The following is a 115,343-nucleotide window of genomic DNA, read 5'->3' as shown; positions in this document are numbered from 1 at the left end:
CCTGGCTTTTTCAGTTAAAACGAAATAACGCCGTATCCCATCATTACAATGACGACGAGCAGGATGATCAATACGATCCACATCGCAGGCATCGGGCTGCCTTTGCTTTTGCGGGCAACGAGCATTTCCATAACACCGATCAAGACAATCGCGAGTACGCCTTTTAGGACGTAAGTTAGCGGGAAGTGAAGGATGGAGAGCATCCATACCCCAGTAACGATCATGATGAGGTAGAACAGACGCTGCAGCATGAGCGTGATCTTTTGGCTCTTCGTAAAGTAGGTGATCAGGAACAAGATGACCATAATCGCCCATGAACCCGAGTGAGTATGTAATAGCGCATTAAACATTGGTTTTCCTCCTTTTAAACGTAATAACCGTATAAGTGCATATGAAACAATTCACATATTCATAGTATCGGTTCCCATCTGTTAAAACAAGGGAAAGCCATCAACGTCCCAAAAATGTTCAAATGTGGTGCCAGGCACCTTTACAATAGCAGACTCCCCACGATAAGCGCTCCAACTGCAAGCGGAATCTGCAGCACCATTCCGGCCGCTAAATATTTGGCTAACTTTACGCCATGAACTTTATTCATCGATCTCCATACACAGATCGAATAAGGAAAAATGATGAGAACAGCAGTGGCTACCCCGGGGGTATAGCCTCTAAAGTACATTGCTTGTAGCACATGCGTCACACCGTTCATAAAAAGCGTCGAAGCCAACAGCAGAAAAAGCGGCTGACCCGACGTGCGGTTTTTCGTAATATACGAGCACAATCCCACAATAACAAGCAGGATGAGCAGGACGCTCATCGCAAACGTACTCGTGGTCAGTTGGCTGACCGGCAGTCTGTTAAACGGCGTCTCTTGATGGTGTGCGTCCAGAAACGCTTTAATGGTTAACGTCTCCTCGGCATCATGAACGATAAAAGCGGCAGGAAAGAGCCAGATCAGCTTCATTGAAATCGTGGATCTGGTACCCGCCTGTTTCTGTAGATTCAGTTCTGCCCTAGTCATCCAGCATTTTATACATCATGATGTCATCCACATATTTGCCATCGATATAAAATTCATTCACCAGCAGACCTTGTTTGATAAAGCCGTACTTTTCATAAAAACGAACGGCTTTCGGGTTTGTCGCCATCACCCGGAGTGACAGCTTCTTTTTGCCGAGGCGCTTCATCCAGTCTTCGCCGGACTTCATTAATTCCTGAGCGACACCTTGACCCTGAAAATCAGGATGGATGGCCAATGCCAGCTCAGCGACATGCTTGTTGCTGTCGAGCGGGGTAGGGATACGGTAGGAAAAATATCCGCAGATCCGGTCACCGAAAAGAGCCAAGAGCTGGCTGCCTTCCGGACAGTGCTGGGCATATTCTTCAGTCGAATGCCAATAGATTTCAGCCGGAGCGGTATTTGTATTCCATACAAGGTTCTCCAGTTCAACCAGCTGCGGAAAGTCAAAGCGGCTGGACAGACGAAAGGTAAGATTGGTGATAGTCATCATATTCTCTCCTTCAAAGATTTCCACCCTTCTACTTCGTGCTTTTCATCATAAAACCCTTCTTCTTTTGACAAGTGAAGAAGAGTGTGAGATGATTTACCTAACGAACATTAGTTAGGGGATGAGATATGACAGCAGATAAAATTAAAGCAGCAGCACTTGCCCATTTTGCGAACCACGGCTACAGCGGGGCATCTCTATCGGGAATTGCATCCGACGTTGGAATTAAAACACCGTCGATCTATGCCCATTTTAAAAACAAGGATGAATTGTTTTTAGCGGTGACAGAAGAGGCGATCGCACACGAATGGGAAAAGGCAACCGCCTATTTTAACGACAGCAGCCTTTCGTTTAAAGAGAAGCTGTACGGATTTTTACAGCTGCAAATGGAAAACTACGAGCAGGATGAGCGGGCAAAATTTTGGCTGCGCACGTCGTTTTTTCCCCCAGAACATTTGGAGGAACAACTGATGGATCATGTGTACAGCTATCTGGATAAAATGGAGAGTATGCTGCTTCAGGAATTTAAAGAAGCGAAAGAACCGGGGCTTCAGGACTTAAACATCAAGAAGGCGGCTAAAGCGTACATTGCGCTGTTGGACGGCGTGTTTGTGGAGATGCTCTATGGCGGAGAGGGAAGCGCGGAAGAACGCCTTGAAGCATCATGGTATATGTACGAACGCGCGTTATTCAACTAAGAGGTGAACAGAAATGAATCGATATTGGACATTGGTCATCATGGGAGGCATTCTGGAGGTGTTGTGGGTCAGCGGACTGAAGCATGCGGATTCTGCTCTGGGATGGATCGGAACCGGACTTGTGATCGTCGTCAGCTTTTTCCTGATGATCCCATGCCTGGGTAAACTGCCGGTCGGTACGGTGTATGCCGTCTTTACCGGTATCGGAACCGCAGGAACCGTGCTGGCGGAGATGCTGTTCTATGACGAACCGGTCAGCTGGGCGAAAATTTCACTCATCGCGCTCTTGCTCGCCGGAGTTATGGGGCTAAAAGCCGTAACGGGAGAACCGAAAGAGAAAGGGAGTGAAGCGTAATGGGCTGGCTGTATGTGGTGCTTGCCGGTGGCTTTGAAGTGTTGGGGGTCATTGGCCTGAACAAGGTGAGCCAGAAGAAAAGCTTTATGACGTTCCTTTTTCTCATACTCGGATTTGCCTGCAGCTTCTCGCTTCTGTCCCTCGCCATGGAAACCCTGTCCATGGGAACCGCCTATGCGGTATGGACGGGAATCGGTACGGTCGGCGGTGTGCTTGTCGGCATGCTCGTGTACGGGGAATCGCGGGACTGGAAACGGATTTTATTTATGGCGATGGTGCTGAGCGCGGCCATTGGTCTGAAAGTAATTTCATAAAAATTTCCTTTTTTGAGTTTTGCTTTTTTTATGGGGAATCACTATAATAAGAGTTGGTAATAAACAGTCCAAATTCGGGCTGTTTTTTCTGGTTAGAGCGTATAAATGTTTATAAGCAAACCAATAGAAAATAAAACAGGTGAAAAGTATGAAACGAGCACGATTAATATACAATCCAACATCAGGAAGAGAAGCGATCAAGAAGCAGCTTCCTTATATTTTAGAGCGGCTTGAAATTGCAGGCTACGAAACGTCCACCCATGCAACGACACCGGAGGAAGGCAGTGCGACCCGTGCAGCCAGGCTCGCAGGTGAACGCGGCTTTGACCTTGTCATCGCAGCCGGCGGGGACGGAACCATCTATGAGGTAGTCAACGGTCTTGCCGATCTTGAACACCGTCCGAAGCTCGGACTCATTCCGGCGGGAACAACGAACGACTTTGCCCGTGCCCTTGGCGTGCCACGAACGATTGAAGGCGCGTGTGATGTTCTTTGTCAGGGATCGGAAATGCCGGTCGACATCGGAAAAGTGAACGATAAGTTCTTCATCAACATTGCAGGCGGAGGCCGTATTACCGAGCTGACGTATGAAGTGCCGAGCAAGCTGAAGACGATGATCGGGCAGCTCGCCTATTTCCTCAAAGGCATCGAGATGCTTCCGTCCATCCGTCCGACGTACGTTGAGATCGAGTATGACGGCAAGCTGTTCCAGGGCGAGATCATGCTGTTCCTCGTGGCCAACACGAACTCCATCGGCGGTTTTGAAAAACTCGCGCCGACGTCCGAGTTCAACGACGGCATGTTTGACCTTATTATATTGAAGAAAACGAATCTGGCTGAATTTGTCCGTATCGCGTCCATGGCGCTAAAAGGCGATCATATCAATGATGATCATATCATCTACACGAAAGCGAACCGGATCAAAGTACGGCCAACCGATAAAATGCAGCTCAACCTGGACGGTGAATTCGGCGGACTCTTGCCGGGCGAATTTGTGAACCTTCGCCACCACTTCCAGATGCTCGTGCCAAAAGAGCGCGTGAAACTAACAGAGGATGAGGCTTAAAGATGAGCCCCATCTTTTCTTTTTGTCCGTTAGCGGGAGAGTGATGTGGGTATACTCTTGCTAGAGCGGAAGGGATTTGCGGGTATGGAATGGGTGACCAGCTTGGAGTTGTGATCCTTTAACTAAGCGAGCTTAGTTACGGTTCATAACTCGGCTGGTCATTTGCTTCACAAATCTCCTGGCTCATACTTCGCCAGGGTCCCATTCCAGTCTATATAGAAGAAAAAGATTTGTCGTCTCTTTCAGGCATCAGTTTGCGATGAGTAATTGGAAGAGGACTCAAACTAATGTTTAAATTAAACGACTGTTTAATTAAACGATCGTTTAACAAGAGAAGAGTTGTGCTACAATCAGGAAAGAACAGAACATAAAGGAACGATGTCTAATGACGGCAAATGTGCCGGTTTCAAAAAATGAAATCATAGATGCGGAATTCGTGGATCTGACCCATGATGGAGCCGGAGTGGCTAAGGTCGATGGATTTCCGCTGTTTGTACCGAACGGCCTGCCAGGCGAGAAAGCCAAGATAAAGGTCGTTAACGTGAAAAAAGGATACGGCTTTGGCCGATTGATGGAACTAACCGAAGAAAGCGGGCAGCGTGTTGAACCGCCATGCCCGATCTATAAATGGTGTGGAGGCTGCCAGCTTCAGCATTTATCATATGATGGCCAGCTGGAGTTCAAACGCAAGCAGGTCGAGGACGTGCTCCAGCGAATCGGAAAACTGGAAAACGTGCCGGTGCTTCCAACACTTGGCATGGGGGACGAGCCATGGCGTTATCGCAACAAAGCCCAGGTGCCTGTGGGCGAACGAGAAGGCCGTCTCATCACAGGCTTCTATCAAAAGCGAAGCCATGAAATCGTGGAGATGGACAGCTGCATCATTACAGGTGATACGGCCGATGAAGCTATTCAGGCGGTCAAAGACATCCTGAATAAGTACGGCATCCCACCGTATGAAGAGAAGCGCCATAAAGGCATCATCCGCCACATCATCGCACGTTATGGGAAAACGACGAACGAGCTGATGATTGTTCTCGTGACGAACGGAAAAGAACTGCCGAACCGCAACAGAATTGTGGATGATATCGTATCAACGATTCCACAGATCAAGTCGGTCGTGCAAAACGTGAACACACGGCGTACAAACGTCATTTTCGGTGACGAAACGAAAGTTCTTTGGGGCTCAGAATACATTTACGATTACATCGGCGATATCAAATTCGCCATCTCCGCCCGCTCGTTCTATCAGATCAACCCAGAGCAAACGAAGGTCCTGTATGATCAGGCCCTCAAATACGCGGAGCTGACAGGAGGCGAAACCGTCATTGACGCCTATTGCGGCATCGGAACGATCTCGCTCTTCCTGGCGCAAAAAGCGAAAAAGGTATACGGCGTAGAAATCGTACCGGAAGCCATCGAAGACGCACGCCGAAACGCCGAACTGAACGGGATGGACAACGCCGAGTTTGCGGTCGGTGAATCCGAAGTCGTCATTCCAAAATGGAAAGAACAAGGCATCACACCAGACGTCATTGTCGTCGACCCGCCGAGAAAAGGCTGTGACGAAGCCCTGCTTCAAACCATTATCGAAATGAAGCCAAAGCGAGTGGTCTATGTAAGCTGTAATCCATCCACACTGGCGAGGGATTTAAGGATTCTGGAAGACGGTGGATTTAAAACGACTGAAGTACAGCCGGTGGATATGTTTCCGCAGACGACGCATGTTGAGTGCGTAGCACAGATAATATTGAAAGAAGGCAACTAACCCTTAAGGGAGTTGCCTTTTTTGTTTCTTGAAGAAAGGTTAATAAATATAGAAAATAGGTTCTTTAAAAAGAAATATTAAGTATTAGAAACAAAACCCATCGCAAATGGTATAATATGGATAATTCTTCGCGGTAGGGAAGAGCGTACATAAAGTTCAATAATAAAATCTTCTATTTTTTACATAAAAATTTTAGTAAAAAAACATTTCGACTAATATTGAGTTGGCTTCGATTCCTGGGTGTAATCATATTCCGTAAAGATAAAACAGCGGTAAGCAAAATGGTTATTAATAACTGCATATTCTCTACCAGTGGTACTTATGAAAGATTAAGAAAAGTGACATTTAAGTTGTGGTATTGATGTTATAAAAAGCGGGAGGGTTTATGCTTCAATCACATATAAATATTAAAGATTGCATGAAGCATCATAATGTTATTGGTCTAAGCGTTTCTTTAATCAATAGTGGTCAAATTAGCCGAATTGAAAATTACGGTTTGCTAGAAGTGGGAACCAACAAAAAAGTGAACAATAATTCTATTTTTAATGCTTGTTCAATCAGTAAGTTTTTAACAGCATTACTCGTTTTGAAGTTAACAGAAGAAGGTATTCTCGATTTGGATGAGGATGTTAACAAAAGATTAAAATCGTGGAAAGTCCCCTATAATAATTTGGCCGACAAAAAAGGAATAACATTACGGCACTTGCTGAGCCATCAATCTGGAGTTATGGATCCTGAAGAAAGTTTTATGGAACTAACCCCTAATACAGGGATCCCTTCAATAGCAGAAATATTAGAAGGAACTACACCATATTGTAAAGCACCTATTGAAATTAAGTATAAACCAGGGAGCGACTTTCAATATTCAGATGCAGGATTTTGTATTATACAGCAGCTCATTGAAGATGTGACTGGGAAACCTTTTAAAAAAGTTGTTAAAGAACTAATATTTCAACCACTAAAAATGACAAATAGCACATTTATACAAAATATGTCTGAAGAGATAGATGCGGATTTTTCTTCTGGTCATAACAAAGAAAGTGAATTAGTAGATGGGAAGTATCCAATATATCCTTATCCCGCAGCCTCAGGACTATGGACAACTACTTCAGACTTATCTCAATTACTTCTTGAATTAATGAATGCACTCCATAATAAAAGCAGGATTGGAATTTCTGCAAATAAAGTAAAAGACATGATCAGCTCACAGGGGTGTAAAAGCTGGACTGGACTTGGGGTGTTTTTGGATGGTTCAGAAGAAGAAATTGAAATTTCATCACTGGGATGGGGATTAGGATTTCAATGTATGATGGCAGCCTATCCTCATTTAGGAAACGGTTTAATCATAATGACTAATACAGATTTGGGAGTCCATCAATTAAAAGGTATAATTGGTGAAATTTATTATGCCCTAAAACCTTTGTTAAATCTTGTTAGTGTTTAGTCACGTTGGAGCAGAGTTGAAAGAAAAAATCTTTATAAAAAGAGCCTTATAATTAAAGGAGCCAAAATTAAAAACCCTGACAACAGGGTTTGGTTTTAGCCCGGCACACAAAGCAACACTTTCAAGAGCTTCAAAGGTACTTCTTTGACAGCTCCCTGCTTCTGATCCAAGCGTTGAGGATAATTCTTTACTGATATAGCTTATTTAGAAGCTGCGTTTTCCTCCCCAAGCGCCTTGCAATTTACTGAGGAGCACAACTTGACCGATATGATATGCGCCGTGCATGGCTAAACTCTTCATTTCAAGCACTAATGGATGATCTTCTCCCGGGACCTGCCTATACATATCTGCATGTTCTGATTTTGCCAGTGTTTTTTCAAGTTCACGATGAACATAAAAGTATTCTTCTTTGGTTTTCTCCCAATTTTCCATCGTCTCAGCCGGTAGTCGGAATGTAGCTTTATTATTTTCTGCCTGCGGTTCATTCTCTGTTTCCCCGAGAAATCGCAACAGATATCTTTTTTCATAGAAAAGCAAGTGGCAAACCAGTTCCCAAATGGAGTTCATATCCTCATCCGCTGGTTTCCAAAGTGCCTGTTCAAAAGTGATATCCTCCAGCACTTTTTCAAGCGGCGGAAACCATTCTTCTTGATCCAAGCAGCTTGCCCATTGCTCTAATAAAAGCGTCTTTGCTTCCATTTGCTATTCCCTCCAATTTAGTCTTGGTCAAAACAAAATACATTTGCGGCATGTGTTCTGGCTAACTTACATTTCAAGATGAACCATTTCAATACCTGCTTAATTTTCTCTTGACTCAGGCTGCACCCTCATATAAACATTAAGATAACAACAGCCATTTCGGGCCGGTTTGATTCTTGTATCAGGCAAAGCTGTCCGTGTTAGAGTCCGCATACACATTTTAAGCAGTCAGAAGAAGCAAACGTCAGATACTCAAAAAGACGAGGAGTTGAAGGTAATGAAACTTCTGCTTACATCTGGAGGCATCAGTAACAAAAGCATTCGTGACGCGCTGGTTGACATGCTGGGCAAGCCGATTGAAGAGTCCACCGCTCTCTGTATACCTACGGCGGTGTACGCCATACCCAGTGGTGCATGGAACGCATGGAAGTTCTTGAATGGAAAATCTGGAGCACCGATGTGTGAAGTGGGCTGGAAGTCGCTTGGGGTGCTAGAACTCTCGGCGCTGCCGAGCCTCGGTAAAGAGCATTGGGTTCCGATGGTGAAGGAGATTGACGTTTTGTTGGTGGATGGCGGTGACCCATTGTATTTGAGTTACTGGATGAAGCAGTCCGGACTGGCAGACCTCTTGCCGTCGTTGAATTCAGTCTATGTCGGATTGAGTGCAGGTAGCATGGTGATGGCACCAAACATCGGAGAATTCTTCGTTGGCTGGACTCCACCCAGCGGAGGCGATGAAGGGCTGAATCTGGTGGATTTTGCGATGTTCCCGCATCTGGAGCACGAGATGCTGCCATATAACACGATGGCTAACGCAGAGAAATGGGCAGCCGGGATTCAAGGGCCGGCGTATGCCATGGATGATCAGACCGCCATCAAAGTGATCGATGGAGCGGTCGAAGTGGTATCCGAAGGGCAGTGGAAACTGTTTACGCCATGATCATACTCTGTTTGATATATCACTTAGTGTGGTCCATAAACTTCTCTTATAACTATCTATAATTTTTTCAATATTTAAACATATTTGATAAAACCATATAATGAAGGAAATAGGTCAGAAGAAGGAGAAGGTTATGGAACCGATCATGAAGGCATTTATGAATATTCCTACCACCTGTATTTCAGATTGTATGAATGGTCTCAACAATATGGATCCAGCGATTAAGCCCCTTGAAGAAGGCTATAGGATGGCGGGAAGAGCACTGACCGTGAAGATTCCTGTCGGGGATAATCTGGTACTTCTCAAAGCAATCCGTGAAACTAAACCTGGTCAGGTACTCGTCATCGATACAAAAGGAGACGAATATAGGGCTATTGCCGGCGATTTCATTATTGGAATGGCGCAAACTCTCGGCGCGCATGCTTTCGTGGTCGACGGTGTCATCCGGGATATTATTGACATCAAGAAGCTGAATTTCCCTGTGTTCGCAAGAGGCGCAGCCGTTGCATCGAGCGCAAAAGTTGGGGCTGGGGAGATCAATATTTCGATTTCCTGTGGCGGAACAGCTGTGAATCCTGGTGATATCATCGTTGGGGATGCAAATGGAGTTGTCGTCATCCCCCAGGCTTTAGAACAAGAAATTCTCGAAAAAGCACTGGCAAAAATAAAAAAAGATGAGAATAGAGAAAAAGAAGTGTCGGGGAATGTAGAGGCGATTAAGAAGTATATTGATCAAATGATATCAAATTAAGCAGGTAAGAAGGCCACTCCGAGAATCGAGAGTGGCCTTCATTGTATCTAGGACCGATTCCGACCTCGTTAAAAAGTTGAGGTCTTTTTTGGGAAAAACTTTATTTTAACTCGAAAAGTGGAATAATGGTTGATAGAGGAGACATATCCGTTTGATAATAAGTGTTTAAGCATGGTATAAATGTAAAGGAAGCAGGGACATCATGCTTTTTAATTTTGGGATAAGGGGTTCATTAAGTATCCCATCATGAGAGGATATGGATTACAACATGAAAGACAATTTTTGGCGTGATTTACCACGGCCATTTTTTATATTGGCACCAATGGAAGAAGTGACGGATGTTGTTTTCCGTCATGTCGTAAGTGAAGCAGCGAGGCCCGATGTGTTTTTTACAGAGTTCACAAACAGTGATAGTTATTGTCATCCTGAAGGAATTCGAAGTGTTAAAGGGCGTTTGACGTTTACTGAAGACGAACAGCCACTGGTCGCTCATATATGGGGAGATAATCCTGAAAACTTCCGTAAAATGAGTATCGGTATGGCGGAAATGGGCTTTCAGGGGATCGATATCAATATGGGCTGTCCTGTACCGAATGTGACACAGAATGGGAAGGGAAGCGGCCTTATCCTTCGTCCGGAAGTTGCGGCAGAGTTAATTCAAGCAGCCAAAGCAGGAGGATTGCCCGTAAGTGTAAAGACAAGGCTAGGTTTCACGGAAGTAGACGAATGGAAAGAGTGGCTGACACACATCTTGAAACAAGATATTGTCAATCTATCCATTCATTTGCGAACAAGAAAAGAAATGAGCAAAGTAGATGCTCATTGGGAGCTGATACCGGAGATTAAGAAGCTTCGTGACGAAGTGGCACCCGATACCCTTCTAACGATCAATGGGGATATTCCTGACCGTCAAACGGGCTTGAAGCTCGCAGAACAATATGGTGTCGATGGGGTGATGATCGGACGCGGCATCTTCCATAATCCATTTGCCTTTGAAAAGGAGCCGAAAGATCACAGCAGTAAGGAATTGCTTGGTCTCTTACGACTGCATCTTGACCTTTATGATAAATACTCACACTTGGAGCTGCGCCCGTTCACCGCTCTGCATCGCTTCTTTAAAATCTACGTCAAAGGATTCCGAGGGGCAGGCGAATTGAGAAATCAATTAATGAGCACAAAGTCCACAGATGAAGTGCGTACATTGCTCGATGACTATGAATCAAAGATCGAACTGTAGAAGTATTCCCATGAAATATTGCTAACGGAATCAGGTGATACTGGTTCCGTTAGTTTTTTTGTGAAATCACCAACATCTCATGTGTCGCAGATGACTTTGAACCAAGGGGCTGTCCAGAAAGTCGAAAATTGACCTTCAGGCAGCCCCTTTTTGGCTTGAAAAATCTTCAATGAAAAGTTGATTGGAGTGCAAGGTGCGAGACTCCTGCGGGACTAGCATGACAGGTGAGACTCCAGCAGGCGCTTGCGCCAAAAAGTAGGCGTTCACGCCGGTAAGGCTCACCGCACGCCCTGCGAAAGTAGGCGTTTACGCCGGTAAAAGCGAGCAGCCTGGAGCGGAGATCAACAGCTACCAGACTTATTGGACAGTCCCTTTTTCATATTAATTGATTTTCTCAGCCAGCTCTATGATTATTCCTTCTGGTCCGCGGATGTAGCATAATTTATAAGTGTTTTCGTAGTTTTGAATCTCACCAAAGAGTTCTGCGCCTTTCTTTTTCAATTTGGCGACAATGGCTTCAATATCTTCAACCGCAAATGCAATATGCTGGATCCCCAAGGTGTTTGCATAAGAGGGCTGAATTCCTTTTTCATCTAACGGAGTATGGAATTTGACCAGCTCCAGCGTTGCCTCGCCATCCGATGTTCCCAGCATGGCAACCGTCTCTCTAACATCAGTAAGCCCAATGATCTGTTCCACCCACTTGCCTTCCACTTCTGCTTCACCCAGCACGTTAAGCCCAAGTTCAACAAAAAACGCTTTCGCTGCAGCAAGGTCCTCTACAATGATACCCACATGATCAATTCTGCGAATCTTCATGTCTACCTCCCATGTTCCGAAGTTTAATCCGTTATGTTTCTAAAGGAACTTCTCGATGGCTGAATTGTTTTCCTCTTTATTTCTCCTATGGTTTCCTTCATCGGCGGAGGAAGAGTTTTACCTTGGAAAGGAATATGGATGACCATGCCCTCTGTCATCTACAACGTAATTAAGGTAACTTTTTATTTGTTCCTCCAAAACCTATACAATAGTTATCAATGTCTTTAATTGCGAATTCCTTCCAAGGGCCAGCGCTATGATCAATCCAGGGTTCAATTGTAATCATTGCCCCATTTTCCCTGAATTCTTTATAAAGTTCATCAAGTGATGACCAATCTTCAACATAACAATATACATCGAAGGCGGTATTAGTGCCTTTAGCAGGTTTGTTGGGCTGAACATCTCCAGGAGAATTTGCTTGCAGCAGCTTTATTCCTAAACCAGAAAACCCATCTCTTATTACCCACCATTCTGTAACTTCACAACCTAAGACATTTTGATAATACTCTTTTGATCTTTCTAAATTTGATACAAGCAAAACCTTTAATGAACTATGTATTTGTTTTTTTGGATTCATGGAAATTATCATCCTTTTCGTTTTATCTGGGAATTCAACATGAGGTGGAAAAAACCTTTATTTTGGCTGCTGAAAGGCTAATACCCCAAAACGCCTGTCTGCTGATGTTAATCATTAGTTAACCCCCATAACCTCCCTTGTAGTCCTTTCAAAACCTCTTCCGGCATTTCCCTGACCGTAATATCTTCTCCCAAAAATAGCACCCAGTTAGTAATTTCACTAAGTTCTTCCGGCTGATCCACATGGATAAAGGTCTTGAGGAGAGCTGTAGTTTGATAGGGATTCGTATACGAAATTGAAACTTTTAAAGGGTGGTATTTTTTGAACTGGGCGATGGCTTTTGGGCCGAGCTCCAGGACAAGGTTGATCGCTTCTTCCTGCTTGCTCAGTTTTTCCAGGATCTTTTTCTTGCTGACTCTTTTTTTCGGCGGGTAAGGTTTAACATCGGTGAGATGGTCGACAGGGATGATTTTCTTTTTTTCTTCCTGTAAGTCAAAGCCTTCGATCAGCCAGGCGCTTTTTTCACGATACAGGTGGAGGAGATAGATAGGATATGATTCTTCCTTGACCGTAATCAGCAGATAGCTATCCACAAGAAGGGTTTGGATGAGCGTTTCAAGCATGGGGTGGGGGAGGTCTGACAGATCAAGCAGGTCGGGATTATGGGGATTGGTTCCTTCAAAAAGCAGGATCTGATTCAAAAGAACAAGCTCATCCTGCTGGTTTTCGGAGATAAGGCCCAGTAATTTTTCAGCCAGTGACTGACGGCTCTTCAGGTACGGAAGCTGTTGGTTTCGAGTGGCCATAAAGGCAATAAAAAGAGCTTTCACCTCATGATTGGTAAAGCGAACTTCGGGCAGGACAGAGTTGTGCATGACAAAATAACCCCCATCCCTTCCAACCTCAGCTACAAGCGGCATCCCCATGGCTTCAACTTCTCTGATATCTCTAATGGCAGTTGAACGGGAAATGTTAAACTCCTGCATGATTTCAGAAATGGTAAAGCGGGCACGGTTGTTGATATACCGCATGATGATATTGATCCGTTCAACTTTTTTCATGAAGGCTCCTAAACAGTATCATTTTTTGACATGATTTAAGGATATGATATACCTATCAAGCGAAGAATACAAACACTTCAAAAAATGTAGAAAAGAGGTTTCGAAAATGGCGAATTATACGCTGGAAGAAAAAGAAGGCTTTACCGTTATCGGTCTTGGAACAGAGCTTAAGAGCGATTACACAGATTATGCAGGCATTCACAAGGAAAAGGCAGATTTTTGGGAGGCGGTCAGCCAGGATGGAAGGCTTGAAACGTTAAAAGAAATGGCATCCAATGACTACGTTTTTGCGGTGAACGAAGCGGTGAACAACAAAATGATGCATTATGCGGGCGTCATGACAGAGGCATCGGCACCGGAGGAAGCAAGAGTGATACAGTTTCCTAAAGGAGAATACGTCGTGGTGAAGGGCGAAGGGAAGTCGGCTGATGATTTGAACAACAAGCTTGCTGGCATTGCCTTTGGCCAGGTACTGCCAGAAGCATCGAATGTGGCTTATGTGGGCGGACCGAATGCCTCGGTTGAGCTGGGGCAACAGGATGGCAAGATTTATGGTGAAATGTGGATTCCGATTGTCAGGAAATAAGAAATAAAAAGGAGAGATGGAAATGTCCACTATCGTTGATTTTAAAAATGTGTCCCAAGCGGGATTGGAGTCTTCACCTGCAGCAGAAGCCCTTGCCGGGTTGCGTGCGAATGAAGCCCGTTACTTTATGAACAAATACAAGCACGAATTTTCGGTTGTACCAGCGAGCGAAAGCCAGGAAACACTTGATTATGTGAACGAGATTTTAAAAGAACGTGATATTGAGTTTGCAGCCAAACCGCTGGAAACATCAAGATTTCAAGTGGAAAATATCAAATTTGCCTACGTCTTCTATGAGGATGGTCTTGCGGTCAACGTCATGTATACGGTGGATAACCCCAAAAAGCGGGCAGTAGGTTTCAAGCTTTCAGATGGGATGGAGATCCCAAAGGAGCTGGAAGGGAAGTTTAAATTTGCAAGACAGAAGTCCAAACTCGCTGGAACCATTCGGGGCTCGTACTTTGTAATTAAGGGAGAATATTAAAGTAAGCGCAGTACTCAAGCATGGCCTTACCCCTTAAATTAGGCGGAAACCGATGAAGAATAAATGAAGGCAACAGACACTTTGTGCTCTGTTGCTTTTTTAATGCTTATGAATGTTCCAACACAAACTTCTTAAATTTCTGTGTGGCGGGTGAGACATATCTTCCATCTACCCAAGCAATCCCGATCGTCCGTTGGCAATGCGGATTTTTAATGGGGATTTTTTCGATTTTGCTTTGGTCTGTCCCTTTTAAATTCGGGAGTATGGAAATGCCGAGGCCTGCGGCAACAAGCGCTGCCACGGTATCTGCTTCTTCTCCTTCAAAGGTGATATTAGGTGTGAGACCCGCTTCCTGAAACAATTGTTCGACGGTGATGCGAAGAGAGAATCCTTCTTTTAAATGGATAAAAGATTCATCCGCGATTTCTTCCAGAGTAATGCTCATCTTATCTGCGTATTTATGGTCTTTCGGGACAATGACATATAGCTCCTCGTTCCATAGCGGGCTCCAGACAATGGGGGATTTGCTCTCCATCGGCGCTATGAGGCAGAGGTCAAATTCCCCCGCCATCAGCTGGGAAATCAGCTGATGGGAAGGCCCTTGGCCCAGGCGGAAATTAATCTTGGGATAGGATTGGCGAAAAGAAGAGAGCAGATCGGGAATACGGCCAGTACTCAGGGTGTGTAAAAATCCGATTGACACTTCCCCCTGCTCCGGATCAAGCAAGTCCTGAATTTCCTGTTTTCCTTCTTCAAATTCTTTCATGATGTTGTCCACGCGCTGTAAAAAGAGCTGTCCATATTTATTCAGTCGGATCGATCGCCCCTTACGTTCAAACAACGGTACCCCGATTTCCTCCTCAAACCTGGTAATCGAACGGCTGAGGGCGGGCTGGGTAATGGACAGAGCCTCTGCCGCACGTGTGACATGCTGCATGCGTGCCAGTGTCCTAAAGTATTCAAACTGCTGCCATTCCAATCGATAACACCACGTTTCTTTCAGATTATATATTACATAAATGCATTAAAAATATGATTATAATGAATTATACATCATAAGAAGACGATGATACTATAGAAATATGGAAAATAAAAATTTAAAGGGACGATAGAGATGCAACAAGATGAATGTCAAACCAATGAGATGATAGCCGTATGAGCTACATTCAACAGGGAACACCGCTTTTTCGAAAAACAAGCATGGCGTTTTTTGCCGCTGGTTTTAATACGTTTGCGATTCTTTACTGTGTTCAGCCGTTAATGCCCGAGTTCACAAAGGAGTTCGGCATTACTCCCACAACAGCGAGCCTGTCTCTTTCTGTCACCACGATCGTACTTGCTGTCAGCATGCTGATTTTTGGTTCATTGTCCGAAGTTTGGGGGCGAAAACCAATCATGGTCATTTCCATGCTTGCAGCTTCCGTGATTTGTATTTTTACAGCGTTCAGCCCTAATTTTCACGTTCTGCTGATTTTACGAACGCTGGAAGGAATATCACTTGCCGGGCTGCCTTCCATTGCCATGGCGTTTCTTGGGGAGGAAATCGAACCCAAAAGTCTCGGAACAGCGATGGGGCTATATATATGCGGAAATTCAATCGGAGCGGTATTTGGAAGGGTATTCTCAGGGTTGTTGAGCGACCTCGTTAGCTGGCATGCAGCGATAGGTGGAATCGGGGTCATAAGTTTAGTGGCTACCCTCATTTTTTGGAAGAGCCTACCGTCTTCACAGCATTTCAAAGCACGTCCATTACAGATTGGGAAATTAGGAAAATCACTTGTTGACCATCTGAAAGATCCCGGTCTCGTTTGCTTATTTTTTATGGGGTTTTTACTTTTGGGGAGCAACGTCGCGTTATTTAACTACATCGCTTATGTGCTGCTCGGAAAGCCTTATACGCTTAGCCAAACCATTGTCGGCTGGATCTTTCTAATCATGATTATTGGAATGTTCAGCTCGGTCTGGACCGGGAAATGGGTAGACCGCCACGGGAAGAAAAGAATACTATTCATTAACTTATTGCTTGCTTTAATCGGGGTTGGTTTGACGTTGGACACTGATTTATTCATTAAAATGCTGGGGCTCGGATTGTTTACCTATGGCTTCTTTGGCAGCCATTCCATCGCAAGCAGCTGGGTCGGTCAGCGCGCGACACATGACAAAGCACAAGCCTCTTCACTCTATTTATTTCTTTACTATACCGGCTCAAGTGTAGGGGGAACACTCGCAGGGTTCTTCTGGTCCGATTTCGGATGGGGAGGCGTCATCAGTATGACGGCGGGCTTTCTCATCATGGGTGTTATGCTTTGGGCGCTTATTTCAAAAATTGCACAGAATGGAAAGGGAGTTACAGAAGCAGCTTGATAAAAAAGCTTATAGAAAAGCAGTGGGATTCTCACATAAGATCTCACTGCTTTTTCATCAACTGAAACACTCCAAAGAAATGGGTTTGTCCTTTTTAAGTTACTCTATTGATTCTCTGTCTGCTCACGTTCAAGCCTTGTGATCTTCTGCTGGATTTTCGTTAGATTCTCTTTCGTATGCTGGATTTGCTGCAGCACTAGGATTTCTTGCTGCTTCATCATGTCCAGCCGTTGAGGAATTGTATCGTTTTCATCCATGCACCAGTCCACGAATTGCTTGATTTCCTTGATGGGCATTCCAGTTTCCTTCAAGCACAGAATCATCTCCAGTAATTTGAGAGTATCCTCTTCAAACACCCGGTCTCCCTTTTTCGTTCTTTTGAGAAAAGGAAGCAGACCCTGTTTGTCATAATACCGCAGCTGGGAGATGGACAGCTCGTTCATCGCTGCCACCTGTCCAATACTATAATGCATCACTCTTCACCTACCAAGGAACAACTCCGTTTTTATCCAGTATCTTACCATGATTATACACTTCGCTTAAAGCATGGTTCAAAATAATCTTCGCACCTTCTGCCGTTGTTTTCCCGCCCGGTGCATTTCCGTTCAGATCAGTCGTTGTGAAGCCAGGGGTTAGTTACGCCGAAAATCTCAGGGGCATTTGCACCAAACTCTTTACTAAAAGTCAGTGTTAACGAGTTGATGCAGTCTTGGATGAATTGTAAGCCAATAGATTTAAGTTGTCCGCTTCGCCATTAGCAAACCTCGTCTGTGAGGCCATATCGGTCGCCACGTTCACAATCTTCCCGCGCTGTGCTTTTTTAACCAGCGGCAAAAAGGTTTGAATCATGTGAAAGGTACCAAAGAAGTTCACATCAAACGCTGAACGCAGCTTTTCTACACTAAGCTCGCTTGGCAGGATATTAAAGTTGGAGCAATTCCCGCGTTATTGATCAGCAGATCCAAGCGGACCGTTACCTTAAGGATAGTATTCTTTGCCTGCTGAACAGATTGTACGTCCGAAATATCCACTTGAACCAACGAAACATTCGAGACTTAGTTTAGGTCAAGGGTTTTTCCAGAATTTCAATTGTATTCAACTAAATTGGCAGTTTTGTGCTAATCGTAATTATTAAAAATAGGTAAGAAATGGAGAAAAAATCACAAATACCAATGTCACTGTTACATAAGTTTGATATACTATTAAGGGAAGAAGCTTTAGGAGGGGAATATGAAAAGTATTTCATTGCGAGTTATCAAAACTGTACAAAAAAATACAACTACTTACATAGGGTATATGACGAAGGAAGAAGCAAGTGTCTTATTATATTCAGACCATTATCCTCCTCAAAATGATAGACTGGGTTATCAAAGACCTCCTGACCTTAGACGAGCAGAGTCTTTTGCAAAATATTTAAAAAATAGTAGTTCTGCTTTTTCGACACCGATATTACTAAATGCAAAAAATCCGGTTGATTTTGAAGAGATTTCTAAGGATTATGGATTTGTAAAATTCCCTACAAATGAATGTTTATCAATTGTAGATGGTCAACATAGAAGTCTTGGAATAATAGAATTTTATAAAGAAGATATAAAAATACCTTTTATGCTTTTTGATAATATTGCAGACGACCTAGAACAGGAGCTATTTATTACAATTAATAGGGAACAAAAAAAGGTTTCTATGAGTCATGTGCATTTTTTAGGGAGAAAAAATGATGAGTATTCTCAAATAGCAATTAAACTTGAATCAGATAAAAACAGTCCTTGGTTTCAAAATGTAAACCTTGTGGGTGCGAGAGGGACAAAGAGACCTGTTTCGTTGCAATCTTTAAGGAGTTCTCTTATTGAATTATTACAAGCGGGTGAAGTTAAAGTTTTAGGATTCCATCAAAAGTATAGAATTGCAATAGATTTTTGGGGTGTAGTATCAGAAATATGGCCAGATGCGTGGGTAGGTAAGAAAAACTCTCTATTAACTAAATCCATAGGAACTTTAGCATTAAGTAAATTAGGAGGGTTTTTGATTCCTAATTGTTTTAACGAAAAGAAAGAAGGGTTAGATAAAGAAAAACTTAAAATGTATTTGGTGAAAATATCTAAAGTAAATTGGATGAGTAACGGTGATTTTAAAGGTTATTCTGGCAGACATGGTGCAGATTTAATCAAAAATGAACTTGATTCTATGATATTTAAGGACTGATACAAGTGAGTTTGAAAGTAGTTTGGAAAGGGAGCTTCCCTAGTTATTGGGATATCTCTAGGTGGGCAGCACTTCGAGGCGAATATCTATTTTTACTTATTAAAAATTCTGGACACCGGAAACTCTTAATTCAAAGTTTAGCTGATAAAAGGTATTCCTTTGATATACCTACGTCAGCAAATGTTATATTGGGTTTTTATAAGGATTCAATAATAATTGGTAGGCTACAAGATGCTAGGTCGCATATTAATTTAACAAACTTGGTTGCATATAATTTTTTAAATAAAGAACTTCAATGGAGAACTAAAGGTAACTTTTTATATGAAAAATATAAGATTCCTTATATAAATCAAGAGGGATATTTCAAGGTCGGAAAAGATTTCATAAACCTTGAAACCGGTAAAATTACAACAGACGTAAAATTATATGGTTCTGAAATAAATCTATCACCTTTTAAGAAAAATTGGTTTAAAGGATCCATAGGAAACACTCTATACTTTTTTGATCAAAATCAGTCTATTTATCTTACAGATAATCAAATAAATATAATGAAAAGTTTGCGTCTTGAAAATTTGAAAAAGGTATCAAACACCATAGATGGTGATTTTTCGATAAGAAGTAATAATTTATTACAAAATACCAATTTAATGGATGCGCTGATAAATAAAGATAAAATTGTTTGGGTTAATAATGAGAATAATTTAGTTATATATTCTCTAAAAGATAGCTTAACCAGGATATTAACAAATCCAAACAAAGCGTATGATTTATGTTTAGGGTCAATTAATGAAAAGTATATATTAATTTACGGAATAAAAAATTACAATGCAGGCTCACTTTTAGTATTTGATTTGGAGGATACAAATGAAAGTAAAGGAAAAAAGTAAAAACCTGGGGACACGGTTTGGTGGAATTAGCCCTTCTGTTTTAAGAGAATTGTCAGGCGTGTATCAACCATTTGTTAAGGCTATAAAGGAAATTATTTCTAATTCATATGACGCAGATGCTAAGAATGTTTATTTAAATTTCGCAGATAACTTTAAGCATTTATCAATAGAAGATGATGGACATGGAATGAATCCGCTTGAATTTATAAAAGAATACATTAGGATAGGGAAAAGTTCTACTAAAAGTGATTTTACAAAGTTGGGTAGACCTAGAATTGGTGGAAAAGGGATTGGTTTTCTTGCTCCAGCAAGATATTGCCAGAGTCTTGAAGTTGTTACAAAAAGGTCCGGTAGAATAAACTCCTATTTTCAAATAGATTCAATAAATCAAACAGTAATACAAAGTTCTGATTATTTATTAGAACATCTTGGTGACTTATCAGTTTTAAAATATTTAACAATTGATAAGGTAACAGATGAGTATGATAATACTGTTGAAACAGAAATTAATGGTTTAGTTGTAAAAATTAAACAACCATTAACACGTTTAAAAATATGGTATAACTTTGATTCTTCAAGTGTTGAACTTAAAGCTACTATTAATTTCGATAGATTATTTTCTCTAGATTCAGCTAAAAGCTTGGAAGATATTGAGAACTTTTGTGAGGTATCCTTTAAAGAAGTAAATGCAAACGAAAAATCAATGTCTTATACGAAAATTCGACTAACTAATATCAAAGATTTTGTTCAAAACGAGTTACAAAAAAGGGGGAAAAAAGGGGCTCGTAATATAGAAAGTTATAGCGGTATTGACCAGTTTTTATGGAGTTTAAGTAGGATAATACCTATCAATTCCAATGTTCATAAAAATATACCGTCAGAATTATCAGAATTTATTAAAGAAGAAATTGATGGAGTAGATAAAGGATATGTTTTGAATGTTTTTTATAATCTAGGTGACATTACATTTTCCGCCCCACTCGAGAGACAAATTATACAACCTTCTGAAAAGCTATCAATGGAATTTGATAAGGATATAATTAAAAAGATTGACCTTACTGAAGACTTATATGAAATAAAGGGGTTTTTAATAGGTCAATCTTCAACAATATTCCCTGCAGAATCACGTGGCATTCTTATAAGAGTAAAGGGAGTAGCTATTGGTGAACCTACATTTTTTGACTTGGATAAAAAATTAACAGGTTCTTCTAAAGTGGCTCTTAGTCAAATTTCTGGTGAGATTAACATCTTAAAAGGTACAAATGCAATTGAAGATATAAACCCGGGTAGAGAAGGTTTTTATAAAGAAAGTAAAATTTATAATTATCTTAAAGAATATCTTATTGGTGAAGAAGTCGATAGGCTAAGAGGACCGTTAAAAGATGTAATCGATTCAATTATATTAAGAAGTGAAATTAATGCTAGTATCAACAATTTCAAGAAAAAATATGAAGGTCAAAGAGCAGCTATTAGAGAAGCAGCAATGATTATTGGTGAAATGGCTATTAATAACCCAGACATTGAAGCCAGGTTCTTTAAAGAGAAAAAATCGTATGAAATGACTCTATCACCAGCTATACAGTATAAAGCGGAGGGAAAGCTCGCTTCATATGAGGTAAATGTTGTGGAAGATATTAAGGATGATTACAAAATTGACAATGGTAACAAACGTATACTCTTAAATAAGAATGCAGATATTTGGAAAAGAAACATAAATATTAGGGGCATAAATTTTGAAATTAATTATAAAAAGGCAAAAAACTCTAATTTATTCTGCGAAGTAAATTCAAAAGCTAAAAAAATATATGTGAATTGGGAACATCCCTTAAGATCAAGTATGGGAGATAACACTTATATAAAACATTGTCTAGCTACAGTAGCTTCAGATTTACCACAAGAAAATTTGATTACTTATATTAAATTAGTCACTAAGAAAGTATAGAAAGGGTGAAAATATTGGAAATTCTTTCACCTAGTCAATGGCTACAATCTATTAGTGCAGGTGATGAGATACTGTTGGTAAATCCACCAGTATCAGAAGTAAGGTATGCATGGTTAAAATGGAATCAGCCAAGTGACCTACTTCTTTTAAGTAATAAACTAAAAGAAGTATTAGGTTGCAAAGTTGAATTATTGGACTTTATGTTACCAGATGAAAACGGTCGAGTCCCAAATAAAGATTATAATTTAAAACATATAAATGGTATTAACTATAAGACTCGATTATATGGAACACCATTAGATAAAATTACAAAAAATCTCGATAAAATGTCTTCGGTGTGGAAGCCAAACCATATTGTGATTACTTCTTTAACATCCTATTGGTACGAACCAATTATAAGAATAATACCTTTGTTTAGAACTTATTTTCCAGAAATAAAAATTAGTCTTATTGGAGCATTTCCGACAATAGAAACAGAAGAAGCAAAAAAAATAGGTGCAGATATAATTGTTAATGATTTCTTCGATTTCACAGATACAATTCAAGATTTTAGTATATATTCTCAAGAAACTACAAAACTTTTAAATGATAACAAAGAACTTAGTTTTGGAGGAATTAAATATACTCAAACCAATACTATAAATAACATTCAAAAACAGATTAATAGCTTATTAGAAAGTAAAATTAAGAATATAGTTATTTTTGAACATGATATTTTTAATGAAGATTCATTTATTTTGAATGAATTACTAGATTATATTGAATATAACAATATAAATATTAATATCCATGGATTATGTGGTATTGATCCCTCTAAGGCAAAGGGAGATATATATCAAAAAATGATAAGAAATGGGTTTAGGTCGTTTTTTTTGGAATATGACGCTACTAATAATGAGTTAAATCTTGATAGTTATAAAAAAGCTTATTATGACCTAGTAAAATTTAACCCAATTAAAAAGATAGCATCAGGTAATTTAGCAGGATTCTTAATGATAGGAACCCCTGACGATGAACTTGAGTCTATGTTTAGACATAGTTTTAATATATTAGAAACATGTGGTTCATTAATACCGAAACCATATACACCAGTGCCAGGAACGGTTGAATATAAAAAAGCTATTAATGACTTAGGTTTAGATAAAATATCACCACACTTGTTTCCTTTTGCTGAAATTAACGGGATAAGTAGAACAGATTACAAAGATTTTTACCAACATGCAGCTTTCTTAAATGAAAAAAGGAACGGAAGTGCTTTTAATTTTTTTGATGATTCACACACAAGTATTTCTTTAAGAAAAAGCTTAAGCAAGAAAGTTGGGATCCTATGAATAAAAGAAATAAATTAGCAATTCTTATCAATCCGCCAGTATATGATACTCAGTATTGGGCTAGATGGAGTATGCCACATGGTTTGCTAAAAGTTGCCACATGGCTTCGTGAAGAAGGCTATGACTTAAAATTATTTGATTGTTTAAACCCTTACGGGGAAGATAGTGGAGTTATTGGTAAAACTGTAGATTTTGAAAGTTATGATGCAGTGAGGAAAGAAAAGAAGTCAGTTGTGGTTCTAGGGACTAATATTGAACGAAATGAACCTAATGGGTATAAGCTCAACAGTAATGAAAAATGGAAATATATTTTTGGAATGCCAAGATTTGTACTGGAACAGCGTTTAGATGAGCTAAAGCAAGATGTAAAAATTAAAGAATATCAAGAAATAGAAATATGGGTTACATCTATAATGACATATTGGTGGGAAAGTACTCATGATGTTATTCAAGCTGCTTTAAGTATTTTTCCTGATGCAAAAGTTAGAGTAGGTGGTATATACCCTACATTGACACATAAATACAATCATCCCCAAACTAAACTTGGAATTACCCCTTTAGTAATTAAAGGTGATCAATTAGATTTAAATAACGAAGAACAGATGTCAAATCATCTAATTGTATACAATGAAATAAAACATGCATCCAATAAGAGTTTAGCATTAGATTTATATCCAGATAGTGAAAAGCCGCCGTACACTATTTTAACTACTTCAAGAGGATGCCCACATATTTGTGCATATTGCGCATCAAATATTCTCAATGACGGAACTAAAGTAAGCAATAGAACGTTAGAGGATGTTATGGAAGAAATAAGAGAGTTATTCCGACAAGGTACTAGGGTCTTTTGCTTCTATGAAGATAATCTTTTGATGAAAATGCAAGAATTTAAAAATATTATAAAAGCAGTTATGGCAGATAAATCACTGCATGGTATTAAATTGTTTGCACCTGAAGGAATAGAAATAGGTGTTGCAATGAGTGATAGAAAAAGGTACTTATTGAAACTTAGAGAAGAAGACAGAATTATAGCTACGTTTACAGTAGAAAGTGAATATAAATTAAAATTAGAACAAGGCGAAAAAAGTATAAAAAGTGAAGATAAAAAGGTACTGAACTTTTCTGTAGATGAAGACTTAACACAAGGTGCAGTAGAAGTTATTAAACAAGATGGAGATTTAGTAAAACTTTTAATTGCAGATACTGATGAAGTAATTCTTAGAAAAGTTTATAAAGATAATGGTAGACATGAACTAGATTTCGAAAATGAAGCTGAATGTAGTCTTGGATTATATTTAGTAGGCGTTCCAGAAGTGGTTTATTTAATGCATCAAGCTGGCTTTGAAAGAATTTACCTTCCCTTAGAGACCATAAAAAAAGAAACTAATGCTCGATGGAATAGATCTTGGAATAGTAATCTGAAGAGGTTTGAAGCGCTTCTTCAAGCACTTACCGAAGTAGGTTATGATCCAAGAAGGCAAAATATAAATGCATTTGTTATGTTTGGTTTACCTGGAGAAGATATAGAAGAAGTATATGATACTGCGTTATATGCATCTGAAAGAGTTGGATCCGTAATACCAATGTTATTTACGCCAGTTCCATCAACACAGGTTTTTGATATGTATCAGGATTATATTAGTGAAAATGATTTTGATCTGCAGCATTTAAATGGTAAACTTCTACCCTTCTTTAACTATTTAAAAAAACAACTTAAAGATAAAGATCCTGATCGAGATTTAAAAATAGAAGACTATACTAGACTTGAAAGTTTTATGCAACGTATAAATACAAAGGTATTAGGTGGTTCAGTTAATATTTATGGCGAAACAAAAGTTGCAAATACTTTCCGTAAAGTTTATGGAAACTATCAATCAATATTATAAATATTAAATAATAAATATTAAAGCTCTCTTCCTTTATGGAAGAGCTTTTTTTTTAGCTAAATGAGTTCGAAGAAAAAGCAAAAATAAATAAATATATTAAAGAAATGAACAAATAAATACACGAAAATATTACAAGTTTCGATATTACATAGTGAGGATTAGTAAAATACTGTATAATCATAAGAGTTATTAAGGAGGATTTTTAAATGAAAACAAGTAATACTGATCATGTATTTGGATATGTCCTAGAAGTATTAACAACTGGTTTATATCCAAATAATTTAGATATTATAAGGGAATACATTCAAAATGGTTATGATGCTATAAAAAACCTTAGGGAATTAGGAGTTCGAGGTACTGAGGAAATCCGAATTAAAATTGAAAATAACTCAATTATCATACATGATACGGGAATAGGAATGGATAGAAATACAGTCGAAAAGTATAGATATTTTGGTTATTCTGAAAAAATAACAACTAAAAATACTGGGTTTAGAGGTATAGGTAAATTAGCAGGATTAAGTGTTGCTAATGATTTGGAAGTAATTACTACTAAATATGGTGTTCCATATCAGTATAAAATAATGTTTTCTGCTTCAAGAATGTTGAAAAAGGTTATTGAAGGAAAAAAGGTAGGCGAAAATTATCCTTTAAATGAACTAATTAAAGAACATACAATTATTGAGGAATATCCGGAACAAAGTAATTCTCATTATACGCAAGTAATATTACATGATATAAAGGAAGATGCAAATGACTTATTAAATATAGAAAGAGTTCAAAACTATATAGCTGAAGTAATGCCTATTGAATTTCAGAAAGAGCAATTTACATTAGGTTCTATAATTTCTGAAAAATTAGTAGATAATCTGACTGATTACAAAACTATAGAGATTTTCTTGAATAACAAAAAAATATTTAAGCCGTATTCAAATTCTGATGGATTATCAGGTTTACGTTTTTTTGAAGTATTTGACGAAGAGTCATCCAACCAAAAACTATTAGCTTATGGGTGGGTGACCAAAAATGGAAATAATTCAAAGGCTATTCAAAATGATTTAGTTAAAAATGTGAGGCTATTTTATAAAGGATTTAGAATAGGTAGTAATGATTTAATAACAAACGCACTATTCTCTTCTGGAAGACAATTTTTGTCATCTTGGTTCGCAGGAGAAATCTATGTTTTTGATGAAGAATTAATTCCTACTTCTGCCCGTGATAACTTTGAAAGTAATAGTGCTCGGAAGAAGCTATACCAGAATCTACGAGAAAAAATAGGGAAGAATTTGGATAAAATTGCAAATCAAACTTCTCAAAATAATTCTGTGCATAAAGAAATAGATAAGTCGAATAAACTTCTGGAATCTATCAACAATTTAAAAGAACTAATTCCTATGGAAGTTGTGTCATTAAAAAAGAAAGAAATTGAGGAAAGAGTATCAACATTAGAAAAAAAAATAAATAATAACAAAAATAATCTTACCGGGGAAACTGAAAAAAAAGCTAAAGAAGTCTTGGTGAACTTAAAAAAACAAAAAAAAGCCATAAAAGATTTAGAACAAAATAAGGAAGAATATGTTGAAATAAATTTTTCTCAAAAAGAAAAACAGGTCTATGATATTATGATCAAATCAATTAAAACATTTTTCAAAAAAAACAAACTGGAAAATGAAGAGGAACTTTTATCATATGCGTATAGCAAGTTAGAAAAAGTATTTGGTATAAAAAAATTAAAATAGGAATGAGTAATTAATGATATTAGTACCTGAAAATTATAATGATTTGGAACTTACCCCCTCTAAGAAACTACTTTTATCTTTCTTTAGAAAAAAACTATCTGATGAATATATTCTTTTTTTAGAATTGAACCCTACAGGTATTTTGAATATACCCTTTCTACTTGTTCATAAAGAACTTGGTATTCTTTGTATTACAATTGACGAAACAGCTATAAATGAAAATTTAGAAAGTTACATCACATTATTAAAATCTAGTATATGGGATAGACAAGAAAAAATTTTAATGAATAAGCTTAAAAGAGAAAATACCTTCTTAAATGCTAATGGTTCGCTTAGCCTGGGTTTTAATTGGGTTTATCTATTTCCAAATATAGAAAGAAGTAATATTGTTTTAAATGATTCTTTTATTAAAGAACGTTGTTTATTTAATAAGGAATATTACAAAATGTTTAAACAAGAATTTTCTATAGATAGCCTATTCAATTCTAATAATAAAAATCTGACACTAGACCATGCAAAATTAAATACTTTGGGATTTACCATTGCACCTGAGTATTATATACCCCTGCACGTTGAAAAAATAAATACAATTGATACTGGTCTTATAATTAATGATGAGGAATTAATGGTTAAACCAAACCAACAAATTGTTAGTTCACTTGCATTAGATAGTGAACAAATTCATCTTGTTAATAAATTTAACATGGGCAATCACTTATTATTAGCTTGTGCTGGTAGTGGTAAAAGTGCTGTATTAATTGCAAAAGCCTTTAAATTTTCAAGTGCTTATCCAGATAAGAAAGTTTTGATTACCTGTTTTAACACTAACCTTGCACAATATTATCAGTGGAGAATTGATGTCGCTGGTTTTAATAGAAAAAATGTTCAATGTAGAACATTTCACTCACTCTGCCAAAACCTTTTAGCGGATTATGGTATTAGAAACCCCTATACACCAGGTACTGAATCATATTTTAATGATGTATTTAATCTCGTAGTAAAAGAATTTAATGCAGGTAATATATCTTCAAGTTTTGATGCAATATTTATTGATGAGGTTCAAATATTTAAAAAAGAATGGTATAAACTTTGTTTTGGTTTACTTAAATCAAAGGACAAAGACCAACATCTTTTTGTAATTTCAGGAGATAAGTCTCAAAATATAAATAATAATCTTGAAAAGGGTTTAGCACCCTGGCTAATAAATGATCCAAACTATCCCACATTTGAAACAAATACTATAAGGATAGAAAAGAATTATAGAAATAGTAAGCAAATTAATAATTATATTAATAACTTCGTTTCCATAGCAAAAGATTACCTTAATACAATGTCATTTGAGATTAACAGGACAGAAGATTTATTTTTAAGAGGTCAGTCTGTAAGGCCAGGAGTAGAACCACAAGTAATAAAATCAACACGTTTTAATGAGATAGACGATATTTTTAAAACAATTAACATATTAGAAGAGCAGAACATTCCTCTTTCAGATATTGCAATTCTTATTCCACAAAGGCAATATCGAGTAGCAAGGTATTATATATTAAATTGGTTAAAAAATCGATTTAATGAAACTTATATGGACTATACACTTCTACTAAATGATGAAGACGCTTACGAAAGATACGGAGAGAGAAAAGGAGTTTCTATATGTACTATTGAATCTGCATTAGGTTTAGATTTTAGAGCAGTAATACTTTGCGGATTACTTCCACTGGGATTATATGAAAAATCTGATAAATTAGCTCATTTAATTAGTCCAACATTATCTAAGGAAGACGATCTAGAAAAGAGGAAAGAAAATTTCTTTAAAAATATTAATCAGCTTTATACAGGTATGACTAGAGCAAGAGATTTCCTTTACATTATACTCACACAAGAAAAAGAGAATATATATTCCAATATATTATTAGCCTCACAAATTGAGGAGGATTAGCAAATTGATAACATACTTAGAAAATAACGGAGTGTTTATAGATAGCCTTAAAAGTTGGGTAAAAGAAGGGGATATTTTAGTTTCATCAGATGTTACTTTCGAGAGCAGTTTTATAGTTTTAGGTAATATTACATCTGATTACAACATAACAACAAATTATGACTTATTTGTATTTGGAGATATTAAAGCAAAGAGAATACATTCTAAAAGAAATTTATTTGTTCTAGGAAATATATTTGCTGAAGACCTTATATCAAACGGTAACGTAGAATGTAAAGCAGAAATAAAGACTAAGAATATTAATATAGGTGGTAATTTAAATTCTAATGGCCTTGACATTGAGTTTGGCCAAGTAAATGGTTATCTAAAAGTAAATGGTTCAATTTTTATTGATAATGAACTATCTGTTTCAAAAGATATCTTAAGTTTTGAAGGAATAACCGGATTTGGCAAGTGTAAAGCTCACAATATATTCGTAAAAGATTATATAACAAATATTACAACTGAGGCTCAAAAGGTATTAATCTTAAATGATGAGTTTTATAAAGCTCATGAAAATTTTAATGAAAAAAAAGAAATGCCAGAAAAAATATTATTTGATGATGAGAAAAGTTTAAGTGGAATTAGTAAAACTTTCAATCATATCAACAATGTAATATTAAATAATTTCATGAATTATGTTAAAGAAATAGAGGATAAATATGACTATGACACAATTGAATTAAAATTTGAGAATATACAAAAACAATTACCAAGCCTTGGTATACTGACTGAAAATTTCGCGAAAATTCTTAAATTATCTGAAATGAGAAGGATAGAATATATAGAAGATTTTATACTTCTTCTTAATTTAAAAAATACAACACCAAAATTTATGTACGACATTTCAATAGTAAAAGATGTTCTTGAGGGTTTTTTTGAAATTCAAAAACAAAGAGTGGACAAACTGGAATTACGTAATTTTAAAAGAGAAAGTATAATTCAAAATTTATTCTTTTTAGAGCAAAGAAAATATTTACTTAGAGAAAGTGAATATAAAATACTATTTACAAAAATAAGCGAAAAGTTGAAATAGTTCTAAAAAGGGAGAGGAAATAATGTTAAATAGTAAAAACAAGGAATTGTTTCTAAATCATATTTTACTAGAATTTTTGGATGAGATCAAGGGAAGCAACAAAGATAGAATTATAGGTAATCATCCTGAAGAGGAAATACTTGTTGGAAAGCTATCTCCTATAAATATCAAATCTGACATCCAATCATCTACTACCAATATTAGTAGAATAGGAATGGACTTTTTTATTAATACTGAAACATTGGAAAATGGAAGTATAACAATTATTCCATCAGGCAATTTTTATTATCGCGTATTCCCTTTGTTTCAGGAACAAAAAGATTATTGTATTAAAAAGGCTACAGAATTATATAAAATGAAATTTACGGATGTTAATGAAATTGAAAACTATTTAAGAGATAAAAATGATCAATTTATGCAAGAAGTAATTGATGTTTATAAGAAAATTAAAATTGAAGACGTTAAGATTAAACTGAATTTCTTAGACATTTTTAACCAGAAAAATAATATCGGATATTTTACAACGCAGGAAAATAATAATAATGAAGTTTTTAATTTCCTCGAGAAGGTAAAGAAAGAAATTTTAAATGATAAAAATTCTTATAGATTGATACGCGATAATATGAAATTAAATAGTATAAAGAATTCTAACTCTTGGGAAAAATTTTTAGGCACTTATGGACGAGAGTTTAAAGTACCAACTTGGGATTTTGGAATAGATTGTGAAATAAAAAAAACTGGAGAGTATTACAAAGTTTCAATAAATTTATTTAACCTTACTGAAACAGATGGACATAAAAAAGATAAAGTAAGAATTAATACTCTGTTTGATTCTGGTATAGAGATTAAAGTGCAAAATGGAAATATTATCCCAATAGAGTTACCTTATTTTGAAGATGATTATAAATATGATAAACGACAAAAAGCAATTGGCCATAATTGTACAGTTGAGGAAAAGGATAATATTTTAAAAACAACTCACTTACCTGTTTTCGAGCAAAAAAGGTTGAAAACTAGAGATGATATTAAAATAACTTTCCAACAATTATATAAAGAGCCTGTTTCTTCTCTTGAAGGTTTAGCAAATGAAATGGATAAGGAATATAGTGAGTGGGTTGCCGATTATAATCAAAAAGTGTCTGATAAATCATTATCATCAAGAGGTGAGAAAAAATTCCAAGAAGAAATTAATGATTTTTTAAGAGAGATTAATCGTTTTAAAAATGGAATTCGTGTAATTAAAAACTTTAATTTAATAAAAGAAGCGTTTATTAATATGAATATGGCGTTTTCTAAATCGGCAAAAGGTTATGCTAGTTGGAGGCTTTTTCAGTTAGTGTTTGTTGTTTCATTAATACCTGATATTTGTACTAGTGAATATTCCGAAGATGAAATGGGACCAACTAATATCGATCTTGTTGATTTATTATACTTCCCAACAGGCGGAGGGAAAACTGAGGCATTTCTTGGAGTAACTATTTTCACACTTTTCTTTGATCGTTTACGAGATAAAAATGCCGGTGTTTCTGCTATTATTAAGTACCCATTAAGACTTCTTTCAGTTCAACAAGTTCAAAGGTTGGCGGACATTTTAGCTATGGCTGAGTTAATAAGAAAACAACACCCAGATATGCAGGAAGGTGAAACTTTTTCGTTAGGGTATTTTGTAGGAGATAACAACACTCCAAATAAAATTACAGAGACAGTAGCTCAAAAGTTTATAAATACATCGATTCAAGATTTAACAGATGAATACAAAGTCATTGATATTTGTCCATATTGTCGCTCTAAAGATATAACAGTATTGTTTAATGAACATGAACACAGATTAGAACATAAATGTAATAATTCAAATTGTAGCTCAAGTGGTGTACTACCCTTTTATATGGTAGATAGAGAGATTTATAGATACTTACCATCAGTTATAATTAGTACTATAGATAAATTTGCATCCATAGGAGTACAGTCCGATTTTAGAAATATTTTGGGCGAAATACAAATAAAATGCGATAAACATGGGTATAGCAGTAAATTGTGTTGTACTGAGAGGGAACAATGTAATGACATATCAACTTTAAAAAAAATTAATTTGAAAGATGCTGCTCCAACAATATTTATTCAAGACGAATTGCATTTAATTCGCGAATCACTTGGTGTTTATGATTCCCACTATGAGAGTTTAATACAATATTATATTAAGAATCTCTCTTCATCAAAAAAGAGAATTAAAATTATAGGAGCAACAGCCACCATCTCTGCTTATCAAGAGCAGTGTCATCATCTTTATTTAAAGGATCCGATAAGATTTCCTTCTGAGTCTCCATATCTAAATAAAAACTTTTACGCTCAAGTTGATGAAAATGATCAACATCGAAAAATTATTGGATATGCTCCTTTCGGTAAAGCTATCATTAATAGTGTAGTGTATTCTCTTAAATACATGAAAGTAATATTATGGAAATATTTTATGAATCCTGAACTTATTCAGCATATTCCAGGCATACAAGTAACTGGGAAAGATGACTCATTAAAAATATTAGAAGATTATTGGATATTTCTACAATATAATAATGTGAAATTAGATGGAAATAAAGTGTTAAGCGCGTTAGATGATCCGATTAATACAGAGTTAGATAAAGAGAATATTCAGTCATTCGACTCAAGAAAAATGACGGGTGATGATAGTTTTCAGGATGTTCGTAGAATACTTGCTGAAGTCGAATCTACACCAGATGTTTTTAAGGGATTAAATTTAATTACGGCAACTAACATGATATCGCATGGAGTTGATGCTGACCGATTTAATTTAATGTTTTTCTTCGGAATGCCCAATAACACAGCTGAGTATATACAAGCCTACAGCCGAGTAGGAAGAAAACATCCTGGTGCTGTATTTATGATTATGAGACCATCAAGAGAAAAAGATCAAAGTTACTTAAAAAACTTTGTAAAATTCCATGAGTTTAAAGACATACTCGTTGAGCCGGTACCTATAAATCGCTGGGCAACGAAGGCTATAGAACGAACATTTCCAGGAGTTTTCTCTGCTTTACTACTTAACTATTTTGATTATAAATTACAAAATGAAATTAATGGAAATATCTATATGATGAGTAAATTGCAAAAAGCTACATTAGATGGACTTATTGATAGTAAAGAAGTAGTAGAACATTTAAAAGGTGCTTTTCAAAGTAATTCAAATTCAATAGGTAAAATTTATGACCAATGGATTGATAATTCAGTGAATGAATTCTTTAGAAGGTTAAAATTTGAAGATTTTAATCCGAAAAATAAAAAAGATGCATACCTAACAGAAGGATTTGAACGTTTAGGTTTTTTAAAGCCTATGAATAGCTTAAGAGATACTGATACACCTATTATTGTTGAAATGAAATAGGGGGATTTAACATGAGTGATAAACAATTAAAAGATAACCAAATGGCACGTGGTTTAAATCAAGCTCTCTATAAATATTTACCTCATTCTTGGATTGACTTTTATAAAAAAGTAGATCGTACAGCATACACAGCTTATGTTAAATACTGGAACAGCGGGGAGCTTAGTGATAAAGACATAAATAAAAGGAGATTACTACTAAGGTTGTCCCAAAATATAGAAGAGTATCACGAGAGAGGTAAGGTAAAAGATTTTGTTTTTCCTATCACTGAAGAAAACTATTCTGTAAGAACTCCTGATCCTGGTTTAAACTCAGATATTATTACTGAAATAAGTCCACTTACATTTTTTTGTGCTAAATGTTCTAAAGTCCACAGTTATAATACAAGTGATCATTTTTATCGTTTGAATCCAAAAAGAAAGTGTAGTTGCGGTGGCACAATTAAACAATTGAACTTAGTTTATTCATGTGCATGTGGCTGGGGAGGCCCAGTAGAGCCCATTCCATGTAAAAATAGAGATCATGGTTATAAGTCCCTTTTTTATACTGGGAGGTTCTCGTTTTATTGTAAATATGAACCCTCAAGGAAATTAGAAATTAGAAAACCATGTCCATCATGTGGGAAGCTCTTATACACTAAAAACGCTCTCGATATGTCGAATTATCTTCCATTTAGCATAACTATGATAGATTTAATCAATGTCGAATTAGATAGATTCTTAGAAGAGAACAGAGATGGTTCAAAACTAATATTAAGTAATTGGTTAGAATGTATTTCAAGATCGGAATTGAGGAAAATCGCCAAAAAACGATTAAACGAAGATTCAGAAGAAGATAAAAATGAAAAGATAAATAATTTAATTACAATGTATATGAGTCAGTTTAGTTGGCCAGAGGAACAAGCACGTCAGGTAGCAATTGCCTCTGTAGGCGTTGACTCCACTGAGGGGGGGATCAGAGAGGCTGTAGATGTAATAAATGAATCTATTCTAAATTTAAGTGATAACTATCTTAATAATTTATCTGTTCAGTTTTTAGAATATGATACAGTATTATATCCTCCAAATAATTACGTTTCTACGCTTGAAAATGCTGTAGAAGTATCCAGAAAATTAAATACTAATGCTAATCCCGAAAGGTATGAATTATTAGCGAAGAAATTTGGTTTTAAACATGTACAAGCTAGTGGAGATATTCCATTTATTATGTGTTCATATGGGTATACAAGAAAAGAAACTGACCCCTTAAAAGCTACTTTAGTTGGTTTCCCAGCCGAAAATAAAAGTAAAAAAAATGTCTATGCTTCGAAATTGAACACAGAGGGTATCTTATTTGAAATTGATAGAGCCGCCATAATTAAGTGGTTAATAAGAAATGAAATTATTGATGAAAAGCAAGCTCCGAATTTGAAATGTGAAAAAGAATTAAAAAAATGGTTTATAAATCACATTGACTCATCAGTGATAAAATCATTTTCACCAATTGATAAAAATGACCATAAAATTACCTATTATGTTTATAATTTAATTCATTCTATAAGTCACGCATTACTAAAACAATCAGCTAATTTGTGCGGTTTAGATAAAAATTCGTTGTCTGAATACATCTTCCCTAACATTCCAGCAATATTAATATATTGTCAAAATTCTCAAGGATTAAATATAGGGGCAATGTTTAACATCTTTGAAGCATATTTTGATAAGTGGTTAGAATCCACTAAGGATACAATTAATAAATGCATCTTTGATCCTATATGTATAGATAGAGACCATGCTTGTTCAGGGTGTTTATATTTAAATGAGGTATCATGTGTTCACTTTAATAAGGACCTGGATAGAAGATTTTTAGTCGGCTGGTATGATAAAAGTACCGGTGATAGATTCTATGGATTTTGGGAGGAATAACCGATTGGCTGTTATGTATCCTGAAAATATAGAAATGTTTGACTGTACTGCTTCAGAAAAACAATTTTATTATGCATTAAAGGAGCAATTACCTGTAAGGTGTCATGTTTTTTATTCTGTTAAATGGTATACAGAAAAAAATGGAATAAGACAAAACAGTGAAAGTGATTTCTTAATTTTCGACCCTGATTTCGGTTATATTACAATTGAAGTTAAGGGTGGTATAGGAATAAAGAGAAATAATTATAATGATTGGATACTTATGCTGGACAATGAAAATTATAGAGTTTTAGATAAGAGTCCCTTTATGCAAGCAGAAGGCAGTATGCATTTCTTTAAAAAGTATTTCGAGGACCATTATAAGCAAAATTTTAGAGGGGTGTATGGTTTTGCATGTGCATTCCCTTTTTATAATATTCCAGCTAATTTAAGCACAGAAGCTCCAAAGGAATTGGTCATTGATTTTTCTAATATGAAGGATCTTCATAAAAAAATAAATAGTATCTTTCATTATTGGAAGTCCACAAGAAGAAATGTGTCATTTTTACCACAAGACACTATAAATAAATTTGTTACATTAATTAATAAGCAAATAAGTATTTCAGTTATATCAGGTGCTACCTTAGAATTACAACATAAAAAAATAGATGAGTTAAATACAATCCAGAATAATTATTTAGATTTAACAGAAAATTTTAATCAAGCTTTTTTTGTAGGTGGTGCAGGAACGGGGAAGACATGGATTGCATTAAAAAAAGCAATTCGAGATGCGAATAGTGGTAAAGATGTACTATTCTTGTGCTTTAATAGTGAACTAGCAATATTTTTAGTTAATGAAACAAAACATTATGAGAATATTACATGTAAAACCTTTTGGCAATTGGGAAAGGAAAATATTAAAGATTTTGATAGACTAACCAAGGATAAAGAACTCTTTGGTATACTAGCAGCGTTTACAGATGTTCCTTCATTACCAAAGTTTCATACAGTTATTGTAGATGAGGCACAAGATTTTAATGAAGAATGGGCACTATCTACAAGACTTTTTTTACGAAATGATAAGCTCTCAAATTTATATATTTTCTATGATAGTGAACAAAATATATTTAACAGAAATTTTAAAAATGGATTTTTAATAGACTCACCACCATTTCTTCTTAGAGAAAATCTTAGAAACACATCTGCAATTATAAATTGGGTAAAAAATAATACTTCTTTAGGTAACTACACGAAGACCAATAATATTCCTGGGGTTAAACCAGAAAAACACTTATTTAGGAAGAAGAAAGATGTTAGGAATAGGTTAGAAGTATTACTTAAACAATTAATTCAAAAAGAATTAGTTAATTCAAAATCAATTGTTATCTTATCGGATAGAAAAATTGAAAATTCTATTTTAAATGGAAGTAATGAATTGGGTCCATTTAAAATAACCGAAAGTCATAATTGTTGTTTATCGGATAATGAAATTTTATTTAAAACAGTACAAAGTTTTAAAGGGTTAGAATCAGATATAGTCATTTACTTAAAACATATAGATTCAAAATTATTAAATAGAACTAGTCTAGATTTTGTAGCATATACTAGAGCGAAATTTTTACTTTATGTACTGGAAATTAAAGAATAAATTTCAACAAATATACAAAAACTAAAACAAAGCAATACATTTTTCATAATTCGTACCCCTTAGAAAGGGTACGAATTATGAAAAAATAAAGTCTATAGATACGCTATATTTTTATTTTTTAAATAATAAGAACATTCTTAGTATGATAAAATAAGCATAATATGGTAGGGGGAATTAATTGAGGTGGTTATATGGAAGAAAAAATAAGGAAAATGGAGACTGCATATGGGAAACTGTATGAAATAGAAAATAAATTACGGCAAATTATCATTAGAAACTTAAGTGAATCTTATGGTTATAATTGGGAAATGAAAGCTCCGCTTAAAGTACATATATAGAAGGCTGAATAAAGAATTTAATAAACTTAATTTTCATGAATTAGTTTCATACTTTAGGGTTTTCCCTGAATTAATATATATTTTTCCTCATGAATTTTTACTAACCTTCCAAAAAATTTACCCGCTTCGAAATAAAATTGCACATTGTAGTTACTTAACAAATGATGAATTTATGTGTTTAGACCAGTTTTATATAAATTTCAATAGAATTTTAAACACTTTACATATAAATACGGGAGATATTGATCTATGACAGAAATAAAGCCGTTGATAGTTAAATATTTAAATGATGATGAATATTATCAAATCAAATTGAAAGATGTAAAATCTAAAAGAAAATATACTAATTATTACTGTAGTAGAAAAAACGGTGAACGCATTCCCTTAAAAGAGATTGGTGACATTTTTGGAATGTTTGAAGAGCATGATAATGATCATACTGATAAGATATTACTTCAATTATTAGGGATGAATATTCCAGTTTATGCAAAAAGGAAATACAAAACAGTAGAATTGAAATATAAACATGCTATTGAAAATGGCCTCTTAATCTTTGAAATGGACTGTTAATTTGGTTTGGGTTTTTTTTTATTTAATAGGTATGAGGTCGAAACATATCATTTTGTTTAAGGAGGGAACGAAGTTTAATTCTGTTTAAGTAAATGTGATTAATTAAATCACTCCTAAACTAAATGTGTACATAACACTAATGGAAGATGGGGTGATCGGCTGTGCTCAAACAGGGAATCTACGAAGAAATCATCAATCATAAACTCAAGAACGAACTCATAAGTTTAGATCTTAACACATATGACATCGAAAAAGAACAAATAGATGTAGAAGAAGCCAGGAAGTTGCTAGCATCATACATATCCACTGTTACCAGGAAAGCGTTAAAATTTGTTCGTGATGACGCGGGGAGTAATCATCAACAGGCGTTGTTGGATCAAATCCGCACATGTAACGACATCATTCATATGATCAGTGAGAGATTGGGAGATGAAGAGTTTCGTAAGCTTCAAATTGAAGAAGAAGGGGAAGTGCTGACTTCTCTCTATTCTCGTATCAATTCGGTAAGAAGTATGGGTAAGAGAGAAACGATACGACCTGTAACTCCCATTTCCCAAAGCTCTTTATTCACGGGTTCTCATTACGAACCAAATATGCTCGGTGAACTTCAGAAGGAAATCGTCAGTGCTGATTCGATCGATATGCTTGTTTCTTTTATAAAGTGGAGCGGTTTGCGCTGCATTATTGAGGAGCTTCGTACGTTTACGGAGACTCCCGGTAAAAAGCTTCGTGTGATCACAACATCTTATATGGAAGCCACTGATTATAAAGCGATTCAAGAGCTAAGCAAGCTGAATAATATAGAGATTAAAATATCCTATGATATAGAGCGCACCCGACTTCATGCGAAGGCATATTTATTTAAGCGAGAAACAGGATTTAGCACGGCGTACATTGGTTCATCCAATCTCTCAAATCCAGCTTTAACTTCGGGGTTGGAATGGAACTTAAAGGTGACGGAGAAGGATTCCTTTGATATTTTGAAAAAGTTTGAGGCGACCTTTGAGAGTTACTGGAATGATAAAGAATTTAAAACGTTTCATCCAGAGGAGTTAGAGGATCAGGAGAGGTTGAAGTTAGCCCTCGCACCTAAGATAAATAATAATGCTAACGATTTTACCTTCTTATTTGATATCCAGCCGTTTTACTATCAAAAAGAAATTTTAGAAAAGCTGCAGGTCGAGCGGGAAGTTCATGGTCGGATGAAAAACCTTGTTGTGGCAGCCACAGGTGTTGGAAAGACGGTTATTTCAGCTTTTGATTATAAGCGTTACCGATTGAAGAACAAAGGATCAGCGCGATTGTTGTTTGTTGCCCATCGAGAAGAGATCTTGAGGCAGAGTAGAGATACTTTCAGAGCCATTTTAAAGGATGCCAATTTTGGTGAGATGCTGGTAGGTAATCAAACTCCAACTTCTTTAGACCATTTATTTGTCAGTATTCAAAGTTTTAACAGCAAGAAGCTGAATGAGCTAACTTCCAGTGACTATTATGACTTTATTATTGTCGATGAATTTCACCATGCCGCAGCAGACTCGTATCAGAAACTACTTGGACACTATGAGCCGAATATTTTAGTTGGATTAACAGCCACACCTGAGCGTATGGATGGTAAAACGATCCTGAGTTATTTTGATGAAATGATCGCTGCTGAAATGCGGTTAACAGAAGCAGTAGATAAAAAGCTGCTTAGTACGTTTCAATATTTTTGTGTCAGTGACGTGGTCGACCTTTCTAAGCTAAAATGGAGCCGAAAAGGATATGACATTAAAGAGCTTGAGAATGTGTATACCTCTAGTAAGATTCGAAGCAATCAAATAATTGCTAATCTTAATAAGTACATTACCGATATCGGTGAAGTTAAAGGGCTAGGGTTCTGTGTATCCGTTGAACATGCCATCTATATGGCTGATTTCTTTAATAAAAATGGGATTCCTGCGGTTGCCCTACATGGTAATGTACAACAGAATATCCGAAACAGTGCACAGGCTCGGCTGGTGAACGGAGAGATTAAGTTCATCTTTGTTGTTGATCTATATAACGAGGGGATTGATATCCCTGAAGTTAATACCGTGTTATTTTTACGGCCAACAGAGAGCTTAACGGTGTTCTTGCAACAGCTCGGACGTGGTCTGCGCCTTTCGGAAGGTAAGGAATGCTTAACGGTCTTAGACTTTGTTGGACAAGCTCATCAGAACTATAACTTTGAAGAGAAGTTTCGCGCGTTGATTGGCCAAACCAAGCACTCTGTTCAGCATTATGTGGAGCACGGATTCTTCCATTTGCCAAAAGGTTGTTTTCTTCAGTTGGAGAAGCAAGCCAAGGAGTACATTCTCCGAAATATTAAATTAAGTGCAAATACGAGAGGGAATTTAATCGCAAGGCTAAAATACTTTCAGCAAGATACAGACCTAGAATTCACATTAAGTAACTTTTTAAAGCATTATCATTATTCTCTATACGATTTTTATGGTAAGAATGGCGATCGTAGCTTTAGCCGGATGATGGTTGAGGCTGGAATTAGGTCTGAGTTTGTTTGTGAGGATGAGAAGTGGATCACAAGCCGGTTACCTAACTTATTTCACCTGAACTCCAGTACCTTGCTCCAGTTTTTAATCAAGTATGTGGAGGGAACCCCAGCTCAAAGCGAAGAAGAACAGCTGATGTTAGGAATATTTTATTATTCTTTTTACAAGGCTCACCCGGATAAGGAAGGCTTCCCATCCATGGAAGAGGGAATGCAACGAATCCTTTCCTATCCAGCGTTTAAACAGGAGATTGCTCAAATTCTTCGTTATAAATTCGAGGCATTAGAAACATTAGAAATTGACAATGATTTTTCCTTTCCATGTCCACTACGAGTCCATAGTAAGTACAATACTTCTCAAGTTCTCGCGGCACTCGGTTACTATAATGACAAGGCAAGTCCAGCTTTTCGTGAAGGTGTGAAGCACTTTAGAGAAAAGGACTTGGATATCTTTTTTATTACACTCAATAAGTCAGAAAAGGATTTTTCACCATCGACGCTTTATGACGACTATGCCATTAATGAGAAATTGTTCCACTGGCAAACTCAAAGTCGGGTTGCAGAAGGCAGTGAAACGGCTAACCGCTATATTCAACATCGAAGTAGAGGTCACAAAATTGCACTATTTGTTCGAGAATACAAAAAAGAAAACGGCTATACATCACCGTTTGTCTTTTTAGGTACAGCGGATCATGTAAGTCATTCAGGAAGTAAGCCGATGAGTTTTGTATGGAAGCTTAGAGAAGAGATGCCGCCTTATTTTGTGCCGAGGGCGAATAAGAATATATTATAAATAACAGAGATCTAACCCTTTATTTTTTTAGGGTTAGATCTTTTTCTCATTAAAGATAAACATCAACCAAAGCAAAAGTGTCACAAAAAAATTATTTATTATACTGAAAAATAAATTCCATTAATATGAAAAATGTTCTATAATCATTGAGGTTATTATTTTGGTAATAACACGTAAAATTTTACATATAATTCTAATTATGAAATTTTACGAAAATATTAATGGAGATGAAGAAATTGTATAAAGAGAAGTGGTACCATTCGCCATGGATAATTGGGTTATTATTTGCGGTTTGGATTCTTATTGTACCTGTTATTCTTGCAATAATCCTTATCATAAAAAGAAATAAAGAAATGAAAATAACAGCAAAAAAATGGGAGGAACAAGGATTTGCAGACTTAATAGATGTAAAAGAAAGAGTGAAAATCCTTGAAACTGAATATCAGGAATTAATAAATAAGAAAACTGCTATTCAAAAAGTATTAGAAAAGTACGCACCTATCCTTGACTTAAATGAAACAAAAGGAAAAATGGTAAGTCAAATTGAAGAATTAGAAATAAAAAAGAATAATATTCTTAGCACTGTTAATGATCTTGAAGCCCTTGCTGATTTAAAAGAAGCTGCAAATAAAATGACGGAAAATATAGATGGTTTAACTACCAAAAAACAAGAAATTCATAATCAAATAGCTGAACTTCAACAAAACATAATTGTATTAAAAGACGAGATACTAATGCAGTCATTTGGTTTCTATGAAGCTAAGTATGGTTTTGAGTCTTCCGAGGCTTATCAGGCAAAACTTGATGAAATACGTAAAAGACAAAAAGAATTAGTAAAATCAAAAAATGCTACACATCATTCATTAGACTGGACTATAGGAGACGACAGAAAAAAAGGAAAAGAATTTATCCAGGATACTATCAAATTAATCCTGAGAGCCTTTAATAATGAATGTGATAATGCCATTATGAAAGTCAAGTTTAATAATATTGAAGTTAGTGAAAAACGTATTAAGAAAGTGTTCGAGGACTTAAATAAGCTTACTGATATGCAAAGGGTATCAATCACTAGGTCATATCTGGAATTAAAACTAGAAGAATTATACTTGAAGTATGAATTCGAACAAAAGAAACAGGAAGAAAAAGAGGAACAACAAGCTATTAAAGAACGTATGCGAGAAGAAGCATTGGCACTTAAAGAATTAGAAAAGGCAAAAGAAAAAGTAGAAAAAGAAGAGAAGCATTTTGAACAAGCTATTGAAAAGATGAATAAGCAAATTGAGACTGCAAAAGATAAAGATTTACAAAAACTTTATGCTAAACTTAAAGAACTAGAAGACCAACTAGAAGAAACGAAAAAGAATAAGGAAGATGTATTATTCCGAGTTCAAAATACGCGTGCTGGTTATGTTTATATTATTTCAAACATTGGTTCCTTCGGAGAAGATGTATATAAAATTGGTATGACAAGACGACTAGAACCAATGGATAGAGTCAAGGAACTGGGAGATGCATCAGTTCCATTTACATTTGATGTTCATGCCTTAATTTTCAGTGATGATGCTCCAACCCTTGAAAATGAGCTTCATAAAGCATTGGCTAATAATAAAGTGAATAAAGTAAATGATCGTAAGGAATTCTTCAGAGTTAACTTAAAAGAGATTGAATCCTTAGTAAGGAAAAACCACAATAAAACAGTTGAATTTACTAAATTAGCAGAAGCAGCAGAATATAGAAAGTCACAGCAATTTACTAATGATCTATTACAAGTGGTATCTTGATAGAAAAAAGAGAAGGCTTTTTGCTTTCTCTTTTTTGTTGTTTTCTAATCCAGTTATAAAAAAGATATAACATCTTCATTAGCGCAGGAAAGAAAGCGCATTCAAAAACCTCTTGCAATCCATCATTAGTCATGCTAAATTATACCCAAGAACAAAAATCTAAACGTTTACATGATTGTTCAAACCGGGCAACTTAGAATAACGCAGACAAATTCTGTTTTTTTCTGTAAAAATCTAAACGTTTACATTTTAGGAGTTATGTCCAATGGAAGGTAAGGCGAATATTCAGGATGTTGCGAGAAGAGCGAATGTGTCGATTGCGACGGTTTCTCGGGTGATCAATAACCAGGGCGGCGTGCGAAAGGTGACGGAGGAGAAAATCCTTAAAGCCATTCAGGAGCTCGGGTATATCCGCAATGCGGCGGCCCGGACGATGAAGAGCAAGGATACGAAGACGATTGGTGTCATTGTCCCGGACATCAGCAACCCGTTCTTTCCGCTCGTCATGGCCGGGATTGAACAGAAGGCCCGGGAGAAAGGGTACTTTGCGATATTGAGCAGTACGAATGAGTCGCCGGTCGTGGAGGAAGAGATTCTGAAGAACTTCATCGAGCGCGGCGTGGATGGTGTCATTATCACGACAGCCAACGAGAACGGCGACCATCTGAAGCAACTGCACGAGCAAGGGATTCCGATGGTGGCGGTTGACCGCAGCATTCAAAGCTATGATGTCGATACGGTGCTCGTCGATAACGTGAAGGGCTCCTACCAGGCGGTTCAGCACATGATCCTTCAGGGGCATGAGAAGATCGCAATCATTTGCGGTCCGCAGAACACGACGCCGGGGCGTGAGCGTTTCATTGGCTACAAAAAGGCGCTCGAGGATTACAACCTGAAGCTGGACGAGCGTTACATCTTTCAAGGGGATTTCGGAGAGCGAAGCGGCTATCAGGCGGCTCACGAGTTTTACTCCCAGAATGACCGGCCGACCGCCATTTTCTCATCCAACAACTTGATGACAACCGGGTGTGTGAAGGCCATCGGTGATCTCGACTGGAGGCTTGGGGAAGAAATCTCGTTCTTTGGTTTTGACGATGTGGATATTGCCACGTTCGTAAACCCGAAGCTCAGTGTCGTATCCCGGCCGATGAATGCGGTAGGAGAGATCGCGTTTCAGCTTCTGCATGAACGGATTCATTTTAAGGGGGAGATGCCGAAGCGGGAGTACAATCTGTCTCCGGAACTGATCATCCGGGATTCCTCCCGGCTGCGTTTTCCGACAGGCTCACACACTGGACAATCTCTTAAAAAGTAAACGAGACATGAGAGCTGGTCACTCTCAGCCTTCTTGTTACAGGTTATATGTAAGCGCTTTAATGAAGGCTCTTTTCTCAAGTATTGTTGCTTTAGGAGTTTATTGTAGACTTCACGGCTAAGAGTTGATTGGAGTGCAAGGTGCGAGACTCCGGCGGGAGTAGCGTGACAGGTGAGACTAGGTAGGCGTTTACGCCGGTCACAGGCTCACCGCACGCCCTGCGAAAGTAGGCGATGAGCCGGTTAAAGCGAGCGGCCTGGAACGGAAATCAACGGCCCACAAGTGCAACAAAGATTAAGAAAACAGCCTTAATAAACTAAAAGTTAGAAAAGGGGATGTTACACATGAAGAACAACCAATTGATTCAACAGCCGGACGGTTACTTGAACCGCACACCGATTTTCCAGTTTATCCTTGTATCACTGCTGTTTCCGTTATGGGCGGTAGCAGCGAGCTTGAACGATATTCTCATCGCGCAATTTAAACATGTGTTTGAATTGAGTGATTTCGCAAGCGCTTTCGTTCAGAGTGCGTTTTACGGAGGATACTTCCTTGTAGCGATTCCGGCGTCGATGGTCATCAAGAAAATGAGTTACAAATTTGCGATCATGACAGGCCTTCTGTTTTATATCGTCGGCTGCTCGTTGTTTTATCCGGCGTCACACATGGGGACGTACACGATGTTCCTGGTTGCGATCTTCGCGATTGCGATTGGGCTAAGCTTTTTGGAAACGGCGGCGAATACGTACAGCTCGATGATCGGGCCGCGACAATATAGCATTCTACGCTTGAACATTTCTCAAACGTTTTATCCACTTGGTTCTATCGCAGGGATTTTACTCGGAAAGTACCTGGTGTTCCAGGAGGGGGCAAGCCTTGAATCACAGATGGCGAAAATGTCTCCGGCTGAAGCGCATGCGTTTGGGTTGAAGATGCTGCAGCATACACTTGAACCATATAAATATATTATTTTCGTACTGATTGCCATGTTTGTCTTGTTTGCCATGACGAAGTTCCCGATCTGTAAGCCGGTTGCGAATCGTGCAAAGAGTGCAGAAAAGGCACCAGGAATCGGTCAAACGCTCAAATATTTGGCAGGCAACAAACGCTTCAAAAAAGGGATTGCAGCACAGTTTTTATATGTAGGAATGCAGGTAGCCGTTTGGTCGTTCACGATCCGTCTGGCACTTGATCTGAACCCGGATTTCAATGAGAGAACGGCTTCCAACTTCATGGTCTATAGTTTTGCGGGCTTCTTTGCCGGCAAGTTCATCGCGAACTTCCTGATGGCACGCTTCTCATCTTCAAAGGTCTTGTTCGGTTATTCCATTCTCGGATCGGCGATGCTGGCATATGTCATTCTCGTGCCGAACATGACGGCAGTTTACGCCGCCATCGTAGTAAGCATGCTGTTTGGACCTTGCTGGGCAACCATTTATGCTGAGACGCTTGAAGTGGTAGATAAGAAGTACACGGAAACAGCAGGAGCGATCCTCGTAATGTCGATCGTCGGCGGCGCGGTGATCCCGGCACTTCAAGGGTACGCATCTGACGCATTTGGCTCCATGCAGACGGCGTTCCTCGTATCGATGGCGTGCTTCGTATATGTCGGCATTTACTTCTTTGGTGAAATGAAGAATCAAAAATCTGGAGTGAAGAAGACTGACGAAACGATCGAAGTGGCTCAGTAAAAATAGAAAACCTGCGGGGCAGCCGTTGCTGGCTGCCTGGACGGGTTAATTTAGCAGGAAAGGGATGCTAGAAATGAGAGGAACCATTGAACTTCAGCGCGAATTTTTTAAAGAAAGCAAAAAAGTAATCTATCGAGATGATGAATTTACAGCAAGTCTGTTCCGCTATCCGTCAGGGGTGGAGGCGATTGAGCTGACCAACTCACGGGGGCGAATGGTTGTGCTGCCGTATATGGGACAGATCATCTGGGATCTTGAGTTTGACGGTACAGATCTGAAGATGAAGAACATGTTCTCACAGCCGAAAAAGGTTAATGCGATCGTTGATACATACGGTTGCTTTGCGTTTCACTCAGGCTTGATCGCCAATGGCTGTCCTGGACCTGACGATGACCATGAACTGCACGGTGAAATGGCGTGTGCCGAGATGGACCGGGCATGGCTGGAAATCAGTGAAGAAGGAATCAGTGTTTGCGGGGAAACGGAGTATGTGAAAGGTTTCGGACATCACTATTTAGCGTCTCCGAGTGTTAAAATGATGAAGGAAAGATCATTCATTGAGATGAATATGAAGGTGAAGAACCTGTCAGGGTCCGGCATGCCGCTTCAATACATGTGCCACACGAATTATGCGTATGTGGATGGTGCAGAGATGAAGCAGAACATTCCGGACGATTGCTTAGCGCTTCGGGAATCGATTCCAGCCCACGTGAAGCCGACCGAACAATGGCTGGCGTACAATAAAAAGCTGTTGAGCGGGGAAGAAACGCTGAACGTGCTGAACAAGCCGGAGATGTATGACCCCGAGATTGTCTTTTTTGCGGATAAGCTGGATGCCTACGGTGAGGAAGCAGAATTTGAGATGACGTCACCGGATGGCACAGCATTTTTCACAAAGTTCTCAACTGCGGAATTGAACCATGCGACACGCTGGCTTTTGCATAACAGCGACCAGCAGGTAGGTGCATTCGTCCTGCCTGCGACATGCCGGCCGGAAGGATTTTTGGCCGCAGAAAAAGCAGGAACATTGATCACGTTAGATGCCGGGGAAGAGCGTTCCTTTACGGTCGTGACCGGGAAGAAATAAGGAGGAAGAAACATGGATATTGCAGTGATCGGATCCAACATGGTTGATCTCATTTCATACATTGATAAGATGCCGAAAGAAGGAGAAACACTTGAAGCGCCGGACTTTGAAATCGGGTGCGGCGGAAAAGGAGCAAACCAGGCGGTAGCAGCGGCGAAACTGGGCTCCAACGTCATGATGGTTACGAAAGTCGGAGATGATTTGTTTGCCGACAACACGATCAACAACCTGGAGAAGTACGGCATTGATACGGAATTTACCGTCAAGGTGCCTGGCACCTCAAGCGGGGTTGCGCCGATCTTTGTGGACCCTGAGTCCAAGAACCGCATCCTGATCATTAAAGGAGCGAACCAGCATCTTTCACCAGAAGATGTGGATGGGGCGGCAGAAAAGCTGAAACAGTGTTCACTCATCGTCCTGCAGCTGGAGGTTCCGCTTCCTACCGTATACCGTGCCATTGAGTTCGGAAACGAGCATGGCATTCCGGTGATTTTAAATCCGGCACCGGCCTCCAAGGAACTGGACTTTGAGTATGTGTGTAAAAGCGACTTTTTTATTCCGAACGAAAGCGAACTGGAAATCTTAACAGATATGCCGGTGGACACCGACGACCAGATTCGAGTGGCTGCCATGACCTTGATCGAACGGGGCGTGAAAAACGTGATCGTAACGATGGGAAGCCGGGGAGTGATGTGGGTGACAAAGGATGATGTTCAAACGGTCGCTTCACATAAGGTTGATGCAATAGACACAACGGGTGCCGGCGATGCGTTCATCGGCTGCTTCTCTCATTATTTTGTACAGAGCGGTGATGTGCTGGAGGCGATGAAAAAAGCGACGGCGTTTGCGGCATTAAGTGTGATGAAGCGCGGGACACAGACTTCTTATCCGGGTTTGGAAGAAGTTGAAGAGTTTTTGAAAGAGAGAGTTTAAATCTTCGGACCAGTTGACTGGTATAATAAATGAGAAGGCGGAAGTAATCACTCGTCTTTTTATTTTGGCTGTTTTAATCTTAAAAGGCCATTCTCCAACCAGCTTAAGGGAGGATGGAGGAAAGCAAGGGTCTAATATGGCAACCGTGCCAGGTTCCAATGTCATACCATTTCGGACAAGTGAAAAAACAGGCCGAAATGAGCCTTGCCCGTGCGGAAGCGGGAAAAAGTATAAGAAGTGCTGCGGGAAATGACATTAACAGATTCATACAAAGCGCGGTACTCAAACTTCCTATCCAAGTGTGGAGGAAGTAGATGCGTTCTTTCAAACGCTCGTTTAATAAGTAGAAAAACCCTGTAAAGCAGCTATTTGTTTGCTGCGTGACAGGGTTTTTCTTTTAGAAATATTGGAAATTATCTCGTTTCTGTTAACGGACGATCTGGCTTAACGGCAAACCACAAAACAACAGCAACAAGGATAGGCATGATCGAAATGATAAGTGTATTTTCCCAGCCTACTGTCTGAGCCAGCCATCCGCATAGTAGAGGGGATAAAAATGCGCCAATGTTGCCCCAGAGGTTCATCCAGCCTGAAACAGAACCGGAGAACTCATTCCCTAGGTCGACGGCTGCTGCCCACGAAGTAACTACTGGAAATCCAAGAGAACCAAGTGAAATGGTTAACCAGAGTACATTCATCCAAGGTGTAGTAGCATATGCAGCCAGATACATGGAAATTGAGAAGACAATCAGTCCGCCAATGGCCAAAGCGCCGCGAGCAATAAGTTTCGACTTGCCGATTTTTACAAGATAATCAGAAATGGCACCGCCCGTCATTACGGTTACGAAAATACAGAGCCAAGGGAGACTTGCTGCAAATCCCATACTGGACAATGAGAAGTCTCTAGCTTCTTGAAGGTAAGTAGGAAGCCATACTAAAAAGAAGGTAACAATATAAAGAACCACAAAGTATTGTATACCCAGCGCCCAAAAACGACCGTTCTTTAAAAAGAATCTCCAAGGCGCAATCTCTTTCTTCTCTTCTTGTACCGTTCGATTTTCAAGAATGTATTGGGTTTCTTCTTTACTGATATAAGGATGATCTTCTGGCTTATTGCGTCCAAGCAAGTACCATAAAAAGGCTACTATTAAGCCCAGGATTCCAAAAATGTAAAAAACAGCTTCCCATCCCCATTGTTGAAAGATAGCTACTGTAAGCACCGGCGCAATGACAGGTCCAAAATAGGAGCCAGCCAATAATGCACTGGAAGCACGCCCTTTTTCCTGCTTTGGAAACCAGTACGTATTAAACACGGCATTTCCCGGATACATTGGTCCTTCTCCAACGCCAAAAAGAAAACGAACAGCGGCTAATAGCCCGTGTGATTTTACAATGGCAGTCAAACCAGTAAAGACTGACCACCAGATTAAGGCGAAAAATACTATTTTTCTGGCTCCAAAGCGCTCAGCCAGCATTCCAGCCGGTATTTGTGATAAAGCATATCCTAATGAAAAAAAGGAAGCAAGAAGCCCAAACTGTACTTTTGTCATATTTAAATCGTCCATCATAGGTTTAGCAATGACAGCGATGTTGGAACGGTCCATATATGCGATCAAACCAATAACAAAGAATAGTAATGCGAGCCACCAGCGTACTCGTGAACGGGGCTTTGTGCTGCCGCTAAATCCAATTTCCTGTTTGCTTATGGGTTGTTCCATTTTTCAGTGACCTCCTCAAATTTTATATAATTCCGGCTTTCTGTCCTTTAGCACTGGCATCCTTTCACGGACTGAGGAAACGGAGTCAAGGTCCAATGTGGCATAGAGAATGGTTGGTTCTGAACCTGCTTCCGCAATAATCTCTCCTAAAGGGCTGATGATCATAGAATGTCCATTGAAAACATCATTTTCGTTTCTGCAGGCTACATTGGCTCCAACAACAAAGAATTGGTTTTCAATAGCTCTCGCACGAAGGAGTATTCTCCAGTGTTCTTCACGCTGAATGGGCCATTGTGCCGGAACAAAAAGAATCGATGCATTTTCAACAGCGTAATACCTCATAAGTTCAGGGAAACGAATATCATAACAAATTACTGTACCGGCCCTATGGTTACCCAAATCAAATAAAGGTGAATCCAGACCACCTTTTAAGTACCGATCCTCATTCATTAGTCCAATTAAATGCATCTTGCTGTATGTATTTATTAGTTCTCCTGATGGGTTATAGGTCAGGCTTGTATTGTAAACACCGTCTCCTCGATCGGCTGTGAACGAACCGCCAATCAGCCAAATTTGATGCTGCTTGGCTTTTCTTGATAAAAAGAGGCTTGTTTCTCCATCGAGTGGTTCACTGTGTTTCCTTAAATTATTAAAATCATAACCGCTTAACCACATCTCCGGCAGGACAACAATCTCTGCTCCGTTTAGTACGGCTTCGTCAATCTTTTGTTCTGCATTTAACAAGTTGCTCTCGCGATCCCCCTGAAGCACATTTAACTGGCATACCGCTACTTTCATTTCACTGCCTCCTTTGGTAAAAGAGCATCTGATTTCTCAACAGATACAACTTTATATTCCAGTTGGATCTCTCTATTTAAGACAGGATCAGTTAACGTCATCCGGTAGGCATCAGCATATTTAAATATGCCGCCTTTGATGGGTACGGTTCCGCAGAAAAGGATTGTTCCTTCTTGATCGATGCGGTTTCTTTCTGAAGCAAACTTTAATATGTCAGTAACAGGAAGGACAGAGGAGATGCTGCCATCCTGATATGTCTCCCATTGATTTTGAGTGAAAATTTCACATTTTAGCTTCAGTTCATCCCAATGGGGAAGCAATTCTTCCAATGGCCAAGCTGCCTTTCCAACTGGCTTTGGACAGACTTGTTTTGCGTATGGAATACTTATCGTTTCAAGTGATCGGTCCGTATGGTCTGATCCTACGGTGACGTAATTTCCGTTAGGGGTAATAACTAGAACGAATTCGACTTCTCCGGATGTTTTTTCACCTAAAAGTTGAATCTGATCCTCTTGAGTTACAAGAAGGTTACTAACGGGATAGACCATAGGGATTTCTGGGGGGGCGGGAATTCCTTCATTTGCTAGCTCATCAATATGATGCTGAACCATTTCCTTGTTTCTGCCAGAATACCCAATGCATACACTTTGTTTAATTTCAATGGTTACATCCTCAGAGTTATCTACAGAAAATCTCATCATTTTTCCTCCTCGTTTAATTCTTCTAGTGCAGATTTTGTTTTCTCAAGGTGAATCCGCATGGCATCCACGGCATCACCGTTTTTTAACCCCTGAACTATTTTTTTATGTTCCGAAATGACCTCTTCACAACGGTTTTGACGGTGAATAACTTGAACTCCAATTCTGCGGAACAGATCTGATATTTGTTCAGAAATACTGATAAGCCTTTTATTTTCTGCAAGGTCATATAACGTTTTGTGAAACTCTCGGTCGAGGATAATGAATTCATCTTCATTGCCCTGACTCATTTCTCTTTCCATTAAAAGAATAATGTTCTCTAACTCTTCTAAACTCTTTTCGCTAATAGAAGAACTGATTTTTGTTACAATATGAAGTTCTACGAGCATTCTTAGCTCAAAAACATCCTCAATATCTTTTTTTGTAACAGGGCTTACAAATGTCCCCTTATAAGGGATGGATACGAGCCATCCTTCTGTTTCAAGGGATTGAACGGCTTCTCTAAAAGGTGTTCTGCTAATATTGAACTCTTCTAAAGCTCTTTTTTCTGTAATCACCTCATTTTTTTTGAAAAGCCCATTTATAATCGCTTCTTTCAGAATGTTGTAAGCTTGCACTTTTAGTGGGTTAGCATGGAAGGATCGACTTTTCATCATTTAGCACCTCAAATATATAATATATAATATATAATACAGATTATTCAGATAATTACAAGTGCATTGAGGTTTTTGCTGTAAATAAAACAAAGAAGCAGATCCATTTTTGATCCTGCTTCATCTTGTTTTTTATTCTATTTTACAGCCTATGAAGCTTTCTGTTCCTGTTCTACCGCTAGAGTATGCTCTGAAACGGCTAAAAGCCAGTCCTAAAACTGTACCGACAAGTGCGGGTATGATCTTCCAGAAGATAGCGGCAGGGAGTCACTGATCGTTTGAACAGGCCAAAAAAGCGAGAAAAAGCATGAAAAATCCTATAAAAATTGAATTTATTCCCAGGGTTGTTATACTAGTTAATAGGAAAGTGTAAGCGTATTCAATGATTGCTGATTCTTGAAAAAATAGGAGGGAATCATGGGAAGATTAGTACATTTTGAAATTCATGTAAGTGACATGGAACGGGCAAAGAAGTTTTATGGAGAGGTATTCGGATGGTCATTCCAGGATTGGAGTGAGTATGCAGGAATGCCTTACTTTGGGGCAGTAACTGGCGATGAGAGAGAACCTGGAATCAATGGTGCTTTGATGCAGAGGCAAAGTGCTTCTCCGGAAACCAACCAGGCGTTAAATGGATTTGCTTGTACTATGGGAGTGGAAGATTACGATTCCACGGAAGCTAAAATTATGGAGCATGGCGGCAAGGTGGCAATGCCCAAATATGCTTTGCCTGGAATGGCGTGGCAAGGATACTATATTGATACAGAAGGAAATATATTCGGAATTCATCAACCCGATGAGAATGCAAAATAGAATCTATGAAATTGAAGCAAGCACTATATCAAGTTTCTTAAATTAAATACGTAAACAAAGAAGCAGGCCCATTTTGGATCCTGCTTCTTTGTTTTATTATCCTCTTACACGGCTTATGAAGCTTTCAGTTCCTCTCCTACCGCTGAAGTATTGCTGCTGAATCGGCTAATAACCAGCCCTATAACTGTACCGGCAATTGCGGGTACGACCCATCCTAATCCTACAGAAGATAGCGGCAGGAATTCACTCATCGTTTGAACAGGACCCAGCTTCAGTCCGAACGCTTTTAACCCGCCGATGACGGCAAATAAACCTGTAAATAAGAGGGCACTTCCGTACACTTTTTTCGCATTTTTAAAGAAGCGATGGAAAAACGTCAATGTGATCAGCACGATGGTTAACGGATAAGCTGTGACAAGGAACGGCACGGAAACTTTAAGGATTTGGTTTAATCCCAGGTTTGAAAGGGTGAACCCAACCAGTGTGACGGCTAATACCACTGTCTTGTAGCTTGCTCGTGGAATCAGATTTGAGAAATATTGGCCACAGGCTGAGGTTAATCCGACCACTGTAGTAAAGCAGGCTAATGTAAAAATTAATCCGAGCAAGGTTTTACCGCTTTGTCCCAATAAAAGGGTGGAGGCCGCTGAAAGAATGTCGGTGCCATTTTCAAACGATCCGCTTGCTGCCATTCTTGCCCCCATTAACCCAAGGCTGACATAAACCAATGAAAGCAATACTCCGGCAATCAGGCCGGCTTTCAATGTATAGTTCGTCAATTGCTTTCTGTCTTTTATGCCTCTTTGCTGAATGGATGTAAGAATGACGATTCCAAATGCGAGTGAAGCAAGGGCATCCATGGTGTTATACCCTTCCAGGAAGCCTGTAGAAAAAGCCCCGGATTGATATGCCGCTGATGGTGATTGGAACGGTGCATCCAGTTTAACAAATCCGGCCACGCACAGGACAACCATCGCTAATAGCAAAGCAGGGGTAATCCAGCGGCCCATGTATTTTTCCATTTTGGATGGATTCAAGCTGACGACATAAACAAGCGTAAAGAATAGCACGGTGAATAAGATTAAAACCAATGATGAGTGTGATTGACCGAGAAATGGTTTAATCCCCATCTCATAAGCAACATTGGCGTTTCTTGGAATGGCAAGGAATGGTCCGATGGATAAATAGACGACAACCATAAATACCGTGCTGAATACCGGGTGAACACGATTGGCGATCGTTTGAGCGCCTCCTTTTACAAGGGAAACGGCGTATAGTACGGCAAAGGGAAGACCTACGCCCGTAATGATAAACCCTGCCATGGCGAGCCAGTAGGATGTTCCCGATTGTGCCCCCAGGAAAGGCGGGAAGATCAGGTTTCCTGCTCCAAAAAACATAGAAAATAGCATTAATCCAATAAATAAGGTGTCCAGTTTTCTCAAAGTAATCTCTCCTTTATTGTTTTGAAAAATAAAAAAACCCGTCCCTGTAAACAGGGACGAGTTTGCGCTCGCGTTACCACCCTAATTCCGCAGCTATAATAAATAAGCATACGGCTCTCAGTCAACGTACCATCATACGTGTTCCTTTGTAACGGCGGACAACCCGGCAAAAGCTTACCATTCATCAGCTTTGCATCTCAGAGATGATTTTCGGACAAGGCCTGAACATCGGCTTTCACCAAGCGCCGATTCTCTTTAGGACAGGGATCAAATCTTACTCTTCTCTTCATCGATTTTAAGTATAAAAATAATTTAGCAGAGGCAAATCAATAAGTCAATATTTTTTGACAGTTTTAACAATTCCGATTGTTTCTATTGGAACGACTGGCACCTGTTCCTTGAATAAGACATATTATGCAGTAAACCCATGCTGACAAAAAGCATGGGTCTTTGGATAAGTTTAACCATCAGCAAATAAAGCTGGTGATAGGTGGACTTAGCAGGAAATAAAAAGAAAATATGTTTTCTTATTTGTTTCCGCTTAACGATTTAAATATATCAACACCTGGAGCAACAGGGGAAGAACAAGGAGTATCACCCTGCATAACACCAAACTCTGTTATTTCACAAATACTTATTACTAATTCTGTAAATGGTATATAACCTGCCTGAAAACAACAACTCATCTTATCTGCATTCTTAAGGATAAGAACCGAATCGCACTTTACATCTTTTATAGTGCCGCGAGCTATATCGCCATTTCTTTCATAAACAACAACGAAGTCTCCTCTTCTTTTTTCTAGTTGTTCTGCCAGTTCTTCCACACAGTCACATTGACAATCTGATTTTTTATGGCTGCTTGACAAATTACCCAACTCTCCCTTCAAGAGTAATGTAAATGAAATTTCTATATTCAGGATTCTTGCTTTTTGTTTCTATGTTTAGTAGTTTAAAAGAAATTTCTATTTAAGATATTCAAGATTCATAGTTTTTGTTTGTATGCTTGTCTACTAAAACCAAAATCATTTAATAGATTTTAAAGAAAAATTGTAAAAAATGCCCATGATAAATTGAAAATGGCAAATAGAAAACATGCAAAAAAAGAGTGAAGGGCTGTAGGGCCCATCGGGGGATTTGGTAAGATTGAACGCTCGTTTTTTCCCGGCTTTTTCTCCGAGCGTGGAGGATGTAGAAGAGTTTAATCAAACGATTGTTTAATAAATAGTAAACCCTGTAAAGCGAACAGAATCATTCGGGCTTTACAGGGCTTGAAGAATTTCATCTAGTATAGGTAACCGCATCAGTTATACAGGTTTCCCTGTAATCTGGGATGGGGCCTGAAGCAGCCCAAAGGGATTTGGAGCAGGCTGGTTTTTCCCCTTTCACTCAGTTTATAGAGGTCATCATAGGATTGGACATCAAATCCGAGAAGGGGATGCCCGCCCATATTTAATGCCGAAGCTGCCAGAAGCAAGTGCTGAGACAGTATTCCAGCTTCCATATGCTGAATACGATGTCCCCTGTATCCATAAGCGCTCTGGTAATGATCCTTATGGCCAGAGATCGTGAAGGAAAGTGGAACTTGAGTCATGTTTACAGTATCAGCAAGCAGTCCGTCTTGCAGCCGGCATCGGAAATCACCCTCTTGAATAGGTTGTAATGCATGATTGGATCCATCATAAGAATAGGAGCCATTGGGTACACCTTTTACATTATACATACAACAATAGAGTGAAACACGGTAAGGAGGTTTCTGAAAAGCATAGTCTAGGTCATTTCGGTAAGAAAAAGTGGAGAAGGCTTCGAATAGAAGGGCTGATAAGGTTTGTTGGTTTATGGGTTTCTGAACAAAGTCCATTCCAGGCGAATATCGATTTCGGCAGGCGGAAGAGAAATCATACGATAACCGGTCCACACGAGGCAGCAGGTGAAACGGATGTGCTGGCTCTTCTTTCTTTTCTTTTTCCATTTGCTTATGAGTGGGGAACGAGTCCAGCATGCATGCTTCATTCATCTTAATCAGCATGGGATATTCGCAAATTTTCTTGGAACGGACGTAATGCTGATGGTCAAGTGGTTTCAGTTCATGGCATAACGAAGCAGCAGTGGAGGGTTCCTCTGTTTCATCACTCGTAAACCAGTTCATGGCTGGATCAACGGAAAGAGGAATCACCGCATATACACTTTCTTCTTGCTCGGATAGTCCTAAAAGATGATGAATGGCACGGTCAAGAAAATGGTAATACACCCCCGTCTCAAAGCCCATGCGTCTTCCTGTTTCCAGCAGCTGACCGATCACAAAGCCGGTATCCAGCCCTTGCAGACGGTAAGAGAAGTTATGGTATTTGAAGAAATTCTTCCAAAAAAAGGTGGAGCTAAATACGGTACCAAAAGTGGAGGACATGTCACAGCGATTACCCAGAGCTCTGTTCAAGTAGCTGTCAAAATTCCCTTTCCTTAAACAGACTAAACGATGGTGTGCGGCATCATAGTGATAAATGCCTTCTGGGAGATCCTCAATTTTTAAATACATATAAAGTTCGCTTGGATACAGTGCACCGCCGGATGGAGCAAAGCGCCGGTATGCTGTCCATTCTTCGGTTTGTTCACCAAAAGGAAGCGTTTGGCTAACCTGTGTAAGCCCGTAGGTATATTTAAGAAAGTGACTCATTTCTTGGAGATTCGGTTTGGCGTTTCTTTTCTTTTGTTCGAGATGGAGCGGTATATTTGCGGGTAATTCCACTACAGGCAACCCTCGGTAAAGCTTATAGGGAAGGGGGGCGTCGTCCCAGTTCGCCTCCCAGTCCCGGGGTTTTATTTTGTCAGATTCATAATGCAGGTTATGCAAAAATTCATCTAGGTTCATTCCTTTTCCCCCTTTGGGACTGCTATGGAAATGGATGAGGATACGGGTTAAGGCTGCTATAAGTCAGCGGCTCTCTCACATATCCGAGTTTCGCTGGTATGTTCAACACCCGATCCAATCCCTTTAGCCGGGTAAGGTGATGTCCAAATGTCATGGGCAGCATCCCGGGTATCACTACTTTTACACAATGTAGCCCGTTTCGTTTCAGTTCAGGGCTTGTTTGGTCCACAACAATGACCTCCAGCTGAAGCTGCCGAAAAACTTCCAGGATCTCCACAACATCATCCAATAAATCAGCGGATTTATGAACCGGATGAAATTCCTGTTGAAAGCTCCTTTTCGGGCGCTGATCGAGAAGGAAGAATAAGCGTTCCTCCGCTTCTTTTAACCCGTATAGCATCGAATGGTCTTCCATATGATGAACGAGTAACGAATCATCATACATCTGCCTATATTTCTCCCGTTCTTTTTCCAGCTTATCGTCCATGGTGAGAAGCATGCCTGAGAGTTCTTGAACGGCTCCTTTTACGGCTCTTAATGGATCAATGTGGGCTCCAGCGGCACATAAAAGATTCATGCCCGTTTGCTTCGTATTTTTGGCAAGTGCCCAAATGCTGGGAATGCCGTTCTCGGTCGTCGAATTAAATAAATGCACCTCATATCCGGTCACTGTGTGTATGCGCTGGATCATGAGCTGAAGCTCCTGGTCTTCTATGGTAGACAGATCCAGACGAGGAATAGGGAGTTGGCCGTACCATGTCATTAAAAATGAATCCCGCTCAACAATTTCGAAAATACCGTAAAGGATCGCTTCCTCCATGCTCCCGCCGAGTGCACAGCCGTTAGAGGTTTCATAAACAAAGCCTTCCCCGCCTCCCAAGCTGTAATAGGCGAACGTCTCTGGTACCAGGATGGGCCGGTTCTGTGATAAAGAATAGCCCCAAACCCAATGAATGGGCCGGTCGGGGTCCAATGGCTTGAAAGGAAAGCCGGGCATGTCATATTGTTCCTTTGTATGAAGTCCTAATGATCGTGGGTTAAGGGCATGCTTTTCCACCTTGGAATACGGTTCATAAACCATTGTCCGTTTACCCATTGGGGCATAGCCGCAGTATCTCTCCAGTCCTTCTAAAATGGCGGATTGTTCACTTTGAGCATACGAATGGGTTCGCCCACCCGTTAACTCATCGCCTGATAGTAGAGGAAGATTGACAATCGTATCGGCAAAAGGGGAAATGAAGTCATATCGTTTATGATTAAGAAGGCCCGTTCTGCTATCTAAGTAATCCTTGCCCAGAACCTTCTCCATATCTTCCAGCGAGCGGCAGCGATAGCTATCGATTGATGTCTTCGGGCTTTGTTTCAGTATGATCTCTGCGGTATCCGCTGTATCCTCTGGAAGATCGCCGCACACAGGGCAGTATGGGTCAGGCAAAAAGAAATGATAGGATAGCCGGAGCGTATTTAACTGCAGAAGAAATACATGTTCATATGTGCGGGCTTTTTCTCCTTTTAACAATCTATGGACCTCTTCTTGAATGAGATAGGAAGTTTGCAATAATCCTGGAGCTGAAGCCCAAGGATCTTGCTCGATACCAGGTTGATCCATCTTGTATTCTTTCATTTGGAATTGTTCTCTCCGGTCAGATCCCGCCATAAAACGGCGCCTATCCGCGCACTGAGAACACCCCTGTTTGTCTGGAAGAACAAGCGGGCCAATGTTGGCTTCACCAAATGATACGAATCCCCGAAGCCAAGGGATGCCAAAGAACGAAAAGGCCTCATCGGCTTCTAGGTGTTCAGCCGGAACCCAGGAATCGTGGAGCACTAATGCCAGATTTCCTTGATTCGGAACGGCTTCTTTTACAGTGGCCCAGCGTGTAATGGAATAGAGCCCGCTCAATTGTTCGCTTACGGTGTCAGCTAACATTCCGTTTCCGATGATGATGATGGAGTGGCTCATGGAAGTTCCTCCCCGCTTAACGCAATCCCATAAATGCCAGCCGTATTCTCTTTAAAAATCGCTTCCAGATGAAGTTCAAAGATGTTTGCTTGTTTTTTATTCTGCCTTAATCGATGTATTGCAGAATGGAAGGTTTCGTCTAACGGCTTTTCTTCAAAAGAAGGAACCCGAACCTTCTGTTGAGCATCCTTTTCCGATGTAATGGAGGAAACCGCAACCCCATAGGGATAATGTGAGGTTTCTCGATTTTGAGAATCCATCACAGCCGTTTGTAATGCTCTGCTTAAAGCCATCTGCATATTCAATCCAACGCTTCCATACCACTTGCCGTTTGATTCAACCCAAACGACAGGAAAACCCAGTACTTCACGGCCACATAAAAATTCTGGTTCAGACTTCTTGGTTCTCAGAGCCTGCAGAAAAAATTGGCAGCGATGATCATTGACAAGACTTACATCCAATGTGGCTTTAGTGACACCGTGATCTGCTTGCTTCACAAATTCTTCATGAAGTGCGTTTTGCAGTGCTCTGCATAAACCTTCTGCAGGGGTCTTGCCCATCCCGATTCCCCATGATGAAGGATGCTCACTGAAAAAGTCATTCCCAAAACTCCTTGCATATGTTTCAATTCCAATCAGACCTGCCTCCAGGCGAGCTTCTTCATGCGTGAGTCCTGAACAGACAGTCTCAGGATAGAGCTTGGCAGGGCCTTCTGAACGCGGATCAGCAACCTGGACTTTGCATTGTGATAACGGGAGCTGGAGTAAATCTGCTTCCTCCCAAAGATGAAAAACACCACATTCTTTTGAAGTAATCCGGTAAAACAGGGAATGTAAGTCCATTTGTTGATGATCGCATGTTTCAAGGAATGTAGCCGGGTCGTTAATCGGTTCGGCATAAACACGCCCAGTAACCAGTGGGTGAGGGAGAAAGGTGTGCCAGCTTCCTTCGAGCGTTTCCAAGTTAAGCAAGTAAAATGGTCTTTCTCTTTTTCCCTCATGTACGCCCGTGATTTCTTTAAAAAGCTCAAAAACCGCCACATTGGCTATTAGCGCACCTGCTGTTTGTGATAAGGAGTGAGAACCATTGCCTTCTTCATTCAGCCTCTGGTGCAGTCTGCGGAAGGCAGACTCCCAGCACGAATCGGATTCAGCAGAAACGAGCGGGCCGGCAAAAGCTAAGTCTTTTAAAATAGTAACGGGAAGAACATTCTTCTTTTGTTCCTTGCAGATGGCCAGAAGGGTACGAAGTTGAGATAAATCACTGTCCTTGCATCCATATAGTATGCAATCAAACGGTTCTACATTTTCTCTCCATGAATTTTTTCCGGATCTTAAGATGGTGATTTTGGTTTCGGGCTCTGACTTGCGTGCTTCAGCTATCATCTCATTTAACCGCTGCTGAATAGCTGGGTGTGATTCAGTGAGTATGACGCTGAAAGAAGGAAGCCCTGATTCAATCAATGATCGAACGAGAGAAAGGAGAAGCGAATCCGAACCGATCACCGCTACTTTTGCATGGCGGTAAACTTGGAATCGATAACCGCCCGAATCACGAATATGATCTAAATATTCGATTTGGGAGGCATACTTAGCAAGGATGCGATCAGGAAGCTGATGTGGGAGATCTTGGCTTACATCACGGACAAAACCGTTTTCGTACAAAACATGTGCGATCTTATACACTTGTTCTTTATAAGCATCTGGTAAACCGTTTGTGACAGAATCAAGAGTATGGGTTCCGTCGAAAATAGGAATTAATTTTTCCAGCCATCGGTCAATGGTGCTGCCTTCCATTCTTAAAGATTTTACGTTGTTCCGGAGATATACACCTTTAGCTGAATCCGGAAAAACAAACGTGTCTCTGTTCACTTTTAAACACATAGAAGGATTTAATTTTTGCATGATCGACCTCCTCTTTAGAATGCTCTACATCTTTTACATCATTTAACTCTATGGATGCCTGATGTCCATTATGCCTATCCAAACGATAAAAGCCCTGCAGAGGGATATGCAGGGCCGGTCTTTTGTTAAAATACCTATCACTACCGATCGGAAGCTTAACTGCTTCCGCCACGACCGCAGCGGCCGCAGCCGCCACAGCCGCCGCAACGGCCAAAGCAGCCGCCACAGCCGCCACAGCCACCGCAACGGCCAAAGCAACCGCCAAAGCCGCCACAACCGCCACAACCGCCACAGCCACCGCATCCACCAAAGCCACCGCATACACCAACACAGAAACCAATGCCAAAGCCAACACATAGACGAGCGGAATCACTCATACCTTGATCCTGGGGATAATTCGGGGTAACATTGCTGACATTTACACCATCAGTGTGCAGCCCCTGAAGATCCCACTTGAATTCTTCATTCAATAAAAAAACCTCCTACTTTATTTTACGGGTTTAACGAGCTGAGAAATCGCCAGAACACAAACGTTTTTTCTGGAAAAGTACCCTCAAAATAAAATATGGGATGTGGTTGTCCCAAGTTACTGTCCATATGCCTAGTTATCATACACCAACAAAAAAAACGTTTAATTCCGACATATCTACTATGGATAGTATTGACAATGGAGGAGAATCACTTTATTATTAGAAATGTTCTAAAAACAATAGCATAACCGTTCTTATCGAGAGTGACTGAGGGATTAGGCCCTATGACGTCCGGCAACCTCCAATTTGGAAAGGTGCCACTTCCTACAGAATGATTTTCATTCTGAAAGATAAGGTGATTGAATTTATAATCCAATGCCTCTTTCATGATGAAAGGGGCTTTTTTATTTGGAAAGAAAGAGGGGGTTGTTTCATGATTGAAGTCAAAAATCTGTTGAAGGTTTACCGTTCGAAGAAAAAAGAGATCGTGGGGGTCAACAACGTATCTCTTACGGTAAAAGAAGGAGAGATCTACGGCATTATCGGTTACAGCGGTGCAGGGAAGAGCTCTTTGATCCGATGTTTAAATTTATTGGAGAAGCCAACATCGGGTGAGGTTTGGATTGATGGGGTGAATCTTGCCTCTTTAAAAGGAGAAGATTTAAGAAAAGCCCGGTTAAAGATTGGCATGATCTTTCAGCATTTTCATCTGGTCAGTTCAAAAACCGTCTATGAAAATATTGTATTTGCCTTGAAAGCAGCGGGCAAATCAAAGGATGAGGCGGAAAAGCGAGTATTGGAACTATTGGACCTCGTGGATCTTGCGGATAAGAAGGATCAATATCCGGCTCAGTTGAGCGGAGGTCAGAAACAAAGGGTCGGAATTGCCAGGGCGCTTGCCAATAACCCGAAGGTGCTTTTATGTGATGAGGCAACTTCTGCCCTCGATCCAAGCACAACAAAGTCCATCTTAAACTTATTAAAGGACATTAACCGCAAGCTGGGATTGACCATCGTTCTGATCACGCATGAGATGGAAGTAGTGAAGGAAATCTGCCATAAGATAGCCGTCATGCAAAATGGTGAAGTGATTGAGGAGGGCGAGGTCTATGACATCTTCTCTGATCCTCAGAAACCGCTGACCAAAGATTTTATTAACAGTATCCTGCAATTTGAATTGCCTAAGCAGCTCATTGAAAACCGCAAAGGGAAGATCATCAAGATTCAGTTCAAAGGCGAGATTGCCGAAGAGTCAGTGGTGTCAGAGCTTTTCCAGAAATACAACGTGAAAGGAAATATTCTGCACGGGAAGATTGAGTACATACAGGATATCCCTCTGGGCATTTTCATTATGGAGCTTACAGGTGAAAATTCCGAAGTAGAGAGAGCGATCGAATATATTACAAGAAAAACAAGGAGTTTGGAGGTGGTTTATGATGTTGCTTGATTCACTTGTACAGCTTCTTCCTGATTTAAACAATGCGTTCTTCCAAACACTTTATATGGTGGGCATCTCTTTAGCCGTGGCGATCATCATCGGGCTCCCGCTTGGTGTATTGCTTTTTGTAACCGATAAAGGATTATTCCTTGAAAATTCCGCTGTGAAAAGTGTTACAGGATGGATCATCAACTTGATTCGTTCGATTCCCTACATTATTCTTTTGGTGGCGTTATTGCCGTTAACCAATTTGCTTACAGGGACAACAATTGGGCCTACTGCGGCTTCCGTATCCCTCTCTGTTGCTGCGATTCCTTTTTTTGCAAGAATGGTTGAAGGGTCACTCCGAGAAATCGATAAGGGAGTGATCGAATCAGCCGTAGCAGTTGGGGCAACCTCATGGATGATCATTAAGGATGTGCTTCTTCCGGAAGCCAAACCGGGTTTGATTCAAGGATTAACAATCACGACAATCAGCTTGGTCGGTTATTCAGCCATGGCAGGTATTGTTGGCGGGGGAGGAATCGGTGACTTGGCCATCCGATTTGGGTACTATCGCTATGATAATACCGTCATGATTACCACGGTAGTCGTTTTGATTTTACTCGTCCAAATCATTCAATTCACCGGAGATAAGATCTCCAAACTCGTAGATAAAAGATAAAACAAAAGGGGAGAGAAACAAATGAAAAAGTTTACTTCAGCACTCATTCTATTACTAGCCATTGGTGTTCTGTCAGCATGTAGCTCAACTTCCAGCGGATCATCAAGCTCAGGAGACAAGAAGAACATCAGCATTGGAGCAACAGCCGGCCCATACAGTGATATGGTCAATAAAGCCATCAAACCTGAACTGGAGAAGAAAGGATATAACGTTAAAATTGTAGAGTTCAGTGATTACATTCAGCCGAACCTCTCATTAGCTAAAGGATCTATTGATGCGAACCTGTTCCAGCACAAAATCTATATGGAAAACTTCGCAAAAGAAAAGAATTTAAAGCTTTCTGAACTGATTATTGTACCAACTGCGCCAATGGGTGTATATTCCAAGAAATTCAAAAAGATTGAAGACATCAAAAACGGCAGCACGGTAGCCATTGCCAACGATCCCGTTAACCTGGCCAGAACGCTGTTAATGTTCCAGGATGCCGGTCTAATTACCATCAAGAAAGAAGTCAATCCATTAACCGCTTCAGAAAAAGATGTTCAAGAAAATCCGAAGAAACTTCAATTCAAGCCGCTTGAAGCTGCGCAATTGCCAAGAGCGGTTGGAAGTGCAGATGTATCGGCCGTTCCGGGTAACTTCGCGCTTGCGGCAAAAATGAAATTGCAGGATGCTCTCTTCCTTGAGAACATGCCGGATCAATACCGTAACCGGGTCGTTGTGAACACAAAAGATGTTAAATCCCAATTCACTAAAGACATTAAAGCAGCCGTGGAATCCAAAGAGTTTGAAAAAACCATAGATAAAGAATTTAAAGGTTTTGGGAAGCCGGAGTGGATGAAGAAGTAAATTGAATGAAGAACAAGATGGGTTACATCTGCGGGTACAGGCAGAACAGGCTGGGCACTGTAACAAGATTATGCGGAGGCAGCAGCAGTATTGGCCGGAAACGGAAACGAGAATACCGTTTACGAACTTTCAGAAACTTATGACTCAAGAAGAATTGGCGTCTGCTGTTGGAACTGTATTAGGTAAAGAAGTATCCGTGCAGCAAGTCGATGATACTGCTTATGCGGATATTATGAAAGGTGCTGGTGTACCGGATTTCATTATTCCTATGCTTGTCGACATCCAAAAAGGTATTCGGGATGGTGAATTAGAGGTAGAGAGCAACGATTTCGAAAAATTGCTTGGCCGCCCTCTTACACCAATAAACGAGGCTTTGAGTTAAATTGTTAATGAAATCTCTGCAAATAAGAATTAAATTTAATCAAAACAAAGGGGCTTCCTGAAAGTCGAAAATTGACCTTCAGCAGCTCCTTTTTGTCTTGAAAATCTTCAATGAAAAGTTGATTGAAGTGGAAGATGCGAGACTCCTCGAAAATGAACTTCACATTTTCTTCGTGCGATATAACGCTGCCGGAGCCTTCCTTGTCTGTGCGGGACTAGCGTGACAGGTGAGACTCCCGCCGGTGCTTGCACCAAAAAGTAGGCGTTCACGCCGGTAAGGCTCACCGCACGCCCCGCGAAAGTAGGAGCTCGCGCCGGTAAAAGCGAGCAGCCTGGAACGGAAATCAACAGCTTACAGACTTCTTGGACAGCCCCCTTTTCATATATAGGTCTTGGGTTTAAAGGAGGATTTATTGAGATTGTACGCTCGTTTCCTCCATCCAATACGCCTCCCGAATATTAATCTGCTTACGAATATCCCTGAGGATGTCATTGGTGACGTCCCCTTCTTCGTAAAGATGCTGGATTTCGTCCCTCTCTGCCTGGAACGCTTTGATCTGGAGCTCTCTTTTCATCTGGGCGTGATGGATGGATTCCTCGCTTTTTTTCGCAAGCTTGAACGTCATAATTAATCGATTGTATTCCCCTATAACCCCTAGATAAATGTGTTTATTTTCTGGCGTGATATGGTTCTTTAAATAGTGAATGGCAGCCTTCGCCATGTTGACTTTTAGCTTAATCAGCTTTTTTGTTTGCAAGCGGCGATTTTTACGGCGTTCCTTGTGTTTTGGTGTGAAAAGCTTTACGAAGGAAAGTAAACTTCTTTTAAAAAGCGTCCAAATGAACAAGCTTCTATATTGCATCCGGTTTGTCTGAGCGAGCCGCCTTCGCTGGATATGTTCCTCAATGAGATTCGCCGTATCCCTGTCGATCTTTCCTGTTCTTTTTAAATTCTCATAGTAGCGGACTTCCGCCTCAAGTGCCTTCAGCCGAACCTCGGATTCTTCCAATTTCACTTGCTCCGAACTCTTTTCGCTTACCTCATTACGAATCGTATTGTAAGCGGTGATGACGGATACTGCCGCACCCCGATTCTCATCCGTTAAGGATTCCTCAACAGAATGGATGGCAGCTTCAAGGGTTCGCAGCCTTGCCGTCCGTTCCATTTCCTCTTTCAGCTTTTCACTGTTTTCTTTTTCCGTCCGTGATAGAAGCGGAAGGAAAACACTTGCAGCGATTAAGGTAACCAAGATCACTCCGGCTGCGATAAAGATGATTAATGAACGCTCCGGAAAGGGACTTCCTCCGGCGATCACATAGGGAATCGTAAACGCACCGGCGAGGGTTACCGCCCCTCGTACTCCTGAAAGGGTAAGGATGGATATGGCTCTCACAGAATTAGTTTGAGGCTGTTTCTTGTCCAGCCATCCCCAGCGCCAGGTTGCCGAAATCCAAAGGAAACGAAGAAGAATAAGGGCTGCCCATAGGATGAGGATGTAGCTTGTTACCTGCCAATTATTAAAGGAGGGATCCTTAAATATTTCACTTGCCACCCTAGGGATCTGCAACCCTAACAGCACAAACACCAGCCCATTTAAAATATAGATGAGAACCGTCCACGTACTTTGGGAAACCAATTGCAGCTGTCCAACTGGAACCCGGCTTCGATCCTGATGGATGGTGTAGACAATCCCGGCTGCTACAACCGACAAGATACCGGAGAGATGTAAATGCTCAACAATGTAAAAAATGACAAAAGGGGTAAGAAGCTGAATGAGCATATGAATCGTAACATCCTCCATACCAAGCCTTCGAATAGATGTCTTCAACTGAATAATCAGGATGGCTAAAATGACACCGCCAAGGAATCCTCCAATCGATATGACTAAAAAACTCCAACTGGCTTGTGCCAATGAAAAAGCGCCGGTCACGGATGCGGCAAGGGCAAATTTAAAGGCAACCAATCCTGAAGCATCGTTCATTAATCCTTCTCCTTCAAGAACGTGCATAATCCGTTTCGGTATCTTCACACGGCTTGAAATGGAACCTACAGCAACAACATCGGTTGGAGAGAGAATCGCTGCAAGGGCAAAGGAAGCAGCCAATGGGATCGTTGGAATAAGCCAATGAATTAAGTTGCCAATGGCAAATACGGTGACAAAAACCAGACCGAGGGCCAGCAAAAGGATCGGTTTACGGAGTTTCCATAAAGCGTGCCTCGAAACATGTCTCCCATCGTGAAAAAGTAAAGGGGCGATAAAGAGAATGAAAAATAATTCCGGCTCCATGGGGATTTGTATTCCCAGCGGAAGGGTAGCAAGCGTTACTCCTAAAGCAATCTGAATAATGGGTACCGGTATGTAAGGGATAAAATGATTAATCAGGCTGGATAGGCCGATAAGGGACAGCAGTAATAAAATAACGAGAAAAAACTCCATGATCTACCTCCTCTCCTATCTATTTTGTAACATAATCGTATTTTTAAGTGTACCAATCGGCCTGTGGATTAAAATTTTTTAAACGGGAGTACATATCTTTATATGATGTTTTATTTCAAGGGGGCTTAGGATGAGGGAATTTCATTTCAAGGCAATGTTTTCTCTTCTATTCGGGATCTTGTCAAAAGGATCAGCGGTTAGCTTCTTCAGGGAAAATTTGCAGCCTAATTGGATTAGGGATTAATTTTTTTTTATTTTCTCCCGATTGTATGGTTTGCGATCGCAGGATTTTAAGTGAAGGAAAAACTCGCCGATTTGGCGAGTTTTCTTTATTTCTTTGATTATTGTTGAAAAGGCTGCTTTCCTAGTGGCGGCATTTGGGGCTGGCCGGTTGCTGGAATGAAGCTTTGGGTCATCTGTTGCATATCTTGAGGAGATAATTGTGGTACCTGGTAATACTGGTGCTTATTTTGGTAAAGGAAGATTTCGTAAGCCATTTCGACATAGTTGGCTACATTGTCAGCCATGACCCTTCTGACAACGGGGTTCGTTACTTCCACTGAAGTCATCGTCAGCAGGGAGGCTGTTGATTTTATGAGGCCAAGCATATGCCCAGAAAGGCCTTGGTCCTTAATTTCTGAAATGGATTGATTCGGCTTTTTAGGCTGTGAAGGCTTTAGCCCATAGGTAACTGTGTTGTTCTGCTTCATCCTGTATTCTGATGTCGGGTGAGAGGGATTTGCACCCGACGTAAAGCATTCACACAGTATGTTGTAATGATCAAGAATGAACCTATATTGCCTGTCCAGGATGTCGATCAGCTCTGGATCTTTCGCAAAGGATCGAAATATCATGTATTGATCAAGAACGTTGATTAACCCGGAAAGGATCTCATGAAGGTCGAACACCTCATGTCCTCCATGATTCATTTGGTTTGGTACTTGCTGTGTATTGAAATTGGGCGAATTCGTTTGTTGGTTGTATTGGTTTTGCATCATAATTACCTCCTGACGTTGGTTCAAGATGAACAAGGTTATTATTCGCTTAGAGGCTTCTCTTATCATATTTGTTTTTGGTAAAAAAAGTAAAAAAAGTAAAAAAGGCAAGGTTCTTCTTTTGAATGAACATGGTAAAATATTGGAAATTGATCGTGCTTGAAGGGAAAGAGGAAAAGATATGGGGAAGCTTTTTTTAAGGAAAGGTTATTGACGAAGATTTTAGAACGTGTTACCATTAGGTCACTTATTACATGTGACCTTTTATTCACATGTTTAACCAACCTATCTATTTTACTGAAAGGATCGTTGAAATGGATGAAAACCTTTCTATCGTATTTAAAGCATTAGGACACCCGATCCGAAGGCAAATTCTCGATATTCTCAAGCAATCGCCGAAAACAACAGGTGAACTAAACGAATTCTTTCCGGAAGTCACCAGGTACGCCATCATGAAGCACTTGAAGATTCTGGAGGAAGGGAACTTGGTGCTCGTTCGGCGTGAAGGTAAATATAAAAGGAACTTTCTGAACGCGGTGCCTCTTCAAGAAGTGCATAACCGCTGGGTAGGAAAATATATGGAGACAACGGCCAGCTCGTTGTTAAATCTGCAGTCGGCTGCAGAAAAAAAGGGAGGAAAAGAAACAATGGCAAACACTAAGGATTTTCATATTGAACAAGAGGTATTCATCAGTGCATCTAGGGAAGATGTTTTCGAAGCGTTAACAGAAAAGGCGGGAGATTGGTGGGAGTTTCGTATCGCACCAAAAGGAGTGTCTTCTCATTTTACATTCGATCCCGTGCCAGGAGGGCTCTTCATGGAAAAGTGGGGAGAGAATGAGGGAGCAGTCTGGGGCAATGTGTATTATGTAAATGCTCCTGAAGAAATTCGTCTGCACGGACACCTTGGCATGCGGGGAGCTGTCAACAGCGCCTATACGTATCGTCTTCTTGAGAAAGAAGGAGGAACATTGCTTCAACTTTCCCATTCAGCATCTGGTATCCTGCAAGAGCAATGGGAACAAGAACACACTAAAGGGTGGGAGTACCTACTTGGAACATTGCTTAAAAATTATGTGGAAAATAAAAGATAGCTGTGATAATCGGAGGAAGCCAAGATGGTAGACGTTTTTACCGAAATCAACATCAACCGCCCTTTATCACAAGTATCAGAGTATGCAGCAGATCCTGATCATGCGCCAGAGTGGTATGTGAATATCCATTCCGCTGAGTGGATCACGCCAAAACCGCTCAAGGTTGGTTCTCAAATCGCTTTTAAAGCGAAGTTTCTTGGCCGGGAACTTGCTTATGTTTATGAAGTTATTGAATTTAATCCGGGAAGTAAATTAGTGATGAAAACGGCTAACGGACCTTTTCCGATGGAGACCATCTATACCTGGCATGCGATTGATCAGGATTATACACGCATGACATTAAGAAACAAAGGCATACCAAGCGGCTTTTCCAGGATGATTTCTCCTTTTATGTCTTCCATGATGAAGAGAGCAAACATGAAAGATTTAAAGAAAATAAAAGACATGCTTGAAAAATGATCTGCAAGAAAGGCTGACTACAACTACTCGCGATGATCGGTGAGTACCTGGGTCAGCCTTCTTTTTTTATAGTCCCTGCACACGGACAGGCGTATAAGACATTGCTGGATTGGAAGTATTTAAGTTATTCCATGTTACTGCATAGTAATTGGGGCAGTCTGGCCGGCTAGTTACGTTTCCGCCGCATCCTGTAATGAGGTATGGAATCTGGACGGAGGTGCCTCCGAGTGTCGTCTCGATCGTATATTCGTAGCTCGTATGACGATGATGGTTGAAGATCGCTTTTACGCTGGGGTTTATGTTTTGAAAGAAGGCATCGGTTTCGGGAGTTGAAAGAACTGCATAATGACCTTCTGGAAAGCTTCTATTTTTGCCCACTCTTAAAACAGCATGGAAATCGATGAGAACATGGCTGGATGCAGCTGTTCTTTGTTTGAGCCAGGCCAAATCGGCCGGACGAAAGTAAGGAGCTCCGGCTAATCCAGGGAAATACGTCGGAATCCGAATAAGATGAACGTTTGCTCCGTGTATATGAATGTCCTGGCGGACACTTCCTATATATTTTTCAAAGATTCGAGTGGTGAGGTCGCCATTTTCCCAGATCATATCGTGGTTCCCGATACTAACAAAGATGGGGAGATTCGCAGGGAAAAGGACTTCCTTTGACACGGCCACAAATGCTTTCATATTTTCGTCTTTATTTCCCTCACCGATCGTATCGCCGCCATGCACAATAAAAGAGGCGGTGCTGCTGTAATTCATCGCCATGTGCTGTAAAATCCTGCGATATCTCTCTCCTGCTGTATCGAGTATATAACGATTTCGTACACGGTCATATCCTGTTGTCCTTACATGACTGTCTCCCAGCACAAGAAAGGTCAGCCGATCTGAAGGGATATCTTTATGATTCAAAAGCTGAAGAGATTCGGTATTCAATCTTGCCATCACGTAACCTCGTTTCATTTCCAAAATCCATGTTGATTTATCCTATGTTCGTTTAAGGCTATTGTTTATAATAATCTGAAACCCCAAGAGGAAACAGTAGAAGGTAAAAATCTAGATCGTGGCGAATTAGGAATCATAAATCAACTGACTGAAACTGAAGGGGATTAACATGTTGTTATCGATTGTTGACATCAATGAAGAATTTGCAGTAAATATACTGAATTGGAGATATGATGCTCCTTATGATTTTTATAACAATGAAGTAAGCCAAGATTCTATGAAGGAAACGCTGGAAACCTCGTATCGAGTGATCTTGGATCGATATCAAGGTATCGCAGGCTTTTTCTGCACCGGAAGTTCGGCTCAGGTACCAGCTGGTCACCAATATGGTGCTTATTCTGATGATTTGATTGATCTTGGGATTGGGATGAATCCTGAGCTAACAGGCCAGGGTTACGGTTCTGAGTTCTTTTCGTTTATTCTTCGCCATATTCAAGCTGCCTTTAGCGGTGTTTCCATTCGTTTAACGGTTGCAGCATTTAACCATCGAGCCATTCATCTTTATGAGAAGCTGGGATTTGTTAAGCAAATAAAGTTCAATAACGGTAGAACTGATTTTATTACGATGGTCAAATCCGTTTAGTTCGTAATGATATACTTTTTAAAAAAAGGGGTGATGACATGATCTTGGAAGCTGTTATGCTTCAGGTAAAGAGAGGCATGGAAGAGGAATATGAGGAAGCGTTTCGTAAGGCGTCAAACATCATTTCTTCCATGAAGGGATACCGATCTCATGAGTTGCAGCGATGTATGGAAGTGAAGGGGAAATATTTGTTACTGGTGAAGTGGGAGAGCTTAGAAGATCATACGGTAGGCTTTAGGCAATCCAGTGAGTATCAAGAATGGAAGCAGCAACTGCATCATTTCTATGATCCCTTTCCAACGGTTGAGCATTTTGAACGTGTTTCAATAGAAGATTAAGAGGGAGGTTTGATTACTATCGAATATTCCATAACACTTGAAGTCAATGGGTTAACACTGCGCGGGATGGCTCATAAACCGGAATCAGACAGCTCATCAAAAAGTCCTGTGGCTATTCTTTTTCATGGGATAACAGGTTCTAAAATTGATGATCATTTCTTGTTAGTGCGATATGCCCGTGAACTGGCAAATCAGGGGATCGGCTGTGTGCGGTTTGACTTTTCGGGTTCGGGTGAAAGTGATGGTTCTTTTTCAGAGATGACCTTCAGCGGGGAAGTGCATGAGGGAAAAGAAATCGTGAATTTCGTTAAAAAGTTGGACTGGGTGGATTCCGTGAAAATTATGTTAGTGGGTCACAGTATGGGTGGTGCGGTTGCTGCCCAAGTGGCCAAGGAAATTCCTAATGACATACATAAAGTTTGCTTATGGGCACCAGCTGGCAACATGAATAAGTTGGCTGTTTCTTATTTTGAAAAATACCCCAAGCTTCCGAACGGAAATGTGGATTTAAATGGACTTGAGCTGGGCCGTGGATTTTATGAAGATTTAAAAAATCGTAATCTCTATCATGAAATCACATCATACACTAATCCGGTCATGATTATTCACGGGACAGAGGATGAAGCGGTTCCTCATGAATATGGACAAAGGTATTACGATACGTATGTGAACAATGATCGCGGCATTCATTTAATGGAGGGTGTTGACCATGTTTTCGGAAGACTGAGCTGGATCGATGAACTGTTTGATCACAGTATTCAATTTTTGAAAAGCTAAAGAGCAACATTGAGAGACTTACCATTGAATACTAAAGTCTCTCTTTACACATTCAAATACCTTTCTTTAAGGATGTTGCAATGATGAATTTCATGGCCTGCTAAAATCGTAACAATGGCTCGTGCCGTAATTTCGCTGTGGTTCGCGGCTCCCCTGCGTTTTAATGCTTCTTCACTTAGACTATTCACTAGATATACAGTGGATTGGCGTATACTTGTTAAGTGATCTAGCAAGTCTTTTAGGGTTTGGCTATCAAAATCTGCTTCTCTTACATATTCTTCATCATGATAACTGGGCAAGGATGCCGTCTCTCCACGTGCTATACAAAGCAATCTGTAGCCCATAATCCGCTCATTATCAATCATATGCCCAATCATTTCTTTAATACTCCACTTATCAGGCGCATACCTATATTCACTTTCAGCTTCAGAAAAAGAGCTTAGCAGAGAAACGGTATCTTTTATTTGTTCCTTAAGAATGGTTACTATGTCTCCTTCAGGCACTAATTTTACATAAGAAGTGTAGTCCTCAGAGTATTCGTCAGGTTGCGGTCTGTCGATCATCATTTAGCCTCCATTATTTGTATCTGTTTTTCAATAGTTTTCCGCTTTCTCTCATTATTAAACTCCTAAGCAGGATTCTCACATAACAAATAGAAATGTACACAGTGATCAAAGCTTATTCAGAAGCAAAATCTGTATTTGTATATCGTGTTGTGCTTCATCCATAATGAAAGGAGATCTCATGATGCCTGAGCTATACCACACACCGGTTGTAAGAGCAGAAATGCTTATTAGAAGACCGGTGGAAGTCGTATTTGAGGCTTTTATTGAACCGGCGATTACGACCAAATTTTGGTTCACTAAAAGCAGCGGAAGAGTAGAAGAGGGGAAAAAAGTCAAATGGGAATGGGAGATGTACGGTGTATCGGATCGCGTTTTTGTAAAAAGACTAGAGGAAAACGAACGCATTCATATTCAGTCGTCGGACGGTACAGAGGTGGAGTGGACCTTTGTTTCCCGAAAAGATAACGAGACGATGGTCACGATAATTAACTCAGGATTTAAAGGAAGTGGAGATGAGATCGTAAATACCGCCATTGATTCCATGGGAGGGTACACGATGGTCCTCTGTGGATTAAAGGCGCTCCTGGAACATAACATCATCTTAAATCTTGTGCCGGATAAAGCGCCTGACTTTCATGTTAAATAAAAACGCAGGTCCTTTTCGCTAGATTGGTTTAAGAATGGAGTTGCTGCTGCAGCTCTTTATTTCTGTCCGTTTAAAAAAGATAGAACTGAAGGTGAAAGAATTGAACGCAAAGGCTTTCTTTATGGCACTTATTACGATTATCATTTGGGGATCAACATTTGCGGCCATCCGGGCGGGACTGCATGGCGGTTATTCGGCGGGACACTTAGTTCTCATTCGTTACTTAATAGCATCCGGTGCTTTTATCCTTTACGCTCTGTGTCCGGGTGTGAAATTTCGGCTGCCAAAAAAAGAAGATTTTTTTAGGCTTCTGCTGCTTGGATGGATTGGAATAAGCATCTATCACATAGGGGTAACGTTCGGTGAGCAGACCGTATCGGCAGGAACCGCCGGCATGCTGATTGGAGCAGCGCCTGTCTTTACGGCGCTCATTGCTGTTTTCGTATTAAACGAGCGTTTAGGGAGATTTGGATGGCTCGGTCTTGGCATTGGTTTAGCTGGCGTTATATTGATTACGTTGGGTAGTGCTGGCCCGTCCCTGACGATTTCTAAAGGAGCTTTTTTAGTATTGATGGCTGCTGCCGCTACGTCTGTCTTTTTTGTTTTCCAAAAACCGTTCTTTCATCGATATACGCCGATTGAACTGACGGCTTATGTGACATGGGCGGGTACACTGCCTTTTTTCTGGTTCTCTCCTGGACTCTTTGACTCCATTCAGCACGCTACCATGGAAGCCAATATATCGACACTTTATGTAGGGATTTTCCCGGCTGCGATCGCTTATGTAACGTGGGCGATTGCTCTTTCGTCAGGCAATGCCAGTTCTGTGGCGAGCATGATGTACCTGGAGCCGGCGATCGCCATACTTACCGCATGGGTTTGGCTGAACGAGTGGCCGAGTACCCTTTCGCTGATCGGAGGATTGGTTGCCATATCGGGTGTTCTTGTGGTTAATGGCTTGGATAAGAAGCGCGTTACGGCGGAAAAGAAGACAGCATAAATGTTATATCGACTCAAGTGTTAGATCTTACAATAAAGCTCTGTTAGTCCATGTTGTTGATTTTTGGTGGGAGAAAAAGACTTGAGGGCCTCTTTTAAGCATAAGAGAATCCACAAATAGGAGAGAAGTTTGGAATAGATAAACAGCTTTCTGACTATATCAAGAAGGCTATATCACACATTTAATGAATTAAAAACTCGTTTTTCTTTATAAAATAAGCCGTATGAGAAATATAGCATACGGTTTTTTAGTTGTTCATTTTGAGCTAACGGGCATGTTAGTTAAACACGGAATAAAAGGATTTGTACGAAGAAACGCAGAATATAGACATCTATCACAGATTGAACCGGTAAGGCAGGAATATCGGCAGAACCATATTTAAAGAGAATCATGAAAATATGTAAAACTAAGACTAAAGAAAAGGAGAGATTCTAAACATGTACGAACTGAAAACCAAAGAAACCGACAGTAGTGTCATTGAGTTTATTGAAAATGTTGAAAGCCCTAAAAAACGTGAGGACGCATATAAATTATTAGATATTTTTACAGAAGCGACAGGTTATGAAGCGAAGATGTGGGGACCGAGTATTATTGGATTTGGTGCATATCATTATAAATATCAATCCGGTCATGAAGGAGATGCGCCACTCGTTGGCTTTTCACCTCGAAAAGCTAAAATTAGTTTCTATTTTGCTACGGGTGACACGAAACGAGAGGAATTATTAAAGGACTTTGGCAAACATACCACTGGAAAAGCGTGCGTGTACATAAATAAGGTAGCAGATATTGACGTTGATGTCTTAAAATCATTAATCAATCAATCTGTAAGGTTTTTGAAAGAAACCTATACCAATCATTAAATAATCGGGCAATAAGTAGGGGGAATGAGGCATAGAGATGAATAAATCGCTACGAATCTTACGGCTTCTGTTTGGGCTTTTTTTATTTGCGTTGGGCTCTGTGATCGTTATGAAAGGAAATTTAGGCTTTGGTCCTTGGGAAGTGTTTCAGGCAGGGCTCACCAACTATCTTCCATTGACCATCGGGCAAGCCACTGTTCTAGTAAGCGTGGTTATTGTTGGTTTGATTATCCTGCTGAAAGAGAAAATTGGAATCGGCACCTTGGCCAATATGATTCTGATTGGATTTTTCATGGACTTCATTTTATGGACCGATGTACTGCCGAAGGCGCCCGGTTGGCCCAGTGGCTTGGGTATGCTGATGCTGGGGCTGTTTACCACAGCGTTGGGCAGTTATTTTTACATAAGTTCTGGCTTTGGGGCGGGGCCGCGTGATTCACTCATGGTGTCGATCCGTAGGCGCACGGGTCTTCCAATTGGGGTCTGTCGTTCTTCATTGGAATGTTCAGTTGCACTGGTCGGTTGGCTGCTCGGAGGGCCACTAGGGATGGGAACAGTGGTTACTGCATTTGGACTTGGAGTATTTGTTCAGCTGATCTTCCGTCTTTTCTCTTTTGAAACAACGACAATCCATCATGAGAACTTGCGGGAAACCTTTAAAGCGTAGGCTTTTTTTGAATATGTAGTTCTTGTGTTGGGATGATGATGTTTACTGGTCTGATGATTGATAAGGAATGGGGCTGTCCAAGAAGTCTGTAAGCTGTTGATTTCCGTTCCAGGCTGCTCGCTTTTACCGGCGTAAACGCCTACTTTCGCAGGGCGTGCGGTGAGCCTTACCGGCGTGAACGCCTACTTTTTGGTGCAAGCACCGGCGGGAGTCTCACCTGTCACGCTAGTCCCGCAGGACAAGGAAGGCTCCGGCAGCTTTTTATCGCACGAAGAAAATGTGAAGTTCATTTTCGAGGAGTCTCGCATCTTCCACTTCAATTAACTTTTCATTGAAGATTTTTCAAGCCAAAAAGGGGCTGCCTGAAGGTCAATTTTCGACTTTCTGGACAGCCCCGAAATTTTCTTAGCTTGATGGAAAAGTTGACAGCATCGCTAATACACGCGTGTGTTATGTGTGGAATAACATCTCTTTAACAATTGGAATTGGTGCGCGCATCAATAACAGTACACTGCCTGGCACCTTGGCGAATTAATCGTCTCGCTTCTTCCATGGAAATCTTTACAAATACTGCCTCATCAAAATCGTTCTCCACATCAAACAATGCAAAGGCCTGATTACGGTTAATAAATATACACTTAAACTCAACTTCAACACCGTTTCTTGATCTAGGCGCGGTGTTTTGAACTTCACACAATTCCAAACCAGCATTGTTTAATCGTCTTGCAGTCCTTTCATTTATGCGAATAATCACATATTCCTCTAGATCCACTCCAGGAACCTCTGACTCAATTTCTACTACCGCAAAAAAACGGTTTCCAAGTACCAAAAGGCAATTAGCACCTATTTCAAAAATTTCTTCGGTGCCCATATCCATATTCCTATTAAATAAACTCATAAACTTTTATCCCCCTTGTAGTTAAATCCGTTGAATGGATGCTGGTATAGCCACGTGGTCTTCATGGCAAAAGGATAATCTTCCTTGCATCATTCACTTTCTAATATATTCTGCACAAGCACAATTGCTACTAAAATAGTGATTTAACTACTAGGGCAATGGAAGAATTGAATCCGTATAAAAAAACGACCTTCTTCACTAACATTATGGGGTTTGAAGCAACAATCTAACCAGCTTGCCTGAACAAAGGCTTTTTAGCCGACGCTATAGAATAATTACTGTAGCTTTATGAAGCAGAAAGGGAGAGTTTCGTGTTAAATGTTGAGATTAGAAGGCCGGCGATTGAAGATCTTTCACCGTTACATGAATTTTTCCGGATCGTCATTACAGATACCTTTGCTAAAGAGGGAATCGAAGAGAAGCTGGATGATCTAAAGGATGAAATTGAGAGTAAGAAGCGTTATTTAGAAAGTGATTTAAAAAGCGAAGGAAAGGATCGCCATTTCCTAATTGTGATAGAAAGGAATCAAATGGTTGGTTCCATCGAATACGGTCCCGCAAGTGAACTTATCTGTACTTGTACAAACGGTGCTCTAAAAGAGCTGATTGAGATCGGTACTGTATTTGTTCATCCTGACTATCAAAGAAAAGGGATAGGGAATCTTTTATTGAACACCATGTATGCCACGCTGCGGAATAGAGGCATTAACGAATTTTGTTTAGACAGCGGGTACCGCAGCGCACAAAAAATTTGGACAAGAAATTTGGCGAACCGGATTACTGGCTTAAGGATTATTGGGAAGAAGGCTTTGACCATATGATATGGAAAGTAAATGTATCTGTTTAATAACAATAGAGGGGAAGAAAGAGTGATGACTTGATTAGGATAGTACTACTTATGAAAACCACACCATAAGCTTCCTTAGTAATGAAAAATACAAAAGGGGTTTTATCATGCGGCAGATGAAATTTATGCTGAAACAATTTCTAAAGGAGCCTATGTGGTTTAAATTGCTAATCATTGCAGCGTTACTTATTTCTATTATCTTTAGCAGTTCATATTTTTCACACCATGCTTATGATGAGAGCATCTCCAAATTAGCTGCGGCTATCTTTTTAGGTGCTTATGGAATTAAATTTAGGAGAAGTCCTGTTACTTCTATTATTTTATTTGTTGCAGCAGCTATAGGCATTTATCTAGCCATTTCAGCAGTAGTTTAGCAGTGAGGCGGTAAATATAAAAATACTCCGCAATTCGAATCAAGGAACTCAAATAGCCGGTAAAACCCGAACGATAAATTTATTAATGTAAATAGAATTCGTATTTTTATTGTGGTTTTTTTAGTTGTTTGCTATATTATCAAAGTAATCAACTATATATCATTACTCGTATATGCTCGGAAATATGGTCTGAGTGTCTCTACCTGGTTCCCATTGCAAGAACTGGACTACGGGTTAAAGTATTCGTTTTTCGGCTTTTTTCAGCTGATTTCATTTTTTATACTTTGACTTTCGCCGGTCCAGTGGGTAGAACGCTACCTGTCTGGACTTTTTTCTTTGGGCCAGATCTTCGAGTATATCAAACCACTAGGAGGATCATGGATATGAAAAAGATGAAAAAAAAATACGCTCTATTAGCGGTGGTTACAGCACTGTTACTTGCGGCGGTTGCAATATGGAGATCTGATTCACCGAATGAAACAGTACAAGCCAAGTCTCATCATAAGCCGATTGTTATTCAAGGACCGATGCCGATTGAAGCTGAAAAATTTGCACAAAAGCTAAAAAATGTGAAAGTAGAAAAATCAGGCACTTTTGTTTTTTATAAAGGTACGCTCAACCATTATCCCGTAATCGTCGCAAAAACAGGCAAGGGAATGGAAAATACAGCAGCCGCTACAGCAATCGCTATCGAAAAATATCATCCAATTGCCATCATCAATCAAGGAACATCAGGCGGACATGATCCAGAACTGAATGTTTTTGATATTGTGTTAGGAAAACAAACAGTAAATCTTGGTTCTTTAAAAACAGGGGAGAAGGGTGAAGGCGAGGGAATGGATCCTGCAGCATGGAAGCCGATGGATCTTATGGCTTCTGAAGGAAGTGCGGGAGAAGATCCGAATGCTGAAAAACCTCGTTTCTACGCAGGGAATAAGGATTTGCTCGAAGCGGCTAATGAAGTTAAAGATAAATACACCAAGGGTAAGGTTGTAGAAGGTACGATAGGTTCGGCTGACGTTTGGAACAATGAAGTGGATCGAATCAAGTGGTTCCATTCGAAGTACGGCACATCAGTTGAAGAAATGGAAGGAGCTTCAGCGGCACAAATGGCTCAAGCTTATAATGTACCATTCTTGGGAATCCGAGTATTGTCCAATAATAAAACGAATGGCGGTAAATACAACCCCAATACAGCAGAAGCATGTCAAAACTATGTTTATCAAGTAGTTGAAAAATATATTTCTGAGTTACCTAACAAATAATAGATTCCAAAGAGGGGCTGTCCTGAAAGTCGAAAATTGACCTTCAGGCAGCTCCTTTGACGTGAAAAATCTTCAATGAAAAGTTGATTGGAGTGCAAGGTGCGAGACTCCAGCGGGACTAGCGTGACAGGTGAGACTCCCGCAGGCGCTTGCGCCAAAAAGTAGGCGTTCACGCCGGTAAGGCTCACCGCACGCCCCGCGAAAGTAGGAGNGCGGGACTAGCGTGACAGGTGAGACTCCCGCAGGCGCTTGCGCCAAAAAGTAGGCGTTCACGCCGGTAAGGCTCACCGCACGCCCCGCGAAAGTAGGAGCTCGCGCCGGTAAAAGCGAGCAGCCTGGAGCGGAGATCAACAGCTACCAGACTTCTTGGACAGCCCCTTTTTTTATTTGAACTAAAAGGAAAGTTAAATAAACATGTGCAATACAGATAGTAATATGTTGTGCAGCAAAGCTGGGGAGGAATATAGTATGGAACATGTTTTAAAAGAGTTAATTAATAAGTGTGACTTGGCAATAAAGAAGGAAGATTTTGATACGTTGATGAACTACTATACTGATGATGCAGTTCTGGTTGTAAAGCCAGGAATGATTGCACGAGGTAAAGAAGAAATCAAAAAAGCATTTATTGCCATTGCAGAGTATTTTAATAACAGTATTGTACCAACGCAGGGGGAAATGACTATTTTAGAGGCTGGAGACACTGCGTTAGTTATTTCCCAAACGCTGCTTGCTGCCGATAAAAATGATTCCGAATATTCCATGGATAGAAGAGCAACATACGTGTTTAAGAAAAATTCAAACGGCGAATGGCTTTGTGCAATTGATAACTCATATGGTACTGACTTAATAAATAAATAGAGTTTTCAACGATCACGGAGGAAGCGGAAATGAAAATAACTCAACAATGGAATCAAGAAGATAGTGATTATATTTGTAAAAAGGTTATTGAATATAATTTATCAAAAATGCCTGATGAGACCATACATCCCGTCAAAAACATTAGCCTTATCCTTAGAGGTGAAGATGGAAGCATTTTAGGAGGTATAACAGGGAAAATATCTTCGTCACTATAGTAGATAACTTATGGGTGGATGAATCACTAAGGGGTAAAGGATATGGGAAAGAGCTATTATAGCGTATAGAAGAAATGGCGAGAGAGAATCATTGCAGACTGGTACAGCTGTTTACATTCAGCTTTCAAGCTCCAGATTTTTATCAAAAGAATGGATATGAAATTGCAGGTGTAGTACAAGAAAATCCTACTAAGGAACATCAGCAGTATTATTTAATGAAGAGACTCACTTAAACAAAAAAAAACGAAAATAAGCTGCCGAATCAGGCAGCTTATTTTCGTTGAAGGTATTTTTATTTGAATTTATTAATAAGGATAGAATAGACGTTGTATTTACTGGGAGGGTTAGGAATGAATGGAGATGAAACCATATTACATCCTGATACAGGTGTAACTTCTGGGATTTTTGTTGAGCGATCATTAAATGAAATTCGTTTTTGGTCTAGAATCATGAAAGAACATTCTTTATTTCTGCGATTGGGTTTTAGAGCGGAGGATACTCAATTAATCAATGAGGCTAATCAATTTTATCGATTGTTTGAACGCATCGAACAAACCTCACATTCCTTTACAAATCAAACAGATCCTGAGCAAATAAAAAGATTTAATACAGAAGTACAACAGGCTGCAACCAATATTTTCGGATTTAAACGAAAAGTACTGGGATTGATTCTTACATGTAAATTGCCAGGGGCAAATAATTTCCCCCTGTTAGTTGATCATACAAGCAGGGAAGCTAATTATTTTAGAAAACGATTAGGTGAATTAAATGAAGGTAAAATGAAACCTCTTCCTGATGCCATTATAAAAGAAAATGTCTTCTTCTTAAGGATTATGGCAGACCATGCTAAATTTATTGGTCATCTGCTGGATCCTTCTGAAAGGAAGCTAATTGATATCGCCCGAAATTTCAGCAATGATTTTGATCAATTGATGTATCAAGCAAGAGACTTAGAATCTATGAAGCCGCAATCTCAAACGGTTCCTCTTTTAGATCAATTCCTGGATCAGAATCGTGTGTCGGTCTCATCTCTTCGGGACTTCAAGAAAACGGCACGTGATTTAATTGAGCAATGTAAAATAAAGAGTATCATTCATCCGCTATTAGCAGACCATGTTTTCCGTGAAGCTGATCGATTCCTTGAAATAATAGACATGTTCGATGCTCATCTTACAAGCGGCACCCCATAACCAAAATAGTAGTCCATAAGCTGAGGAGCTAACAATTTATTGTTAGCTCCTTACCATTCCAAAATAAATGGCTTCAGTTCGAGATATGCTCTCTTACCTTGTTTGCGAAATTGGCTTCATGTTACGCCAATCTAATATTAAATTCCTGAATTAAATCTTTAAAAGCAGGCCTTTCATTTCCATCTCTTCCGATGACATGCGTGGCTGTCACTAAAGAATTTAATACGGACTCTTCAACAGCTTCCCCAACGGCCCGAAAAGCCGTATCCATATCTTCCTCATGAATCGCAGGAATGGTTAAACAGTGATTTGGATTGTCATGAGGAATTTTAGTGGCGGTTGAAAAGCCGATGATTACTTCTCCGCTGCCATGCGTAATGATGGATCCTGTCCTTGATAGGCCAGCAACCGACCGCTTGATGATGCGATTGAGCTGACGTTCTGAAACCGGCAGATCCGTGGCAACAATGATCATAATCGATCCTTTATCCCTTTCCTCCCAAGATTGGAGCAGCTCTTCTTTTAGCTCTTGCCCAATCGCCCTGCCATTCATCATGAGATCACTTAAAATACCAAAGTTCGATAGGACGAGCACCCCAATGGTGTACTCTCCATGAGCCAATTGAAACTGTCTTGAGGCAGTGCCGATTCCTCCTTTTAAGGAATAACAAAGCATGCCCGTTCCCGCTCCAACACTTCCTTCCTCAAATTCAGTTGAAGCGTTATGTATGGCTTGAAAAACATGTTCCTTCTCAATAAATTGAGCTCTTACATCATTGAGGAACATATCATTGCATTCCCCGATGACGGGATTGACCGTCCCAGTCGATCGGCCGATTTCCGGGTTCTGCTCCAGCATGTATTGAATTAAGGCATCTGCAGCTGTACCTATACTTAAGGTGTTTGTTAAAATGATGGGCGTTTCTAACACACCCAATTCTTGCATTTGAATGGTACCCATCGTTTTTCCAAAGCCATTGATAATATGGCTTGATGCTATCAGTTTTTCCTTAAACGTGTTGCCAGTGTGAGGAAGGATGGCTGTTACTCCCGTTTGCATGCTCTGATCACTAAGTGTTACGTGGCCGACTGTAACGCCTTCGACATCGGTAATTGCGTTATAGCGTCCGGTTTCCAAGCGTCCTATTTTAATACCATAGTCGTGTATTCTTTTTTGGTGACGCATTGAAAAGATCACCTTCCATCGTTATTGTTATTAACACTTACAAATCATGAGATGATTTCCATCAGGGTCTCTAAAATTAAAATAGTGATAATGTTCAATTCCAGTGATTAAATCAACCTTCTTTTTTTTCATAAACTGATAGGCTTCTTCAATATTTTCTGTATTGAAATGAAACAAAGGAGTTTTTACTATATTTTCTTCTGAAAAAATCTTGCTGTCTAATACAATCCCTGTACCATTCATAGGTATGACATAAATATGACCGAACTGTATTTCTCCATTTGCTTGTAAACCTAATATGTCACAATACCAATCTCGAGCTTGTTCTATGTTGCTTACTGGAATAAAGACCGTTCCGATTTGAGTTAAAACAGGACTATTCAAAAAATCCCTCCTAATTATTTTTATCTATTACATTCACTTTTTAATATAACTATCCTGTCGGTTATTTGGATATTTTACATAACAATCCTGGGAAAAGTTTAATGCATTGCCTGAGGACAAGAAGCCGAAAATCTATGTTATCCCCGATCATGAAAGCGAGTTTATTAAACAGGGCTGTATTATTTATTATCAAGAAGGACTATACCCTCTTTATGCAGAAAAGGGTAGAAAAAATTTCTGACCCTTTGATTAGAGAAATGATGGAGGATGTTAAATGAATAAGTTAGTGTCTGAGCTAGAAAGTAATCTATCTTCAATGCCGAAAAGAATTAGTACAATTTCGGATCTCGAGGCCAAACCTCTGCCTTCCAAATGGTCTAAAAAAGAAATTCTTGGACATCTTTGTGATTCGGGTAATGTGAACCACCAGCGCTTTGTTGATATCATCGCCTCAACTCAAGTGGTTACCCTGAAGAGTTATAATCAGGACTTTTTTGTGGAGATTCATGACTATCAGCATTCATTTACTGTTGAGGACATTCTTCATCTATGGATTTCAATCAATAAACAGATCGCGGCACTTCTTGTGAATGTTTCGGAGGAACAATGGAAGCTTGAATGTAAAGTAGATGCACAAAACATTCAAACGTTAGAGTGGCTTGTAAGGGATTATATTGATCATATGAACCATCATCTTGGACAAATTTTGGCGGATTGAATGAGGCCTGCCCAGAAATTGGCGATTTATTTGTGGAGAGTGAACATAAGTGTCATTTTATCCAAGATAGCGGCAATCAGGATTCCTGCTGTGTACCGAATCAGATCTACAATAAGAAAACCTTTGCCCAGGATCAATGCTCCGAGCATTGTATCACGAATAGGATTGATCCAGTTTTCCTGATACAGCTGACTGAATTCAATGCCGAAGCTGAACAAAAAACTGAGCCATAAATCTGTGTGCAGGCTTTTACGCACCAGTAATAAACGGAATCCGAAATAGACCATCATGGCCCATAGCACATCTCCGGCGTTCTGCGCTGCCACTAACGGAAAAAGATGGCTCCACTTTCTGGAGGCGAGCCCTAAAAAAATGGTGATACCAACAGCTATACTATAAGCTATCCTCATTTTACGGTAATGTGGTTTGATCGTTGCCTTATTAGTAGTCAATCGAATCCCTCTTTAACATGATATTGATATTCATTGTACTATAATGGTTCATTAGTAAGGGAAAGTAGAGCAATCTTTTGTGTAGGGAGTCTGATTTAAGGTTGTTATCCAACTGGAGGAAGAGTATTTAATGAAACAGAGGGGTATTGCTATGAATCCGATATTAATGGAAGTTCCAACTCAATTAGAAACTGAAAGACTGATCCTTAGAGCTCCTTTACGTTCTGGAGATGGAGAGATCGTCAATCAAGCTATAAAAGCATCTTATCAAGAATTAAAAGCGTGGCTGCCATTTGCTCAGAACCTTCCTGCTGTAGAAGAAACAGAAATTAACTTGAGGGAGGCCCATATCAACTTCCTAAAAAGAGAGAACTTTCGTTTCCTGATTTTCTACAAGGTATCCAATGATTTTATAGGAACCACCAGTCTTCAAAGCATCGATTGGGATATCCCAAAATGTGAGATGGGATACTGGATCAATACCAAATTCAGCGGCCAAGGTTATATGACAGAAGCTGTAAAGAAATTAACGGAATTTGGTATGGAACAGCTGCAATTTAAAAGAATTGAAATCAGATGAAGCCGTTATATACCTGAAAAATTAGGCTTTTCATTAGAGGGCATTCTCAAAAACGATGATTTATCTGCAGATGGAACCAGACTGACTGATACTTGTGTTTATGCGAAAACTAGTTGAGCAGGATTATTTTTGTATGGATTTTTTATCATGTTGAACTAGCGGATTCAGTTGCAAATGGAGCCCTTCTTTATACTTCCGTCTTTGCTTATAGCTCTTTTCTAAGTATTTTACTTACTTTATTAACCTACAGGGCATACCGAAAATATGCCTCTTCAGATATGGGCCAATGACAGATGAAAACAATCGATTGCCCCAGCTTCAGGATATGCCTGTGAAAATTCTTATAAATGACTATGATGAAGTAGTTAGTATGATTAAAACGTTATGCTGTGAGCTAAGGGATCAATAGTTAAACGATACGGTTGAATATGAAGGCAACCAAGTAACCATACATTGGAGCTTGTGGCATATAGCGGATCATAACAGATATCATCAAGCATATATTAACCAGCTGCTTACATGGTTTGATTATCATAAATGGGGATAATGCTTTTTTTGACAGGTACCAAAAAGTAATCAAAGAACTTAATAGTTCCTACGTCACTTTAAAGTGCGTACTTCTCATTCTGCTGTTAATATTCAATAATTACCTTGTTTGATTGGCTCTTAAACAAGAGGAGGAAAAACAGTGGCAAATCATTTACAGGATACAACCACTTTGCATAATGGAGTAAAAATGCCTTGGTTTGGATTAGGGGTATTTAAAGTTGAAGAGGGGCCGGAGCTGGTTAATGCAGTAAAAACAGCAATTCGGCATGGCTATCGCAGCATTGATACAGCAGCCATTTATGAGAATGAAGAAGGCGTCGGAAAAGGGATTCAAGAAGGTTTAGCTGAAAGCGGCGTTGAAAGGCGAGACCTATTTGTGACATCAAAAGTCTGGAATGCTGATTTGGGCTATGATTCAACAATAGCGGCTTATGAAGAGAGCTTACGGAAGCTTGGTCTGGAATATCTCGATCTTTATCTCATTCACTGGCCTGTTGAAGGTAAGTATAAAGATGCTTGGAGAGCTCTTGAAACATTATATAAAGAGGGCAGAGTCAAGGCGATAGGGGTAAGTAATTTTCAAATCCATCATCTTAAAGATTTGATGAAAGATGCGGAGATTAAACCGATGATCAATCAAGTTGAATATCATCCGAAATTGAGCCAAAAGGAGCTTCAGGAGTTTTGTAAAGCACAGGGTATTCAAATGGAGGCCTGGTCTCCCCTCATGCAGGGGCAGCTTCTGGATCATCCTGTTCTAAAGGAGATTGCGGATCATCATAACAAGTCTGTTGCTCAAATTATTCTAAGATGGGATTTGCAAAATGGTGTAATCACAATTCCAAAGTCTACAAAGGAAAACCGAATTATTGAAAATTCCATGGTCTTTAATTTTGAATTATCGGATATGGAAATAAATCGAATCAATGAGCTGAATCAAAATCTTCGTGTGGGTCCAGATCCCGATGATTTCGATTTTTAATTAAACTTTAAAGCCTACAGAAAAGGGGCTGTCCAAGAAGTCTGTAAGCTGTTGATTTCCGTTCCAGGCTGCTCGCTTTCCGCGGGGCGTGCGGTGAGCCTTACCGGCGTGAACGCCTACTTTTTGGTGCAAGCACCGGCGGGAGTCTCAACTGTCACGCTAGTCCCGCAGGAGTCTCGCATCTTCCACTTCAATTAACTTTTCATTGAAGATTTTTCAAGCCAAAAAGGGGCTGCCTGAAGGTCAATTTTCGACTTTCTGGACAGCCCCTTTTTGTTTCCAGTCTTATATGGCGTTGAAGTTTATTAATTGCAGAATAATTGGATCTTCTTGCTCCGGCATCCTGTTTACGTTTGATCTTCGGTAAGATATGTTTTTACGGCTGGCGGTTCATAGTTGCTGAATTGATTCAGTAGGTCTTGTGGAGTGGGAGCTGTTAGTGCCATCTCACGGTACTTTTCTTGCATAAATCCTTCGGCCGTCATGTGGTTAAACAAGGAGATCAGAGGATCGAAATAGTGTTTGATATTTAACAGACCGCAAGGCTTTTGATGTAAGCCTAATTGTGCCCACGTGAAAATCTCAAAGAATTCTTCCATGGTTCCTGGTCCGCCGGGTAAAACGATGAACCCGTCCGCCAATTCAGCCATTCTTGCTTTTCTTTCATGCATGGAATCTACCACGATAAGATTGGTTAAGTTCTTATGGGAGATTTCTCTTTTTTTCAGAAAGTCTGGCATGATTCCTGTTACTTGTCCACCATGCTGCAGTACGGAATCAGCAACAGCTCCCATCACTCCTACACTTGCCCCGCCATACACGAGTCCGATGTTGCGTTCGGCCAGTTCTTTCCCCAGTTTCGCAGCTTCTTTAACATAGATTTCCGATACACCATTGCTTGAGCCACAGAATACAGCTAGATTTTTCAAATGAATCTCCTCCTTTTATCTGCAGTTAAAATTATATCAGTTCCTTGGACTGCTAACAGGAAGGAGATTTTCACCCCTTTTGACGAATATAAGTAAGTGGAAAATAAAGGTGGAGGTTTCATAAGAATGAAGTTAGATTGGGTGAGATCAAGGATAAGATCGCTTTCGGCTGCTGAAAAAATGGAGCACATTCCTAAAGGATATTCTGGGGATCAGAAATACGCTGTGACATTAAAGGGTGGCAGTAAGGTTTTATTGAGAATTGCCGCTATAGGGGATTATGAAAGGAAAAAATCCGAGTTCCAGCTGTTAAGCAAAATCATGAGGTTTCCCGTTCAGACACCGGAGCCTATTGAAATAGGAAAGCTGGAGGAGATGGACATCTGTTTTTATGTGCTTTCTTACATAGAGGGAGAAGATGCAGGTGAGGTATTGCCCAAGTACACGGAAAGGGAGCAATATGAGATTGGTCTAAGAGCGGGGAAGGACTTGTGGAATTTGCACCAGTATCCAGCACCTGAGACCATTGAGCCATGGTATGAAAGGGTGACGGACAAGTTTTACAGATATTTGGATGCCTATAAGACTTGTGGTGTCAAAATAAAAAATGATGAGAAAATCATGGCTTTTATCGAGGAGAACAAACATTATTTAAAAAGCCGTCCAAACCAGTTTCAGCATGACGATTTCCATCCAAGCAACCTTATTGTGAAGAACAAACAATATGCAGGAGCCATTGATTTTAACCGCTTTGATTGGGGCGACCCTTATCATGACTTTTGTAAGGTCGGTTTATTCAGTAAAGAGGTGAGTGTTCCTTTTTCCATTGGGCAAATCAATGGATATTTTGAGAATAAGATCCCTGAGGATTTTTGGATGATTTACTCTCTTTATATGGCTATGAATGTTATGTCTGCCATCGTATGGACGATCAGGGTTACACCAGATCAAGTCGATGAAATGGCAGACCGATTACATAAGGTACTGGAGGATCATCAAGATTTTGAAGTGCTGGAGCCGAAATGGTATACAGCTCATTCCTTCTCGGTTAATCAGGTGTGAGCTGATGCTTATTAAACGAATATCCTGCAAAGTAAAAGAAGGACATCAAGATTTATTTTATGACTGTCAAAAACAATGGGGAACGCTTAGTCAGGTGAAAGGGTTTATCGGACAACTGGGAGGATGGAGTGATCATAAGCAATCGACTGCTTGTATCTATGCTTTCTGGGAAAGCCAACAGGATTATCAGTATTTTATGGATGAGATCCATGATCAGATTTTTGCAGCCTCGGGGCAAGGAAACACCTATACTTCGATAGAGATAGATTTTTTCCAAGAAGAGCTGAGAATCACAGGTTTGGAAAATCAATTTGCAGATGTTATAAGAAATGCCCAATATATTTATTCGATTATACAGCAAGCTGAAAAACATGGCTGGAGTGCAGGCTTGCAAAAAGCCAAGGGGATGCTGGGAGGCACATTTGCATCGTCCCAAAAAGATAGGGACACTTTCCTTGTATGGTTAGCCTGGCAGTCTGAGAAGCAGCAAAGAAGGACTCTGCCACAAGGTGGTGCGGTAGAATGGGCAGATAAAAAGTTTAGTGTCATAGAAGCTTGGCGAGTGTGTCCGAGCATTATTGATAGAGACTGAAGAATGATAAGCAGGAGGGACTGACCATGTTTCCAGGAACGCTGTACGAAACCCATGTCAAAACCAAAAATTTAGAAGCGGCTATGGAGTTCTATACGAGGTTAGGGTTAGATTTGGCCCATACAATTGAAGATCGGCGTGTCGCATTCTATTGGTTTGATAAAAATAATCAGCGCGAACAAATGCTGGGCGTTTGGGAAGTACCGGAAGAAGAGTTTCATAAAAGCCATTTTGCGTTCAAGGTTACGTACGATGACATTATTCATGCAAGTGAATGGCTGCTTACTAAAGGGATAAGGCCAAGGGCTGCTTTTGGACTTGAACCTGCGGAACCCATGGTGCAAACCTGGACACCTACTGCGAATCTCTACTTTTATGATCCGGATGGCAATTCATTAGAATTTCTTTGCTTGCTTCCGGAAAAGAAAAATGTGGAGAAGGATGTTATGTACTTAAGTGAATGGGAGAAACTTTCGTGAAAATGGATGAAGCAGGAGCCTTTTGGGTCCCTGCTTTTTCATGCTAGCAGTTACAGATCATTAAAACGTTGCCGTCTAAATCCTGAAAATTAAAATAGGCAAACTCTCCAATGCGTTCTATGTCCTTCACGATGGTGATGCTATTTTCTTTTATGAATTCATAGGCTTTATCAATATCCGGTACATAAAAATTAAACAGCACATGCGAAGAAGGTTTGAATACAAAGTCGGGATCAAACGTGTGGTCGTCCAATGTTAGTCCTGTTTCATTGGTAACAGGCAGGTTGTAAACGGGAGAGTCTACGTTTTCAGGATTGAAAGGTACTCCAAGCAAATGACTGTACCATTCTGCTGATTTCTTTAAGTCCTTAACATGGATAAACACATTATTCACCTTGCAAGCGATGGGCGACACGGTTGAGTTCATGATCTTACCACCTTTTGGTCATATTTTACAATTAGTCATTCAACAATAGTAAGGGGAATCCTTTTATGAACCGATGGAAAATAAACAAAAAAGATTGAGGTGATTGAATTGCTGCAGCACGCAGAAAAGAAGATAGTTATTGGGGCAGGACCCTATAATAATAATCCTGGGTGGATTCATACACAGGAAGAAGTATTGAGTTTATTGGATAAGAGGCAGTGGGAAAATGCATTTGAAAAAAATTCAGTAGCCGCCATTTTAGCTGAACATGTGTGGGAACACCTTACGTATGAAGAGGGAATAGAAGCTGCTGAAAACTGTTATGACTTTTTAATGCCGTCTGGTTACATTCGCTGTGCCGTTCCCGACGGATACTTTCCGAATGAGGAATATCAGCATACCGTACAAGTTGGCGGTCCCGGACCTGAAGGCCATATCTGCGCAAGCCATAAGATTGTACATAACTATAAAACGTTATCGGCTATGTTTGAAGCAGCGGGCTATACGGTAAGGCTGCTTGAATATTTTGATGAGACTGGGAGCTTTCATTTGGAAGATTGGAACGGGGGTAAAGGCGTTATTTTCCGATCAAAAAAGTACGACCCAAGGAACCAAGGAGATAAAATAGTGTTTGCTTCATTAATAGTAGATGCCATCAAGCCTCCAGCAGACTGATTTCCAGGAAAATCCAAACGGGTAAGCACTCACCTTTTATTGACGAGAGGCATAAATATGATATTATAAAAATGAGTGAGTACTCACTTTATTAGGGGGCTGGTTATGAACTATAGTGTTGAAATTGAGAACGTTAGCAAAAGCTTCGGTAAAAAAGCGGTTTTAAAAGAAATCAGCTTAAATATTGAAGAAGGAAAAATTTATGGATTTATTGGCCCATCAGGTTCTGGAAAGACCACTCTGGTAAAATTGATGGTTGGAATGGATGATCCTGACAATGGGATGGTACATGTTTTAAACGAAAAGGTTCCAAACCTCGGACTGCTGCAGAACATTGGCTATATGGCGCAGTCTGATGCTTTGTACCTGAATTTAACGGGCAAAGAGAACTTGAAATTTTTTGCTTCACTTTACAAGATGCCGAAGTTAGAGGTGGCTGAGCGGATATCTTATACCGCTGATCTCGTAAAGCTGACAGCTGATTTAAATAAAAGAGTTTCGGCCTATTCGGGTGGTATGAAACGCAGATTATCTCTGGCTATTGCTTTAATCCAAAACCCTAAACTTCTTATTTTGGATGAGCCGACCGTGGGTATTGATCCGGAATTGCGTTTAACTATTTGGAATGAATTATTGCGGCTGAAAAACGAAGAAGGAAAGACGATCATCGTAACGACGCATGTCATGGACGAAGCGGAACGGTGTGATTTGGTTGCGATGATCAGAGAAGGCCGCATATTGGCTAACGGCACACCAGACGAATTAAAAGAGTTGTATCAAGCAGAGAATTTTGATGAAGTCTTTTTAAATGCGGGGAGGAAAAGTCATGAGAACAGCAGCTCTAATTAAACGGATCTTTCAAGAGATGTTCCGTGATAAACGAACGTTAGCGCTGTTGTTTGTTGCTCCTTTGCTGATTTTATCCCTGATGTATTTATTATTTAACTCCGACACTATCAATCCGAAGCTGGGAGTGACTGGTGCGGATCATCAGCTTGTTAAGGCATTGGAAAAAGCCGGCATTCATACGGTTCACTATAAGAGAGTAACCAATACGAAGAATACGATAAAAGGTGATGATCTTGATGCTATTTTACAGTATAAAGATTCTCATTGGAAATTAACCCTGCAAAATAATGACCCGACAGCCGCCAAAGCCCTGCAGATGAAGGTTCAACAAACCGTATCCCAATTTCAATCAGCACTTATGAATAAAGGGAGCGCAGGCCTTCCAAAAGAAAATATCAAGACAGCATACATCTACGGAAATAGCGATACCGATTTTTTTGATGTCCTGAGTCCTACGCTGGTTGGTTTTTTTGTTTTCTTTTTCGTTTTCCTCATATCGGGTATTGGTTTATTAAAGGAACGGACATCAGGTACATTGGAACGATTAATGTCTACACCCATTCGCAGATGGGAAATTGTAATGGCCTATCTGGTTGGTTTTGGAACGTTTGCCGTCATACAAACCGTAATTGTCGTACTGTATGCCATCAATATTTTAGATATGGTTCTGGAAGGATCCATTTGGAATGTTATTTTAATTAACTTATTATTGGCATTGGTAGCTTTGTCATTGGGCATCCTTTTATCATCTTTTGCCGCATCCGAATTTCAAATGGTGCAATTTATCCCAATAGCAGTCATTCCACAAATCTTTTTTTCAGGAATCATTCCCCTTAATGGCTTGGCAGACTGGCTGCAAGCCGTTGCTAAAGTGATGCCGCTTTATTATGCGGCAGATGCACTAAAAGGTATAATGTATAAAGGAATGGAATTAAGCGATATTAGTGGAGATCTTATTGCACTCGTGCTATTTGCTTCGTTCTTTACTGTACTGAATGTATTTGCATTGAAAAAGTATCGTAAATTATAAAGGTTAAGCTCGAAAGTAGGGATGAAAGTGTTTAAAGGCAGTCTCTTGGAGGCGATGGTTGCCCATGCATCAGATAACAAAAAACAAACGGATAAACAGCAGAAGATTTTGGAGTCTGCCATTAGAATCTTTGCAGAAAAAGGGTATACAAACACCTCGACAAGTGAGATTGCCAAAGCTGCCGGTGTAGCTGAGGGGACCATTTTCCGTAAGTATGGAACAAAGGATAATTTATTGCTCTCGGTGATCGTTCCCTTTATAAAAGACTTATTTCCTGCTATGGCTGAGGGTGTTTTTAATGAAGTGATGTCAAAAGACATTCTTAGTTTTGAAGATTTCTTGCGGGCTTTCTTGAAAAACAGAATTGTCTTCTTTAAAGAGAATTTGGAAATATTCCAGATTGTTGTGAAAGAGATGCTCTATAACGTGGAATTGCGAAACGAATTACTGCCTTTTTTTAAGGAAAATGTCTCTCCGCGTCTCATTAAAGTCATCAACATCTTTAAAGAACAAGGAGATTTAGCAGATATTCCAACAGAGTTGATTCAAAAAATGGTGTTTACTTTCGTTGGCGGATATTTTGTTTCTCACTTCGTCTTGCTGCCAGAAACCTCATTTGGGGATGAGGACGAAGAAATTGAAAATATGATCAGATTTGTGATGGATGGCGTACGGAACAGGAAAGAAACTTAAATTATAAAGGCTTTACCCCTAAATTGTCCAAAGCCTCATTCACATCCTGAAGGTTATAGATTTCCTTCTCCAAACAAAATTGAATGACCAGGTCTGATGTATCACTGTCAGACAAAGAGAAGCCGGCAGAGCTTAGAAGCTCACCGGCTTCTTCTATGTTTAATTGAAGAGCCAGGGCGAGTGCAATGACCGTATTTTTTCGCGGCCGATAATCGGGATTGGAACGGATCTTTGAAAAATGGCGGCGGTCAATTCCTGCTTTTTTGTAGATTTCAGAATCACTGGCGCCTCTTTGATCGATATAGCTGAACAAGAGATGACGGAGGGAAGGTTTGCGTCTGGACTGGATAAACCCGTCAAGGTCCGCTGGCTGTCGATCTTCTTCAAGGATTTCGCTCTCTAGAGGTGCACAGGCATGTAAAATCTCTGCCGGAAAACGGTTCAGGCAGTAGTCTACATATTCTTTTAGTTCAATCAGAGTGTTTTCTGCGAGCATTGTGATGACCTCCCCAAAATGTCGCTTGCCAGGCGACCAACTGATGGCAGAATCTAGCTATTATTATAGCATGATGAATAGAAGGGGATGGGTCGCATGAATCACAATAAAACGGAGATGATCTTTCTGCTGGACCGGAGCGGATCAATGGCAGGGCTTGAAGAGGAAACGATCGGCGGGTTTAACAGGCTGATTGAAAAACAATACCGGCCGGAAGGAGACACGGAAATTACGGCGATTCTCTTTGATGATCAGTATGAGGTCGTATGGACTGGCAAAAACGCCAGAGAGGCAAGGCTGTCAGACAAAGAGTATTTTGTAAGAGGCTGTACCGCACTGCTGGATGCCATAGGTAAAGCGATCGTGGATACCGGGCACAGGCTAGCAATGACAGACGAGAATGAAAGGCCAGGCAAGGTCATCTTCATCGTTACAACGGATGGGATGGAAAACGCGAGCACGGAATTTACCTATCCCAAAATAAAGGGGCTGATCAAGCACCAGCAGGAGAAATACAGCTGGGAGTTTATATTCATGGGAGCGAACATCGATGCCGTGGAGGAAGCGGACAGCCTTGGGATTTCAGTCGACAACGCCTATAACTTTGAGGCTTCATCACATGGGGTAGAGGAGATGTATGCTGTCATGTGTGAAGCGGTGGCGGAGAAAAGGGAGAAATGATTATCATATGGGCAAAGGAGCACCCACCGTTTTTTTTCGGCGGGTGCTTTTTAGTTCGGATAATAGATGGTCATACTCAAGCGGGTCAAGATATCACCGGAGTTATGATAGACATGAGGCCTGTCGGCTCTGAACCTGATAGAGTCCCCATTTTTCACGGTGTATTCTATGTTGTTTACACGTACGGTTAATTCCCCGTCAAAAACAGTTACAAATTCTTCGGTGCCTTCTCCATGAGCGTCAGAGCTTAGAAAGCCGCCTTTGTCGATCTCGACGGAATACATTTCAAATCGGCGGTCATCCTGGAATGGAAAGTAGGGATATACTCTGTATTTTCCGTTGTCCTCTGTTAAGGCTTGTACTTCGCTTCGCAAGACTACTTTCGTATCGGGCTGCGGATCATTGATCAGGGCAGTAAACGAGATCTTTAGTCCATTGGCGATTTTCCAGATCGTCGTAATGGTAGGGCTGGATTCGCCTCTCTCAATTTGTCCAATCATTGTTTTGCTTACACCGGTCAGTTCAGCCACTTTTTCAAGGCTTAATTTTTTGTTTTCCCGAAAGGCTTTTAAATTTTTCGCAATGATAAGATGGATTTCCTCCATAAATAACCTCCAGACCTATTTACAATATAGCGACCGTTCTGTACAATATATTGAAAATCGTTATAGTGTTCAATATAGACATTATAACATACGCAACGGAGGGAAATCACAATGTCCATCTTGTCTTTTTTGTTGTACGTGTTTGTTACAAGCTTCACTCCAGGTCCGAATAACATTATGGCGATGCTGTTTGCCAACCAATACGGTTTGAAGCGAACCCTCAGATTCTGTGTTGGAGTTGGAGCTGGATTCTTTATCATCATCATGCTGAGCAGCTACTTTAATCTTTGGCTGAAGAACTTCATACCAAAGATCGAGTTTGCGATGACGATCCTCGGTGCGGTCTATATGCTGTATCTGGCTTATAAGGTGTTAACCAGCAAAAGCAAGACTAAAAACACCGAACGAGAAGACAAGAATAACAGTTTTAAAGCAGGCATGCTGCTTCAGTTCGTTAATCCAAAAGGCCTCTTATATGGCTTGACTGTCATTTCCACGTTTGTGATTCCCTTTTACCATTCCAATGCCAGCCTGCTGCTGATTTCATTATTTCTAGCGTTTATCGGCTTCCTGGCTACGTTTAGCTGGAGTCTGTTCGGTTCCATGTTTCAAGTCTTTTTATCAAAATACAGAAGAGCATTCAATGTGGTGATGGCCCTTTTGTTGGTGTATAGTGCGGTTTCGGTGGTTGTGGAATAAGAAATCAATGATTTAAACGATCGTTTAAAGAGGCTCGTCATTAGGTCAGGTCTCTTTCTTCATATAATCTGGATCGATAGAAAAAAAGAGCACTGGCTGAGAAAAATGCAGCCGTGCTCTTTTGCTTATCAGAAGGATTATTTACTTTTTCGCTTTGCTGACTTTCAGTTTCTTGCCTTTAACTGTGGTATTTTCCATGGCTTGCAGGACAAGTGAGCCTTTTCCGTTAAGAATATCAACATAGGACCAATTCTCCTGGATGGTGATAATGCCGATATCATCTGCTGAGACTCCAGGGATTTTTGCGATGGTTCCAACGAAATCGACCGCTCGGATCTTCTTGTTTTTTCCGCCGCTGAAGTGGAGTTTCGTAATATCCTGGTTGATTCGGGCCGTTTTATTATTTCTCACGACTCGGCGCCCGCTGAGCTTTTCTTCAAAAGCCCGCTGCATTTTAGCCACTTCTTGTTTTGTCGGTGCTTCCGCTTCATCGATCTCAAAGCCAATGTATCTTTCGATGGCTCTAAGATATTTTCCTTCATAAGGCAATGCAAACGTAATGGCTCTTCCTTTTTTGCCGGCCCGGCCAGTTCTTCCTGTACGGTGGACATAGCTCTCTTTTTCCATAGGAACGTCATAGTTGATAACGAGGGTTACATTATCAATATCAATTCCTCTCGCAGCCACATCCGTGGCGACAAGATAACGGAAATTCCCGATTTTGAACCCGTCCATCACTGCGAATCGATCTTCTTGTTCCAATCCTCCATGAAGCTTTTCAACAGAATACTGAGAGGCTTCGAGCTCTGCAAACACGGTATCGACGTGCTCTTTCGTATTGCAGAAAATGATGCAGCTGTCCGGGTTTTCAACGACCGTCACGTCTTTCAGAAGAGCAAGCTTCACCTCTTCCTGAACGTTGATTAAAGAATGCTTGATCGTATCTGTCGTCATCCCGGCAGAAGCTATTTCGATTTTTGCTGGATCCTTCATATATTGATGGCAGAGATTTTCAATATCTTTTGGCAATGTTGCAGAAAAGACCATGGTCACTCTGTTTGAAGGAAGCTGTTTAATAATCTTTTTCACTTCATCAATAAAGCCCATGTTCAGCATTTCATCTGCTTCATCAATGATCAGGTACTTGATTTGGTCTAAGACGAGGGTTTCACGCTCGATATGGTCCATGACGCGTCCCGGTGTACCGACGACAACATGCGTTTTTTGTTTCAATTCTTCTTTTTGTTTCGCAAAAGGCTCTTTACCATATACAGCAACAGCTTTAATCCGCTTGAACCTTCCAATGTTGGTAAGGTCTTCACGAACTTGAACAGCGAGCTCGCGCGTGGGAGTAAGGATCAATGCTTGTGGCCGTTTTTCTTCCCATTCCAGCATTTCGCATACCGGAATACCAAAGGCTGCTGTTTTTCCGCTGCCTGTTTGGGATTTTACGACGAGATCTTGCTTTTCCAGAGCTAATGGTATGACTTCAGTCTGAACCTCAGTCGGAGTTTCATATTTCAACACTGTAAGTGCTCGTTTTATTTCATCGCTTATACGATAATCGTTAAAACTTCTATTATTCATGTAGGAACCTCGATTTTTTATATTATCCAGATTCAGCATAACCTGAATAGTGTTCATTATACTTGAAATGATGGACAATCGGGTTTAATTTTAAACGATTGTTTAAAGGAACCCTTCTGTATGATCGTAGGTGATAGGTAAACAATGATATAATGAGGGAATTAATTCAAAAGTGAAAATGCTGGCAACAAAAAACAGTTGAAGGAACGACAGCGCTGTTTTATAATAACTTTTAGCGTTAACTAACTTGATATTAAAAATCCTCATCAATCCGATGAGGTAGAGGTCGCGGCTTTTATAAGTAGGACGTACGAGATGCAGAGGACATCATAGACTCCGTGTGAAAGGAAAAGCTGCCGAAATTTGTGCTTAACTCTGGAAGTATGAATTGGGGCTGTATTCGAACAGGAACAGCACTGTCACACCCACGAATAACCGGTGGGTGGGATGCGCTATCTTACGGAAGGCATGATGCGGATTAATAATAATCGTCGCCCAATGCTTGGCGGCTTTTTTTATTTCCCACTCCTTCCTAAAACGAAAAGGAGTTTTTTTTATGCGAAACACAGCACAGAATCCATCACAACCGCAGTCACCAAACGCGGACAATGAATTAAAGCGGGGACTGAAATCCCGCCATTTAACGATGATCTCTCTTGGGGGAACGATCGGAACAGGATTATTTTTAGCAAGCGGAGGATCCATTCATACTGCAGGACCAGGCGGCGTTCTGTTTTCATATGTAGCGATTGGAATCATGGTGTTCTTCTTAATGACAAGCCTCGCAGAAATGGCGTCTTACATGCCGGTTGCGGGTTCATTCAGCACGTATGCTTCAAAATTTGTGGATCCATCACTAGGATTCGCGCTCGGCTGGAACTATTGGTACAACTGGGCAATCACCATTGCAGCTGAACTTGCTGCCGTAACATTAATCATGAAATTTTGGTTTCCAGATACCCCTTCATTTATCTGGAGTGCACTGTTCCTAGGCATTATGTTCTTATTAAATTATTTATCGGTAAAAGGGTTTGGTGAAGCAGAATATTGGTTCTCGCTGATCAAAGTCATTACGGTCATCATCTTCTTGATCTTAGGAACACTTATGATCTTCGGCATTTTAGGCGGAGATCCGATCGGATTTAAGAACTTTACGATCGCTGACGCACCGTTCCACGGCGGATTCTTTACGACGCTTGGCGTATTCATGGCTGCAGGTTTCTCCTTTCAGGGAACAGAACTGTTAGGGGTTGCGGCAGGAGAAACAGAAGATCCGAAAAAGAACATCCCGAAAGCGATCAAAAGTGTGTTCTGGCGTATCCTTTTGTTCTATGTTCTGGCAATCTTGGTCATTTCTTTAATCATTCCTTACACAGACAGCCGATTGGCAAGCAGCGATATTACTGTAAGTCCATTCACACTTGTCTTTGATAAAGCAGGAATTGCGTTTGCGGCTTCCGTTATGAACGCGATCATCTTAACAGCAGTATTATCTGCCGGTAACTCCGGTATGTATGCATCGACCCGTATGCTTTGGGATATGGCACGAGACGGAAAGGCACCTAAGTTTCTGGCGAAGCTGGATTCCCGCGGTGTACCGGTTCCAGCCCTAATTGTAACAGCCGCTGTAGGAGCTGTAGCTTTCTTTGCTTCACTGTTCGGTGACGGCGTCATCTACACATGGCTGCTGAATGCCTCCGGGATGTCCGGTTTTATCGCCTGGCTCGGAATTGCGATCAGCCATTACCGATTCAGAAGAGCGTATGTGGCACAGGGGCGGAATTTAAAAGAACTGCCTTACTTGGCAAAATGGTTCCCAATCGGTCCGATCTTTGCTTTCGCTCTCTGTTTTGTCGTTATCCTCGGCCAAAACTATTCTGCCTTTACAGGCGGAAGCATCGATTGGAAAGGAGCCCTTGTTTCTTACATTGGGATTCCGATCTTCCTGGCTGTTTGGTTAGGCTATAAATTCAAACACAAAACAAAAGTCGTACCGCTTAAAGAGTGTGATTTTGAATAAGAAATAAGAGAAGCAGGAGCCTTTCTGGGTTCCTGCTTTTTTAGTGAAAAAGGTATCGTCTTCTAAACGCAGAACATATAAATTAACACTTACGTCAAGTGAAGGGGAATGGCAGCGAAAATAGAGAACGCAGGAGCATATAGGGGTTCCGAGTGTAACCTGTAGCGAATCAAAGAGGCCAAGCTCAATATTGAGCAGGGTCTCATTAGAAGTTGTTACCAAATGGAAGTTGTTTTACTAATTAGTAAAACAACTCTCTAAGCACATTCGGAAAATGGTAAACAGGGTTATGCATGTACCCACGTGTTTTTACATTTCTTTTGCGCTCTGATTTGAAAAGATTTTTGTTCCCGTGGTAAAGAGAGATATACCATATTTTCACCATCTGGTAGAACTCGCGATATTCACGGTTGGACAGTGAAAGATCTTGCGGAAATCCGATGTCATAAAGCCGTTCCATAAAGAAGTTTTCGGCAATCTTATCGGTTTCCTCGGAGATCTTCCCGCGCTTCACATCAAAACCTTTATGCTGCAACTGACGCTCGAATCCATTCAGTGTATTTCCTCTGCAGAGCAGCACGGCTTCATCTTTTGGAACATTTAACTGGGTGAGAAGAGACATAATGTACTCTTCTTTAGAGGTTTTTAATGATGTTTCAGAGGGGAGCGGGACATAGACAGCCGCTTGTTCTCCGGTTTCTATTCTTCTGGCTGCGAACACTTCTCCTAATATGGGGCATCCATTTCCTGCATCATCTACTTCAATCATTTAAAAGATTCTCCTATTGTATATTCTTATAGAACATTAACTCTCAGCTTCAATTTCATCAGCAAAGGCATTTATCTTGCTTTGAATGTGGTCGGCCAGGTCTGCATTGGTGTAGATATCTATTTCAGGCTCACCAGGACTGTCGATGAAATCAACAATGATGAAAGCCGTCTTTTTATTTTTATAATCAACAACGAAGCGGCATTGAAAATGTTACATCTTCCATTATACAGCAACCACTTAAATGAACAAAAAAGCAGAAGTCTTTTTTACCGACTCCTGCTTACCATTGGTTTGCTTATTTTGTTTGTAATTGAGAAGAAAGAAGTTGTTCAAGAACTTTTTGTACTTCCAATCCTTCAGAGAAGGTAATTAAGTCAGCTTCTTCTCCTTGGAACTTTTTCACGAACTGGTCAATCAAACCTGCTCCACGGTTATTGTCTTCCAAGTCAATTTTCTTCAAGTCTTCATTGTCAGCCCCATAGTAGAGTTCACTCCAATTCACAAGAGAAAGAGTGCCTCTTGAGCCGTAAAGAGTAAATTCAATGTGCTCTGCCATGGCAATGTCACTGACAGCATCAATGGATACGACGGTTCCATCCTTGAGGGTCAATACCGCTGCTAAACTTTGTTCAGAAGAAACGCCATCGGAGGGATAGTCAATCTTGGGATAAGGAGACGGAATATGAGAGTCCTGAACTTAAAGCTGGCCAACAGCAAATTAATGATGACTCATTTGCCCCCTTTTTCTTCAGACCCTGTAAAGCACGATCATGGCGGAGATTATCAGATTACGATTCCGATTTCGGGAATCCCTTGTATTGAAATTGAAAAGCAAACACGTTCAATGAATAAAGCGTTGAGAGTGATTACTTCACCAGGAGAAGCTCATTTTCATTATACAGGTGAAAGCGAAAGCAAACTGTTGCTGATTAATCTGCAAAAAGAATTCGTCGATCAGGTGGCATCGGCCCGTCTTCATGTATGTCATATCGATACGGCATTTCGAACATATGGGGAAAACTCATCGGAAAAGCTTGTGAAGATCGCGAACGACATCATCCAGACCAATCTATTAAATGAAGTCGCTTCTGGCAAGTTGGAAGAATTGGAGTGGGCGCTGGCAGATACCTTGCTTTCCATACAGGAAGGGTCGCATAGCGAAAAGTGGCGAAAAGAAATTACGCTGAATGATCATCCGTTGATAAAAACCGTCCTCTCCTTTATCCATGAACACTATGCCAGTGAACTGTCACTGGAGGAATTGGCCAAAGCATCCAGGCTGAGCAAGAATCATTTTATACGAACGTTTAAAGAGGCTGCAGGCTGCACCCCCGGCCAGTATGTTACAAAAGTCAGGCTGGAAAGGGCTATAGATCTTTTGCGTACAACTGCGCTGGATATTACAACGATTGGATTTGCCGTGGGGTTCGGCAGCTTAACGGCATTTGAACGATCGTTTAAAAAGAGATATGGCTGTTCTGTATCGCACTATCGAAAGTCGCTTTAATACAAAAGAAAAGAGCCTGGAGGAATCCAAGCTCTTTATTACTTTTTGATTTGTTTTTCTAAATCAGAGACTTTCTGTTCAAGCTGCTTTATTTTTTTAGCTGCATTCATTGCCGTAACAAATCCCATTAGTCCGAAGACAAATCCTATAAGTGCGTAGGTTTGCATCGTAAACCCTCCCTATACGAATAAATGTTAATGAATTTCGGTTTGAACATCCCGGCTGAAACCTAGATATCTTGAACCCTGAAAGCTCAGTTCGCCTGTATCGCCTTCAACCAGCATGCCAAATTTGTCACCTTTAACCTCAAGTTCCATCCGGTCTCCGCTTTCAACCTGGAACGTTACATAGTAATCGTTATGAGCAGAGGTTTCCCCACCGCCGCGTATAGAGGTTCGTTTAGTTACGACTTTAGCCTTTACCGATAATTTGGGTGAATTGTTGTTTTTATTCCATTGTGAAAGGCTGCTGACTATGCCTATTATAATAACAGAAATAACAATAACAAAAACAATTCCAATAAAAATGGGACCGAACTGAAACATAAAATCCCCTGCTGGATCGTCGAACATCTTACATCCCCCTGGTGTATTTTTTTCCTTATTTTAACATTTTGGAGTTTGTATTTGAAATATTTCTTTAAAATTTTGGTTTTATATGAAACTTTTTGTTATCCTTTTCGTATATGTAAGAGTTGAGATCTAAGATTACTAAATGGAAGAAGGAATAGAGAATGTTAAAGAAGATTATTGCGGCTACCTTGGTTATGACGTTTGTATTGATGCCTGTGAAAGATATTGTTTTCCATGATCAGTCACAAACGGTAAGTGCGAAAGGCTATCGTTCGGGGGTAAAATCCTTTAACTCTGGTGGTAAAAGCAGCAACAACTCATTTTTTCAAAATAAGAGCCAAAACAAGCAAAAAAGCTTTTTCAACAAAAATAATAGCTATTCTGCGAAAGCTAAAAAGGGCGGATTCATGAAAGGTCTGATCTATGGCGGTATCGCTGGCATGCTTTTCGGTGGACTGTTAGGAAACCTTGGCGCTTTTGGTTCATTCCTTGGGTTAATGATTAACATTATCGCTGTTCTTATCATCATTTCCCTCATTTCGAGAATCTTTGCGAACTTAAGAAACAGCCGCAAACCAAAGGATGACCGATGGAACAGATAATGCTGTACGAGCAGGACATCGTTAATGCGCTTTGTTTGTTCCATGCTCATAAAAAAGAAGTAGAGGCTGAAGATGTTCAAGTCGAACTGTTGTATGATGACGATTACGGATTCTCTGCAGAAGTGCATGTTGGCGGCAGAAAACAAGTATTGATCGAAGCCAATCTGATTGAAGCCATACGCTTCTATTTGGATAATCATATGAATATTAATTCCATTTCAGCAGGCCTGGAATTGGTCCTGGATGATGAGGAAGGCATTGTGGCGAATGTCACAATCAGATAAAAGAGAAACACCAATCTTTTAAGGATTGGTGTTTTTTGTACTTTGCAGGAAAGAGTCAGGCATAACAACCGCTGTCACTTCGCCTTTGACACAAAGGGTGTTACCAGCAAAGACTTCCGTATGTACTTTCCATTTCTTCGGATGAACCTCTTCTATTGTTCCAATGGCTTTTAATGCTGTGCCGTGCGGGGTAGGCTTCATAAAATCAACCTTCAGGGAGGCGGTCACAAATCGCGGCGGCTCTGTGCCATCACCGGGTTCATGGCCATTTTTTCGATGCAGGGCGAGGGCTGCAGATCCCGTTCCATGACAATCAATCAGGGAAGCGATTACTCCGCCGTATACAAATCCCGGTACTGCCGTATGCTCCGGTTCTGGCGTGTAGATTGTTTCTGTCTGATCTCCATGCCATTTTGTCTTAAAATGGTGCCCATCCTTATTCAGCTTTCCACATCCATAACACCACGAATAATCGTCAGGATACACGTCCTGAACGGCTTTTTGTTCTGACATGACACTCACTCCGTTTCTGTCTATTCATCAGTACTTTCCACAAGAAGAGGGTAAATTCCTTGTTTACCTTTTTTAAATAGGTTGTTGCTTTGGGATAAAGATTACGGAAACAGCCTTTTAAAAAGAAAGGTTGGACAATAACAATAACCAATTATGGAAAAATCAGGTTGACATGAATTGGTAATTCATAGTACATTACAGGAGTAATGCACTAAGGTTGCATGGTGGAGGTAGGTACGCTTGATTTTAAATTCTAACAGTATGACACCGATCTATATTCAGATCGCAGAATGGCTGGAAACCGAAATACTGAACGGCACCATTCAATCCAATGAAAAGATTTACTCGCAGTATCAATTGGCAGAAATGTTTAATATCAATCCGGCAACAGCAGCCAAGGGTTTGAACATTTTGGCTGATCAAAGTGTTTTATACAAAAAGCGGGGGTTGGGGATGTTTGTTTCAACAGATGCCAGAGATACCATTCTAAAAAAAAGAAAGAATGAAAAGCTGAAATCGATGGTGATGGATTTAGCCACAGAGGCGGTACAGCTCAATGTGGATGAGGAAGAATTAGTGAGCATGATCAGGGAAATGCACGGCAAGTTAAAGGGGGATAAGTGATGAAGATAGTGGAGTTTAATGGGATATTGAAAATGTACGGAAAAACAATCGCATTACATAACCTGTCTTTTAAACTTGCTGAAAATAAAATTACAGGGTTGATTGGCAGGAACGGGGCAGGGAAAACGACACTGCTAAAAATGATGGCTGGGTATGTTCGAGAAACCTCAGGTGAGATCCAGGTGTTTTCACAACGGCCATTTAATAATTTACAGGTTTCAGCAAACACGATTTTCATCGATCATGAAATGAGCTTTTCACCGGTTTTTACACTAGAAGATCTGCTGCATGCAGCCCAACGTTTTTATGCCAATTGGGACCACGAACTGGCCATGCGTTTGTTTGAATACTTCTCATTCCACCCTAAACAAAACCATTCCAAGCTCTCAAAAGGGATGAAATCTACATTTAATATGATTATCGGCCTCGCCTCGCGTTGCCCTCTGACGATTTTTGATGAACCGACCTCGGGAATGGATGCAGCCGTAAGAAAAGATTTCTACCGTGCTCTGTTGAAGGATTATCTAAATCATCCAAGAACGATCATTCTCTCAAGCCATCTCGTATCTGAGATTGAAGATCTGCTGGAGGATATCCTGCTGATAAGTGAAGGAAAAAAGTGCCTTCATCTGCCAGTTGAAGAACTGAGAGAATACGCTGTTGGTTTGACTGGAAAAACAGATGTGATGAATCAGCTGATTGAGGATAAGGATCTTATTCATAAAAAAAGTATAGGGGTGGATGGTACCTATGCTGTTATGAAGAAAGAGAATTCGTCACCACTGCTAGAACGTGCGATGGGGCTAGGTGTTGAGGCTTCGCCCGTTGCGATTGATGATCTTTGCGTGTACTTGACGAGCAAGTCAAAAGGGGGAATTGATAGTGTCTTTAACTGAGGTTACCACGTGGAATGTGGTAAAGAAACAGTATCGCTATAAACTGAAGTCGTTTGGAGGAGTGTTCACTTCTTTAATTGCGATTCAGGTTATTTCAATACTTTTTTCTCTGCAAGGAACGGGATCAAGAGGGGGAAGTTCAGGTAATTTCGACTATAGGGTTACTTATTTTGATGGCAACCTTCTGCTTGGCTTTATGATGGGCTGGGCGTTTATTATTTCTACTATCATCACTACAAAAGCTTATCGCTATGATGATTTTTCATTTGTGGCAACCCGTAAAACAAGTAATCTAGCAAATATATTATTTTTGTTCTCAGCTAGTGCATTCGGTGCCATTACAGTCTTTCTTGCGAGTCATTTGCTGCACGTAATTGTGGTGAACCTTTCAAATCCAAAAACAATCTTAGGTGATTCTCTAACCTTCCTGCAGCTGGTCACTGGATTTGGAGCATCAATTCTTTATCTCTTTCTTTTTACAAGTGTAGGTTATTTTGTTGGCATGCTTGTACAATTTAAGAAGCCTTTTGTGTTTATTCTACCAGCAGTAGTGATCGGAACATTAGTTCTGGATGGTACCGTGAACTCGTCACCTGAAATCCTCCCAGCAATCGGGACATTCTTTGGATTAGAAACATCCTTTTTATTGTTCGTTATTAAAGCACTGGTTGTTTCCTTCCTTTTCTTCACGGCTGCCATATTTCTGTCCAATCGATTGGAGGTAAGGGCGTGATTACCTTCCTAACCATATTCTTACCTATTCTTATCTTGGCTGTAATTGTCGTCACCACGATGTATGCTTTTCGTTTAAACAGCTGGAAGACAGCGTTTAATGGCAATAAAACAACCGTTTTGGTTTCCAGTTATATCATAATTTTAGTAATTGGTACAATCTGGTCCTATAGTATTTTTCCTTCTAAACCGAGCATCGGAAAAAGTATTAGTGAAGAGGATATGGAGAAATATTCAAAGGAACAAGTAAAATTTAAAAAACAGGTTCTAGAAAAGAATATCTTTAGACCAGATGATAAGGTGCTTGGAAAGAGTGAAAAATGGCAAATACCCTTTAAAGGAAAAAATTTTACTATAACAATGAATGAAGAAAGAGAAGAAAGTGAGTATTATCCTGATATTTTGATCGACAATAAGCCAGGCGAGGATGGAAAAATTGAAGCCATCGCTTATTCAGAAAAAGCGATGTTAGACGGGATTGAATTTACAAATGGAGTTGAAATGCCAGGTATTGAATTAAATACTAATACTTTAAATATTTTGCCTCCTGATACAGTTGAAGTGAAGCTCGCAAAATACAACGAAAGTTTTGCGGCTCATCAGTTTGTTAGTAAAAAACCAATGAATGAAAGAGAAAACTTTTTCGTTGGAGAGGGTTATATCTATCTGAAAGTTCCTAAAGGAGTTAAATTAGATGGAAATGGTAAAATCGAATACACGTATGTAGACGTTAAGTAGATACAGAATTAGCGGGATGCCACATGGTTATCCCGCTATATTTAATTCTCCATCATTTCCACTACAGCCTTAGCCATCTCATATATCTGTCGCTTTAAAGAATGCGGACGGATAATTCGGATCTCCTTGCCGAAACCTAAAATATATTGAACAGCTTCCTGTTCGGTATCAAAGCAGAGGGAGGCTGGAATCCAACTGTCATCAAGTGGCTCGTTCTGTTTTACAACTTGGACGAAGCGGCCAGTGAATGTAATTCGGTGGATGATGATGGGTGACAGCTCAACATCTACTTCAAAGGTAGGGAGGGCTTTAAGAAAGGTTTGTGTGGAACTCTCCCAGTATCGTGAAAGTTGAAAATCAGCTGGCCGAGTGAATGCTTCTTCCATTTTGAGGGCTGAATGAATTCGTGATGCTCTGTAGTTCCGAATTTCTTCACCTACAGAAGCAATCAAATACCACGTACTGCTTTTTGCGACTAATCCTAAGGGGTTGACCAGGCGTTCCTTTGTCTCGCCATTGGCCCGTTCATAGACAATCTGCAGTTTCTTTTCTTCCCAAATGGCTTCTTGCAGTGTTTGGAATGCCGCAATTTTTTGGGATGATTGCCTCCACGAACTGGTGTCCACATGAATGCGGTCCCATACATCATGAGCCTTTTGATGAAAGGAGGCAGGGATGGAGGCTAGCAATTTTTCGCGAGCATCGTTCCAGTCCTTAGTGATCCCCAGGTCGTTTAGAAGGTGAACAGACGGAGAGAGAAACAGCGATTTCAGTTCGTCTGTTTTCAGTCCTGTGAGATTGGTTTTATATTGATCCATCAAGCGCCAGCCGCCGGACTTTCCACGGTCAGCGACTACGGGAATTCCCGATGCACTCAGGGCCTCCATATCCCGATGAATCGTACGAGGAGTCACTTCCAACTGCTCGGCCAATTCCTTCGTTGTCAGTTTTCCTTTGTTTTGCAATAACAAGAGTATGACAATGAGCCGGTCGGCACGCATAGATATTCCGCCTTTTTAAAATAATATATGACAAAGGATGTCATCATTTAATAGTATACTCCAGATAAGAACCAATTAGTGAGGTGGAAAAGTGATGAGTGAGAGAAAAGTAATTTTGTATATTGCAGCTAGCCTTGATGGATTTATCGCGAAGAAAAATGATGATATCAGCTTTTTATCGATGGTGGAAAACCCGGGGGAGGATTATGGGTACGGGGAATTTATCAAAACAGTCGATACGGTGATCATGGGGAGAAAAACGTATGACAAAGTGTTAACCTTTGGGATTGGTTTTCCTCATAAGGGCAGAAAGTGCTATGTGCTTTCAAGAACGAAAGAAGGAACGGATGAAAATGTGGAGTATTATAATGGCCATTTGAATGACCTGATTCAGAACCTGAAAAAAGTAGATGGAAAAAACATCTTTATTGATGGCGGGGCAGGGGCGATTAAAGAGTTAAAAGAGCAGAACCTGATTGATGAGTACGTGATTTCGATCATTCCTGTTTTGTTGGGGAACGGAATTCGGTTGTTTGCAGAAACGGAGAATGAAAGCGGACTTCAGTTTGTAGAAAGCAAGACGTTTGATACAGGATTGGTTCAGCTGCATTATCGGACAGTTATAGATCAATAATACTAAGGTTGCTTCGGCAACCTTAGTTATTTTTTTAAATATTCCTTTACAAGAATATTCGATTCGGGTTATATTAGGTGTGAAAGGAGAAACGATAGATGAGTGCGAACATCAATGCCACATTATCTGCACTTGCCGAGCCTAAGCGCTTACAAATGATTGAGCTATTGCGTGAAGGTCCTCTCACTGTAGGGGAAATTGCTGAACGGCTTGGGCTTCTCCAACCACAAACTTCCAAACACCTCAGAGTTTTAAATCAAGCTGGATTTGTCGAGGTTCATGCTATTGCTAATAGGCGGATCTACAAGCTGTCTCAGCAGCCTTTCAAGGATTTGAATAAATGGCTAGTATCCTTCCAGAACGTTTGGGAGGGAAGATTGGATCGTTTGGATGATTATTTACTTAAAATGCAAGAAAAAACGGATGAACCTTAAGGAGGAATTGAAATGTCTGTAAACCATGGAACAAACCCTTTAAAAACAGCCGTTGAGGGCCAGGTACTTATTATGGAGAGAACATTCAACGCTCCTAGAACTCTCGTATATCAAGCATTTTCGCAGCCTGAACACCTTTCAAGATGGTGGGGGCCCAAAGGATGGGAAACTGAAATTCGCCAGTTTGACTTTCAGGCTGGTGGCGTATGGTTTTATTGCATGAAGTGTATGGATAAGAATCAAGGAGACTTTTATGGCCAGGAGTCGTGCGGCAAAGCCGTGTATCAGGAGATTCTTGCACCTGAGAAGATTGTTTACAAAGATTACTTTACTGATGAAGAAGGAAATGAGATGGAAGGCATGCCCGAAATGCTGGTGACCCTCGAATTTGCGGAGTATGAAGGCGCAACAAAAGTCATTATACGTACACAATTTGCTACGGAAGAAACCCTTCAGCAAGTCAAGGATATGGGCGTCGTTGAAGGATTCTCCTCACAAATGGAACGTCTGGATGATCTTTTGGAGCAGCTGCAATAAGAGATTGATAAACAGTAAGGGGCTGTCCAGAAAGTCGAAAATTGACCTTCAGGCAGCCCCTTTTTGGCTTGAAAAATCTTCAATGAAAAGTTAATTGAAGTGGAAGATGCGAGACTCCTGCGGGACTAGCGTGACAGGTGGGACTCCCGCCGGTGCTTGCACCAAGAGGCTCACCGCACGCCCCGCGGAAAGCGAGCAGCCTGGAACGGAAATCAACAGCTTACAGACTTCTTGGACAGCCCCTTTTTTGTAGGCTCTTTTCTAAAATAATGTTGCTTTGGGAACATTTTTGTAAAAGAATCTTCATTGAAAAGTTGATTGGAGTGGAAGGTGCGAGACTCCAGCGGGACGAGCGTGACAGATGAGACCATTTAGGCGCTTGCGCCGAGGGGCTCATCGCACGCCCCGCGGAAAGCGAGCATCCTGAAACGGAGATCAACTGCTCCCAAGAACAACAAAGGTTACGAAAACAGCCTTTTTGTTTTAGAATGTAATGAGAAGACATAGACAGGAGCACCGAGAATGAAAGAACAGGAATATGACGCCTTGCTTTACATAGAAACGGTGGGGGATCAAAAGGGATTTAATTCGTCCGCCCACTACCACCGTTATGAACCGACACCTTATGCAGCATTGGAGGATTTGGTTCAGCAATATGAACTGAAAAGCACTGACCGGCTCGTTGATTTTGGATGCGGGAAAGGACGGGTCAGCTTTTACATCCATCATATTCAAAAGGCAACGGTTACGGGAGTCGAGATGAATGAAGGCTTTTATCAAGAGGCTATGGAAAACAAGGAACGATACGTGGAACAGCATACAAAGAGCAAGGATGATATTCACTTTCATTGCGGGCTGGCGCAGGAGTATCCCATCCATCCGGAAGACAACCGTTTCTATTTCTTCAATCCGTTTTCCATGCCGATTTTTATGAAGGTCATCCATAATATTCTTTTATCAGTGGAAGCCTCATCAAGAGAAGTGGAGCTGATTCTGTATTATGCCTCTGAAGAGTACACATATTTTTTAGAATATCAGACGGCTTTTGAATTGAAAGAGGAAGTAAGGCTGAAGGATCTTTATGAAAAGAATCCTTATGAGAAGTTTTTGATTTATAATCTGAACACATAAAAACAGGACCTGCCTCAATGAGCACGTCCTGTTATCTTTTATTCTGCAATACGTTCAATCGGTTTGTCGGACGGAAACTGGGTGATGTTTTCGTATTCACCCGGCCGCAAGACGCTTTGGTCACCTTTCATCAAATAGGTGTAGGCAAACATGGAGATAAATAAACCAAACGTCCATGCGTTATCCCATAGAAAACGAAGCCCAGGAACAATCAAGCCGAGCACGGGTATGGCGACTCCAATAATCAGTGCGTACACACCGTTTTTATTGTAGCCGGAAGTGTAGTTGTACCGGCCGTTCAGTTCATACAATTCTTTCAGGGCCATCTGTCTGCGGCGGACGAGCCAATAGTCGGCGATCGCGATACCGTCGATCGGGCCAAGCAATGCTCCGTACGTTCCGAGCCAGCCGAAGATATAGTTGCCGAAGTTGGACATGATGAACCAAGGCTGCATGAGGATGGCGAATACTCCAGTGATGAGTGCGCCGATACCGAATGTGATGCGTTTTGGATATAGATTTTCAATTGCACGGGCGGGAGCAACGATATTCGCACCGACATTGATGGTAAGGGATGCCATGGCGATAATAATGGTTCCTAAGAAGATAATGAATGGAGGGAATTTTGCAAGCAGCTGAACAGGATCCCAAATCGCTGAACCGAAAATAACAACCGTGGCTGATGTAACGGCGATTCCAATAAATGAGAAAATGCTCATGGTGAGAGGAAGAGAGAAGCTTTGTGCGATCATTTGTGATTTCTGGCTTTTGGCGTAGCGGCAAAAGTCAGGGATATTCAAGGCAAGGGTGGCCCAGAAGGCAATGACCCCTGTTAATGTAGGGAAGAACACTTTTAAGAACTCACCGGTCGTCGTGAACTTGGATGGTGTGGATAAAATCGGTCCCCAGCCGCCTGCATGAGTGAACGCCCAAATCATAAGAATAATAGCTGAGACTCCAACAACAGGCGCAGCGATCAAGCTTAAAATTTTTATTGCTTCAGGACCTTTGTAAGCCACCCCGACGTTCAACGCCCAGAATAAAGCAAAGATGATGGCGGTATGTCCGGTCAGGTTTTTCCAGGCCGGGAATGAGGCGGATAATAAGACATCGATGGCGGTTGTCCCAATCCATGTATTGATTCCGAACCATCCGGCTGCTACTACCGCACGGGCTAGGGACGGGATGTGAGCTCCCTTGGATCCAAACCACAACCGTGCAAACACGGGATAAGGTATACCAAATTTTGTTCCGGCATGGGAGTTTAATAGAATGGGAATGAGGACAATCACATTGCCCAGAAAGATCGTTCCGATGGCTTGCCACCAGTTCATGCCGAGAGAGATCATCCCGCTCGCCATCGTGTAGGCTGGTATACACAAGCACATTCCGATCCATAACGTCGCAAAGTTCAAGCCGCTCCAGGAATGCTCCTTTTTTGTCGTAGGCCTCAGATCATCGTTCCATAGTTCACTGTCACTTAAACTTCTAGTTACATCTTCGGACAAGGTTACGATACCATTTTGTTCAATTTGCGTTTTCATCAAAGATACCTCCCTTTTCTGGCAACTCAAATTAACGGTTCAAAAGACGTGACGTTTTAAGCGACCCTCCTCACCTCTCGTTATTTTGAAACTCAAACTTTTAAAAAATTCGCCATATGAACAATAAAAACCTTCTTCCCAAAAATTAAAGGGGTATTACCCTCAGAAGAGAATAGTATCAAGGAAGTTTCTTTAAAAGAGAGGGAAAGTGAAATTGAGCGAAACATTTACAAATGCATTTAAACAGGCAGACTATCACGTCAGCGGGCACGGTTCGAGAAATCTTCAAGTATTAAAAGATGCCCTGGAAAGCTATGACGGCGGGATGGAAAGTGATATGTACGGAAGCGGGAAGGTCATTAAAGACTTTCAGGAGAAGATGGCAGAGGTGCTGGGAAAAGAGGATGCTGTGTTTTTTCCGAGCGGAACGATGGCCCAGCAGATTGCCCTTCGGATCTGGTGTGATGAAAAAGGACTGAAGAGGGTGGCATATCATCCTCTGTGTCATTTGGAGATACATGAGGAAGACGGGCTGAAGGAGCTGCATCACATCGAGCCTGTTCTGCTGGCTGATGAAAAACGGGTGATCACACTGGAAGATGTCGTGAACATGAAAGAAGAGATTGCCTGTCTATTGCTGGAATTGCCGCAGCGTGAAATCGGCGGCCAGCTGCCGGACTATACAACGCTTGAGGAGACTTCCGCTTACTGCAGGGAAAAAGGGATAAAGCTGCATATGGACGGGGCCAGGCTTTTTGAGATTCTTCCTTTCTATCAAAAATCTGCGGAAGAAGTCTGTTCGCTGTTTGATAGTGTCTATGTCTCTGTTTACAAGGGAATTGGCGGGGTTGCAGGAGCGATCCTGGCTGGAGATGTGGATTTTATCGAAAAGTCGAAAGTTTGGAAAAGGCGGCATGGTGGAGATCTGATCAGCCTATATCCTTACATTCTGAGTGCGGACTATTACTTTAACCAAAGGCAAGGGAAGATGGAGCAGTATTATAAAGAAGCAAAGGAGCTTGCCGGGCTTTATAACGATTGCCATGGTGTTTCCACGAGACCTGCCGAACCTGTCTCCAATATGTTTCATGTTCATTTTGAAGCGCCGAAAGAAACGATGGAGACTCTGCTAACAAAATTATATGAAGAAACAGGGATCGGTCTAAGCGGGCATATCCGACAGGTGAATGAACAATCAAGCTATTACGAGGTAAGTGTTGGTGATCTATATGGCAAGGTGCCAGAGGAGAAGCTGAAGGGTGCTTTTCAGAAGCTGGATGAGTTGATGAAAGGACTTTAAGATAGGAATACCAAAGATGCGCTGCATGCAGGAGCGCATCTTTTTTGTTAAACAAATTGGCTCATGTAGATGTCGTCTACATAGTACCCGGGACGTAATTTAGCGTTCTTTTTCCGTCTGCCTTCTTCTATAAAGCCAAACTTTTCGTACAGATGGAGGGCTCTTTTGTTATTGGAAAATACCTCTAGGGAAACCTTTTCGACTCGTTCGTCCTTTTTGGCCCATTCCAGAAGATGCTGCAGTAACGAGCTGCCGATGCCTTGATCGGTGTATGGCTCTTGAATGCTCATGCCAAACATTCCTTGATGGCAAAACTTCTTTCTCGTGGATAATCGAAAGTTTAAGAGACCGATAATCTTTTGCTCGACTTCAGCCACGAGCAGCAGGCCGTGCTTTTCATGAGAGGCGATCCACTCTTTCTCTTCTTCAAGTGTAGTATTGAATTCTTCTGGACTGCTGCAAGGAAGTCAGGGTATGCCTCTAAAACCTTTTGAATATGGATGAGGATCTGTTCGGCATCTGCTTCTGTTGTTTTTCTGATGGTATATTGGTTGATCAAAGGAATCCCTCCTATGTAAACAGGGTTATACTTCGTTTATTGATAATGTAGGTAACTTTAAACATAGACAAGAGAGCAAAAAGCAATCCCGATAATAGCAGAAAATTTGGAGTCGAGGTTATAACGCTTGCGAAGCTTGAAAACGATTCCGCCGGATACAACTCCGAGAGGGGCAGTATACATATCCATCACTATACACCCATCCTCTTTCATCTAGTAAATGACTCTTTTAACATTCTTCACTTATCCTTTTATCCCTTTTAAAACATAAAGATAAAAGGGGCTGTCCAGAAAGTCGAAAATTGACCTTCAGGCAGCCCCTTTTTGGCTTGAAAAATCTTCAATGAAAAGTTAATTGAAGTGGAAGATGCGAGACTCCTCGAAAATGAACTTCACATTTTCTTCGTGCGATAAAAAGCCGCCGGAGCCTTCCTTGTCCTGCGGGACTAANAAAAGTTAATTGAAGTGGAAGATGCGAGACTCCTCGAAAATGAACTTCACATTTTCTTCGTGCGATAAAAAGCCGCCGGAGCCTTCCTTGTCCTGCGGGACTAGCGTGACAGGTGAGACTCCCGCTGGTGCTTGCACCAAAAAGTAGGCTTTCACCCGGTAAGGCTCACCGCACGCCCCGCGGAAAGCGAGCAGCCTGGAACGGAAATCAACAGCTTACAGACTTCTTGGACAGCCCCTCAACTGGTTAGTCTTTAGATTGAAACTGCCGGAAGAGTTTGTCCGGTTTCAAGGAAACTTTTTAAATTACTTATTACCGCTGGCCATCCATTGTTAAATCCTTCAAATGTATGATTATCCTCTACAATGTCTGATTCCAAAAGATTTTCATGCGTAAGTGTCAGTTTTACGGTCGTGTTTAGAGGATGTAATTCAAAAGTTACGATTGTAGGACTTTGCCTTGGAGTATCATCACCCTTATAGGTCCATGTAAAGGAAAGCAATTTGTGCGGTTCACATTTTAAAATCTTGCCGTAGTCGGTAACTTCCCCGTTTCGAGAATAGGTGACGTCAGATCCTTCTTTCCATTCAGATTCAACTCGGCTGCCGAAAAAGTATTTCTCTGTAAATTCACCCTCAGTTAAGGCGTCCCATAGTTTTTCAGGTGTGGTGGCAATATAGGTCACGTAAACAAATACAGGCTTAGTCATTTTTGTTATCCTCCTCTAATCTTTTTTTTAGATTATTTAATGCTTCTAAATGATGGTTCTCATATTTATGGATCCAGCGGTGATAAATCTCGCTGATCGGCAGAGGGTTGAGGTAATGAAGCTTCTCCCGCCCTTGCCAAGATATTGCTACAAGATTTGCATCTTCCAAACTAGAAAGGTGTTTTGTTACAGCCTGCCGAGACATATTAAGATGCTGGCATAGTTCGCTCAATGTCTGCCCGTTTTTCAGATACAATTCATCAAGAAGTTTTCTGCGGCTGGCATCGGCAAGAGCCTTGAAGATCCTATCGATGAGTTTCAACCTCCCTTAAAACAATATTATAGGCAACTAATAAGTTGCATGTCAAACGTCATTGGTTGTCTTCTTAAAAGTTTTTAGTAAAAGTTTAAAAGCTTTTAGGTAAATGTTCTTATAAAATAGTAATTTTTAGTAATTTCGTCCAATACCTTCATCGTAATTTGTTTCTTACAATAAGGAAAGATAAACAGCAAAGGATGAGGTACGTTGTTTGATAAGCAAAAAAACAGGCTGCAGGCAGAAATGCTGGAGCGGTATTATGGCAAGGTGGAGCATTTGATGCAAACGCTTGACCAGCTGAGATGGGACCGTAACCGTGTGCTGACCAAAGCACAAAGCTGGGAAAGCAGGAGCAAAGCCACCTACCAGCAGATCATGAGCGAAGCAGCCGTTACGCATTTTGCAGCCGCCAGTACAGGAGAACAGCTGAAGGATGCGTTGAAAA

General features: G+C 40.3%; 123 protein-coding genes, 6 pseudogenes, 3 riboswitches and 1 other annotated feature (1 of these 133 running past the window's edge). Of the genes and pseudogenes, 79 read left to right on the top strand and 50 right to left on the bottom strand.

All coding sequences use genetic code 11. The annotated features are described in order from the left end of the window. Positions 1-14: 14 nt before the first annotated feature. The 3 genes from AR335_RS19800 to AR335_RS19790 form a co-directional block, all read right to left on the bottom strand. Positions 15-350, bottom strand: a complete 336-nt coding sequence (locus AR335_RS19800; RefSeq protein WP_062239078.1) for a DUF1516 family protein — start codon at positions 348-350, stop codon at positions 15-17. 140 nt (positions 351-490) lie between these two features. Next, positions 491-1,021: an HXXEE domain-containing protein gene (locus AR335_RS19795; protein ID WP_062239073.1), complete on the bottom strand. Its 531-nt coding sequence runs from the start codon at positions 1,019-1,021 to the stop codon at positions 491-493. Further along, positions 1,014-1,508 carry a GNAT family N-acetyltransferase gene (locus AR335_RS19790; protein WP_062239070.1) on the bottom strand — a complete coding sequence of 165 codons (495 nt, stop codon included), beginning with the start codon at positions 1,506-1,508 and terminating at the stop codon, positions 1,014-1,016. The genes AR335_RS19795 and AR335_RS19790 overlap by 8 nt, the downstream gene beginning before the upstream one ends. A 128-nt stretch (positions 1,509-1,636) precedes the next feature. On the opposite strand from AR335_RS19790, the gene AR335_RS19785 reads away from it, so the two are divergent. From AR335_RS19785 to AR335_RS19760, 6 genes are all read left to right on the top strand, one after another. Beyond that, entirely contained in the window at positions 1,637-2,206 is a 570-nt protein-coding gene (locus AR335_RS19785; protein WP_062239067.1) for a TetR/AcrR family transcriptional regulator, read from the top strand. A 13-nt stretch (positions 2,207-2,219) separates the two neighbouring features. Continuing rightward, the gene (locus tag AR335_RS19780) at positions 2,220-2,561 is read left to right on the top strand and encodes a DMT family transporter (protein ID WP_062239065.1); all 342 of its coding nucleotides are present in this window, start codon (positions 2,220-2,222) and stop codon (positions 2,559-2,561) included. Further along, positions 2,561-2,875, top strand: coding sequence for a DMT family transporter (locus AR335_RS19775; protein ID WP_053355953.1), 315 nt, complete (start codon positions 2,561-2,563; stop codon positions 2,873-2,875). Before AR335_RS19780 ends, AR335_RS19775 begins: the two co-directional genes overlap by 1 nt. A 148-nt stretch (positions 2,876-3,023) precedes the next feature. Further along, a complete protein-coding gene (locus tag AR335_RS19770; RefSeq protein WP_062239062.1) occupies positions 3,024-3,941 on the top strand; it encodes a diacylglycerol kinase in 918 nt (305 codons plus the stop codon). 385 nt (positions 3,942-4,326) lie between these two features. Further along, positions 4,327-5,709, top strand: a complete 1,383-nt coding sequence (gene rlmD / locus AR335_RS19765) for a 23S rRNA (uracil(1939)-C(5))-methyltransferase RlmD (RefSeq protein WP_062239059.1) — start codon at positions 4,327-4,329, stop codon at positions 5,707-5,709. 385 nt (positions 5,710-6,094) lie between these two features. Next, positions 6,095-7,153, top strand: coding sequence for a serine hydrolase domain-containing protein (locus tag AR335_RS19760; protein ID WP_062239057.1), 1,059 nt, complete (start codon positions 6,095-6,097; stop codon positions 7,151-7,153). A gap of 204 nt (positions 7,154-7,357) precedes the next feature. Here AR335_RS19760 and AR335_RS19755 read toward each other — a convergent pair whose 3' ends face one another. Next, the gene (locus AR335_RS19755; protein WP_062239055.1) at positions 7,358-7,852 is read right to left on the bottom strand and encodes a DinB family protein; all 495 of its coding nucleotides are present in this window, start codon (positions 7,850-7,852) and stop codon (positions 7,358-7,360) included. Positions 7,853-8,129: 277 nt separating this feature from the next. Between AR335_RS19755 and AR335_RS19750 the strand changes: the two genes are divergently transcribed. The 3 genes from AR335_RS19750 (at position 8,130) to AR335_RS19740 (ending at position 10,780) form a co-directional block, all read left to right on the top strand. Then, positions 8,130-8,792, top strand: a complete 663-nt coding sequence (locus tag AR335_RS19750; RefSeq protein WP_062239052.1) for a Type 1 glutamine amidotransferase-like domain-containing protein — start codon at positions 8,130-8,132, stop codon at positions 8,790-8,792. A gap of 133 nt (positions 8,793-8,925) precedes the next feature. Continuing rightward, positions 8,926-9,543, top strand: coding sequence for an RraA family protein (locus tag AR335_RS19745; protein WP_062239049.1), 618 nt, complete (start codon positions 8,926-8,928; stop codon positions 9,541-9,543). Positions 9,544-9,811: 268 nt separating this feature from the next. Beyond that, complete coding sequence (locus AR335_RS19740) at positions 9,812-10,780, top strand: tRNA dihydrouridine synthase (protein ID WP_062239307.1); 969 nt, start codon at positions 9,812-9,814, stop codon at positions 10,778-10,780. A gap of 135 nt (positions 10,781-10,915) precedes the next feature. Here AR335_RS19740 and AR335_RS24495 read toward each other — a convergent pair whose 3' ends face one another. From AR335_RS24495 to AR335_RS19725, 4 genes are all read right to left on the bottom strand, one after another. Further along, positions 10,916-11,062: a hypothetical protein gene (locus AR335_RS24495; RefSeq protein ID WP_156419105.1), complete on the bottom strand. Its 147-nt coding sequence runs from the start codon at positions 11,060-11,062 to the stop codon at positions 10,916-10,918. Between the two features lie 99 nt (positions 11,063-11,161). Beyond that, positions 11,162-11,599, bottom strand: a complete 438-nt coding sequence (locus tag AR335_RS19735; RefSeq protein ID WP_062239047.1) for a VOC family protein — start codon at positions 11,597-11,599, stop codon at positions 11,162-11,164. Positions 11,600-11,768: 169 nt separating this feature from the next. After that, the gene (locus AR335_RS19730) at positions 11,769-12,176 is read right to left on the bottom strand and encodes a VOC family protein (RefSeq protein ID WP_062239045.1); all 408 of its coding nucleotides are present in this window, start codon (positions 12,174-12,176) and stop codon (positions 11,769-11,771) included. Positions 12,177-12,283: 107 nt separating this feature from the next. Then, complete coding sequence (locus AR335_RS19725) at positions 12,284-13,237, bottom strand: helix-turn-helix transcriptional regulator (protein ID WP_062239042.1); 954 nt, start codon at positions 13,235-13,237, stop codon at positions 12,284-12,286. 106 nt (positions 13,238-13,343) lie between these two features. Between AR335_RS19725 and AR335_RS19720 the strand changes: the two genes are divergently transcribed. Together AR335_RS19720 and AR335_RS19715 are read left to right on the top strand one after the other, a co-directional pair. Beyond that, positions 13,344-13,823, top strand: coding sequence for a GyrI-like domain-containing protein (locus tag AR335_RS19720; protein WP_062239039.1), 480 nt, complete (start codon positions 13,344-13,346; stop codon positions 13,821-13,823). Between the two features lie 22 nt (positions 13,824-13,845). After that, positions 13,846-14,307: a hypothetical protein gene (locus AR335_RS19715; RefSeq protein WP_062239037.1), complete on the top strand. Its 462-nt coding sequence runs from the start codon at positions 13,846-13,848 to the stop codon at positions 14,305-14,307. Between the two features lie 106 nt (positions 14,308-14,413). Here the strand turns inward: AR335_RS19715 and AR335_RS19710 are convergent, their stop codons facing one another. Next, complete coding sequence (locus AR335_RS19710; RefSeq protein ID WP_062239034.1) at positions 14,414-15,286, bottom strand: LysR family transcriptional regulator; 873 nt, start codon at positions 15,284-15,286, stop codon at positions 14,414-14,416. Between the two features lie 176 nt (positions 15,287-15,462). Here AR335_RS19710 and AR335_RS19705 point away from each other — a divergent pair, with 176 nt between their 5' ends. After that, positions 15,463-16,671, top strand: a complete 1,209-nt coding sequence (locus AR335_RS19705; protein ID WP_062239031.1) for an MFS transporter — start codon at positions 15,463-15,465, stop codon at positions 16,669-16,671. 104 nt (positions 16,672-16,775) lie between these two features. On the opposite strand, the gene AR335_RS19700 is transcribed toward AR335_RS19705, so the two are convergent. Then, positions 16,776-17,144, bottom strand: a complete 369-nt coding sequence (locus tag AR335_RS19700) for a MerR family transcriptional regulator (RefSeq protein WP_062239030.1) — start codon at positions 17,142-17,144, stop codon at positions 16,776-16,778. A gap of 10 nt (positions 17,145-17,154) precedes the next feature. Then, positions 17,155-17,726, bottom strand: a pseudogene (locus tag AR335_RS23325) (SDR family NAD(P)-dependent oxidoreductase); the annotation flags it as partial. Between the two features lie 175 nt (positions 17,727-17,901). On the opposite strand from AR335_RS23325, the gene AR335_RS19695 reads away from it, so the two are divergent. From AR335_RS19695 to AR335_RS23320, 19 genes and pseudogenes are all read left to right on the top strand, one after another. Then, positions 17,902-18,873 carry a DGQHR domain-containing protein gene (locus AR335_RS19695; protein ID WP_062239028.1) on the top strand — a complete coding sequence of 324 codons (972 nt, stop codon included), beginning with the start codon at positions 17,902-17,904 and terminating at the stop codon, positions 18,871-18,873. Positions 18,874-18,878: 5 nt separating this feature from the next. Further along, complete coding sequence (locus AR335_RS19690; protein ID WP_062239026.1) at positions 18,879-19,760, top strand: hypothetical protein; 882 nt, start codon at positions 18,879-18,881, stop codon at positions 19,758-19,760. Continuing rightward, positions 19,738-21,702 (top strand): ATP-binding protein, encoded by a 1,965-nt coding sequence (locus AR335_RS19685; RefSeq protein WP_062239024.1) that lies wholly within the window; start codon positions 19,738-19,740, stop codon positions 21,700-21,702. The genes AR335_RS19690 and AR335_RS19685 overlap by 23 nt, the downstream gene beginning before the upstream one ends. 14 nt (positions 21,703-21,716) lie before the next feature. Next, a complete protein-coding gene (locus AR335_RS19680) occupies positions 21,717-23,033 on the top strand; it encodes a hypothetical protein (RefSeq protein WP_062239022.1) in 1,317 nt (438 codons plus the stop codon). Then, the gene (locus tag AR335_RS19675) at positions 23,030-24,919 is read left to right on the top strand and encodes a radical SAM protein (RefSeq protein WP_062239020.1); all 1,890 of its coding nucleotides are present in this window, start codon (positions 23,030-23,032) and stop codon (positions 24,917-24,919) included. Before AR335_RS19680 ends, AR335_RS19675 begins: the two co-directional genes overlap by 4 nt. A 206-nt stretch (positions 24,920-25,125) precedes the next feature. Beyond that, positions 25,126-26,658, top strand: a complete 1,533-nt coding sequence (locus AR335_RS19670; protein WP_062239018.1) for an ATP-binding protein — start codon at positions 25,126-25,128, stop codon at positions 26,656-26,658. A 13-nt stretch (positions 26,659-26,671) separates the two neighbouring features. After that, entirely contained in the window at positions 26,672-28,594 is a 1,923-nt protein-coding gene (locus tag AR335_RS19665) for a UvrD-helicase domain-containing protein (protein WP_062239015.1), read from the top strand. A gap of 4 nt (positions 28,595-28,598) precedes the next feature. Further along, positions 28,599-29,669 (top strand): FapA family protein, encoded by a 1,071-nt coding sequence (locus AR335_RS19660; protein ID WP_062239013.1) that lies wholly within the window; start codon positions 28,599-28,601, stop codon positions 29,667-29,669. Positions 29,670-29,691: 22 nt separating this feature from the next. After that, on the top strand, positions 29,692-33,066 hold the full coding sequence (locus AR335_RS19655) for a helicase-related protein (RefSeq protein WP_062239011.1): 3,375 nt from the start codon (positions 29,692-29,694) through the stop codon (positions 33,064-33,066). A gap of 11 nt (positions 33,067-33,077) precedes the next feature. After that, positions 33,078-34,970, top strand: coding sequence for a DUF1998 domain-containing protein (locus tag AR335_RS19650; RefSeq protein WP_062239009.1), 1,893 nt, complete (start codon positions 33,078-33,080; stop codon positions 34,968-34,970). Between the two features lie 13 nt (positions 34,971-34,983). Beyond that, positions 34,984-36,597 carry an NERD domain-containing protein gene (locus AR335_RS19645; protein WP_234293371.1) on the top strand — a complete coding sequence of 538 codons (1,614 nt, stop codon included), beginning with the start codon at positions 34,984-34,986 and terminating at the stop codon, positions 36,595-36,597. 587 nt (positions 36,598-37,184) lie between these two features. Further along, the gene (locus AR335_RS19640) at positions 37,185-37,505 is read left to right on the top strand and encodes a hypothetical protein (protein WP_062239005.1); all 321 of its coding nucleotides are present in this window, start codon (positions 37,185-37,187) and stop codon (positions 37,503-37,505) included. Positions 37,506-37,666: 161 nt separating this feature from the next. Then, positions 37,667-40,825, top strand: a complete 3,159-nt coding sequence (locus AR335_RS19635; protein WP_062239004.1) for a DUF3427 domain-containing protein — start codon at positions 37,667-37,669, stop codon at positions 40,823-40,825. Positions 40,826-41,061: 236 nt separating this feature from the next. Beyond that, positions 41,062-42,606 (top strand): DUF4041 domain-containing protein, encoded by a 1,545-nt coding sequence (locus AR335_RS19630; RefSeq protein ID WP_199805114.1) that lies wholly within the window; start codon positions 41,062-41,064, stop codon positions 42,604-42,606. Between the two features lie 265 nt (positions 42,607-42,871). Next, positions 42,872-43,921, top strand: coding sequence for a LacI family DNA-binding transcriptional regulator (locus AR335_RS19625; protein WP_062239002.1), 1,050 nt, complete (start codon positions 42,872-42,874; stop codon positions 43,919-43,921). Positions 43,922-44,265: 344 nt separating this feature from the next. Further along, on the top strand, positions 44,266-45,612 hold the full coding sequence (gene fucP / locus AR335_RS19620) for an L-fucose:H+ symporter permease (RefSeq protein ID WP_062239000.1): 1,347 nt from the start codon (positions 44,266-44,268) through the stop codon (positions 45,610-45,612). A 64-nt stretch (positions 45,613-45,676) separates the two neighbouring features. Next, positions 45,677-46,699, top strand: a complete 1,023-nt coding sequence (locus AR335_RS19615) for an aldose 1-epimerase family protein (RefSeq protein WP_234293363.1) — start codon at positions 45,677-45,679, stop codon at positions 46,697-46,699. A gap of 12 nt (positions 46,700-46,711) precedes the next feature. Then, a complete protein-coding gene (rbsK, locus tag AR335_RS19610) occupies positions 46,712-47,632 on the top strand; it encodes a ribokinase (protein ID WP_062238998.1) in 921 nt (306 codons plus the stop codon). A 163-nt stretch (positions 47,633-47,795) separates the two neighbouring features. Then, positions 47,796-47,885: pseudogene (locus AR335_RS23320) on the top strand (SEC-C metal-binding domain-containing protein); the annotation flags it as partial. Between the two features lie 160 nt (positions 47,886-48,045). Here the strand turns inward: AR335_RS23320 and AR335_RS19600 are convergent. From AR335_RS19600 to AR335_RS19585, 4 genes are read right to left on the bottom strand one after another with little or no spacing between them, the layout of a single operon-like run. Continuing rightward, a complete protein-coding gene (locus tag AR335_RS19600; RefSeq protein ID WP_053355929.1) occupies positions 48,046-49,350 on the bottom strand; it encodes an MFS transporter in 1,305 nt (434 codons plus the stop codon). Between the two features lie 15 nt (positions 49,351-49,365). After that, a complete protein-coding gene (locus tag AR335_RS19595; RefSeq protein WP_062238993.1) occupies positions 49,366-50,148 on the bottom strand; it encodes a carbon-nitrogen family hydrolase in 783 nt (260 codons plus the stop codon). Beyond that, positions 50,145-50,846 carry a DUF2848 family protein gene (locus AR335_RS19590; protein WP_062238991.1) on the bottom strand — a complete coding sequence of 234 codons (702 nt, stop codon included), beginning with the start codon at positions 50,844-50,846 and terminating at the stop codon, positions 50,145-50,147. The genes AR335_RS19595 and AR335_RS19590 overlap by 4 nt, the downstream gene beginning before the upstream one ends. Then, a complete protein-coding gene (locus AR335_RS19585) occupies positions 50,846-51,499 on the bottom strand; it encodes a GntR family transcriptional regulator (protein ID WP_062238989.1) in 654 nt (217 codons plus the stop codon). Before AR335_RS19585 ends, AR335_RS19590 begins: the two co-directional genes overlap by 1 nt. 417 nt (positions 51,500-51,916) lie before the next feature. Here AR335_RS19585 and AR335_RS19580 point away from each other — a divergent pair, with 417 nt between their 5' ends. Continuing rightward, entirely contained in the window at positions 51,917-52,312 is a 396-nt protein-coding gene (locus AR335_RS19580) for a VOC family protein (RefSeq protein ID WP_062238987.1), read from the top strand. Positions 52,313-52,425: 113 nt separating this feature from the next. Here AR335_RS19580 and brnQ read toward each other — a convergent pair whose 3' ends face one another. The 6 genes from brnQ to AR335_RS24745 form a co-directional block, all read right to left on the bottom strand. Next, entirely contained in the window at positions 52,426-53,754 is a 1,329-nt protein-coding gene (brnQ, locus tag AR335_RS19575; RefSeq protein ID WP_062238985.1) for a branched-chain amino acid transport system II carrier protein, read from the bottom strand. 49 nt (positions 53,755-53,803) lie between these two features. Then, positions 53,804-54,053, bottom strand: a binding site (T-box leader). 228 nt (positions 54,054-54,281) lie between these two features. After that, positions 54,282-54,620, bottom strand: coding sequence for a hypothetical protein (locus AR335_RS19570; RefSeq protein ID WP_062238983.1), 339 nt, complete (start codon positions 54,618-54,620; stop codon positions 54,282-54,284). A 434-nt stretch (positions 54,621-55,054) separates the two neighbouring features. After that, positions 55,055-56,620: a SagB/ThcOx family dehydrogenase gene (locus AR335_RS19565; protein ID WP_062238982.1), complete on the bottom strand. Its 1,566-nt coding sequence runs from the start codon at positions 56,618-56,620 to the stop codon at positions 55,055-55,057. Positions 56,621-56,642: 22 nt separating this feature from the next. Next, entirely contained in the window at positions 56,643-58,583 is a 1,941-nt protein-coding gene (locus tag AR335_RS19560; RefSeq protein WP_062238979.1) for a TOMM precursor leader peptide-binding protein, read from the bottom strand. Continuing rightward, positions 58,580-60,487, bottom strand: a complete 1,908-nt coding sequence (locus tag AR335_RS19555) for a putative thiazole-containing bacteriocin maturation protein (RefSeq protein WP_062238977.1) — start codon at positions 60,485-60,487, stop codon at positions 58,580-58,582. Before AR335_RS19555 ends, AR335_RS19560 begins: the two co-directional genes overlap by 4 nt. Continuing rightward, the gene (locus tag AR335_RS24745; RefSeq protein ID WP_062238975.1) at positions 60,417-60,860 is read right to left on the bottom strand and encodes a hypothetical protein; all 444 of its coding nucleotides are present in this window, start codon (positions 60,858-60,860) and stop codon (positions 60,417-60,419) included. Before AR335_RS24745 ends, AR335_RS19555 begins: the two co-directional genes overlap by 71 nt. A 348-nt stretch (positions 60,861-61,208) precedes the next feature. Beyond that, positions 61,209-61,314: riboswitch (SAM riboswitch) on the top strand. Positions 61,315-61,390: 76 nt separating this feature from the next. On the opposite strand from AR335_RS24745, the gene AR335_RS19545 reads away from it, so the two are divergent. From AR335_RS19545 to AR335_RS19530, 4 genes and pseudogenes are all read left to right on the top strand, one after another. Then, on the top strand, positions 61,391-62,404 hold the full coding sequence (locus AR335_RS19545) for a methionine ABC transporter ATP-binding protein (protein ID WP_053355916.1): 1,014 nt from the start codon (positions 61,391-61,393) through the stop codon (positions 62,402-62,404). Then, complete coding sequence (locus tag AR335_RS19540; RefSeq protein ID WP_062239296.1) at positions 62,394-63,059, top strand: methionine ABC transporter permease; 666 nt, start codon at positions 62,394-62,396, stop codon at positions 63,057-63,059. The genes AR335_RS19545 and AR335_RS19540 overlap by 11 nt, the downstream gene beginning before the upstream one ends. A gap of 21 nt (positions 63,060-63,080) precedes the next feature. Further along, positions 63,081-63,908 (top strand): MetQ/NlpA family ABC transporter substrate-binding protein, encoded by an 828-nt coding sequence (locus AR335_RS19535; RefSeq protein WP_062238973.1) that lies wholly within the window; start codon positions 63,081-63,083, stop codon positions 63,906-63,908. A gap of 18 nt (positions 63,909-63,926) precedes the next feature. Beyond that, positions 63,927-64,290: pseudogene (locus AR335_RS19530) on the top strand (SDR family NAD(P)-dependent oxidoreductase); the annotation flags it as partial. A 107-nt stretch (positions 64,291-64,397) separates the two neighbouring features. Here AR335_RS19530 and AR335_RS24485 read toward each other — a convergent pair. From AR335_RS24485 to AR335_RS19520, 3 genes are all read right to left on the bottom strand, one after another. Continuing rightward, the gene (locus AR335_RS24485) at positions 64,398-64,637 is read right to left on the bottom strand and encodes a hypothetical protein (RefSeq protein WP_156419104.1); all 240 of its coding nucleotides are present in this window, start codon (positions 64,635-64,637) and stop codon (positions 64,398-64,400) included. A 62-nt stretch (positions 64,638-64,699) separates the two neighbouring features. Next, the gene (locus AR335_RS19525; RefSeq protein WP_062238972.1) at positions 64,700-66,727 is read right to left on the bottom strand and encodes a Na+/H+ antiporter; all 2,028 of its coding nucleotides are present in this window, start codon (positions 66,725-66,727) and stop codon (positions 64,700-64,702) included. Between the two features lie 341 nt (positions 66,728-67,068). Beyond that, positions 67,069-67,722 (bottom strand): spore coat protein, encoded by a 654-nt coding sequence (locus tag AR335_RS19520; RefSeq protein WP_062238970.1) that lies wholly within the window; start codon positions 67,720-67,722, stop codon positions 67,069-67,071. A gap of 314 nt (positions 67,723-68,036) precedes the next feature. Here AR335_RS19520 and AR335_RS19515 point away from each other — a divergent pair, with 314 nt between their 5' ends. Both AR335_RS19515 and AR335_RS19510 read left to right on the top strand, forming a co-directional pair. After that, positions 68,037-68,816 carry a helix-turn-helix domain-containing protein gene (locus tag AR335_RS19515; protein ID WP_062239292.1) on the top strand — a complete coding sequence of 260 codons (780 nt, stop codon included), beginning with the start codon at positions 68,037-68,039 and terminating at the stop codon, positions 68,814-68,816. 24 nt (positions 68,817-68,840) lie between these two features. Further along, positions 68,841-69,275: an SRPBCC family protein gene (locus AR335_RS19510; RefSeq protein ID WP_062238967.1), complete on the top strand. Its 435-nt coding sequence runs from the start codon at positions 68,841-68,843 to the stop codon at positions 69,273-69,275. 66 nt (positions 69,276-69,341) lie between these two features. Here the strand turns inward: AR335_RS19510 and AR335_RS19505 are convergent, their stop codons facing one another. After that, positions 69,342-70,220: a metallophosphoesterase family protein gene (locus AR335_RS19505; protein WP_062238965.1), complete on the bottom strand. Its 879-nt coding sequence runs from the start codon at positions 70,218-70,220 to the stop codon at positions 69,342-69,344. A gap of 169 nt (positions 70,221-70,389) precedes the next feature. Between AR335_RS19505 and AR335_RS19500 the strand changes: the two genes are divergently transcribed. The 3 genes from AR335_RS19500 to AR335_RS19490 are packed head-to-tail and all read left to right on the top strand — an operon-like array spanning position 70,390 to position 71,978. Then, entirely contained in the window at positions 70,390-70,863 is a 474-nt protein-coding gene (locus AR335_RS19500) for a GNAT family N-acetyltransferase (protein WP_062238963.1), read from the top strand. A gap of 38 nt (positions 70,864-70,901) precedes the next feature. Continuing rightward, positions 70,902-71,201 (top strand): antibiotic biosynthesis monooxygenase family protein, encoded by a 300-nt coding sequence (locus AR335_RS19495; RefSeq protein WP_062238961.1) that lies wholly within the window; start codon positions 70,902-70,904, stop codon positions 71,199-71,201. Between the two features lie 9 nt (positions 71,202-71,210). Beyond that, entirely contained in the window at positions 71,211-71,978 is a 768-nt protein-coding gene (locus tag AR335_RS19490) for an alpha/beta hydrolase family protein (RefSeq protein ID WP_062238959.1), read from the top strand. 44 nt (positions 71,979-72,022) lie between these two features. Here the strand turns inward: AR335_RS19490 and AR335_RS19485 are convergent, their stop codons facing one another. Next, entirely contained in the window at positions 72,023-72,541 is a 519-nt protein-coding gene (locus AR335_RS19485; RefSeq protein WP_062238957.1) for a DinB family protein, read from the bottom strand. 184 nt (positions 72,542-72,725) lie between these two features. Between AR335_RS19485 and AR335_RS19480 the strand changes: the two genes are divergently transcribed. The 5 genes from AR335_RS19480 (at position 72,726) to AR335_RS24480 (ending at position 76,041) form a co-directional block, all read left to right on the top strand. After that, the gene (locus tag AR335_RS19480) at positions 72,726-73,190 is read left to right on the top strand and encodes an SRPBCC family protein (protein ID WP_062238955.1); all 465 of its coding nucleotides are present in this window, start codon (positions 72,726-72,728) and stop codon (positions 73,188-73,190) included. Between the two features lie 34 nt (positions 73,191-73,224). Next, on the top strand, positions 73,225-74,190 hold the full coding sequence (locus tag AR335_RS19475) for a DMT family transporter (protein WP_369795859.1): 966 nt from the start codon (positions 73,225-73,227) through the stop codon (positions 74,188-74,190). Between the two features lie 437 nt (positions 74,191-74,627). Continuing rightward, entirely contained in the window at positions 74,628-75,050 is a 423-nt protein-coding gene (locus AR335_RS19470) for a DUF1801 domain-containing protein (RefSeq protein ID WP_062238953.1), read from the top strand. Between the two features lie 37 nt (positions 75,051-75,087). After that, positions 75,088-75,717, top strand: coding sequence for a YczE/YyaS/YitT family protein (locus tag AR335_RS19465; RefSeq protein WP_062238951.1), 630 nt, complete (start codon positions 75,088-75,090; stop codon positions 75,715-75,717). Between the two features lie 159 nt (positions 75,718-75,876). Beyond that, entirely contained in the window at positions 75,877-76,041 is a 165-nt protein-coding gene (locus AR335_RS24480) for a hypothetical protein (protein ID WP_156419103.1), read from the top strand. A 148-nt stretch (positions 76,042-76,189) separates the two neighbouring features. On the opposite strand, the gene AR335_RS19460 is transcribed toward AR335_RS24480, so the two are convergent. Further along, positions 76,190-76,615: a hypothetical protein gene (locus tag AR335_RS19460; protein WP_234293361.1), complete on the bottom strand. Its 426-nt coding sequence runs from the start codon at positions 76,613-76,615 to the stop codon at positions 76,190-76,192. A gap of 311 nt (positions 76,616-76,926) precedes the next feature. Here AR335_RS19460 and AR335_RS19455 point away from each other — a divergent pair. The 6 genes and pseudogenes from AR335_RS19455 (at position 76,927) to AR335_RS19430 (ending at position 81,364) form a co-directional block, all read left to right on the top strand. Further along, positions 76,927-77,462 (top strand): annotated as a pseudogene (locus tag AR335_RS19455) (GNAT family N-acetyltransferase). A 107-nt stretch (positions 77,463-77,569) separates the two neighbouring features. Then, the gene (locus tag AR335_RS19450) at positions 77,570-77,836 is read left to right on the top strand and encodes a hypothetical protein (RefSeq protein ID WP_062238949.1); all 267 of its coding nucleotides are present in this window, start codon (positions 77,570-77,572) and stop codon (positions 77,834-77,836) included. Positions 77,837-77,982: 146 nt separating this feature from the next. Continuing rightward, positions 77,983-78,086, top strand: a riboswitch (purine riboswitch). A gap of 133 nt (positions 78,087-78,219) precedes the next feature. Beyond that, the gene (locus AR335_RS19445; protein ID WP_062238948.1) at positions 78,220-79,101 is read left to right on the top strand and encodes a 5'-methylthioadenosine/S-adenosylhomocysteine nucleosidase; all 882 of its coding nucleotides are present in this window, start codon (positions 78,220-78,222) and stop codon (positions 79,099-79,101) included. 468 nt (positions 79,102-79,569) lie between these two features. Further along, a complete protein-coding gene (locus AR335_RS19440) occupies positions 79,570-79,959 on the top strand; it encodes a YybH family protein (RefSeq protein ID WP_062238946.1) in 390 nt (129 codons plus the stop codon). Between the two features lie 29 nt (positions 79,960-79,988). Next, positions 79,989-80,407, top strand: a pseudogene (locus AR335_RS19435) (GNAT family N-acetyltransferase). A 117-nt stretch (positions 80,408-80,524) separates the two neighbouring features. Continuing rightward, positions 80,525-81,364, top strand: coding sequence for a DUF2935 domain-containing protein (locus tag AR335_RS19430; RefSeq protein WP_062238943.1), 840 nt, complete (start codon positions 80,525-80,527; stop codon positions 81,362-81,364). A gap of 121 nt (positions 81,365-81,485) precedes the next feature. On the opposite strand, the gene AR335_RS19425 is transcribed toward AR335_RS19430, so the two are convergent. Then, entirely contained in the window at positions 81,486-82,550 is a 1,065-nt protein-coding gene (locus tag AR335_RS19425; RefSeq protein ID WP_062238942.1) for a P1 family peptidase, read from the bottom strand. 30 nt (positions 82,551-82,580) lie between these two features. Beyond that, complete coding sequence (locus AR335_RS19420; protein WP_062238940.1) at positions 82,581-82,934, bottom strand: VOC family protein; 354 nt, start codon at positions 82,932-82,934, stop codon at positions 82,581-82,583. Between the two features lie 274 nt (positions 82,935-83,208). Here AR335_RS19420 and AR335_RS19415 point away from each other — a divergent pair, with 274 nt between their 5' ends. Continuing rightward, on the top strand, positions 83,209-83,652 hold the full coding sequence (locus AR335_RS19415; RefSeq protein ID WP_062238938.1) for a DinB family protein: 444 nt from the start codon (positions 83,209-83,211) through the stop codon (positions 83,650-83,652). A gap of 26 nt (positions 83,653-83,678) precedes the next feature. Here the strand turns inward: AR335_RS19415 and AR335_RS19410 are convergent, their stop codons facing one another. Further along, the gene (locus tag AR335_RS19410) at positions 83,679-84,104 is read right to left on the bottom strand and encodes a DUF2809 domain-containing protein (protein WP_062238935.1); all 426 of its coding nucleotides are present in this window, start codon (positions 84,102-84,104) and stop codon (positions 83,679-83,681) included. Positions 84,105-84,255: 151 nt separating this feature from the next. On the opposite strand from AR335_RS19410, the pseudogene AR335_RS19405 reads away from it, so the two are divergent. The 3 genes and pseudogenes from AR335_RS19405 to AR335_RS24470 all read left to right on the top strand — a co-directional run bounded on the left by AR335_RS19405 (position 84,256) and on the right by AR335_RS24470 (position 86,413). Continuing rightward, positions 84,256-84,801, top strand: a pseudogene (locus AR335_RS19405) (GNAT family N-acetyltransferase). Between the two features lie 571 nt (positions 84,802-85,372). After that, positions 85,373-86,215: an aldo/keto reductase gene (locus tag AR335_RS19400; protein WP_062238933.1), complete on the top strand. Its 843-nt coding sequence runs from the start codon at positions 85,373-85,375 to the stop codon at positions 86,213-86,215. A 51-nt stretch (positions 86,216-86,266) separates the two neighbouring features. Next, positions 86,267-86,413: a hypothetical protein gene (locus AR335_RS24470; RefSeq protein WP_156419101.1), complete on the top strand. Its 147-nt coding sequence runs from the start codon at positions 86,267-86,269 to the stop codon at positions 86,411-86,413. A 149-nt stretch (positions 86,414-86,562) separates the two neighbouring features. Here the strand turns inward: AR335_RS24470 and AR335_RS19395 are convergent, their stop codons facing one another. Beyond that, positions 86,563-87,144, bottom strand: a complete 582-nt coding sequence (locus AR335_RS19395) for a TIGR00730 family Rossman fold protein (protein WP_062238931.1) — start codon at positions 87,142-87,144, stop codon at positions 86,563-86,565. Between the two features lie 126 nt (positions 87,145-87,270). On the opposite strand from AR335_RS19395, the gene AR335_RS19390 reads away from it, so the two are divergent. Genes AR335_RS19390 through AR335_RS19380 form a run of 3 tightly spaced genes read left to right on the top strand, consistent with a single transcriptional unit; the run spans position 87,271 to position 89,277 of the window. Continuing rightward, positions 87,271-88,206 (top strand): aminoglycoside phosphotransferase family protein, encoded by a 936-nt coding sequence (locus AR335_RS19390; RefSeq protein WP_062238929.1) that lies wholly within the window; start codon positions 87,271-87,273, stop codon positions 88,204-88,206. Between the two features lie 4 nt (positions 88,207-88,210). Next, on the top strand, positions 88,211-88,798 hold the full coding sequence (locus tag AR335_RS19385) for a DUF4937 domain-containing protein (RefSeq protein WP_062238927.1): 588 nt from the start codon (positions 88,211-88,213) through the stop codon (positions 88,796-88,798). Positions 88,799-88,824: 26 nt separating this feature from the next. Next, positions 88,825-89,277 (top strand): VOC family protein, encoded by a 453-nt coding sequence (locus tag AR335_RS19380; protein ID WP_062238925.1) that lies wholly within the window; start codon positions 88,825-88,827, stop codon positions 89,275-89,277. A gap of 43 nt (positions 89,278-89,320) precedes the next feature. On the opposite strand, the gene AR335_RS19375 is transcribed toward AR335_RS19380, so the two are convergent. After that, the gene (locus tag AR335_RS19375) at positions 89,321-89,704 is read right to left on the bottom strand and encodes a VOC family protein (protein ID WP_062238923.1); all 384 of its coding nucleotides are present in this window, start codon (positions 89,702-89,704) and stop codon (positions 89,321-89,323) included. Positions 89,705-89,806: 102 nt separating this feature from the next. Here AR335_RS19375 and AR335_RS19370 point away from each other — a divergent pair, with 102 nt between their 5' ends. The 4 genes from AR335_RS19370 to AR335_RS19355 all read left to right on the top strand — a co-directional run bounded on the left by AR335_RS19370 (position 89,807) and on the right by AR335_RS19355 (position 92,951). After that, positions 89,807-90,379: a class I SAM-dependent methyltransferase gene (locus AR335_RS19370; RefSeq protein WP_062239284.1), complete on the top strand. Its 573-nt coding sequence runs from the start codon at positions 89,807-89,809 to the stop codon at positions 90,377-90,379. Positions 90,380-90,484: 105 nt separating this feature from the next. After that, a complete protein-coding gene (locus tag AR335_RS19365) occupies positions 90,485-91,228 on the top strand; it encodes an ABC transporter ATP-binding protein (RefSeq protein ID WP_062238921.1) in 744 nt (247 codons plus the stop codon). Beyond that, entirely contained in the window at positions 91,206-92,258 is a 1,053-nt protein-coding gene (locus tag AR335_RS19360; RefSeq protein ID WP_062238919.1) for an ABC transporter permease, read from the top strand. Before AR335_RS19365 ends, AR335_RS19360 begins: the two co-directional genes overlap by 23 nt. 27 nt (positions 92,259-92,285) lie before the next feature. Next, entirely contained in the window at positions 92,286-92,951 is a 666-nt protein-coding gene (locus tag AR335_RS19355) for a TetR/AcrR family transcriptional regulator (protein WP_062238917.1), read from the top strand. Between the two features lies 1 nt (position 92,952). On the opposite strand, the gene AR335_RS19350 is transcribed toward AR335_RS19355, so the two are convergent. After that, positions 92,953-93,447 (bottom strand): hypothetical protein, encoded by a 495-nt coding sequence (locus tag AR335_RS19350; RefSeq protein WP_062238915.1) that lies wholly within the window; start codon positions 93,445-93,447, stop codon positions 92,953-92,955. A 96-nt stretch (positions 93,448-93,543) separates the two neighbouring features. Between AR335_RS19350 and AR335_RS19345 the strand changes: the two genes are divergently transcribed. Further along, complete coding sequence (locus AR335_RS19345; protein WP_062238913.1) at positions 93,544-94,128, top strand: vWA domain-containing protein; 585 nt, start codon at positions 93,544-93,546, stop codon at positions 94,126-94,128. A 50-nt stretch (positions 94,129-94,178) separates the two neighbouring features. On the opposite strand, the gene AR335_RS19340 is transcribed toward AR335_RS19345, so the two are convergent. Then, complete coding sequence (locus tag AR335_RS19340; protein WP_053355876.1) at positions 94,179-94,733, bottom strand: helix-turn-helix domain-containing protein; 555 nt, start codon at positions 94,731-94,733, stop codon at positions 94,179-94,181. Between the two features lie 111 nt (positions 94,734-94,844). Here AR335_RS19340 and AR335_RS19335 point away from each other — a divergent pair, with 111 nt between their 5' ends. Then, positions 94,845-95,432: a LysE family transporter gene (locus AR335_RS19335; protein WP_062238911.1), complete on the top strand. Its 588-nt coding sequence runs from the start codon at positions 94,845-94,847 to the stop codon at positions 95,430-95,432. Between the two features lie 141 nt (positions 95,433-95,573). Here the strand turns inward: AR335_RS19335 and AR335_RS19330 are convergent, their stop codons facing one another. After that, a complete protein-coding gene (locus tag AR335_RS19330) occupies positions 95,574-97,019 on the bottom strand; it encodes a DEAD/DEAH box helicase (protein WP_062238909.1) in 1,446 nt (481 codons plus the stop codon). 272 nt (positions 97,020-97,291) lie between these two features. Continuing rightward, positions 97,292-97,482, top strand: a riboswitch (Lysine riboswitch). Positions 97,483-97,575: 93 nt separating this feature from the next. Between AR335_RS19330 and AR335_RS19325 the strand changes: the two genes are divergently transcribed. Beyond that, positions 97,576-99,039: an amino acid permease gene (locus AR335_RS19325; RefSeq protein ID WP_062238907.1), complete on the top strand. Its 1,464-nt coding sequence runs from the start codon at positions 97,576-97,578 to the stop codon at positions 99,037-99,039. A 241-nt stretch (positions 99,040-99,280) separates the two neighbouring features. Here the strand turns inward: AR335_RS19325 and AR335_RS19320 are convergent, their stop codons facing one another. Further along, a complete protein-coding gene (locus AR335_RS19320; RefSeq protein WP_053355869.1) occupies positions 99,281-99,808 on the bottom strand; it encodes a hypothetical protein in 528 nt (175 codons plus the stop codon). 298 nt (positions 99,809-100,106) lie between these two features. Further along, complete coding sequence (locus tag AR335_RS19315) at positions 100,107-100,421, bottom strand: hypothetical protein (protein ID WP_062238905.1); 315 nt, start codon at positions 100,419-100,421, stop codon at positions 100,107-100,109. Positions 100,422-100,493: 72 nt separating this feature from the next. Between AR335_RS19315 and AR335_RS19310 the strand changes: the two genes are divergently transcribed. Beyond that, positions 100,494-101,318: a helix-turn-helix domain-containing protein gene (locus tag AR335_RS19310; protein ID WP_062238903.1), complete on the top strand. Its 825-nt coding sequence runs from the start codon at positions 100,494-100,496 to the stop codon at positions 101,316-101,318. A gap of 38 nt (positions 101,319-101,356) precedes the next feature. Here the strand turns inward: AR335_RS19310 and AR335_RS25280 are convergent, their stop codons facing one another. Together AR335_RS25280 and AR335_RS19305 are read right to left on the bottom strand one after the other, a co-directional pair. Beyond that, on the bottom strand, positions 101,357-101,485 hold the full coding sequence (locus tag AR335_RS25280) for a hypothetical protein (protein ID WP_255357607.1): 129 nt from the start codon (positions 101,483-101,485) through the stop codon (positions 101,357-101,359). Between the two features lie 27 nt (positions 101,486-101,512). Then, entirely contained in the window at positions 101,513-101,890 is a 378-nt protein-coding gene (locus AR335_RS19305; protein WP_062238901.1) for a DUF2500 domain-containing protein, read from the bottom strand. Between the two features lie 161 nt (positions 101,891-102,051). Here AR335_RS19305 and AR335_RS19300 point away from each other — a divergent pair, with 161 nt between their 5' ends. Both AR335_RS19300 and AR335_RS19295 read left to right on the top strand, forming a co-directional pair. Continuing rightward, the gene (locus AR335_RS19300; RefSeq protein WP_053355865.1) at positions 102,052-102,492 is read left to right on the top strand and encodes a hypothetical protein; all 441 of its coding nucleotides are present in this window, start codon (positions 102,052-102,054) and stop codon (positions 102,490-102,492) included. Beyond that, on the top strand, positions 102,480-102,776 hold the full coding sequence (locus AR335_RS19295) for a YxcD family protein (protein ID WP_062238899.1): 297 nt from the start codon (positions 102,480-102,482) through the stop codon (positions 102,774-102,776). Before AR335_RS19300 ends, AR335_RS19295 begins: the two co-directional genes overlap by 13 nt. An 18-nt stretch (positions 102,777-102,794) precedes the next feature. Here AR335_RS19295 and AR335_RS19290 read toward each other — a convergent pair whose 3' ends face one another. Further along, the gene (locus tag AR335_RS19290; protein WP_062238897.1) at positions 102,795-103,289 is read right to left on the bottom strand and encodes a PaaI family thioesterase; all 495 of its coding nucleotides are present in this window, start codon (positions 103,287-103,289) and stop codon (positions 102,795-102,797) included. Between the two features lie 240 nt (positions 103,290-103,529). Between AR335_RS19290 and AR335_RS19285 the strand changes: the two genes are divergently transcribed. From AR335_RS19285 to AR335_RS19270, 4 genes are read left to right on the top strand one after another with little or no spacing between them, the layout of a single operon-like run. Next, the gene (locus tag AR335_RS19285; RefSeq protein ID WP_199805113.1) at positions 103,530-103,913 is read left to right on the top strand and encodes a GntR family transcriptional regulator; all 384 of its coding nucleotides are present in this window, start codon (positions 103,530-103,532) and stop codon (positions 103,911-103,913) included. Further along, positions 103,913-104,809 (top strand): ATP-binding cassette domain-containing protein, encoded by an 897-nt coding sequence (locus AR335_RS19280; protein ID WP_062238895.1) that lies wholly within the window; start codon positions 103,913-103,915, stop codon positions 104,807-104,809. Before AR335_RS19285 ends, AR335_RS19280 begins: the two co-directional genes overlap by 1 nt. Beyond that, entirely contained in the window at positions 104,796-105,542 is a 747-nt protein-coding gene (locus tag AR335_RS19275; protein WP_062238893.1) for a hypothetical protein, read from the top strand. The genes AR335_RS19280 and AR335_RS19275 overlap by 14 nt, the downstream gene beginning before the upstream one ends. Next, on the top strand, positions 105,539-106,279 hold the full coding sequence (locus tag AR335_RS19270) for a hypothetical protein (RefSeq protein WP_062238891.1): 741 nt from the start codon (positions 105,539-105,541) through the stop codon (positions 106,277-106,279). Before AR335_RS19275 ends, AR335_RS19270 begins: the two co-directional genes overlap by 4 nt. A gap of 41 nt (positions 106,280-106,320) precedes the next feature. Here the strand turns inward: AR335_RS19270 and AR335_RS19265 are convergent, their stop codons facing one another. Further along, complete coding sequence (locus tag AR335_RS19265) at positions 106,321-107,280, bottom strand: helix-turn-helix transcriptional regulator (RefSeq protein WP_062238889.1); 960 nt, start codon at positions 107,278-107,280, stop codon at positions 106,321-106,323. Positions 107,281-107,374: 94 nt separating this feature from the next. Here AR335_RS19265 and AR335_RS19260 point away from each other — a divergent pair, with 94 nt between their 5' ends. The 3 genes from AR335_RS19260 to AR335_RS19250 all read left to right on the top strand — a co-directional run bounded on the left by AR335_RS19260 (position 107,375) and on the right by AR335_RS19250 (position 108,885). Next, positions 107,375-107,914 carry a dihydrofolate reductase family protein gene (locus AR335_RS19260; RefSeq protein WP_062238887.1) on the top strand — a complete coding sequence of 180 codons (540 nt, stop codon included), beginning with the start codon at positions 107,375-107,377 and terminating at the stop codon, positions 107,912-107,914. 98 nt (positions 107,915-108,012) lie between these two features. Further along, positions 108,013-108,348, top strand: coding sequence for an ArsR/SmtB family transcription factor (locus tag AR335_RS19255; RefSeq protein WP_062238885.1), 336 nt, complete (start codon positions 108,013-108,015; stop codon positions 108,346-108,348). A gap of 12 nt (positions 108,349-108,360) precedes the next feature. Next, entirely contained in the window at positions 108,361-108,885 is a 525-nt protein-coding gene (locus AR335_RS19250) for an SRPBCC family protein (protein ID WP_062238883.1), read from the top strand. Positions 108,886-108,975: 90 nt separating this feature from the next. Here the strand turns inward: AR335_RS19250 and AR335_RS25275 are convergent, their stop codons facing one another. Together AR335_RS25275 and AR335_RS24465 are read right to left on the bottom strand one after the other, a co-directional pair. Beyond that, positions 108,976-109,101, bottom strand: coding sequence for a hypothetical protein (locus AR335_RS25275; RefSeq protein WP_255357606.1), 126 nt, complete (start codon positions 109,099-109,101; stop codon positions 108,976-108,978). 4 nt (positions 109,102-109,105) lie between these two features. Continuing rightward, positions 109,106-109,324 (bottom strand): hypothetical protein, encoded by a 219-nt coding sequence (locus tag AR335_RS24465; RefSeq protein WP_156419100.1) that lies wholly within the window; start codon positions 109,322-109,324, stop codon positions 109,106-109,108. 83 nt (positions 109,325-109,407) lie between these two features. On the opposite strand from AR335_RS24465, the gene AR335_RS19245 reads away from it, so the two are divergent. Then, positions 109,408-110,016 carry a class I SAM-dependent methyltransferase gene (locus AR335_RS19245; RefSeq protein ID WP_062238881.1) on the top strand — a complete coding sequence of 203 codons (609 nt, stop codon included), beginning with the start codon at positions 109,408-109,410 and terminating at the stop codon, positions 110,014-110,016. A gap of 38 nt (positions 110,017-110,054) precedes the next feature. Here AR335_RS19245 and AR335_RS19240 read toward each other — a convergent pair whose 3' ends face one another. Continuing rightward, positions 110,055-111,560: an NCS1 family nucleobase:cation symporter-1 gene (locus AR335_RS19240; protein ID WP_062238879.1), complete on the bottom strand. Its 1,506-nt coding sequence runs from the start codon at positions 111,558-111,560 to the stop codon at positions 110,055-110,057. Positions 111,561-111,768: 208 nt separating this feature from the next. On the opposite strand from AR335_RS19240, the gene AR335_RS19235 reads away from it, so the two are divergent. Beyond that, positions 111,769-112,860 (top strand): threonine aldolase family protein, encoded by a 1,092-nt coding sequence (locus AR335_RS19235; RefSeq protein WP_062238877.1) that lies wholly within the window; start codon positions 111,769-111,771, stop codon positions 112,858-112,860. 47 nt (positions 112,861-112,907) lie between these two features. Here AR335_RS19235 and AR335_RS19230 read toward each other — a convergent pair whose 3' ends face one another. From AR335_RS19230 to AR335_RS19215, 6 genes are all read right to left on the bottom strand, one after another. Continuing rightward, on the bottom strand, positions 112,908-113,270 hold the full coding sequence (locus tag AR335_RS19230) for a GNAT family N-acetyltransferase (RefSeq protein ID WP_082683612.1): 363 nt from the start codon (positions 113,268-113,270) through the stop codon (positions 112,908-112,910). Beyond that, entirely contained in the window at positions 113,201-113,419 is a 219-nt protein-coding gene (locus tag AR335_RS24460) for a hypothetical protein (RefSeq protein ID WP_062238872.1), read from the bottom strand. Before AR335_RS24460 ends, AR335_RS19230 begins: the two co-directional genes overlap by 70 nt. 57 nt (positions 113,420-113,476) lie before the next feature. Then, positions 113,477-113,611 carry a hypothetical protein gene (locus AR335_RS25270; protein WP_255357605.1) on the bottom strand — a complete coding sequence of 45 codons (135 nt, stop codon included), beginning with the start codon at positions 113,609-113,611 and terminating at the stop codon, positions 113,477-113,479. Between the two features lie 264 nt (positions 113,612-113,875). After that, complete coding sequence (locus AR335_RS25265) at positions 113,876-114,010, bottom strand: hypothetical protein (protein ID WP_255357604.1); 135 nt, start codon at positions 114,008-114,010, stop codon at positions 113,876-113,878. Between the two features lie 113 nt (positions 114,011-114,123). After that, positions 114,124-114,579: an SRPBCC family protein gene (locus AR335_RS19220; protein ID WP_062238871.1), complete on the bottom strand. Its 456-nt coding sequence runs from the start codon at positions 114,577-114,579 to the stop codon at positions 114,124-114,126. Continuing rightward, complete coding sequence (locus AR335_RS19215) at positions 114,572-114,901, bottom strand: ArsR/SmtB family transcription factor (RefSeq protein ID WP_199805112.1); 330 nt, start codon at positions 114,899-114,901, stop codon at positions 114,572-114,574. Before AR335_RS19215 ends, AR335_RS19220 begins: the two co-directional genes overlap by 8 nt. A 204-nt stretch (positions 114,902-115,105) precedes the next feature. Here AR335_RS19215 and AR335_RS19210 point away from each other — a divergent pair, with 204 nt between their 5' ends. Further along, positions 115,106-115,343, top strand: partial view of a hypothetical protein gene (locus AR335_RS19210; RefSeq protein WP_062238869.1) — the 5' portion only. Its footprint extends 74 nt past the window's final position; only the first 238 of its 312 coding nucleotides appear in the window; it begins with the start codon at positions 115,106-115,108; its stop codon lies off the right edge, out of view.

The organism is Fictibacillus sp. FJAT-27399, assembly GCF_001510655.1.
GTDB lineage: Bacteria > Bacillota > Bacilli > Bacillales > Fictibacillaceae > Fictibacillus_C > Fictibacillus_C marinisediminis.
Note: the sequence above shows the minus strand (reverse complement) of the source record. Positions and strands in the feature narration are given on the sequence as shown.

What these genes read in the sequence shown, in the direction of transcription:
- AR335_RS19800 (WP_062239078.1), bottom strand. Translation starts at nt 350, where the DNA reads ATGTTTAATGCGCTATTACATACTCACTCGGGTTCATGGGCGATTATG.
- AR335_RS19795 (WP_062239073.1), bottom strand. Translation starts at nt 1,021, where the DNA reads ATGACTAGGGCAGAACTGAATCTACAGAAACAGGCGGGTACCAGATCC.
- AR335_RS19790 (WP_062239070.1), bottom strand. Translation starts at nt 1,508, where the DNA reads ATGACTATCACCAATCTTACCTTTCGTCTGTCCAGCCGCTTTGACTTT.
- AR335_RS19785 (WP_062239067.1), top strand. Translation starts at nt 1,637, where the DNA reads ATGACAGCAGATAAAATTAAAGCAGCAGCACTTGCCCATTTTGCGAAC.
- AR335_RS19780 (WP_062239065.1), top strand. Translation starts at nt 2,220, where the DNA reads ATGAATCGATATTGGACATTGGTCATCATGGGAGGCATTCTGGAGGTG.
- AR335_RS19775 (WP_053355953.1), top strand. Translation starts at nt 2,561, where the DNA reads ATGGGCTGGCTGTATGTGGTGCTTGCCGGTGGCTTTGAAGTGTTGGGG.
- AR335_RS19770 (WP_062239062.1), top strand. Translation starts at nt 3,024, where the DNA reads ATGAAACGAGCACGATTAATATACAATCCAACATCAGGAAGAGAAGCG.
- rlmD (WP_062239059.1), top strand. Translation starts at nt 4,327, where the DNA reads ATGACGGCAAATGTGCCGGTTTCAAAAAATGAAATCATAGATGCGGAA.
- AR335_RS19760 (WP_062239057.1), top strand. Translation starts at nt 6,095, where the DNA reads ATGCTTCAATCACATATAAATATTAAAGATTGCATGAAGCATCATAAT.
- AR335_RS19755 (WP_062239055.1), bottom strand. Translation starts at nt 7,852, where the DNA reads ATGGAAGCAAAGACGCTTTTATTAGAGCAATGGGCAAGCTGCTTGGAT.
- AR335_RS19750 (WP_062239052.1), top strand. Translation starts at nt 8,130, where the DNA reads ATGAAACTTCTGCTTACATCTGGAGGCATCAGTAACAAAAGCATTCGT.
- AR335_RS19745 (WP_062239049.1), top strand. Translation starts at nt 8,926, where the DNA reads ATGGAACCGATCATGAAGGCATTTATGAATATTCCTACCACCTGTATT.
- AR335_RS19740 (WP_062239307.1), top strand. Translation starts at nt 9,812, where the DNA reads ATGAAAGACAATTTTTGGCGTGATTTACCACGGCCATTTTTTATATTG.
- AR335_RS19735 (WP_062239047.1), bottom strand. Translation starts at nt 11,599, where the DNA reads ATGAAGATTCGCAGAATTGATCATGTGGGTATCATTGTAGAGGACCTT.
- AR335_RS19730 (WP_062239045.1), bottom strand. Translation starts at nt 12,176, where the DNA reads ATGAATCCAAAAAAACAAATACATAGTTCATTAAAGGTTTTGCTTGTA.
- AR335_RS19725 (WP_062239042.1), bottom strand. Translation starts at nt 13,237, where the DNA reads ATGAAAAAAGTTGAACGGATCAATATCATCATGCGGTATATCAACAAC.
- AR335_RS19720 (WP_062239039.1), top strand. Translation starts at nt 13,344, where the DNA reads ATGGCGAATTATACGCTGGAAGAAAAAGAAGGCTTTACCGTTATCGGT.
- AR335_RS19715 (WP_062239037.1), top strand. Translation starts at nt 13,846, where the DNA reads ATGTCCACTATCGTTGATTTTAAAAATGTGTCCCAAGCGGGATTGGAG.
- AR335_RS19705 (WP_062239031.1), top strand. Translation starts at nt 15,463, where the DNA reads ATGAGCTACATTCAACAGGGAACACCGCTTTTTCGAAAAACAAGCATG.
- AR335_RS19700 (WP_062239030.1), bottom strand. Translation starts at nt 17,144, where the DNA reads ATGCATTATAGTATTGGACAGGTGGCAGCGATGAACGAGCTGTCCATC.
- AR335_RS19695 (WP_062239028.1), top strand. Translation starts at nt 17,902, where the DNA reads ATGAAAAGTATTTCATTGCGAGTTATCAAAACTGTACAAAAAAATACA.
- AR335_RS19685 (WP_062239024.1), top strand. Translation starts at nt 19,738, where the DNA reads ATGAAAGTAAAGGAAAAAAGTAAAAACCTGGGGACACGGTTTGGTGGA.
- AR335_RS19675 (WP_062239020.1), top strand. Translation starts at nt 23,030, where the DNA reads ATGAATAAAAGAAATAAATTAGCAATTCTTATCAATCCGCCAGTATAT.
- AR335_RS19670 (WP_062239018.1), top strand. Translation starts at nt 25,126, where the DNA reads ATGAAAACAAGTAATACTGATCATGTATTTGGATATGTCCTAGAAGTA.
- AR335_RS19665 (WP_062239015.1), top strand. Translation starts at nt 26,672, where the DNA reads ATGATATTAGTACCTGAAAATTATAATGATTTGGAACTTACCCCCTCT.
- AR335_RS19655 (WP_062239011.1), top strand. Translation starts at nt 29,692, where the DNA reads ATGTTAAATAGTAAAAACAAGGAATTGTTTCTAAATCATATTTTACTA.
- AR335_RS19650 (WP_062239009.1), top strand. Translation starts at nt 33,078, where the DNA reads ATGAGTGATAAACAATTAAAAGATAACCAAATGGCACGTGGTTTAAAT.
- AR335_RS19645 (WP_234293371.1), top strand. Translation starts at nt 34,984, where the DNA reads ATGTATCCTGAAAATATAGAAATGTTTGACTGTACTGCTTCAGAAAAA.
- AR335_RS19640 (WP_062239005.1), top strand. Translation starts at nt 37,185, where the DNA reads ATGACAGAAATAAAGCCGTTGATAGTTAAATATTTAAATGATGATGAA.
- AR335_RS19625 (WP_062239002.1), top strand. Translation starts at nt 42,872, where the DNA reads ATGGAAGGTAAGGCGAATATTCAGGATGTTGCGAGAAGAGCGAATGTG.
- fucP (WP_062239000.1), top strand. Translation starts at nt 44,266, where the DNA reads ATGAAGAACAACCAATTGATTCAACAGCCGGACGGTTACTTGAACCGC.
- AR335_RS19615 (WP_234293363.1), top strand. Translation starts at nt 45,677, where the DNA reads ATGCTAGAAATGAGAGGAACCATTGAACTTCAGCGCGAATTTTTTAAA.
- rbsK (WP_062238998.1), top strand. Translation starts at nt 46,712, where the DNA reads ATGGATATTGCAGTGATCGGATCCAACATGGTTGATCTCATTTCATAC.
- AR335_RS19600 (WP_053355929.1), bottom strand. Translation starts at nt 49,350, where the DNA reads ATGGAACAACCCATAAGCAAACAGGAAATTGGATTTAGCGGCAGCACA.
- AR335_RS19595 (WP_062238993.1), bottom strand. Translation starts at nt 50,148, where the DNA reads ATGAAAGTAGCGGTATGCCAGTTAAATGTGCTTCAGGGGGATCGCGAG.
- AR335_RS19590 (WP_062238991.1), bottom strand. Translation starts at nt 50,846, where the DNA reads ATGAGATTTTCTGTAGATAACTCTGAGGATGTAACCATTGAAATTAAA.
- AR335_RS19585 (WP_062238989.1), bottom strand. Translation starts at nt 51,499, where the DNA reads ATGAAAAGTCGATCCTTCCATGCTAACCCACTAAAAGTGCAAGCTTAC.
- AR335_RS19580 (WP_062238987.1), top strand. Translation starts at nt 51,917, where the DNA reads ATGGGAAGATTAGTACATTTTGAAATTCATGTAAGTGACATGGAACGG.
- AR335_RS19565 (WP_062238982.1), bottom strand. Translation starts at nt 56,620, where the DNA reads ATGAACCTAGATGAATTTTTGCATAACCTGCATTATGAATCTGACAAA.
- AR335_RS19560 (WP_062238979.1), bottom strand. Translation starts at nt 58,583, where the DNA reads ATGAGCCACTCCATCATCATCATCGGAAACGGAATGTTAGCTGACACC.
- AR335_RS19555 (WP_062238977.1), bottom strand. Translation starts at nt 60,487, where the DNA reads ATGCAAAAATTAAATCCTTCTATGTGTTTAAAAGTGAACAGAGACACG.
- AR335_RS19545 (WP_053355916.1), top strand. Translation starts at nt 61,391, where the DNA reads ATGATTGAAGTCAAAAATCTGTTGAAGGTTTACCGTTCGAAGAAAAAA.
- AR335_RS19540 (WP_062239296.1), top strand. Translation starts at nt 62,394, where the DNA reads ATGTTGCTTGATTCACTTGTACAGCTTCTTCCTGATTTAAACAATGCG.
- AR335_RS19535 (WP_062238973.1), top strand. Translation starts at nt 63,081, where the DNA reads ATGAAAAAGTTTACTTCAGCACTCATTCTATTACTAGCCATTGGTGTT.
- AR335_RS19525 (WP_062238972.1), bottom strand. Translation starts at nt 66,727, where the DNA reads ATGGAGTTTTTTCTCGTTATTTTATTACTGCTGTCCCTTATCGGCCTA.
- AR335_RS19520 (WP_062238970.1), bottom strand. Translation starts at nt 67,722, where the DNA reads ATGCAAAACCAATACAACCAACAAACGAATTCGCCCAATTTCAATACA.
- AR335_RS19515 (WP_062239292.1), top strand. Translation starts at nt 68,037, where the DNA reads ATGGATGAAAACCTTTCTATCGTATTTAAAGCATTAGGACACCCGATC.
- AR335_RS19510 (WP_062238967.1), top strand. Translation starts at nt 68,841, where the DNA reads ATGGTAGACGTTTTTACCGAAATCAACATCAACCGCCCTTTATCACAA.
- AR335_RS19505 (WP_062238965.1), bottom strand. Translation starts at nt 70,220, where the DNA reads ATGGCAAGATTGAATACCGAATCTCTTCAGCTTTTGAATCATAAAGAT.
- AR335_RS19500 (WP_062238963.1), top strand. Translation starts at nt 70,390, where the DNA reads ATGTTGTTATCGATTGTTGACATCAATGAAGAATTTGCAGTAAATATA.
- AR335_RS19495 (WP_062238961.1), top strand. Translation starts at nt 70,902, where the DNA reads ATGATCTTGGAAGCTGTTATGCTTCAGGTAAAGAGAGGCATGGAAGAG.
- AR335_RS19485 (WP_062238957.1), bottom strand. Translation starts at nt 72,541, where the DNA reads ATGATCGACAGACCGCAACCTGACGAATACTCTGAGGACTACACTTCT.
- AR335_RS19480 (WP_062238955.1), top strand. Translation starts at nt 72,726, where the DNA reads ATGCCTGAGCTATACCACACACCGGTTGTAAGAGCAGAAATGCTTATT.
- AR335_RS19475 (WP_369795859.1), top strand. Translation starts at nt 73,225, where the DNA reads ATGGAGTTGCTGCTGCAGCTCTTTATTTCTGTCCGTTTAAAAAAGATA.
- AR335_RS19470 (WP_062238953.1), top strand. Translation starts at nt 74,628, where the DNA reads ATGTACGAACTGAAAACCAAAGAAACCGACAGTAGTGTCATTGAGTTT.
- AR335_RS19465 (WP_062238951.1), top strand. Translation starts at nt 75,088, where the DNA reads ATGAATAAATCGCTACGAATCTTACGGCTTCTGTTTGGGCTTTTTTTA.
- AR335_RS19460 (WP_234293361.1), bottom strand. Translation starts at nt 76,615, where the DNA reads ATGAGTTTATTTAATAGGAATATGGATATGGGCACCGAAGAAATTTTT.
- AR335_RS19450 (WP_062238949.1), top strand. Translation starts at nt 77,570, where the DNA reads ATGCGGCAGATGAAATTTATGCTGAAACAATTTCTAAAGGAGCCTATG.
- AR335_RS19445 (WP_062238948.1), top strand. Translation starts at nt 78,220, where the DNA reads ATGAAAAAGATGAAAAAAAAATACGCTCTATTAGCGGTGGTTACAGCA.
- AR335_RS19440 (WP_062238946.1), top strand. Translation starts at nt 79,570, where the DNA reads ATGGAACATGTTTTAAAAGAGTTAATTAATAAGTGTGACTTGGCAATA.
- AR335_RS19430 (WP_062238943.1), top strand. Translation starts at nt 80,525, where the DNA reads ATGAATGGAGATGAAACCATATTACATCCTGATACAGGTGTAACTTCT.
- AR335_RS19425 (WP_062238942.1), bottom strand. Translation starts at nt 82,550, where the DNA reads ATGCGTCACCAAAAAAGAATACACGACTATGGTATTAAAATAGGACGC.
- AR335_RS19415 (WP_062238938.1), top strand. Translation starts at nt 83,209, where the DNA reads ATGAATAAGTTAGTGTCTGAGCTAGAAAGTAATCTATCTTCAATGCCG.
- AR335_RS19390 (WP_062238929.1), top strand. Translation starts at nt 87,271, where the DNA reads ATGAAGTTAGATTGGGTGAGATCAAGGATAAGATCGCTTTCGGCTGCT.
- AR335_RS19385 (WP_062238927.1), top strand. Translation starts at nt 88,211, where the DNA reads ATGCTTATTAAACGAATATCCTGCAAAGTAAAAGAAGGACATCAAGAT.
- AR335_RS19380 (WP_062238925.1), top strand. Translation starts at nt 88,825, where the DNA reads ATGTTTCCAGGAACGCTGTACGAAACCCATGTCAAAACCAAAAATTTA.
- AR335_RS19375 (WP_062238923.1), bottom strand. Translation starts at nt 89,704, where the DNA reads ATGAACTCAACCGTGTCGCCCATCGCTTGCAAGGTGAATAATGTGTTT.
- AR335_RS19365 (WP_062238921.1), top strand. Translation starts at nt 90,485, where the DNA reads ATGAACTATAGTGTTGAAATTGAGAACGTTAGCAAAAGCTTCGGTAAA.
- AR335_RS19360 (WP_062238919.1), top strand. Translation starts at nt 91,206, where the DNA reads ATGAGAACAGCAGCTCTAATTAAACGGATCTTTCAAGAGATGTTCCGT.
- AR335_RS19350 (WP_062238915.1), bottom strand. Translation starts at nt 93,447, where the DNA reads ATGCTCGCAGAAAACACTCTGATTGAACTAAAAGAATATGTAGACTAC.
- AR335_RS19345 (WP_062238913.1), top strand. Translation starts at nt 93,544, where the DNA reads ATGAATCACAATAAAACGGAGATGATCTTTCTGCTGGACCGGAGCGGA.
- AR335_RS19340 (WP_053355876.1), bottom strand. Translation starts at nt 94,733, where the DNA reads ATGGAGGAAATCCATCTTATCATTGCGAAAAATTTAAAAGCCTTTCGG.
- AR335_RS19335 (WP_062238911.1), top strand. Translation starts at nt 94,845, where the DNA reads ATGTCCATCTTGTCTTTTTTGTTGTACGTGTTTGTTACAAGCTTCACT.
- AR335_RS19330 (WP_062238909.1), bottom strand. Translation starts at nt 97,019, where the DNA reads ATGAATAATAGAAGTTTTAACGATTATCGTATAAGCGATGAAATAAAA.
- AR335_RS19325 (WP_062238907.1), top strand. Translation starts at nt 97,576, where the DNA reads ATGCGAAACACAGCACAGAATCCATCACAACCGCAGTCACCAAACGCG.
- AR335_RS19320 (WP_053355869.1), bottom strand. Translation starts at nt 99,808, where the DNA reads ATGATTGAAGTAGATGATGCAGGAAATGGATGCCCCATATTAGGAGAA.
- AR335_RS19310 (WP_062238903.1), top strand. Translation starts at nt 100,494, where the DNA reads ATGAGAGTCCTGAACTTAAAGCTGGCCAACAGCAAATTAATGATGACT.
- AR335_RS25280 (WP_255357607.1), bottom strand. Translation starts at nt 101,485, where the DNA reads ATGCAAACCTACGCACTTATAGGATTTGTCTTCGGACTAATGGGATTT.
- AR335_RS19305 (WP_062238901.1), bottom strand. Translation starts at nt 101,890, where the DNA reads ATGTTCGACGATCCAGCAGGGGATTTTATGTTTCAGTTCGGTCCCATT.
- AR335_RS19300 (WP_053355865.1), top strand. Translation starts at nt 102,052, where the DNA reads ATGTTAAAGAAGATTATTGCGGCTACCTTGGTTATGACGTTTGTATTG.
- AR335_RS19295 (WP_062238899.1), top strand. Translation starts at nt 102,480, where the DNA reads ATGGAACAGATAATGCTGTACGAGCAGGACATCGTTAATGCGCTTTGT.
- AR335_RS19290 (WP_062238897.1), bottom strand. Translation starts at nt 103,289, where the DNA reads ATGTCAGAACAAAAAGCCGTTCAGGACGTGTATCCTGACGATTATTCG.
- AR335_RS19280 (WP_062238895.1), top strand. Translation starts at nt 103,913, where the DNA reads ATGAAGATAGTGGAGTTTAATGGGATATTGAAAATGTACGGAAAAACA.
- AR335_RS19265 (WP_062238889.1), bottom strand. Translation starts at nt 107,280, where the DNA reads ATGCGTGCCGACCGGCTCATTGTCATACTCTTGTTATTGCAAAACAAA.
- AR335_RS19260 (WP_062238887.1), top strand. Translation starts at nt 107,375, where the DNA reads ATGAGTGAGAGAAAAGTAATTTTGTATATTGCAGCTAGCCTTGATGGA.
- AR335_RS19255 (WP_062238885.1), top strand. Translation starts at nt 108,013, where the DNA reads ATGAGTGCGAACATCAATGCCACATTATCTGCACTTGCCGAGCCTAAG.
- AR335_RS19250 (WP_062238883.1), top strand. Translation starts at nt 108,361, where the DNA reads ATGTCTGTAAACCATGGAACAAACCCTTTAAAAACAGCCGTTGAGGGC.
- AR335_RS19245 (WP_062238881.1), top strand. Translation starts at nt 109,408, where the DNA reads ATGAAAGAACAGGAATATGACGCCTTGCTTTACATAGAAACGGTGGGG.
- AR335_RS19240 (WP_062238879.1), bottom strand. Translation starts at nt 111,560, where the DNA reads ATGAAAACGCAAATTGAACAAAATGGTATCGTAACCTTGTCCGAAGAT.
- AR335_RS19220 (WP_062238871.1), bottom strand. Translation starts at nt 114,579, where the DNA reads ATGACTAAGCCTGTATTTGTTTACGTGACCTATATTGCCACCACACCT.